Here is a 113,898-nt window from a genome sequence, read left to right as displayed (position 1 = left end):
CCAGCCGAAGAGCGAGTAGTTCGGGATCGCCCACGCGGTGCACGGGAAGTCGACCTTGCCCTCGAGGAAGTCCAGGAAGAGCGGGGAGTGGTTGAGGCGCCACTTCTTGCGGTTGCCTCCCGAGAAGGCCTTCTTGAACAGCTCGCGGGTCTGCTCCACGCCGAGGAAGTGCTCCTGGTCGGGCGCCTTCTCGTAGGCGTAGGCGGGCGAGATCATCATCTCGTCGACCTTCAGGTCGTCGTTGAGGAAGTTGAGCACCTCGATGACGGTCTGCGGGGTGTCGGTGTTGAAGAACGTGGAGTTGGTGGTCACCCGGAAGCCGCGCCGCTTGGCCTCCTTGATGGCCTCCACCGCCTCGTCGAACACGCCCTCCTTCGCAACGGACTCGTCGTGGCGCTCGCGCAGCCCGTCGATATGGACGGCGAAGGCGAAATAGGGAGACGGCTTGAATTTGTCGATCTTCTTGCGCAACAGCATCGCGTTGGTGCAAAGGAAGACGTACTTCCGCTTGGCCACCAACTGGCGCACGATCTCGTCGATCTGGGGATGCATCAGGGGCTCGCCGCCCGCGATGGAGACCATCGGTGCACCGGACTCCAGCACTGCGCCCACGGCCTGGGCGACCGGCATACGCTGCTTGAGCACACCGGCCGGGTGCTGGATCTTGCCGCAGCCCTCGCACTTGAGATTGCAGGCGAAGAGCGGTTCCAGCTCGACGATGAGCGGAAACTTGTCCCGCCTGCGGAACTTCTGTTCCGCCAGGTATGTAGCGACCTTGATGGACTGACGCAACGGCATGGCCATCTGGCTCACCTCCGGGGGAGCAACAAAGAACGGTGCCATTCAAAAAATGCGGGAAGAACGGATCGAAGAACGCGGAAGGCCGATATTCCACCGCGTACCGTGCCGATCCGGACGAGTTCATGTTCGGGAGCGTCCACGACGACCCGTACGGCCGCGACCGGGCGCTCACCGGCGCGGACGGCGGTCAGCAGCGTGGCCGCCGACTCCATGTCGACCGCGATCGCGCCGGTCGCGAGCAGGGCGGACCGCTCATGGCCGCGGACGACGTGGTCGGAACCGGTGAGCGGGCCGGTGTGGACGGTGCGCCCGGGCAGCAGGCGCACGAGTTCCTTGACGAGCAGTTCGGTCCCCACGCAGGCGACGGCGCCGCGCGGGTCCCGGGTCTCCTCGGCGACCACCAGGTCACCGGGGTGCATGTCGGGGGCGAGTCCGGCGCAGAAGCCCGTGGCCAGCACGGCCGCGTCCGCGAGTGGCGGGATCGCGAGCTGCCGGGTGACGGACCGTTCCGCCGCGCGGGGGCCCATGCCCGTACGGAGGAAGGTGACCGGCCCGTCCGCCCCGCTCCTGTCGCCCGTGCGCAGGGCCAGGTGCTCGATGCCGAGCGCGCAGGCGATCAGCAGCGGGGCCGGTGCGGGCTGGGTGCTCAAGTCAGCTCCTCTTCTCCTCGCCCGGGTGGTTCCTGGTGAGGAGGCCGCGCTCGAAGGGGTCGCCGTGCAGATACCGCCCGAGCGCGGTGAGCGGGAACACCTGCCGGTACAGGTGGTAGTTGATGGAGAAGTCCCAGGGGAAACCGGTGCCCGTGAAGTACGGCTCGTCCCAGGTGCCGTCCTCCCGCTGGGTCGCGGCCAGCCACTGGATGCCGCGCTCGACGGCCTTGGAGTCCTGCTCCCCCGCCGCGAGCAGCGCCATCAGCGCCCAGGCGGTCTGCGAGGCGGTGGAGGCGCCGCGGCCGCTCCACTCCTTGACGTACTTGTAGGAGCGCAGGTCCTCGCCCCAGCCGCCGTCGTCGTTCTGCACGCTCTCCAGCCAGGCCACGGCCCGCCGGATCGCCGGGTGCGAGCCGGGCAGTCCTGCCGCGGTCAGCGCGGGGACCACCGAGCCGGTGCCGTAGATGTAGTTGACGCCCCAGCGGCCGAACCACGAGCCGTCCGGCTCCTGCTCGGCGAGCAGCCAGTCGATACCGCGCCGGGTCCGCGGGTCGTGCGCGAGTCCCTCGGCGGCCAGCATCTCCACGACGTGCGCGGTGACGTCGGCCGACGGGGGGTCGATGACCTCGCCGAAGTCGCAGAACGGCAGCCGGTTCGGGAAGGGGCTGGTGTTGTCGACGTCGAAGGCGCCCCACGCGCCGTTCTTCGACTGCATCCCGAGGTTCCAGCGCACCGCGCGGCCGATCGCGTGGTCCACCCGTTCGGGGTCGTGGTGCTTGACCCGGCGCAGCGCCAGGGACACCTCGGCGGTGTCGTCGATGTCCGGGTAGTTGTCGTTGTGGAACTCGAACGCCCAGCCCCCAGGCGGGAGTTGCGGGCGGCGTACGGCCCAGTCGCCGGGCCGGACGATCTCCTCGCCGAGCATCCAGTCGGCCGCCTTGACCAGCTGCGGGTGGTCGACCGGGAGCCCCGCGTCGACGAGCGCGATGGTGGCGAGGCAGGTGTCCCACACCGGGGACTGGCATGCCTCGATCATCCGGGCGCCGTCCTCGCGCCAGACGGCGAAACGGTCCAGCGAGGCGAGGCCCTCACGCATCACGGGATGCTCGAGGTCGTACCCGAGCAGGTGCAGGGCGATGACCGAGTACACGGCCGGGGGCTGGATGCCGCCCCAGCAGCCGTCGTTCTCCTGCCGCTCGATGATCCAGCGGGCGGCGGAGTTCATGGCGGCCCTGCGCAGCCTGCGCGGGGCGACCTTGCGGAACTGGTGCAGCGCCTTGTCCAGGCGCTGGAAGGCCCCGTCCCAACTGGCCAGCGGCGCGAAGGGCTTGGGCGGGTTGGGGTTGGCCGGGTCGGCGTGCAGCTCGTCCAGCGGGAAGGGCGCCGGGCGCACCGGACGCTTGGCCGAGACGATGGTCAGCGGGACGATGGTCTGCCGGGCCCAGCATCCGAAGTCGTAGATGTTGAGCGGCATCCAGGTCGGGAAGTAGATGAGCTCCGGCGGGAGTTCGGGCAGGTCCTCCCATTTCCACCAGCCGAACAGGGCGAGCCAGATCCGGGTGAAGACACGGGAGGCGGCGATGCCGCCGCGCTCGCGGACCCAGGCCGAGGCCTTCGCCATGTGCGGCTCGTCCGGCGCGTCGCCGGCCAGGCGCAGGGCGACGTACGCCTCGATGGTGGTGGACAGCTCGCCGGGGCCGCCGTAGAAGGTGGACCAGGTGCCGTCCTCGCGCTGCTCGCCGCGGATGAACCTGGCGGCGGCCTGCGTGGTCCCGTCGTCCCGGATGCCCAGGAACTGACGGAGCAACAGGTCCTCGGCGTCCATGGTGACGTTGGTCTCCAGGTCGCCCTTCCACCAGCCCTGGGCGTCCTGCCGCGCGAGCAGGAAGTCGGTGGCGCGCCGTGCGGCACGCGCGGCGGCTTCTTGTACCCCGGCCGTCTCGGGGGTGCTGAGGATGGTGTCGCTGGCCGCGGCAGCGCGGGACGGCACAGTCGCCCCGGTGCTTCCGTCGGTCGTCGCTGTCATGGCTTCCCCTTCGTGCAGTCGTGCGAGTCGTGCTGCTGTGGGTCCGCCGTCGGCCGGTGTCCTGAAGTCGATCCTCGGACACCGGCCGGCGACTACGCGAGGCGTGTTCGGCCGATAGTGATCATCTCTTTCGTACGACGACGAAGTCGGCGAGCGCCGTGAAGGAGTCGCGTACCCGGTCGGGCATGTGGACGGCGTCGAGGGCCTCGATGGCGATGGTGTGCTGACGGCGCGCTTCCTCGGCGGTCCACTCGCGGCCGCCCGCCTCCTCGATGAGGGCCGCGCGGGCCGCGAACTCCTCTTCGGAGAAGTTCTCGAAGTCGCTGCTCTTGGCGTCCGCGGCGAGGATCTCGCCGAGCTGCTCGGAGGCGGAGCCGCCGGCCGCGAGCGCGGCGACCACCGGCAGGGACTTCTTGCGCTGGCGCAGGTCGCTCCAGGTCTGCTTCCCGGTGGCCTCCGGGTCGCCCCAGATGCCGAGCAGGTCGTCGATCGCCTGGAAGGCGAGGCCGAGGTGGTAGCCGTACTTCTCCAGCGCGTCGGCGGTGGCGTCGTCCGCGCCGCCGAGGACCGCGCCGATGGAGCTGGAGGCGGCGAGCAGCGCGCCGGTCTTGTTGCCCTCCATCTCCAGGCACTCCTCGACGCTGACGCGGTCGCGGTGCTCGTAGGAGATGTCCTGCGCCTGGCCGTCGATCAGGGCGCGGGTGGCGGTGGTGAGCCGGCGGGTGGCGCGGCCGGCCTCGACGGTGCCGAGCTCCAGCAGGATCTCGTTGGCGAGGGCGAACAGGGCGTCGCCGACCAGGATGGCCTGGGCGGGGCCGTGCACCTTCCAGACGGTGTCGCGGTGCCGGCGCTGCTCGTCGCCGTCCATCAGGTCGTCGTGGAGCAGCGAGAAGTTGTGGACGAGTTCGACGGCGACGGCACCGGGGATGCCCACCTCGGGCCTGGCACCGGTGACCTCGGCGGAGAGCACGGCGAGCGCGGGACGCACGGCCTTGCCGCCGTCGCCGTCTGCCGGGTTGCCCGCGGCGTCGATCCACCCGAAGTGGTAGGCGGCGACGGTGTCCATGGGAGAAGCCAGCCGGTCGACGGCCGCACGCAGGACCGGAGTGGCCAGGGTCCGGCCGCGCTCCAGCAGCGCGGTCACGTCCACCGCGGCCCGTGGAGCGGGCGTCGAGGCCGGGGGCACAGTGGGCACAGTCTCTCCTCTTGTTGCGGTACCGGGAGTGCGGGGGCCTGCCGCGGGCTCCTGATCGAGCATCAGGCCGCCTCCTCGAACTCGAAGAGATGGCGGGGGCGGGGCCGGCCCAGGGCGCTGAGGGCGGCGTCGGCCGCGCTCACTCCACTGCGGACCGCACTCTCCATGGTCGCGGGCCACCCGGTGGCGGTCCACGCTCCGGCCAGGTACAGGCCGGGTGCCTTGGTGCGGGCGCCGGGCCGCAGCCGTCCGACGCCGGGGGTGGGGGCGAACGTGGCCGCGCGCTCCCGGGTCACGAAGAAGTCCAGCACCTCGGCGCCGCGGGTACCCGGGATCAGCCGCTCCAGCTCGGGAAGATAGCGCTCGCGGAGGTCGGCGACCGGCAGGTCGATCTCGTCCTGCGCGGCCGACTGGGACAGCGCGAGGTACTGGCCCTCGCCGAGACCGGAGGCGTGGGTGCGGTCGAAGACCCACTGCACGGGGGTGCCGAGGGCCGCGAAGAAGGGACGGGCCAGCACCGTGCGGTCGTAGACGACATGGACGTTGAGGATCGGCGCGGTACCGATGTCCAGCAGCCGCTCGGGGGCGTCGAGGGCGCGGGGCGGCAGCAGGTCGTGGGCCTCGCGGTGGGGTACGGCGAGGACGACCGCGTCGGTTTCGATGCGCTCCCCGGGAACCTGAACGCTCCAGGTGCCGTTCTCGTTGATAGAGACGGAGGTGACGCGTGTACGGACCTCGGTACGGACGCCCGCGGAGTCGAGCGCCTTGCGGGCCAGCCGGTCGTGCAGTTCGCCCAGCGGGACGCGGGCCCAGCCGATGTCGGCCGCGCCCGGTTCGGACAGCAGACCGGTCTTGAACACCATCGCGGCGAGCCCCAGCGAGGCGTCGCCCGCGACCGCGTTGAGGGTGGCGACCCCGACCAGGTCCCACAGGGCCTCGACAGCGCGCGCCGACTGGCCGTGCGCGGCCAGCCAGCTGCCGAAGTCCTGGGTGTCCAGGGTCGGATCGGCGAGGTCGAGCCCCTTCAGCGCGAGCGCGGCACGCCCGACGGCGGCGCGCTCGGCGAGCGAGAGGTGCGGATAGGCGGCCAGGCTTCGACCCAGATGGAGGGGGACGGGCAGCGGGTCGCGCCGCAGCCGGCCGAGCCGCCTGCCCTCGGGCTTGGCGACGTCGACGACGGGCACGTCCAGGCGGTCCTGCAGCGGTGCCAGCGCCGCGCCCTCGATCCGGTCGAGGAACCAGCGGTAGGCGGTGCAGCAGCGCAGGTACACGTGCTGGCCGTTGTCGACGGTCAGTTCGCCGCGCTGGAAGGAGAAGGCGAGGCCGCCCAGTCTGGGCCTGCCTTCGAGCAGGGTGACGCGGACGCCCGCGTCGGCGAGCGCGAGCGCCGTGGTGATCCCGGCGAGTCCGCCGCCGACCACGACGGCGCTGCGGCCTGCCGCGCCCTCGTCTCCCGCGGTGCCGTGCGCCTGTGCGGGGCGCGAGCCGTCGCTCATCGTGCGTCCTTCCGTGCGTGCCGAGCGTGCAGGGTGAACGGTGCACGGTCGGCCGTCGCAGTCAGGGACGCCACGCCGCAGCGCGGGGTTGCCTGGCGCATGTCTCCTGGTTCGGTGAGGTCCATCAGGCGCGCCTCCTGATGGACCGGGGGGAGACATGGCGGGTCGCGTGCCGGGTGTCCAGACCGGACAGGCCGCGCACGGCGACGTAGGCCTTCTCGCGTCCGGGCAGCGAGACCCGGCCGCGCAGCACGGCCTCCGGATCGCGCTCGATGCGGTCCAGCAGCCTGCGGTAGATACCGGCCATGGCGGCCACGCAGGCGCCGCTGCGCCGGTCGAGCATGGGGAGCAGCCGGTAGCCCTCGGCGAAAAGGGCACGGGCCCGTCGCACTTCGAAGTGCACGAGGCCCGCGAAGTCGGAGCCCTCCGGTGGCGTCGGCCCGTCGAACCCGGCCGAACAGCCGAACTTGGCGAGGTCGTCGGCGGGCAGATAGGTACGGCCGCCGGCCGCGTCCTCGCGGACGTCCCTGAGGATGTTGGTCAGCTGCAGGGCGAGGCCGAGCGTGTCGGCGTACTCGGACGCGCGCTCGGCGCCGCGGGCTCCCGGTTCGGTGCCGAACACGCCGAGCGAGAGGCGGCCGATGGCACCGGCGACACACCGGCAGTAGACCTTCAGGTCGTCCCAGGTCTCGTAGGTCTCGCCGCGCACGTCCATCTGGACGCCGTCGATCAGCTCGTCCAGACCGCCGAGCGGGATCGGGAAGGCCCGCGCGGCATGGGCGAGGGCGACGGCGACCGGATCGGTGTCGTCCTCCTCCACCTCGTCCTCCCGGACCCGGGCGAGCAGCGCCCTGGTGTCCTCGAGCCGCTTCAGCTTCACCTCGTCGGCCAGGTCGCCGTCGCCGATGTCGTCCACCCGCCGGGAGAACGCGTACAGCGCCGACATGGCGCGGCGCTTGGGCGTGGGCAGCAGCCGGATGCCGTAAGCGAAGTTACGGGCCTGCTGCCCGGTGACGGTCTCGCAGTAGCTGTAGGCGGCGAGTACCGGTGCGGACACGTGCGACGGAGAATCCACGGTCCGGATCACCCCTCTCCTCGCAGGATCACGCCCGCCTCACGCAGCAACTGGACCTTGCCGGGTTTGGGCGGGCCGGGAAGTACGTCGTAATCAGCGGCGGCGATCGCCCTGATCGCCGCCCTTCCCCCTGCCACGAACCCCGCGAGCAGCAGCTTCAGTCTGCCGTGGACGCTACCCACCAGGGGGGCGCCTTCATTCAGCAGAACGCGGGCGCGTTGTGCTTCGTATGCAACCAGGGCGCGCACCGATGCGCCCGCGGTTTTCGCGGCGAGGTCCGATTCCTGGACGTGGAAGCGCTTCATGTCCGCGGCCGGGAGGTAGATCCGGTCCCGTCCGAGGTCCTCGGCGACGTCCTGGAGGTGTTCCACGATCTGCAGCGCGGTGCAGATCGCGTCGGACAGCCGGATCCGCTCGGGGGTCGAGGTGCCGGTGACGGCGAGGACGAGGCGGCCGACGGGGTTCGCGGACAGTTCGCAGTAGGCGAGGAGGTCGTCGTAGGTCTCGTACCGGGTGACGAGCTGGTCCTGGCGGTTGGCGGCGATCAGGCCGAGGAAGGGCTCGGGGGCGAGGGAGCGGCGGCGGACGGTGGGCTGCAGCCGGCGCAGCAGCGGATGGTGCGGGGTGCCGTCGAAGACACGGCGCAGGTCGGCCTCGAACGCGTCGAGGAGAACCAGGCGGTCCTCGGCGTCGGCGGGCGACACGCCGAGCAGCCGGGCGTCGGCGCCCCCGGGGGCGAGATCGCCGTCACCGATGTCGTCGACCAGGCGGGCGAAGCCGTAGACGGCCATGAGGTCGTCGCGCCACGCCCGGGGGAGGAAGAAGGGGGCCACCGGAAAGTTCTCGCTCGCGGCCTTGTCCAGAGTGGCGCGCTCCAGGTCCGGCGCCGTCTCGGTGGCCGTCATCGGGCGCTGCCCGGGGCGGGGACGGCACATGCTGCGTTGAGCTGGGGAGTTTCCGTAGCCATTGCCGTCACATCTCCCGTTCTACACTGCCGACCCAATACACACTATTTCGGACACGCCGCCCGGCAATCCGCGGGGGGTGCCCTGGCGCGGGGTGTCGCGCATTATCGCCCCACTTGCCGCTTTCCGGCACCGGTACAGCTTACGTTGTACAACGCAGCGAGGTTCGTCGGGGTGTCCTGCACATCACAACAACACACCGATTGGCTCCAAGATTCCCAACGCCAACCGGAGTTGACGGTTCCTTTGCAGAAGCGGGCCCCACCGGAGGGATTCCGGCGGGACCCCGGCCGAACCGGGCTACTTGCCCGTGAACTTCTCGTACTCCTTCAGAACCTCTTCGGTCGGTCCGTCCATGCGCAGCTCACCGCGCTCCAGCCACAGGACGCGGTTGCAGGTGTCGCGGATGGACTTGTTGTTGTGACTGACCAGAAACACCGTGCCGGCCTCCTTGCGCAATTCCCGGATGCGCTCCTCTGAGCGCTTCTGGAACTTGCGGTCACCGGTGGCGAGCGCCTCGTCGATCATGAGCACGTCGTGGTCCTTGGCGGCGGCGATGGAGAACCGCAGCCGGGCCGCCATTCCGGAGGAGTACGTGCGCATCGGCAGGGTGATGAAGTCGCCCTTCTCGTTGATCCCGGAGAAGTCGACGATGTCCTGATAACGCTCCTTGATCTGCTCCCGGGACATGCCCATGGCGAGACCGCCCAGGATGACGTTCCGCTCGCCCGTCAGGTCGTTCATCAGGGCCGCGTTGACGCCGAGCAGCGAGGGCTGGCCGTCGGTGTAGACCTTGCCCTTCTCGGCGGGCAGCAGCCCGGCGATGGCACGCAGCAGCGTCGACTTGCCGGAGCCGTTGGAGCCGATCAGGCCGATGGCCTCGCCGCGGTAGGCGACGAAGGACACGCCGCGCACGGCGTGCACCTTGCGCACCCCGCGGTCCTCGCCGCGCTTGACGATCCGGCTGAGGGCGGCCGCAGCGCTGCCCTTGCCGGTCTTGGCTCCGTTGACCCGGTAGACGATGTGCAGGCCGTCCGCGATGACCGTCGGGCGCAGCTCCTCGCGGGCCGGGGCGTTCCGCTCAGCCACGGCCGTACCTCTCCTCCGCCTTCCAGAAGTACACGAAGCCACCGGCGAAGACGACCACCGCCCAGAACAGCGCGATGGCCCACACGTGCGGCGGCAGGTTAGAGGCGCCGTAACCGTCGATCAGCGCGTAGCGCATCAGGTCCATGTAGACGGCGGCCGGGTTGACCTGGAGCAGCCGGACCGCGATCTCCGAGCGGCCCTCCATCATCTTGTTGATGGAGAACATGACGCCGGAGGTGTACATCCAGGTGCGCAGGACGAACGGCATCAGCTGGGCCAGATCCGGCGTCTTGGCGCCCATGCGGGCCACGACCAGCGAGAGCCCGGTGTTGAACAGGAACTGCAGCAGCAGGACCGGCACGATCAGCAGCCAGGCGGGGCTCGGGTAGCTGCCGAAGCCGATCGCCACGACGAACATCACGATCATCGAGAAGAGCAGCTGCTGCAGCTGCTGCAGCGAGAAGGAGATGGGCAGCGCGGCGCGCGGGAAGTGCAGGGCGCGCACCAGGCCCAGGTTGCCGGAGATCGCACGGACGCCCGACATCACCGAGCTCTGCGTGAAGGTGAAGACGAACACGCCCGTGACCAGGAAGGGGATGTACACGTCCTGGGGCAGACCACGGCTCGCGTGCAGGATCACGCCGAAGATGAAGTAGTACACGCCCGCGTTGAGCAGCGGTGTCGCCACCTGCCACAGCTGGCCGAGCTTGGCCTGGCTGTACTGTGCCGTCAGCTTCGCCTGGGAGAAGGCGAGGACGAAGTGACGCCGCCCCCACAGCTGGCGTACGTACTCGGCCAGCGAGGGACGGGCGCCGCTCACGGCGAGCCCGTACTTTGCGGCGAGCTGCGCCGCCGTCAGCCCCTCGTCGGGCGGCGGTATCGCGCTCACCGCGACACCGCCGTCATGCGTTGTGTGACTCACGAGTGGAAATCCGGAACTCTCTAGGTAAGAAGCTTGCTCTCTTCAGGTAAGAGCAAGCTTCTCAGATCACCGGAGGACGGCCCAGCCGGGTCAGCCTCCACACGGTGCGCCAGCGCATGGGACGGCGCGGGCCGCACGGCGTGGTCCAGCCCTCGCGGAATCCGCCGAACCACGCCCTCAGGGCCGGCCGGGAGGGGCGGCGCAGCAGCGTGAGCAGCATCCAGACGCCGAGGTAGACGGGGACCAGGGGCGCGGGGAGGTTGCGGCGGGCCAGCCAGACGCGGTTGCGGGCGACCATGCGGTGGTAGACCGCGTGCCGCGAGGGCGCGGTGGTCGGGTGGTTCAGCACCATGTCGGACCGGTAGTCGATCATCCAGCCGGCGTCGAGGGCCCGCCAGGCCAGGTCGGTCTCCTCGTGGGCGTAGAAGAACTCGTCCGGCAGTCCGCCGACCTCGGCGAAGACCCGGGTGCGGACGGCGTTGGCCCCGCCGAGGAAGGTGGTGACCCGGGAGGAGCGCATCGGGTCGGAGGCGCGCAGCCGGGGCACATGGCGGCGCTGCGTCTCGCCGGTCTCCGGGTCGGCGATGCGGAAGCTGACGATGCCGAGCCTCGGGTCCGCGGCGAAGGCCTCCCGGCACAGCTCGGCGGTGTCGTGGCGGGCGAGCAGCCCGTCGTCGTCGAGGAAGAGCAATATGTCGACATCGCGACCGCTGGGCCCGAAGGCCTCCATGCCGACGTTGCGGCCGCCGGGGATGCCCAGGTTCTCGGGCAGCTCCATGGTCCGCACGCCCTCGGGGACGTCCGGGACCGGCGAGCCGTTGCCGACGACGACCACCTCGACCGGATCGCCGTCCTGCTTGGCGACCGAGTCCAGCAGGGCCCGCAGTTCCTCGGGCCGGTTGCCCATGGTGATGATGACGGCGCCGACCCGCATGGCCGTGCTCACTTCAGCCTGCTGGAGGCGAGGATGGACACCAGGTGCAGCAGGGTCTGCAGCAGGGCGATGCCGGCCAGCACCGCGACACCCAGCCGGGAGAAGAACAGGTCGCCGCGCACCTGGTCGACGATCGCCAGCACCAGGATCAGCAGGGACGCCTCGATGCCCAGGATCAGCCGGTGGAACTTCAGGGCGGCGGCGGCCCGGCGGGCCAGCGCCATGCCGGAGGAACGCATCTCGGCCGCGGCCTCCTTGACCGGCGGCTTGCCGGACTGGTGGCGGGCGACCTGGACGAGGTCGGTCTCGGCCTTGACGAGGATGGCGCCGAGCGCGGCCAGGGTGCCGAGGAAGGCCCAGAGCCAGTCGATACGGCCGCCGCCCCACAGGTCGGCGGCGCGCAGGCCGAAGCCGGTGAGCACCGCGGCGTCGGTCAGATAGGCGCCGACCCGGTCCAGGTAGACGCCGTTCAGCGAGTACTGCTTCTTCCAGCGCGCGATCTCGCCGTCGACGCAGTCCAGCAGCAGGTACATCTGGACGCACACGACGCCCAGTACGGCGCCCGGGATCCCCGGCACCAGGAGCGCCGGGGCCGCGAGCACGCCGAAGACGGTCATCAGGTACGTGAGCTGGTTGGGCGTGACGCTGGTGTTGACCAGGTAGCGGTCGACCCGCAGGGACACCTCGCGCATGTAGAGGCGTCCCATCCAGTGCTCACCGCTGCGCCGGTCCTTCACCCCCGCGGGGTGGACGACCGGACGGAGTTCAGCTACCGATGGCCTTGACATAGTCGGCGTAGATGTCCTTGATCTGGTTCGGCTTGAGGGCGAGGTGTTCGAGGATCGTGTAGCGGCCGGGGCGGGTCTCCGGGGCGAACTCCACCGCGCGGACGAACTCGTCCACGCTGAAGCCGATCTCCTCCGGCAGTACGGGCAGCCCGTGCCGGCGCAGTACCTCGGCGGTGTGGACCGCGTCCTCGTGGGCCCCGCGCAGGTACGTCGCGAAGGCCGCGCCGAGCCCGCACTGCTCGCCGTGGGCGGCCGCCCGCCTGGGGAACAGCAGGTCGAAGGCGTGGTTGATCTCGTGGCAGGAGCCGGAGGAGGGCCGGGAGTCGCCGGAGATCGACATCGAGATGCCGCTGAGCACCAGCGCCTCTGCGAGCACCTGGAGGAAGTCGTTCTCCCCGATGCCGCCGGGGTGGCGCAGCACCGCCTCGCCGGCCTGGCGGGCCATGGCCGCGGCGAGACCGTCGATCTTCTCGCCGTTGACCCGGTTGGACAGCTCCCAGTCCGCGACCGCGTTGATGTTGGAGATCGCGTCGCCGATGCCGGCCCGGACGAAGCGGGCCGGGGCCTCGCGGATCACGTCCAGGTCGATGACGACGGCGATCGGGTTCGGCACGCCGTAGGAGCCGCGCCCGGCGTCGTTGTCGAGTGTCGCGACCGGCGAGCACAGACCGTCGTGCGCGAGGTTCGTCGGCACGGCGACCAGGGGCAGGCCGATGCGGGCCGCGGCGAACTTGGCGCAGTCGATGATCTTCCCGCCGCCGAGCCCGACGACGGCGTCGTAGTGGCCGGACTTCATCTCGCCGGCCAGTCGGATCGCGTCGTCGAGGGTGCCGCCGCCGACCTCGTACCAGCTGGCGCCGGGCAGCGAGGGGGCGATGCGCTCACGCAGCTTCGCGCCGGAGCCGCCGCTGACGGCGACGGCGAGCCGGCCGGACTGCGCGATGCGCTCGTCGGCGAGGACACCGGCCAGGTCGTCGAGGGCACCCGGGCGGATGTCCACGACGACCGGCGAGGGAATCAGCCTGGTCAGTAGTGGCACGCGATCTCCCGACCCTTGGCGAGGTCCTCGTGGTTGTCGATCTCGACCCACCTGACGTCACCGATCGGCGCCACGTCGATCCGGAAGCCGCGGTTGACCAGCTCCTGGTACCCGTGCTCGTAGAACTGCTGCGGGTCCGTCTCCCAGACCGTCTTCAACGCGTCGGCCAGCTCGGGGGCGGCGTCACCCTCGATCAGGGTGACGCCGATGTACTCGCCGGTCGCCTCGGCCGGCTCCATCAGCTTGGTGATCTTCGTCATTCCCTTCCCGGGGTCGACGACGACCTTCATCTCCTCGTCGGCCAGGCTCTTCACCGTGTCCAGGGCAAGGATGATCTTCTTGCCCCCGCCGCGCGCGGCGAGCAGCGTCTTCTCGACGGAGACCGGGTGGACGGTGTCGCCGTTGGCGAGGATCACGCCGTCCTTGAGGGCGTCACGGCCGCACCACAGGGAGTAGGCGTTGTTCCACTCCTCGGCCTTGTCGTTGTCGATGAGGGTGAGCTTCAGGCCGTACTTCTGCTCCAGGGCCGCCTTGCGCTCGTAGACGGCCTCCTTGCGGTAGCCGACGATGACCGCGACCTCGGTCAGGCCGACCTCGGCGAAGTTGGCGAGCGTGAGGTCCAGGACCGTGGGTTCGCCCTCTATGCCCGCGGGCCCGACCGGCACCAGCGCCTTGGGCAGGGTGTCGGTGTAGGGGCGCAGACGCCGTCCGGCGCCGGCCGCCAGCACGAGGCCGATCATGCGGGTTCTCCTTCGTCGTGTACGGCGGGCGCCCCAGCGGACACCCAGAAGCGGATGCTCTCGACGAGCACCACGAGGGCGACGGCCACGGCGAGGACCGTGAGCGCGACGGTGAACTGTGCGGCGGTGAGCACCGCGGCCAGGACGGTGACGAGCAGCGTCCGCCCTTCGTGCCCCCCGATGGCGCGCACCAGCCAGGCCGGGGGCGCTCCGGCGTTCCCGCGGATGCGGTACACCGTGTCGTAGTGATGGTAGGCGACGGCGGCCACCAGGCCGAAAGCCGCAGGAAGGGCGCCGTTCACCCCTGCTTTGCTCGCGAGGATCAGGACGGTGCCGTACTCGGCGGCCCGGAAGAGGGGCGGGACCAGCCAGTCGAGGGCGCCCTCGAGCGGGTGATCGACGGCTTCGGCCGCCAGGAGCGCATAGAGGCCGGCGGCGGCGACCGTCTGCCAGCTCGCCCCCCAGACGCCGGCCACGACCGCGAGGAGCGCGGCGCCGAAGCCCGCGCTGAGGGGCGCCAGGGCGTGGGCCTTGACACGCGGGCCTCGGCACAGCAGCTCGGCGAGCGGACCGGAGTCGGCGAGGTCCGCGAGCGCCTGCGCGGCCCGGTCGGTGCGCCGCGCCCTGCGGGTCAGGGACCGCAGCACACGGCCCGCCGTGGTGTAGGTCGCGGCGAAGGCACAGCCGACGAGCAGGACGTAGAAGGTGATGCGCGGGGTCGTGGCCGCCGTCAGGACCGCGATCATCGCCCAGCGCTCGCCGATCGGCAGCACGATCATTCGCCGCAGCCACACCGTCCAGCCGACGCTGTCCAGCTTGTCGGAGAGGGCGGCGGTGGGGCTGGTGTTGGCGGTGGCGTCGTGGTTGGCCTCGTTGAAGGAGAAGTCGACCACGTGCCGGCAGGTCTGCAGGATCATCGCGCCGAGGGCGAGGGCCCACACGTCGTCGCCACCCCGGGCCGCGCCGAGGGCGAGGCCGGCGTAGTAGGCGTACTCCTTGGCCCGGTCGAAGGTGGCGTCGAGCCAGGCGCCGAGTGTGGAGTACTTCAGGGCGTAGCGGGCGAGCTGGCCGTCGGTGCAGTCCAGGACGAACGAGGCGATCAGCAGCACCCCGGCGGCGATGAAACCGCCCCGGGTGCCCGTCGCCGCGCAGCCCGCCGCGATCAGGGCGGTGAGCAGCGAGGCCGTGGTGACCTGGTTGGGGGTCAGGCCCCGACGGGCACACCAGCGGGCGATGTAGCGCGAGTAGGGGCTGATGAAGAACGTGGTGAAGAAACCGTCGCGGGACTTCACGGCCGACTTCAGGCGTACGGCCTCGTCGTCGACGGCGGCGACGGCCTGCCGTGCCTCGTTGCGGGCCTGCGGGTCGGCGGGGACGGCGGCGACCAGGCTGCCCAGCTCCGGCCGGTGCACCGCGCAGCCGTCGGCGTCGAGGGCGGTGACCGTGCGGTCGGCGAGGCTGTCCACGGCCAGGGCGGTACCACCGCCGGTCGAGGTCTCGCGGGCGACCGCGCGGGTCAGCGCCTGCCGGGCGGCCGACTGGGCGGTGACGGCGCCGGGGACGGCGGAGAGCGGGAAGCGCGGGTCGGTCAGGCCGAGGCGCAGGGCGTGCTGGTGGCCGACGAAGCGGGCGTCCACCAGGGCCACGCGGTCGCCGGCCGGAGCGGCTGCGAGCAGGGTCTCGGCCTCGGCCGCGTCCGCCGCCACCCGGACGTCGAAACCGAGCGACCGCAGATCGTTCTCGAGGGACGATCCGGGTACCGGCTGACCGGTGACGATGGCGGTCGACAACCGAACTCACTCCCTGGGTGCCGGCGCGCGGACGCCGGTCTCTCACGTGATGGGGCGCCCTGCCTGCGGCACCCGGGCGGCATGTCGGCAGAGGCTATCGGATGGGCGGGATCCCTTGTTCACCGGCCGTTCACGGCCCGGCCCACGGGGGCTGCCCCGGCCTTTGCCGCGATCATCATCAGGGATCCGGGCCCCACCCCACAAACCGTCGGGCGCAGACCCGGGCAAGCGGGACACGGGCAGGGGCGGCACAGGCGGGACGACCATGACGTGGCTGATCACCGGCGGAGCCGGACACATCGGGCCGCATGTGGCACGTGCCATGGCCGAGGCCGGGGAGAGCGTCGTGGCGCTGGACGACCTGTCGGCCGCGGTGACCGAGCGGCTACCGGCGGACGTCCCGCTGGTGCCGGGCTCGACGCTGGACGGCACGCTGCTGAAGCGGGTCTTCACGCAGTACGCCGTCACGGGCGTCGTCCACCTGGCGGCGCGCAAGCAGGTCGCCGAGTCGGTGGCCGAGCCCACCCGCTACTACCGGGAGAACGTGGGCGGCCTCACCACCCTCCTGGACGCGGTCGCCGGTGTGCCGGGATCCGGCGGCTGGTCTTCTCCTCGTCGGCGGCGGTGTACGGCAACCCGGGGGTGGACCTGATCAGCGAGGACACCCCGTGCGAGCCGGTGAACCCCTACGGTGGGACCGAGCTGGCCGGGGAGTGGCTGGTGCGGGCGGCCGGGCGGGCACACGGGATCTCCACGGTACGCCTGCGGTACTTCAACGTGGCGGGCGCCGCGGCGCCCGAGCTCGCGGATACGGTGTGTTCAACATCGTGCCGATGGTGTTCGGCCGGCTCACCCGCGGCGAGGCCCCGCGGATCTTCGGTGCCGACCATCCGACGCCGGACGGCACCTGCATCCGGGACTACATCCATGTGGCCGACCTCGCCGAGACCCATCTCGCGGCGGCGCGCCGGCTGGCCGCCGGGGACCTGTCCGGCGACCTCACGCTGAACATCGGGCGGGGCGAGGGCGTCTCGGTGCGGGAGCTGATCACGGTCATCGGGGAGGTCACCGGGGACCGCCGGGAGCCGGTGGTGCAGGGGCGCCGGCCGGGGGACGCGCCCCGCTCGGCCGCCTCGGCCGAGCGGGCCGCCGAGCAGCTGGGCTGGCGGGCCTCACGCGGGGTGCGCGAGATGGTCGAGTCGGCCTGGCGGGGCTGGCGGCTGCACCACGGCGGCTGAGCCCGCCGCCGAATCGCGCCGTCGATCCGCACCCGTCCTGACCTGCGGAACGTTTCCGCAGGTCAGGGCACATGACAACGGTGTTCAGTGCCGCGTTGCCCCATACCCCCCACCCGTAGTTCACTGGCCCTGCCGGACGGAACAGCGAAGGGCGGTTGTCATGGGGGCAGGGCACGACCACGGGCATGCGCACAGCCATGCGCCGGCCACGGGTACGGCCGCGGCCGCGTACCGGGGCCGCCTGCGGATCGCGCTGGGCATCACGCTCACGATCATGGTGGTGGAGATCGTCGGCGGCCTGCTCGCGAACTCGCTCGCGCTGATCGCGGACGCGGCGCACATGGCCACCGACGCGGTGGGCCTCGGCATGGCCCTGCTCGCGATCCACTTCGCGAACCGCCCGCCGAGCACCAACCGCACCTTCGGCTACGCCCGCGCCGAGATCCTGGCCGCCCTGGCCAACTGTGTGCTGCTGCTCGGGGTCGGCGGATACGTCCTGTACGAGGCCGCCGAACGGTTCGTGACGCCCGCGGAGACCCGCGGCGGCCTGATGGTCGTGTTCGGTCTGATCGGCCTGGTGGCGAACTCGATCTCGCTGACCCTGCTGATGCGCGGACAGAAGGAGAGCCTGAACGTGCGCGGCGCCTTCCTGGAGGTCGCCGCGGACGCCCTGGGCTCGTTCGCGGTGCTGGTCTCGGCCGTGGTGATCCTGACCACGGGCTGGCGGGCCGCCGACCCGGTCGCCTCGCTGGTCATCGGCGTGATGATCGTGCCGAGGACGGTGAAGCTGCTGCGCGAGACGCTCGACGTGCTGCTGGAGGCGGCACCGAAGGGCGTGGACATGACAGAGGTACGGGCGCACATCCTGGCGCTGGACGGCGTGGAGGACGTGCACGATCTGCACGCCTGGACGATCACCTCCGGTATGCCGGTGCTGTCGGCGCACGTGGTGGTCAGCTCGGAGGTGCTCAGCGCCGTCGGCCACGAGAAGCTGCTGCACGAGCTGCAGGGCTGCCTCGGCGACCACTTCGACGTGGAGCACTGCACCTTCCAGCTGGAGCCGGGCGGGCACGCCGAGCACGAGGCCCGGCTCTGCCACTGACGGAGCGCACACACGTTCGACACCCACCCCGGACGGTTCTGTGATCTCCTGACCGGGCACGATGATCTACCGGGTCCGACTTCCGGTGCCGCGCCGCGCGCGGACGTGCGGGGAAGTGCCGGGAGTGCCGGATTCGTACGGCAGACTTGGGGTGCGAAGACCGAGGCGAAGGATGGGTATGCCGATCACACCTGCCACCGCGACGCACAGCTCGTCGAACGGCACCGCAGAGGCGATTTTGCTGGAACTGGTCGACGAGAAGGGTGTGACGATCGGTACGGCGGAGAAGCTCGCCGCCCACCAGCCCCCGGGGCAGCTGCATCGCGCGTTCTCGGTGTTCCTCTTCGACGAGCAGGGCCGGCTGCTGCTCCAGCAGAGGGCGCTCGGCAAGTACCACTCTCCCGGCGTGTGGTCCAACACCTGCTGCGGCCACCCGTACCCGGGCGAGGCCCCGTTCGCCGCCGCGGCCCGGCGCACGTTCGAGGAACTGGGCGTGTCCCCCTCGCTGCTGGCGGAGGCGGGCACGGTCCGCTACAACCACCCGGACCCGGCCTCGGGCCTGGTCGAGCAGGAGTACAACCACCTGTTCGTCGGCCTGGTGCAGGCGCCGCTCGCCCCCGACGCGGAGGAGGTCGCCCAGACCGCCTTCGTGACCGCGGACGTGCTGGCGCAGCGGCACGCCCGCGACCCGTTCTCGGCCTGGTTCATGACCGTCCTGGACGCGGCCCGTCCGGCTGTCAGGGAGCTGACGGGCCCGTCCACGGGCTGGTGAGCGGTTCCTCGGCGACGGCGTCGGCGTGCGGTGCTACGGCAGGACCGCGGGCTTGAGCGGCAGGGCGGCCCAGATCACCTTGCCGCCGCTCGCGGTGTGCTCCACGTCCACCATGCCGCCCGCCTCGCGCGCCACCTCCCGCACCAGGAGCAGACCCCGGCCGCCGGTCTGGCCGTGGTCGGCCTCCAGCGCGGTCGGGCGGTAGGGGTGGTTGTCCTCCACGGACACCCGCACCCAGTCGGCCCCGACGGCGACCTCCAGGGCCAGCGTCGGCGACAGCAGCGCCGCGTGCCGGACCGCGTTGGTGACCAGCTCGGAGACGATCAGCAGCAGGCCGTACACCAGCTCGTCGGAGACCGGTACGCCCTGGCGCAGCAGCAGGTCCCGTACGGCGTGCCGGGCCTGCGGGACCGAGGCGTCCACCGCTGCGGCGGTGAACCGCCAGACGCCCTCGTACGGCAGTGGATCGGGCGGCCGCTCGGCGCCCCCCGCTGGGCGCGGGTCGTCCCCGCGCCCGTGGTTGTCCATCGTCCGGTCGCCACCCTCACGCTCGATTGTCACCACACGTCGAGTGTTGGTAACGATCCGCTCCTGTCCGGAGCCCTGAACACAAGTCAGCGTGTATCGAGCGGTTTCTGACCGAGTGCGTATGACACGGTCACGTGTGGGACTGTTCCTGTCGCCCGTAAGCCGGTTCGCGAACTAGTCAGGTCGTACGGGTTTGGCCTGGCGGCGTGTCTTCTCCCCCCTGGACGGGATCCGGGAGCGCCGGAACCCCCTGGGGGGCCGGCCCCGGCCTTGGTCGAGCTGGCGCGGGTGCATACCATCCGGGCCATGGAGCCCGAGCTGTCGCACCACGTCGAAGGCGCTGTCGCCACCGTCGTCATCCGCAACCCGGCCAAGCGCAACGCCATGACCGCCGCGATGTGGCGGGCGCTGCCGCCGCTGCTGGAGTCGTTCGCGCGGGACCCGGAGGTACGGGTGCTGGCGCTCACCGGGGAGGGCGGGACCTTCTGCGCGGGCGCGGACATCAGCGCGCTCCAGGGGTCTCCGGAGGAGGCACAGCGGCTCGCCGTGGCGGCCGAGGAGGCCCTGGCCGCGTTCCCCAAGCCGACCGTGGCGGCCGTGCGCGGGCACTGTGTGGGCGGCGGGGCGCAGCTCGCGGCGGCCTGCGACCTGCGGCTGGCGGAGGAGGGCGCGCTGTTCGGGGTGACCCCGGCGCGGCTCGGCATCGTCTATCCGGCCTCCTCGACCCGCCGGCTGGTGTCGCTGGTGGGCCCGGCCACCGCCAAGTACCTGTTGTTCACCGCCGACCTGATCGGCACCGGGCGGGCGCTCGCCACCGGGCTGGTGGACGAGGTGCTGCCGGCGGGCGAACTGGACAAGCGGGTCGTGGAGCTGACCCGGATGCTGGTCTCCCGCTCGCAGCTCACCCAGGCCGCGGCGAAGGAGTTCGCGGGCGGCCGGACGGACCGGGACGCCCACTGGGCCGACCGGGCCCGCGGCAACCCCGACACCGCGGAGGGGATCGCCGCGTTCCTCGAGCGCCGGCAGCCGCGGTTCACCTGGAGCGCGTCTACGTCAGACTGAACCGGCCGCCCGCGCGCAGCTCCTCCACGAGGTGCGCGGGCGCCTTCCGCGGGGACCCGGCGTCGTACGGTGGCTGCGGGTCGTACTCGGTCAGCAGCTGGACGGCCCGGGCGTGTTCGTCGCCCGCGATCCGGCCGGTCAGGGTGAGGGCCATGTCGATGCCGGAGGAGACCCCGGCGGCGGTGACGTACTTGCCGTCGGTCACGACCCGCTCCCCCGTCGGCTCGGCACCCAGCCTGCCCAGCAGCTCCAGAGCGGCCCAGTGGCTGGTCGCGCGGCGGCCGCGCAGCAGACCCGCGGCTGCCAACAGCAGCGAGCCGGAGCAGACCGAGGTCGTCCAGGTGGTGACCGCGTCGGCCGCGCGCAGCCAGTCCAGCAGGGCCGGGTTCTCCAGTTGGGCCAAGGTGCCGGGGCCTCCCGAGACCACCAGGAGGTCGGGAGCGGGCACCTCCTCGAGAGTCTTGTCGGCGAGGACGGCGAGGAATCCGGTGTCGGTGCGTACGGGGCCGGGCCGCTCGGCGACGAAGGTGAGCCGCGCGTCGGGGAGCCGGCTGAGGATCTCGTAGGGTCCGACGACGTCCAGGCCGGTGAAGCGGTCGTAGACGACCATGGCGATCTGCATCGCGGGTCCTTTCAGTGAGGGAGGCCCGGGCCGGAGGAACAGCGGGCCCCGGCAGCAGGAGGGACCGGTCGGCGAGGGCGGTTTCAGGGGGTCAGGGCCGGGCGGAAGCGCCGGCGGTACTCCGCCGGGGCCGTGCCGAGGGCCCTGACGAACGCGCGGCGCATGGCCTCGGGGGTGCCGTAGCCACTGGCGCGCGCGACCTCCTCGACGCCGTCGGCGGTGTCCTCCAGGAGGCGGCGGGCGTGTTCCAGGCGGACCCGGTCGACGTAGCGGCCGGGTGTCATGCCGGTCTCCTCCCGGAAGGCGCGTGCGAAGTGGCGGGGTGACAGCCGGGCGCGGGTGGCGAGTGACTCGACCGTGAGGTCGCCGGCCGGGTGCTCGGTGATCCACCGCTGGACCTCCCTCAGGGGCGCGCGCCGGGCGGTCTGGGCGGCCAGCTGGGCGCTGAACTGCGCCTGGTTGCCGGGCCGGCGCAGGAAGACCACCAGGTGGCGGGCGACGGCGAGGGCGACGTCCCGGTCCAGGTCCTCCTCGACCAGCGCCAGCGCCAGGTCGATGCCGGAGGTCACCCCCGCCGAGGTGGCGACGTGGCCGTCCCGGACGTAGATGGGCTCCGGATCCACGGCGACGGACGGATGCTCGCGCGCGAGTGTGTCGCAGTACGCCCAGTGGGTCGTGGCCCGCCGGCCGTCGAGCAGACCGGCCGCGGCGACCAGGATCGCGCCCGTGCACACGGACACCAGACGGGTTGCGCGCGGCCCGCGGGAGCGCAGCCAGGCGATCAGCCGGGGGTCGGGCAGGCGCGTGCCCTCGCCGCCGGGCACGAGCAGGGTGTGCGGATCGGGGGCCCCGGTGAGCGTCCCGTCCGGTACGAGGGTCAGGCCGCTGGAGGTGCGCACCGGGCCGCCGTCCAGGGAGGCCGTGCGGAGCCGGTACGTGCCCGGCGTGTGCTTCTCGGCGCCGGCGAACACCTCCAGCGGACCGGTGACGTCGAGGCTCTGGACGCCGTCGAAGAGGACGAAGAGGAGCGTGCGCTGCGGCATGCCCCCGATTCTTCGCCGACCCGCGAGTGGCCGCAATGACGACTTTCCCACCTTTTCTGCCATGGCCGCGCGATGAGGGCCGGCCGGTGAGGTACCCGGAGGTCAGTCGACCGACAGGAGGAGATTTCCGTGTTCGCTGCCCTCGCAGACGTGCTGCGGCAGGTCGGCGGTGCCGTCGCCACGGTGGTCACGCTGCCCTTCAGGGCCGTCGCCCGGTTGTTCGGCGGAGCGTCGTCGTCCGCACACGGTGGCCGTGCCTGAACCGGCCACGACTTCCCGCCACGTGCCGCCCTGATCCCCGGTTGTCGGTGTCACCTGCCACAATTGCCGCGCAACCTCAGTGGAGAAGGCGGTACGGGATCGTGACGACACCCGGATCCATCGAAGCAGGATCCATCGAAGGCAGGATCGCCGAGGAACTCGGCGTACGGGAGCGGCAGGTGAAGGCCGCGGTGGAACTGCTCGACGGCGGTTCGACGGTGCCCTTCATCGCCCGCTACCGCAAGGAAGCGACCGAGATGCTCGACGACGCGCAGCTGCGCACGCTCGAGGAGCGGCTGCGCTATCTGCGGGAACTGGAGGAGCGCCGGACCGCGATCCTGGAGTCGGTGCGCGAGCAGGGCAAGCTCACCGAGGAGCTTCAGGCACAGATCCGCGGCGCCGAGACCAAGGCGCGGCTCGAGGACATCTACCTGCCCTACAAGCCCAAGCGGCGGACCAAGGCGCAGATCGCCCGCGAGGCCGGTCTCGAGCCTCTCGCGGAGGGTCTGCTGGCCGACCCGACGGTGGAGCCCCTGGCCGCCGCCGCGGCGTTCGTGGACGCCGACAAGGGCGTCGCCGACCCGCAGGCCGCGCTGGACGGCGCGCGGGCGATCCTCACCGAGCGGTTCTCGGAGGACGCCGACCTGATCGGCGAGCTGCGCGAGCGCATGTGGGTGCGCGGCCGGCTGGCCGCGAAGGTGCGGGAGGGCAAGGAGGAGGCGGGCGCCAAGTTCGCCGACTACTTCGACTTCGCCGAGCCGTTCACGGAGCTGCCCTCCCACCGCATCCTGGCGATGCTGCGCGGCGAGAAGGAGGAGGTCCTCGATCTCGTCCTGGAGCCGGAGGAGCCCACGGAGGGCCCGTCGTCGTACGAGGGCATGGTCGCGCACCGGTTCGGGATCGCCGACCGGGGCCGGCCGGCCGACAAGTGGCTGGCGGACACGGTCCGCTGGGCCTGGCGTACCCGCATCCTCGTCCACCTCGGCATCGACCTGCGCCTGAGGCTGCGGACGGCCGCCGAGGACGAGGCGGTCGACGTCTTCGCCGCCAATCTCCGCGACCTGCTGCTGGCCGCCCCGGCGGGCACGCGCACGACGCTGGGTCTGGACCCGGGCTTCCGCACGGGTGTGAAGGTGGCCGTCGTCGACGCCACCGGCAAGGTCGTCGCCACCGACGTGATCTACCCGCACGTCCCGGCCAACAAGTGGGACGAGGCCCTCGCCAAGCTGGCCCGGCTCGCCGAGGAGCACGCGGTCGAGCTGGTCGCGATCGGCAACGGCACCGCCTCCCGCGAGACCGACAAGCTCGCGGGTGAACTGATCACCAGGCACCCGGAGTTGAAGCTCACCAAGGTGATGGTGTCCGAGGCGGGCGCGTCGGTGTACTCGGCGTCGCCGTACGCCTCGCGCGAACTGCCGGACATGGACGTGTCGCTGCGCGGCGCGGTCTCCATCGCCCGGCGCCTGCAGGACCCGCTGGCCGAGCTGGTGAAGATCGACCCGAAGTCCATCGGCGTCGGCCAGTACCAGCACGACCTGTCCGAGGCGAAGCTGTCCCGCTCGCTGGACGCGGTGGTCGAGGACTGTGTGAACGGCGTCGGCGTGGACGTCAACACCGCGTCCGTGCCGCTGCTCTCGCGGGTCTCGGGCATCTCCTCGGGCCTCGCCGAGAACATCGTGGCGCACCGGGACGCCAACGGTCCGTTCGCCTCCCGCGCGGAGCTGAAGAAGGTGGCGCGGCTCGGCCCGAAGGCGTACGAGCAGTGCGCGGGCTTCCTGCGCATCCGCGGCGGCGACGACCCGCTGGACTCCTCCAGCGTGCACCCCGAGTCCTACCCGGTGGTCCGCCGCATGGTGAAGACCACCGGCCAGGAGGTGGCCTCCCTCATCGGCAACACCGGTGTGCTGCGCTCGCTGAGGCCCGCCGACTTCGTGGACGACACCTTCGGTCTGCCGACGGTGACGGACATCCTGAAGGAGCTGGAGAAGCCCGGGCGCGACCCGCGTCCCGCCTTCAGGACGGCGACCTTCAAGGAGGGCGTGGAGAAGATCTCCGACCTGTCCGCCGGGATGATCCTGGAGGGCGTGGTGACGAACGTGGCCGCCTTCGGGGCGTTCGTGGACGTCGGCGTCCACCAGGACGGCCTGGTGCACGTGTCGGCGATGTCCAGGACGTTCGTCAAGGACCCGCGCGATGTCGCCAAGCCCGGTGACATCGTGAAGGTGAAGGTCCTCGACGTGGACATCCCGCGCAAGCGGATCGCCCTGACCATGCGCCTGGACGACGAGGCCGCTGTGCAGGGGCAGGGCGGCGGCCGTCAGCAGCGCGGCGGCGCCCGTCCGCCGCAGCAGCGGCAGGGCGGCGGCCAGGGCCGGCGCGAGGGCCGCGGCGGCGACCGGGGCGGCCGCCAGGCCCCGCCGCCCGCCAACAGCGCGATGGCCGACGCACTGCGCCGCGCGGGCCTGCTGGACCCCAGGAAGCGCTGACCCCGCGGGGCCTCGGCCGCGTCCCCGGGGAATCCGCCCCGGGGACAGGTCGTCCCACCGCCCGTCCGCCTCGCTCGGCCGACGAGGCACCCTCCTGCCCGGAGGGTGCCTCCGCCCGCCCCCGGAAAACCGGTGGACCATGGTCACCCCGTCGGCAGACTGGGCCCATGACGGATCCCAAGGACGACCTGCGGGTGTACCTCCAGGACGCCCGCGACGTACTGCTGTGGAAGCTGGGCGGCCTGCCGGAGTACGACATGCGGCGGCCCCTCACTCCGACGGGCACGAATCTGCTGGGCCCGGTGAAGCATCTGACCGGCGCCGAGGCGCTGTACTTCGGGGCCGCCTTCGGCCGGCCGTTCGCCGGTACGCCCTTGTGGATCACCGGTGACGCCGAGCCGGACGCGGATCTGTTGGGCACGGGCCGACGAGATCCGCGAGGACATCGTCGACCTGTACGGACGGGCCTGCGCCCACTCGGACGAGACCATCGCGGCGCTCCCCCTGGACGCGGTCGGCCGGGTGCCGGGCGCGCCGAAGGAGACGACCCTGCACCGGATCCTGACCCACATGATCGCCGAGACCCAGCGGCATGCCGGACGCGCCGACATCGTGCGGGAGCTGATCGACGGGACGGCGGGCCGGCGGCCGGACGGGCTGAACGTGGCGCCGCACGACCCCGAGCACGTCGCCCGGGTGGAGCGAGCGGCGCGGCAGGCCGCCGCCGCAGCGCCCTGAGGGGCCCTGGGAGACTGGGCCACCAGCCACGAAGGAGCCGGGGACGGGCGACGGCACGCCCCGGCACGCCCAGCGCGGCGCTACCGCTCCGTCACCTTGCCGTCCGCCACCTCCAGGCGCCGGGTCACCCGGACCGCGTCCAGCATGCGGCGGTCGTGGGTGACCAGAAGCAGGGTGCCCTCGTAGGCGTCGAGGGCCTGTTCCAGTTGTTCGATGGCGGGCAGGTCGAGGTGGTTCGTGGGCTCGTCCAGGACCAGGAGGTTGACGCCCCGGGCCTGCAGGAGGGCCAGGGCGGCGCGGGTGCGTTCGCCCGGGGAGAGGGTCGCGGCCGGGCGCAGGACGTGGCCGGACTTCAGCCCGAACTTGGCGAGCAGGGTACGGACGTCGACCGGCTCGGTGTCCGGGACGGCCGCGCAGAAGGCGTCCAGCAGGGCCTCGGTGCCGTGGAAGAGCTTGCGGGCCTGGTCGACCTCCCCGACCAGGACGCCCGGGCCGAGCGCGGCGTGTCCGGAGTCGAGCGGGATCCGGCCGAGCAGCGCGCCGAGCAGGGTCGACTTGCCGGCACCGTTGGCCCCGGTGACCGCGACCCGGTCCGCCCAGTCGATCTGCAGGCAGACGGGGCCGAAGCTGAAGTCACCGCGCCGCACCTCTGCGTCGCGCAGGGTCGCGACGACCGCGCCGGAGCGCGGGGCGGACGCGATCTCCATGCGCAGCTCCCACTCCTTGCGGGGCTCCTCGACCACCTCCAGGCGCTCGATCATGCGCTGGGTCTGGCGCGCCTTGGCGGCCTGCTTCTCGCTGGCCTCGCTGCGGAACTTGCGGCCGATCTTGTCGTTGTCGTTGCCCGCCTTGCGCCGGGCGTTCTTCACACCCTTGTCCATCCAGGCCCGCTGCGTCTGCGCACGGTCCTGGAGGGCGGCCTTCTTGTCCGCGTACTCCTCGAAGTCCTCGCGGGCGTGCCGGCGGGCCACCTCGCGTTCCTCCAGGTAGGCCTCGTAGCCGCCGCCGTAGAGGTTGATCTGCCGCTGGGCCAGGTCCAGTTCGAGGACCTTGGTGACCGTGCGGGTGAGGAACTCGCGGTCGTGGCTGACGACGACCGTGCCGGCGCGCAGACCGGTGACGAAGCGCTCCAGGCGCTCCAGGCCGTCCAGGTCGAGGTCGTTGGTGGGCTCGTCCAGCAGGAACACGTCGTACCGGGACAGCAGGAGCGAGGCCAGGCCGGCGCGGGCCGCCTGGCCGCCGGACAGGGAGGTCATCGGCTGGTCCAGGTCGACGGTGAGGCCGAGGGAGTCGGCGATCTCCTCGGCGCGCTCCTCCAGGTCGGCGCCGCCGAGGCCGAGCCAGCGCTCGAGGGCGGTCGCGTAGGCGTCGTCGGCGCCGGGCGCGCCGTCGACCAGGGCCTGGGTGGCCTCGTCCATGACGCGCTGGGCCTCGGCGACACCGGTGCGGCGGGCCAGGAACTCCCGGACGGTCTCCCCCGGCCTGCGCTCGGGCTCCTGCGGCAGATGGCCGACGGTCGCGGTCGGCGGGGACAGCCTCAGCTCACCCTGCTCGGGCGGGGTGAGGCCGGCTAGCAGCCTCAGCAGGGTGGACTTGCCCGCGCCGTTGGCACCGACGAGACCGATCACGTCTCCGGGTGCGACGACGAGGTCCAGCCCGGAGAAGAGGGAGCGGTCTCCGTGCCCGGCGGCGAGGTTCTTGGCGACGAGGGTGGCAGTCATCAGGACGCCGATCTTAACGGGCCCGGAGCCCGCGACTCAGCCGCGTTTTCCGCCGGTGACCGGTGCCGCGAGCACGCCTCCCGTCGTCCGGGCGACGACGTACGCCTCCCCCTTGACCGCCTTCGGGTCCAGCGGGACACGGTGCCGGCCGGGCTCCAGGACGCCGTCGAACACCTCGCGGGTGTGGGTGCGGTAGAGCCGGTCGAGGCGGTAGGCGGTGATCCGCACCCGGCATGCCGAGGTCACCTCGACCTGCGCGGCACCGTCGGCGAGGGCCAGCCCGGTGAGCCGGCGCTGCGGGAGCGGGCTGCGGTCCAGGGCGTGCTCGATCTGGGCGACGAGCAACGGCACGATCGGGGCCAGGCCGTCCACCCGGGCGACGTCGACTCCGGCGCGCTCGAAGGTCCCCAGTACGGCGCCCCGTTCGGCCTCGCCGACCGCGCGGCCGAAGGCGACCGCGCCGTACCCGCGGAGCTCCTCGGCGGAGACCTCCCGGGCCTCCTGGCTGATGTCGGCGCCGATGCCGATGGCGCGCAACGCGGCGGCCAGCTTGGCCAGGACCGCGACCCGGGCGCCGATCAGCAGCACCCGCCGGCGCGGCGGTCCGCAGGAGCCGTCCGTCAGGGCGCCGAGTGCGGCGCGGTACTCGGCGCCCTGGAAGCGGAACGGCCCTATGCCGTGGTAGCCGTTGAGCTCCAGGTCGGCGTGCTCGTCCGTCTGCCAGGCGAAATCCCGCCAGATGTAGTCCTCGCCGTCGCGCTCGATGACGGCGGTGACCGCTCCGCAGCCCAGGTCCGCGCACTCGGGACAGCCGTAGATGACGAACCGGCCGTCCGGGAGCGGCGGTTCGGCCTCCAGCAGGAGCGCGCGCACCTGCGCGGTGAAGATGGCGGGCGGGACGTCCGAGGCGAGCGGGGACACGGCGTCCAGGTCGGACAGCCGGAACAGGAGCGGACGGCCGTCCACGACGAAGTCCACGAAGTCGCGGTGGACCTGGTAGCCGCCGTCGGCGAGCACACCGCCGGCGCGGATCGCCGGTGCCAGGCCGAAGGTCGCGTATGCGGCAGACATGCTGTGAGTATCCCCACACCGGCACGGATGTGAGCGCAGCATGACAGAGTCGGCCGGACAGGGCCTATCGTCCTGGGGGTGGACAGCGAGCCGAGTGACGCGGTGATCGTGGTCGGGAGCGGGGTCGTCGGCCTGACGACGGCCGTGGTGCTGGCCGAGTCCGGGCGTCGGGTACGGGTGTGGGCACGGGAGCCCGCGGAGCGTACGACCTCGGCGGTCGCCGGCGGCCTGTGGTGGCCGTACCGCATCGAGCCGGAGCCGCTGGTCGGTGCGTGGGCGCTCGAGTCCCTCGCCGTGTTCGGGGAGCTGGCGGACCGGCCGGAGGAGACGGGCGTACGCCTGGTCGACGGCGTACACCGGGGGACCCGGCTGGACGAACTGGGCGCCTGGGCGGGCCGGGTGCCGGGCCTGCGGGCCGTGGCCGAGGGTCTCGCGGCGCGGCTGCCGGTGATCGACATGCCGGTGCATCTGGCGTGGCTGCGGGAGCGGCTCGCGAGGGCCGGAGGGGTGGTGGAGGTCCGCGAGGTGGCCGATCTGGCCGCGGTGCCCGCGCCGGTCGTCGTCAACTGCACGGGCCTTGGCGCGCGTTCGCTGGTGCCGGACCCGGCGGTGCGTCCGGTGCGGGGACAGCTGGTGGTCGTGGAGAATCCGGGGATCACCACCTGGTTCACGTCCGTCGGCCACTCCCGCGACACCTCCACCTACTTCATCCCTCAGCCGGGCGGGCTGCTGCTCGGCGGTACGGCCGAGGAGGACGACTGGTCCCTGGATCCGGACCCGGCCACCGCCGAGACGATCGTGGCCCGGTGCGCGGTGGTTCGGCCGGAGATCGCGGGGGCCCGGGTGCTGGACCATCGGGTGGGATTGCGGCCGGTGCGGGAGGCGGTACGGCTGGAACGGGAGCCGCTGCCCGGCGGGCGTGTGCTGGTGCACGACTACGGGCACGGCGGGGCCGGGGTGACGGTGGCGTGGGGATGCGCGCGGGAGGCGGCCGGGTTGGCGTTTCCGGCCGCCTGAACGGGCCCCGGCGCGGGGCGGGTCCGCTTGCCCGCGCTGGGGAGCCGACGGCCGCGCATCCGGAAAGCGTCGGAAGACCCCACGGCCCGTCCGCCGCACGCGGCGGACGGGCCTGGCCCAGCGGCGACTACTGCGGGACGTGCCGGCCGACTCGGGGTGCGCGGACCCCCTGCAAGGCGGCCGGCACGGGAGCCGCGGCCGTGGTGCCGGACGTGGCCCGGGCGAACGCCGCCGCGCCCCCGACCAGCGGGAGCCCGGCCGTCGTACCCGACAGGGCCACCGTGAGCGTCGGCTTCGTGGACGGCGGGTCGATGAGGTCCTTGTCCGTGCCCGCGATGATCAGGGCAAGCCGGTGCCCCTGAGGCACGACGTGGTCGGTGGCCGCGAGGCGGAGGGTCATCGTGTACGCCTTGCCCGGAGTGAGCGGGACGCCCTTGGTGAGGGAGGCGTAGTGGCCGAGGTCGGCCCAGCCGCGGCTGAACACGGTGTAGTCGACCTTGGCCGTCTTGGCCTCGGTCTCCTTGAAGCAGGCGCTGTCCCCGGCCGTGCTCGCGCCCCAGCAGGTGCGGTTGCCGAGCGTGGTGATGCCTTCGGCGGCGTCCGCGTAGTCGCGGATGGTGTCCGGGCCGAGGTCGACCAGGACGGCGGACAGATGGGCCGAGGTGGTGGTCGGCGTCGCGGTCACCGTCACCGTGGACGAGCCGGACAGGCGCAGGTCATGGGTGAGCGGTGCGGTGAGGAACCCGGCCTTCTCCGGAGTCGGCGCGGTGAGGTGGGCCGCCCAGTCCGTCTCGCTCAGTTTCGGGTCGTCGGTGAAGCTCTCGCTGCCGGTGGCCGGGCGCAGGCCGAGCGTGCCGACGCCGGCCTTGGTGCCGGGGGCCGGGTGCAGGACGGTGGTGCGGGTGGTCTGCGGGGGCCAGACCCGGGAGGTGACCCATTGGTCGGGGTGGCGTTCGATGTCGGCCATCGGCTCGCGGTCGATTCCGTTGTCGTAGCCGAGGAGTTCGTGGTCGAACCAGCGGTGCAGGGTGTCGACCCAGGCGCCGCGCCGGTAGTCGAAGGGGTCGACATGGCCGGTCTGGGAGAGCCAGATCTTCCGATCGACGCCGTGCTTCGCGAGGGCGTCCCACCACTGCCCGAAGTGCTTGGTGCGGACGTTGAGGTCCTGCATGCCGTGCACCAGGAACACGCTGGCGCGCACGTTCGCCGCGTCCTTGACGTAGTCCCGTTCGTTCCACAGCCCGGTCCAGTCTCCGCTGCGCGGGCTGCCGTCGGCGAGTTCCTTCTGTACGGCCGCGCAGTGGGCGTGTGCCGCGTCGCTCTCGACGTAGCCGGCCAGTTCGTCGGGGCCGCCGTCGTACAGCGGGGCGCCCTGTGCGAAGTAGTAGTCGTACCAGGAGGAGATGCCGCTGATCGGGACGATGGTCTTCAGACCCTTGACGCCGGTGGCGGCGACGCCGTTGGCGATCGTGGCGTCCCAGCTCTTGCCGATCATGCCGGTGCGGCCGTTGGTCCAGGTGGCCTTGACGGTCGTGGTCCCGGTCCGGCTGGTGTACGCCGTGGCCCGGCCGTTCAGCCAGTCGACGACGGCCTTCGCGGACTGGATGTCGGAGCGGCCGCCGACGTCGACGCAGCCGTCGGAGCGGTTGGTGCCGGCGAGGTCGACGCCGACGAAGGCGTAGCCGCGGGGCACGAAGTAGTTGTCGTAGAAGAGCGGCATCTGGACGACATGGCCGTGCGAGTCGTACGTCTTGACCTGGCTCTCGTTGCCGCGTCCGCAGCACGAGTAGTAGGGGCTGGCGTCCATGATGACGGGCACCTTGCGGCCCTCGCGGGCCGGCTCCGCAGGCCGGACGATGTCGGCGGCGACACGGTCGCTCCTGCCGTCGCCGTCCTCGTCGAGGCCGGTGTCCACCCACACGGACTCGCGGACGGCGTGGGCGTAGGAGTAGACGGGCCGGCTCTCGCGGGGCGCGGCGGCCTGTGCGGCGGACGGGGTGAGGAAGGCGGCCGTCAGGATGGCGACGACCGCGGTCGCGAGCGCTCTCCAGATCGTGAAGCGCGTGCGTACGAGGGTGCGAATCGGCATGCGCGGACGGTACCCCGGCGAACTCCCGTACTGAAGAGGGCTTTCCGGCGACTCGCGGGCCGATGACAGCCGAATGGCGATCGTGTGACAGCAGGGGCCATGGACAGGTCAGAGGCCACAGGGACTGAATAGGCTCCGAACAGAGTTCTCCGAAGGACTCCGAACGGACGTGAAGTCCCGACGACTTGGAGCTGACGTGCACCGCAGAATCATCGCGCCGGGCGCACTGGCGGCGGCCTCCCTCCTGCTGGCGATCCCGGCATCGGCCGCGAGCTACTCCCCCGGCACGCCGGGCATCGGCGACCCCTACTACCCGTACTACGGCAACGGCGGCTACGACGTCTCGCACTACGACCTGAGGCTGCAGTACCAGCCGAAGACGGACGAGCTGCAGGGCACCGCCACGATCCTGGCGCGGACCACGCAGGACCTGTCCAGCTTCGACCTGGACTTCCTGCTGGACGTGAGCGAGGTGCGGGTCGACGGCGCCAAGGCCGCCTTCACCACCTCCGGACAGCACGAGCTGGTGATCACGCCGAAGAACCCGCTGGCGAAGGGCACGCCGATCACGGTCGTCGTCCGCTACAGCGGGGTGCCGTCGACGAAGAGCGCGTACGGCTTCGACACATGGCACCGCACGCCGGACGGCGCGGTGGCGGCCGACGAGCCCGAAGCGGCCTGGTGGTGGTTCCCGAGCAACGACCATCCGAGCGACAAGGCCACCTACGACGTGTCGGTGGCCGTGCCGGACGGGACCCAGGCCATCTCCAACGGCACGCTGCAGGCGACCAGTTCGAAGCTCGGCTGGACCCGCTACAGCTGGCGGCAGAACAAGCCGCAGGCGACCTATCTGGCCACCCTCGCCATCGGCAGGTTCGACATCACCACCAGCACCTCCGACGGCGGGGTGCCCGTCCTCAACGCCTACAGCAAGGATCTCGGCGACAACGACGGGGCCGCGCGGGCGAGCGTGGAGCGCACCGGCGAGATCGTCGACTGGCTGAGCAACTACTTCGGGCCGTATCCCTTCAGCTCGGCCGGCGGGTACGTGCCGAACACCACGACCGGGTACGCGCTGGAGACCCAGACCCGCGTCTACTACAGCCCGAAGCAGTTCGCGAAGGGCTCCAACACCTCGGTGGTGGTGCATGAGCTGGCCCACCAGTGGTACGGCGACGACGTGTCGCTGAAGGGCTGGAAGGACATCTGGCTCAACGAGGGCTTCGCGACGTACGCGCAGTGGCTGTGGTCGGAGCACGAGGGCGAGGGCACCACACAGCAGCTCGCCGACTACGTGTACGCCTCCCACCCCGCCGACGACTCCTTCTGGACGGTCGAGCCCGGTGACCCGGGCCCGGACAACCAGTTGGACGACGCCGTCTACGACCGCGGTGCCCTCGCCATCCAGGCGCTGCGCAACGCCGTCGGCGACGACGCCTTCTTCCGCATCCTGAAGGGCTGGCCCAAGGAGCACGCGTACGGCAACGCCTCGGTGGCCGACTTCCAGAAGTACGCCGAGCAGGTGTCCGGCAAGCCTCTGGCAGCGCTGTTCGACACCTGGCTCTTCCAGCCGTCCAAGCCGGCCGCGCCCGCGGCCCGCGCCGCGTCCCTGGCCAAGGCCGACACGCCCGTGGCCCAGCCCAGGTCCTGGAAGAAGATCGAGGCGGCGCACGGCGGCCACGGGCGCTGACCCGCGGCTGTCTAGGGTCTCGGCGCCGCCGCCCGTCTCAGCAGTTCGTCCCGGCCCATCGACTCCGCCCGGGAGGCCGGGACCGTGCAGGCGTACGCGCCCGCGACCGCGCCGTAGCGGGCACAGACACGCGGCGGCTCGCCGCTGAGCCGGCCGTAGAGGAACGCGGCGGCGAAGGCGTCGCCCGCGCCGTTGGAGTCCACCACCGGCGCGGGCGGCAGCGCCGCGGGCACGTGGGTCAGTACGCCGTCGGCGAGCAGCCGAGCACCGTCGGCTCCGGCGGTGGCGACGACCACCTCGGCCCGGCCCCGCTCGGCTATGCGCCGCATGGTCCGCTCGGGGTCGGTCAGCGCGGCGGCCGACAGGAAGACGACGTCCGCCGCGTACGCGAACGGCTCGTGGTATCCGTTCTCCCCGTCCCAGTCGTGGAGATCCGTCGACAGGGGTACGCCCGTCGCGGTGAGCACGGGCAGGGCCTCGGCGCAGGGCTGGGTGATCGTCACGTGCACATGCCGGCTCGCTCCGGCCAGCATGCGCAGCATCTCCGGCGGGAAGCGGTCGCCGGGGCGGGCGCGGCTGGTGTCGTACAGGGACAGGCGGCGGCCGTCCGGGCCGACCAGGTTCACCGCCCGCTTGGTGCCGGCGGGCTGCGGCAGTGCCGTCAGTCCGATGCCGTGCTCGTGGTGCAGGGCCCGCACGAGGTCGCCCTCGGGGTCGTCGCCGACGAGGTCGACGTGGTGGGTGCGCAGACCGAGTGCGGCGAGGCCCAGAGCGACGAAGTCGCCGGTCTGCCCGGCCCGGGTGCGGATCCCGGAGTCGATCATGTAGCTGTCCGCGTACGGCAGGGGCAGTGCGGGCACGTGGATGATCGTGTCCACGCCGGCTCCGCCCAGCACCAGGACGTCCGTCGCGGGCGTGTGCGAGCTCATCGGCCGCCCTCTGCGTGGTCGTACACCCTCACCCTGATCCCTCGCTTCGCCAGTCGCTCGGTGATGAGCGGCTCGATGCGGGACCATGTGCCGCCCGCCAGGCCGCAGCCTATGCGGGGCATGTGCACGGACGCACCGAGCGCGATCACTTCGTCGGCGAGGCGGGCGAGGGCGGTGTCGATCGCCTCGTAGCGGACGGGGACGCCCTTGCTGCCCGTCCTGATACCGCGCTGGCCGATCATGTTGGCCACCCACAGACACGGCTCGACCCGGACCAGCTGGACCGCGCCGAGCCCGAAGTCGTCGTGGGCGCGGTCGCGGTGCCAGGCGCGGTACGCCGCCTCCGGCTCCGGCCAGCGACGCGAGAGCGCGAAGCCCCTCCCCCAGCCGCCGATGTCGTTACAGACATGGGCGATCACCTTGACGCCCTTGACCGACGGCACGGTGGCGTCACCCCGGACATACGTGATCTCCGACATGACGCCACCGTAGGCGATGCCACCGACAGTGGCTCAGGGCTTTTCCGGGGCCGCTACTTCGTGAGTTCGGACAGTTCCCGGTCGGTGTTCCGCGCCACCCGGCGGCGTACACCGAACCAGCCGGCGACCAGCATGACGGCGATCACCGGGATGAGGAGCAGGGTCTTGCGGCCGACATCGGGGTCGTTCCACATCATGCCGAGGCAGACCAGCAGGAAGGCGATCGTGGCGACCTCGGTGGCAGGGCTGAACTTCAGCTGGAAGCGCGGCCGGGTCACCAGGCCCGCGCGGGCGCGGCGGACGAAGATCATGTGGCAGAGCATGATGATCACCCAGGTGCTGATGATGCCGAGGGAGGCGACGTTCAGCACGATCTCGAAGGCCTGGCTGGGCACCAGGTAGTTCAGGCCGACGCCGAGCACGCAGACCGCGCAGGTCAGCAGGATGCCGCCGTAGGGCACCTGGTTGCGGTTCATCCGGGCGGTGAACTTCGGCGCCGAGCCCGCCATGGCCATGGAGCGCAGGATGCGGCCGGTGGAGTACAGGCCGGAGTTCAGCGAGGACATCGCGGCGGTCAGCACGACCAGGTTCATGACGTCGCCGGCCGCCGGGACGCCGATCTTCGACAGGACCGTGACGAACGGGCTCTCGTCGGCGGAGTACACCGAGCCGGGCAGCAGCAGGGCGAGCAGCACGACCGAGCCGACGTAGAACAGGCCCACGCGCCACATGATCGAGTTCACCGCGCGCGGGACCACCTTCTCCGGCTCGGCGGTCTCGCCGGCGGCGACGCCGACCAGCTCCAGGGCGGCGTAGGCGAAGATCACGCCCTGCATGACCAGGACGACCGGCATCGCGCCGTGCGGGAAGAGTCCGCCGTGGTCGCCGATGACGCTCAGGCCGGGGGTGTGGCCGCCGACCTTGTGCTGGGTGGCGAGCAGGAAAATGCTGATCAGCATGAAGCCGACGATGGTGGCGACCTTGATGATCGCGAACCAGAACTCCATCTCGCCGAAGATCTTCACCGAGATCAGGTTCACGGCCAGGACCACCGCGAGGGCGATCAGGGCCAGCAGCCACTGGGGAATGCTGGTGAACATGGACCAGTAGTGCGTGTAGAGCGCGATCGCGGTGATGTCGGCGATACCGGTGGTCGACCAGTTCAGGAAGTACATCCAGCCGGCGACGTAGGCGCCCTTCTCGCCGAGGAACTCACGGGCGTAGGACACGAACGATCCGGAGGACGGGCGGTACAGGACCAGCTCGCCCAGAGCCCGGACGACGAAGAAGGCGAAGACGCCGCAGACCAGATAGGCCAGGGCGAGCGCCGGGCCCGCGTTGTGCAGGCGGCCGCCGGCGCCCAGGAGGAGTCCGGTGCCGATGGCGCCACCGATGGCGATCATGTTGACGTGGCGGGCCTTGAGGTCCTTGCTGTAACCGGCGTCGCCCGCGTCCGCGGGCGTCCGGGCCGCCTGCGCCGCCTGGGTGCTGGCGGCGGCCTGTGCCGATTCCACGGCGTCCTTGCTCACGGGTGGTACCACTTCCTGGTGCGCCCGGACCTCGTGGGTCCGGGGGACGTGCAGGGCTTGGCCCGCACCACCCTGTCGAGTCGCGGTACAGACCAAGGCAGCAGCTTCCCAGAAGGTTCCGTGGTACGCGGTGGCACACGTCACAGAGCGTTACTTCTCACATGATCCATCCATGGTTCACTCGGTGTTCACCATGGGTTTCACACCACTGGTGAGACAGCGATACTGCTGCACATGACGACCGATGCCGGGGAGACGCCCCTCACCATCGACGAGCTGGCCGCCCGGGCGGGCGTCACGGTCCGCACCGTCCGCTTCTACGGCAGCAGGGGCCTGCTGCCGCCACCGGCGATCGGGCCACGGCGCGTGGGGCAGTACGGTCCCGAGCACGTGGCGCGGCTGGCCCTGATCGAGGAGTTGCAGCAGCAGGGCATGACCCTGTCGGCGATCGAGCGGTACCTGCGCCGGCTGCCTGCCGACCTCACCCCCCACGACCTGGCCATTCACCGGGCGGTGGTCGCGTCCTGGGCGCCGGACACGGTGGAGACGGTGTCGCGGCGGGAACTGGAGCGCCGGGCGGGACGGCCACTCACTCCCGAGGACCTGGATCGGCTGGCGGCGATGAACGTCGTCATGGCGGCCGACGCCGACGAGGACGGCGACGCACCGGACGGTGACGAGACGAACGACGGCGCACCGGACGGCGGCACCTTCCGCGTCGACTCCGGGCTGCTGCGGCTCACCGTGCAGCTCCTCGACGTACCGCTGTCGCAGGAGGCGATCCTCGCGGCGCGCAAGGTGCTCAGCGAGCACTCGCGCGCCGCGGCTCACGAACTCTCCCAGCTCTTCCGCAGCGAGGTGGCGGAGCGTGACGCCCGGGACGTGAAGTCCCTCTCGGCGCACATGCATCCCTTGGTGGTGCAGGCGCTGCTGACGACGTTCCAGCGGTCGCTGCGGGAAGAGCTGAGCGAGTGGGTCACCGGGTCAGGAACGGACTGAGTCGCTGAACGGCTCCCCCTTCTCGGCCTTCTCCACGAGCAGCGCCGGCGGGGTGAACCGCTCGCCATAGGTCTCGGCCAGTTCCCGCGCGCGGGCCACGAATCCGGGCAGACCGCCTTCGTAGCCGTTGATGTACTGCAGGACGCCGCCGGTCCAGCCCGGGAAGCCGATGCCGAGGATCGAGCCGATGTTGGCGTCGGCGACGGAGGTGAGGACGCCCTCTTCGAGGAGCCGTACGGTGTCGAGCGCCTCGGAGAAGAGCATCCGCTCCTGCATGTCCCGGAAGGGGATCTCGTGGCCGGGCTCGGTGAAGTGCTCGCGCAGGCCCGGCCACAGCGCGGCCCGCTTGCCGTCCTCGGTGTAGTCGTAGAAGCCGGCGCCACCGCTGCGGCCGGGGCGGCCGAACTCGTCGACCATGCGGTCGATGACCGCCTCCGCCGGGTGCGGCGTCCAGGTGCCGCCGGCCTCCGTCACGGCCCTCCGGGTCTCGTTGCGGATCTTGCGCGGGAGGGTGAGAGTCAGCTCGTCCATCAGGGAGAGGACCTTGGCCGGGTAGCCGGCCTGGGCGGCGGCCTGCTCCACGGAGGCGGGCTCGATGCCCTCGCCGACCATGGCGACGCCCTCGTTGATGAAGTGGCCGATGACCCGGGAGGTGAAGAAGCCGCGCGAGTCGTTGACGACGATCGGCGTCTTGTTGATCTGCCGGACCAGGTCGAAGGCCCGGGCCAGGGCCTCTTCACCGGTGCGCTCACCCTTGATGATCTCCACCAGCGGCATCTTGTCGACGGGCGAGAAGAAGTGCAGTCCGATGAAGTCGCCCTGGCGCTCCACGCCCTCGGCGAGCGTGGTGATGGGCAGGGTGGAGGTGTTGGAGCACAGCAGCGCGTCCGGGGCGACGACGGACTCGATCTCCTGGAACACCTTGTGCTTGAGCGCGGTGTCCTCGAAGACGGCCTCGATCACCGCGTCGCAGCCCGCGAGGTCGGCGACCTCGGCGGAGGGGGTGATCCGGGCGAGCAGGGCGTCCGCCTTCTCCTGGCTGGTACGGCCCTTGGCGACGGCCTTGGCGCACAGCTTCTCGGAGTAGCCCTTGCCCTTGGTCGCCGCTTCCAGCGAGACGTCCTTCAGGACGACGTCGATGCCCGCCCGGGCGCAGGAGTACGCGATGCCCGCCCCCATCATGCCGGCGCCGAGGACGGCGACCTTCCGCACCTGGCGGGGCTCGATGCCCTGGGGCCGGTTGGCGCCGGAGTTGACGGCCTGGAGGTCGAAGAAGAAGGCCTGGATCATGTTCTTCGAGGTCTGTCCGGCGGCCAGCTCCACGAAGTAGCGGGCCTCGATGACCTGGGCCGTCTCGAAGTCCACCTGCGAGCCCTCGACGGCCGCGGCGAGGATGTTGCGCGGGGCCGGGTACGGCGCGCCGTTCGTCTGCTTGCGCAGGGTGGCCGGGAAGGCGGGCAGGTTGGCGGCGAACCTCGGGTTGGCCGGGGTGCCGCCGGGGATCTTGTATCCGGGCTTGTCCCAGGGCTGCTGGGACTCGGGGTTGGCGTCGATGAAGGCGCGGGCCTTGGCGAGCAGCTCCTCCCGCGTGGCGGCGACCTCGTGGACGAGGCCGTTCTCCTGGGCGCGCCGCGCGTTGTACTGCTGGCCCTGGAGGAGCACCTTCAGCAGCGCGTCCGCGATGCCCAGCAGCCGTACGGTACGGACGACTCCGCCACCCCCGGGGAGCAGGCCGAGGGTGACCTCGGGGCAGCCGATCTTCGTGCCGGAGGTGTCGAGGGCGACCCGGTGGTGGCAGGCGAGGGCGAGTTCGAAACCGCCGCCGAGGGCCGCGCCGTTGATCGCGGCGACGACCGGCTTGCCGAGGGTCTCGATGCGGCGCAGGTTGCGCTTGATGGCGAGGCCGCCGTCGAACAGTTCCTGAGCGGTCTCGGGGGTGACCCGGATCAGGTCGCGCAGGTCGCCGCCCGCGAAGAAGGTCTTCTTGGCGGAGGTGAAGATGACGCCGCGGATGGTGTCCTTCTCGGCTTCCAGCCGGTCGGTGATCGCGGCGAGGGAGTCGCGGAACGCCTGGTTCATGGTGTTCGCGGACTGGTTGGGGTCGTCCAGGACGAGGGTGACGACACCGGTGTCGTCCTGCTCCCAGCGGATGGTGGTGCTCTCGGTCATGACAGTCGTCTCCGTTGAGGTCTGGTGGTTCCGCGGGGAGTTCAGATGCGCTCGACGACGGTGGCGATGCCCATGCCGCCGCCGACGCACAGGGTGGCGAGGCCGTAGCGCTTGTCCTGGCGCTCCAGTTCGTCGATGAGCGAGCCGAGAATCATCGCGCCGGTCGCGCCCAGCGGGTGGCCGAGGGCGATGGCGCCGCCGTTGACGTTGACCTTGTCGAGGCTGAGGCCCATGTCCTTCACGAACCGCAGGACGACCGCCGCGAACGCTTCGTTGATCTCGACGAGGTCGATGTCGTCGATGGTGAGACCGGCCTTCGCCAGGGCCTTGCGGGTGGCGGGTGCGGGGCCGGTGAGCATGATGGTCGGTTCGGAGCCGGAGACGGCGGCCGAGACGATCCGCGCGCGCGGGGTGAGGCCGTAGCGCTCGCCGACCTCCTTGGAGCCGATGGCGACGAGCGAGGCGCCGTCCACGATGCCGGAGGAGTTGCCGGCGTGGTGGACGTGGTCGATCTTCTCCACCCAGTGGTACTTCTGCAGCGCGACGGCGTCGAAGCCGCCGAGTTCGCCGATGTCGGCGAACGACGGCTTGAGCTTGGCGAGGGCGTCGGCGGTGGTGCCGGGGCGCAGGTGCTCGTCGTGGTCGAGGACGACCAGGCCGCTGCGGTCCTGCACGGGGACGACCGAGCGGTCGAAGCGGCCCTCCTTCCAGGCGGTGGCGGCACGCTCCTGGGACAGGGCCGCGTACTCGTCGACGTCGCGGCGGGTGAAGCCCTCGATGGTGGCGATCAGGTCGGCGCCGATGCCCTGCGGCACGAAGTTGACGGCGAGGTTGGTCATTGGGTCGTTGAACCAGGCTCCGCCGTCGGAGGCCATCGGCACCCGGGACATGGACTCCACACCGCCCGCGAGGACCAGGTCCTCCCAGCCGGAACGGACCTTGGCCGCGGCCAGGTTGACGGCCTCCAGGCCCGAGGCACAGAAGCGGTTCTCCTGCACCCCCGCGACCGAGTCCGGCAGTCCGGCGGCGATCGCGGCGATCCGGGCGATGTCGGAGCCCTGGTCGCCGACCGGTCCGACGACACCGAGCACGATGTCGTCGATCGCGGCCGGGTCGAGGCCGGGGAAGCGGTCGCGGATCTCGTGGATGAGTCCGACGACCAGGTCGATGGGCTTCGTGCCGTGCAGGGCGCCGTTCGCCTTGCCGCGGCCGCGCGGGGTGCGGATCGCGTCGTACACGTACGCTTCGGTGCTCACTGGTGTGCCTTTCGGGAGGGTGGGCCGAGCGGGGGTGGGCCGGGTCAGCCGGCGTCGATGACCGGTTCGGCGTTCATGGGTGCGCCTGTCCCCCAGTCCCGCGCCACCGCCTCCGTGTCGGCGCCCGGCAGGGCGGGGCCGGTACGGACGGACGTGGGGGTGGCGGAGAAGCGGGGGGCGGGGGCGGGCTGGGTGATGCCGGCGTGCTCGGTGAAGGTGCCGCGGGCGGCGAGGTGCGGGTGGTACGGGGCCTCGCGCAGGGACAGCACGGGGGCCACACAGGCGTCGGTTCCCTCGAAGACCGCCGTCCACTCGTCCCGGGTGCGGGACGTGAAGCGGGCGGCCACCCGCTCGCGCAGTTCGCCCCAGCGGGTCCAGTCCTTGTGGGCCGGTGCCAGGTCGTCCAGGCCGAGCAGGCGCAGGAACTCCTCGTAGAACCGCACCTCCAGGGGGCCGACCGCCATGTACTTGCCGTCGGCGGTCTCGTAGGTGCCGTAGTAGGGGCAGCCGCCGTCGAGGAGGTTGGCGGCGCGCCGGTCCTGCCAGCCGCCGGCCGCGAGCATGCCGTGGATCATCGCGGACAGGTGGGCCGTGCCGTCGACGATGGCGGCGTCGACGACCTGTCCGGTGCCGCTCATGCGCGCGTGGTGCAGGGCCGCGAGGACGCCGACCACCAGGTAGAGGGCGCCGCCCGCGTAGTCGCCGAGCAGGTTGGCGGGGAAGACCGGGGGCTCGTCCGGGCGGCCGGTCATGCCGAGGGTGCCGGTGAGCGCGATGTAGGCCACGTCGTGACCCGCGCGGTCGGCGAGGGGGCCCTCCTGACCCCAGCCGGTCATGCGGCCGTAGACCAGGCGGGGGTTGCGGGTGTGGCAGTCCTCGGGGCCGACGCCGAGCCGCTCGGCGACGCCCGGGCGGTAGCCCTCGACCAGGATGTCGGCCCGCTCGGCGAGGTCCAGCACGCGCGCGGGGCCGTCCGCTGCCTTCAGGTCGACCACGACCGAGCGTTTGTTGCGGTTCGTGACGTCGTACGCGGGGTCGATCCCGAGGCCTGGGCCGCCCGGCCGGTCCACCCGGACCACGTCCGCGCCGAGGTCGGCCAGGAGCATGGTGGCGAACGGGCCCGGCCCGATGCCGGCCAGCTCGACCACGCGCACACCGGAGAGCGGACCGCTGCCCGGCGTCGCCGGCGTCCGTGCCGTCGTCATGCGTCCAGCCCCCAAGCGTGTGTGACACAACTGATGTAACACCGGTGATGCTAAGAACGTGTTCCACCGGACACAAGACCCAACGAGCAAGCGCTTAGCCAAGTGCCCGGCGCCGGACGGATCACCCGGGAGAGTGAGCGCCGGGTAGGCCGAGCGCACCAGGAGGCGCAGGCGGCGGGTTCGGCCGGGAGGCGTCGCCTGCCGGGCGCGCCGCGGCCGCGCCCGGCGGGCCCGGCACCCGGAACGGTCGGCCCGGGGGGCGGGTGACCTCGTCCGGGGCGAGCGCGGAGCCGCGCGCTTTCTCCCGCTTCGTCGGGGTGTTCCAGGCTGCGGCCACCACTGCCTCCGGGCTGGTCGTCGTCGCTCGTTCTCCTCACGCTAGCCTCAGCCACCGACAGCGGCGCGGGCTGCGGGACGAAGGGGTGTCATGAGCAGGCTGAAAAGGGCAGATCGTCCCTATGACCTCGTGCTTTTCGGAGCCACTGGCTTCGTCGGCACCCTCACGGCGGAGTATCTCGCCGCGCACGCGCCGAAGGAGCTGCGCTGGGCGGTGGCCGGCCGCGACACGGGGAAACTGGAGCGGCTGCGCGAGCGCCTGCCCGGCGGCGCGGACGTCGGCGTCCTGCGGGCCGACGTGACGGAACCGGCGAGCCTGCGTGCCCTCGCCCAGCACGCGCGCGTGGTCGCCACGACCGTCGGGCCGTACGTGCTCTACGGCGAGGACCTCGTCGCCGCCTGCGCGGACGCCGGGACCGACTACCTGGATCTGACCGGCGAGCCGGAGTTCGTGGACCTGACGTACGTCCGGCACGACACGCGCGCGCGGGAGACGGGCGCGCGCCTGGTGCACGCCTGCGGTTTCGACTCCGTGCCGCACGACCTGGGCGTGTACTTCACGGTCCGGCAGCTGCCGGAGGGGGTGCCGCTGACCGTGGACGGGTACGTGACCGCCGACGCGGCCTTCTCCGGCGGCACGCTCGCCTCGGCGCTGAACCAGTTCGCCCGCGGCCGCCGGCTGCTGGCCGCGGCGCGCGAACGGGGCCGGCACGAGCCGCGGCTGATGAGCCGCCGGGTCGCGGCGCCGACGGGCGCGCCGCGGTTCGCCAAGGAGGTCGGCGCCTGGGCACTGCCGTTGCCGACCGTCGATCCGCAGATCGTGCGCCGCTCGGCGAGGGCGCTCGACCGGTACGGCCCGGACTTCCGCTACCGGCATTACGCGGCGGTGCGGCGCCTGCCGGTCGCCCTCGGCTCGGTCGCCGCCGTCGGCGCGGTGCTGGCGGCCGCCCAACTGCCGCCCGCACGGAGCTGGTTGTCAGGCCGGCTGCGGCCCGGCGACGGGCCGAGCGCCGAGAAGCGGGCGAGGAGCCGGTTCGCGGTGCGTTTCGTCGGTGAGGGCGGCGGGCGGCGCGTGTTCACCGAGGTCTCGGGCGGCGACCCCGGCTACGACGAGACGGCGAAGATGCTCGCCGAGGCGGCCCTGTGCCTGGCCTTCGACGACCTCCCGCCGACGGCCGGGCAGGTCACCACGGCGCAGGCGATGGGTGACGCCCTGACCGACCGGCTGCGCACCGCCGGAATCGTCTTCCGGGTCGCGGCCGTCGACCCGGATGCCTCCTCCCTTTGAGGCTTTCACCGCCGACGCCGCCGGTAACCCGCGCTCACGATCGCAGAAGTCTCAACGGGCCCTTCAATGAAACAATGGAGACCAGGCCACAGCCGAAGGAGGCGGGGAAGGCATGAGGTTCGTGCTCGAAGTGACCGTGGACGAACAGGCGTCGGCGCAGGACCGTGCCGGTGAGCTGGGGCGCATCCTGCGCTACTGGGGCGGGAACCTCCGTCACTACGCCCTCGAACCGGGCGACGGCTCGGCCGTCCACGACTCGGCGTATCAGGAGGTCGGAGCCTGGCGGATCGTCGCCTCCTGAGCGCCGGCGCCCCCTGCGGCGCTCTGCGCCTCCCGCAGCGCGCGGCGGCACAGGGCGTCCGCCCGGCGCGTGGTCTCCGGCAGCCGGTAGTGCGGGGTCAGGGCCAGGGTGTGGGCCACGGCGTTGTCCAGGCTCACCCGGTGACCGACGGAGACGAAGACCGGTCTGACGCCGTCCCGGGTGCGCAGCGCACGACCGACCTCCTCGGTCCCCGCGAGCAGCGGAGCCGAACCGCCGCGCTCCGGGCCGGGCTCGTCGTACGTGAAGGTGAACGGGTTCTTGGCCACGCCGACGACCGGCAGGCCGGTGAGCACGCCGAGGTGGCTCGCGAGGCCGAAGCGGCGCGGATGGGCGAGGCCGTACCCGTCGCACACGACCAGGCCGGGCGCGCAGGGCAGCCGGTCCAGGGCGGCCCGTACGGTGGGGATCTCGCGGAAGGCGAGAAGGCCGGGGACGTACGGGAAGGAGACCCGGCCGACGGCCGTCGCCTCCGCCACCACGTCCAGGGTCGCCGCGTCCAGCACGACGGCCGCCGCTGCGACGAGGTCGAGTTCGTCGTCGTAGGCGACGTCCACCCCCGTGACACGTCCCGTCCCGGGCTGCGGCCCGCGCTCGTCGAGCAGGACCCGCCCGCGCAGTTCGTCCTGTACGGCGCGGGCCTCGTCCTCGGTGGCGGGCCAGCCCGCGGGTACGCCTACGGTCGTCATGGTGACGTCGACTGTACGGACCCGGGCGCCGGTTGCCGGAGCCGGGGGTAGGCTCGCGATCATGTTCGTACTGGAACTGACCTACACCGCACCCCTCGACGCCGTGGACGCGTTGCTGCCGGACCACGTGGCGTGGCTGGAGAGGCAGTACGAGAGGGGCTGCTTCCTCGCCTCCGGGCGCAAGGACCCCCGGGACGGCGGAGTGATCCTCGCCGTCGCCGAGAGCCCCGCCCGGATCGAGGAGGTCGTGGCGGGCGACCCGTTCCTCGTCGGCGGCGTGTGCACCTACCGCATCACGGAATTCGTCGCCACGAAGACGGCTCCCGAGCTGGCACGCCACCGGCAGACGCCGGACTGATCCTCGCCGGTCATCCCTTCTTGGCGTTCAGCGCGCGCTGCAACTCGTCCTTGTTCATGTGCGAACGGCCTTCGATGCCGCGCTGCTTCGCCTCGTTGTACAGCTGGTCACGGGTCGGGCCCTGGGAACCGACCCGGTTGCCCGACCGCTGACCGCCACGCTTGCCGGACGACATGTCCTGCGTCGAGCTGCGGCTCGCGGTCTTGGACTCGCCGGAGCGGGCGCGTTCCTTGTTGACCGTCCGCGCGGCGATCTCCTTGGCGCGACCGGTGCTCTCGCCCCGGTCCTGCGCGCTCTTCTTGATGTGCTCGTACTGACGCTCGCGCTTGGAGCTGGAACCGGCGGGCATGACCGCTCCCTTCCTCTCGCTTCCCGTGCCGGGACGAGTACCCGGGTTCCGGGCTCCTACCTCAGCGTTCCAGCCGCGCCACCCTCCCCTGCTCACCGGCCGCCCAGCAGCTGAGGTCGGGCGTGCAGTCCACGGTGTCGTACGAGCCGGTGTCGATCGTGCGCCAGGTGCGACCGGCGTCGGTGGTGAGGTCGGTGCCGGTGGGGCCGACGGCGAGTGCGGCGGTGCGGCTGTGCGGCAGCCAGGCGGCCCCGGAGCGGTAGGCGGGCGGGGGTGTGGCGGCCGGGGTCCAGGTGCGGCCGCCGTCGGAGGTGACCGCGGCGGCCTGCGGCGAGGCCCGGTCGGGGCGGTAGTCGCCGCCGACGGCGAGGCCGTGGGTGCGGTCGCGGAAGGCGAGCGCGAAGACGCCCTTGGCGGGATCGCCGGCCGGGACCGGTGTGTCGGCGGCCGTCCAGGTCAGGCCGCGGTCGCCGGAGTGCAGCACACGCGCGTGGGCGCCGCCGCCGGAGGCCAGCCAGACATCCATCGGGCCCGAGGTGACCAGACACTGGCCGCTCGCGGCGAACCCCGCCTCACCGTCCAGCGCGGCCGGCATGCCCGCCGAGGGCAGCACCCGCCAGGAGCGGCCGCCGTCGCTCGTGGACAGGATGCGGAACCGTCCGTCCACGGGGTCGCTCATCGCGAGGCCGTGCCGGCGGTCGAAGAAGGCCATGCAGTCGTAGAACGCCTGCGGGTCGGCGTTGCGGAAGGATTCCGTCCAGGTCGCCCCGCCGTCGTCGGTGCGGTACACGCGGGACGACTCGCCCTCGCCGATGGCCAGCACCACGGCGTGCCGCGCGTCGAACGCCTCGACGTCCCGGAACTGCAGGTCCCCCGCACCCGGCGGAGAGACGTTCCGCCAGCTCGCTCCGCCGTCCGTGGTGCGCAGCACCGTGCCGGCGGTGCCGGCCAGCCACGCCGTGTGCCGGTCGACGGCCGCGAGGCCCCGGAAGCGGACCTGCGGGGTGCCCGGGTCCTTCGGCGCCCAGTGCGGGCTCCCGAGTCCGAGCGTCCCGGCCTGCGCCGCCGGGACGGCCAGCGCGGCCAGCGCCGCCCCGCAGGCCACCCCCGCCGCCACCAGCCTGCCCGTACGTGCTCTGCGTCGCGTGCTCCCCAAGCGCCTCATGGCGGGCGAAGCTAGCCCACCGGCCCGACGCCGTCCAGAGGCCAACTGCCCATCGACGTGGGCGAAACCACCGGCCCCTCGCCGTGCATGAACGCGGTGACCGAGGTCACTCGTCCCTCCTGTGCACGGATCGGCCGGATCCGTCGTCTCTTCCAGTGCCGGGTGCCGCACACCCGGGCGTAGTCCAGCCGTCACGAGGGAGCAAGGCGTTGTCCACCGTCATCGAGCAGCCCGTAGAGGCCCGTCTCGTCGCCGCCGCACCGCGCATGCCGAGCATTCCCGCCACGCTGCGCTACGACCGGCGCGACCCGTTCGCCGTCGTCATGACCTTCCCGGCCCCGGCCACCCTCGAAGGGGTCGAGGTGTGCTGGACGTTCTCCCGCGAGCTGCTCACGGCCGGGCTGCAGGGGTCCGAGGGCCACGGCGACGTCCGGGTGCGGCCGTACGGCTACGACCGCACCGTGCTCGAGTTCCACGCCCCCGAGGGCACCGCGATCGTGCATGTGCGCTCGGGCGAGATCCGGCGCTTTCTGGAGGCGACCAACGCGCTGGTGCCCGTCGGCCTCGAACACCTCCAGCTCGACCTGGACCACGGCCTGGCCGAACTGATGCGGGACGCCTGCTGAGCGCCGCGCGGCGGTGCGGCCGTGGCCGCGGCTGCGCGCGTCGGGCCCCGTGCGCGAGTGACGCGCGCGTGGACGGTGCGGGACACGCCGGCCGAGCGCCACGCGCGCGTGGACAGTGCGTTCAGCTCGCCGTACGGGTGAGCAGCGCGTTCAGCTCGCCGTAGTCGTACCCGTCGGCCAGCAGCCCGTAGGTCCCCGCCCCCAGCAGCTCCCGCGCTGCGCGGCGGACCAGGGCATGGGCGGCCTGGGCGAGTCCGGAGCCCGCGCTGATCCGGGCCACACCGAGAGCGGCGAGTTCGGCGACGGACGGCGCGCCGGGGAAGACCATGACGTTGACCGGGCCGTCGATGCCCGCGACCAGCTCCTTCACCGTCCCCGGGTCGACGGCCCCCGGGACGAAGACCCCGTCGGCGCCCGCTGCGCGGAAGGCCGCGGCCCGCTCCAGGGTGGCGTCCACTCCCCCGGCACCGCGCAGGAAGGTGTCGATGCGCGCGTTGACGAACAGCGGCACGCCCGCCTCGTCCGCGGCCGTGCGGGCGGCGGCGATCCGCTCCGCCTGCTCGGCGACGGCCCGCAGCGGCTCACCGCCCTCCTCGTGCCGGGCGTCCTCGATGTTGACGCCGACCGCGCCCGCGGCGAGCACGGCCCGGACGGTGTCCGCGACCCCGGCCGTGTCCGGGGCGTAGCCGGCCTCGATGTCCGCGCTGACCGGGACGTTCACAGCGGCGGTGATGCGGGCCACGGCCTCCAGCGCACGGTCGCGGTCGAGCCGGTCGCCGTCGGCGGCGCCGAGCGCCCAGGCCAGCCCGGCGCTGGTGGTCGCGACGGCCGCGGCGCCGGCCTGTGCCACGACGGCGGCGCTGACCGCGTCCCAGGCATTGGGCAGCACGAGGGGCCGGCCGGGCACGTGCAGGGCGTGGAAGGCGAGGGCGGTTGCGCGGAGCGGGTGCTGATGCGTCATGGCCTCAGCCAAGCATCCGGCAGGAGCGGGAGGCTGGCAGGAATCCGACATGTGCGTGCCACAGCGACCCGGCGACCGAGAGAACCCCGTCAGGGGCGACGTTTAACCGCGTTGACAGCCGCCAGGCCCCCTTCTACGGTGTACACGGTCCTGTTGCCGTCGATTGGAGAAGGACGTTGCTCGTCTGAGGTCCCGAGACATCGCGTCGCACCGCTTGAGGTGTGCGCGGCGTACGACCTCGGCGTCCGAGCCGTCCTCCGGCGCAGGCCCTTTTTCATGGCCTCCTCGTGCCGCACGACCCTTCGGTTCCCGCCTCGCGGTGTCTCGACATGCGCCCACCGACCGCACGACACCCTTCGCGAGGCCCTCATGTCACCTTCCCTCTCCTGCACGTCCCTGTCCTTCACCTGGCCCGACGGCACCGCTGTCTTCGACGGCCTGGACATCGCCTTCGGGCCCGGCCGGACCGGGCTCGTCGGCGTCAACGGATCGGGGAAATCCACCCTGTTGAAGCTGCTGGCCGGGGAACTCACCCCGGCCGACGGCACCGTCAAGGTCACCGGCGAGGTCGGTCACCTCCCGCAGAACGTCACCCTCGACACCGCGCTCCGCGTCGACCAGGCCCTAGGTATCGCCGGACGGCGGGCCGCGCTGCACGCCATCGAGGGGGGCGACCCCGCCCAGGAGCACTTCGAGACGCTGGGCGACGACTGGGACGTCGAGGAGCGCGCCCTCGTCACCCTCGGCGAACTCGGCCTCGGCCACATCGGCCTCGACCGCACGGTCGGTGAGGTCTCCGGTGGCGAGTCGGTGCTGCTGCGGCTGGCCGCGCTGCTGCTGCGCCGCCCGGACGTGCTGTTGCTGGACGAGCCCACCAACAACCTCGACCTGTACGCGCGCCGCCGGCTCTACCAGGCCGTCGCCGCGTGGCCGGGCGTGCTGGTCGTGGTCAGCCACGACCGGGAACTGCTGGACCTCGTCGACCAGATCGCGGAGCTGCGCTCCGGAGAGGTCACCTGGTACGGCGGCAACTTCTCGGCGTACGAGGAGGCTCTGGCCGTGGAACAGGAGGCGGCCGCGCGGATGGTGCGCGTCGCCGAGGCCGATGTGCGCAAGCAGAAGCGCGAACTGGCCGACGCCCAGGTCAAGCTGGCCCGCCGCAAGCGGTACGGCCAGAAGATGTGGGACTCCAAGCGCGAACCGAAGATCGTCATGGGCGCCCGCAAACGCGCCGCCCAGGAGTCGGCGGGCAAGCACCGCATCATGCACGAGGAACGGCTCGCCGAGGCCAGGGAGCGCCTGGACGAGGCGGTGGAGGCGGTTCGGGACGACGACGAGATCCGCGTCGACCTGCCGTACACGGCCGTACCGCCCGGCCGGCAGGTGCTCACCCTGGAGAACCTGCGGATGGCCTACCACGCGCGCGTGGAGGGCATTCTGGATCTGCGCGGCCCGGAGCGGATCGCGCTCGTCGGCCGCAACGGCGCCGGTAAGACGACACTGCTGCGGACCGTGGCCGGGGAACTGGCTCCGGTGGCCGGCGAGGCCCGGGCGCACGTACCGCTGCGCTTCCTGCCCCAGCGGCTGGACGTGCTGGACGACGTGCTGACGGTCGCCGAGAACGTGGCCCGGTTCGCGCCGGACTCCACCAACAACCGGATCCGGGCGCGCCTGGCCCGCTTCCTGTTCCGGGGCGCGCGGGCGGACCAGAAGGCGGCCACCCTGTCGGGCGGCGAGCGGTTCCGGGCGGCCCTGGCCGCGCTGATGCTCGCCGAACCGGCACCGCAGCTGCTGCTGCTCGACGAGCCGACCAACAACCTCGACATGGCGAGCGTGCGGCAGTTGACCTCGGCCCTGGAGTCCTACGAGGGCGCGCTGCTCGTGGCCAGCCACGATCTGCCGTTCCTGGAGTCGATCGGCATCACCCGCTGGCTGCTGATGGAGGAGGGAGAACTGAAGGAGATCACCTCGGAGGACGTCGGGTGACCCGCCTGGCGTCGGACACGAGGGGACATCTCAGGAGGGGCACAGCCTGACAACGAAGGTTTTGTCCTGGCCGGAGCGGACTGCATGATGGCCAACCGGCGCTGTTCACCGGCGCCGACACCGCACCATCGATTCGAAAGGCCCCTCGTGCCCAGCAAGAAGGCCCTCGTCCGCCGCCCCAGCCCACGCCTCGCCGAAGGCCTGGTGACGCACCTCGAGCGGGAGACGGTCGATGTGGGGCTCGCGGTCGAGCAGTGGGAGGCGTACGTCACGGCCCTGCGCACGCACGGCTGGGAGACGATCGAGGTCGATCCGGAGGACGACTGCCCCGACTCGGTGTTCGTCGAGGACACCGTCGTCATGTACAAGAACGTGGCGTTGATCACCCGGCCCGGCGCGCAGTCCCGCCGCGCCGAGACCGTCGGGGTGGAGGAGGCGGTGGCCCGTCTCGGCTGCTCGGTGAACTGGATCTGGGAGCCGGGCACGCTGGACGGCGGTGACGTCCTGAAGGTCGGCGACACGATTTACGTCGGCCGCGGCGGGCGCACCAACGCGGCCGGCGTGCAGCAGGTGCGGGCCGCCTTCGAGCCGCTGGGCGCCCGCGTGGTGGCCGTCCCCGTGAGCAAGGTGCTGCACCTGAAGTCGGCGGTGACCGCGCTGCCCGACGGCACGGTGATCGGGCACATCCCGAAGGTCGACCGGCCGTCGCTGTTCCCCGGCTTCCTGTCGGTGCCGGAGGAGTCCGGCGCCCACGTGGTCCTGCTCGGCGGGCACAAGCTGCTGATGGCGGCGAGCGCCCCGAAGACCGCGGAACTGCTGACCGATCTCGGCCACGAGGTGGTCACGGTGGACATCGGCGAGTTCGAGAAGCTCGAGGGTTGTGTGACGTGCCTCTCGGTACGCATGCGCGAGCTGTACACCTGACGGGTGGTCCAGTTACCTCGGCGGTCCAGGGATCCACGCCGGTCCCGGGGCCGTCGGCGTGTCCGGCGGTGCTGAGCAGCGCTCTTTTACAGCGGCCTTAACCTACGGGTTCGTAACCTACGGCTTCGTAGCTTACGATCTCGTAGGTTTCCCGGCGCCGCTCGCCGGACCGTCAGCTTTTCTCCCCGTTGTTCGGCGTCCCCCTGGAGTTCCCGTGACGATCACCTCTCCTCACCTCGGCAGCCCGTCCGCCTGGACCGACGCGCGGCTGCTGTTCGCGCTGGAGGAAGTGGTCGAGAATGAGCTGAACCGGCATCTGAAGGTCGCCAAGGACTGGATGCCGCACGAGTACGTGCCGTGGAGCGACGGCCGCAACTTCCCCGGTCTGTTCGAGGACGGCGAGGCCTGGGACCGGGACCAGTCCAAGGTGACCGAGATCGGCCGTATCGCCCTCGTGGTCAATCTGCTGACCGAGGACAACCTGCCGAGCTACCACCACGAGATCGCCCAGCTCTTCGGCCGCGACGGCGCCTGGGGCACCTGGGTGCACCGCTGGACGGCCGAGGAGGGCCGGCACGGCATCGTGATGCGCGACTATCTGCTCGCCTCGCGCGCGGTGGACCCGGACAAGCTGGAACGTTTCCGCATGGCACACATGAGCGAGGGTTTCGAGTCCGACAACCGGCACTCGGTGCTGCACTCGGTCGCGTACGTCGCCTTCCAGGAGCTGGCCACCCGGATCTCGCACCGCAACACCGGCCACCAGTCCGGCGATCCGGTCTGCGACCGCATGCTGGGCCGCATCGCGACCGACGAGAACCTGCACATGGTCTTCTACCGCAACCTGCTGAAGGCGGCCTTCGAGCTGGCCCCCGATCCGACGATGCAGGCCGTGCGGGACGTGGTCGTCAACTTCCGGATGCCCGGGCACGGCATCCCCGGCTTCGAGCGGGCCGCCGCGCAGATGGCCATCGGCGAGGTCTACAACCTGCGCATCCACCACGACGACGTGCTGCAGCCCGTGCTGCGCTTCCTGAAGGTCATGGAGATCGACGGCCTCGGGCCCGAGGGACGCCGGGCGCAGGAGGAACTCGGCCTGTTCATGGGCGGCCTGGACGCGGAGGCCGTCAAGTTCGACGAGAAGCTGGCCGCCCGCAAGGCCCGCATGGCGGCTCGGGCCGCAGGCTGACCCACGCCACCGTCCGACGCCCACCGGGCCGGCTCCTGCGGGACTCCGGCCGGGCGTCGACGGAGGACGTCAGCGGGACGTGCGGCGCAGGGCGAGGCGTTCCTTCTCGGACATCCCGCCCCAGACGCCGAAGCGCTCGTCGTTGGCGAGGGCGTAGTCCAGACAGGCCGGCCGCAGCTCGCACATGGCGCAGATGCGCTTCGCCTCGCGCACCGAGCTGCCGGGCTCGGGGAAGAAGAAGTCCGGCCCGGTCTGCGCGCACAGGGCCTGTGCCTGCCAGGTGTCGTCGGCCGGGTTGATCGTCTCGAAGTGCATGACCAGGATCGTGCCGCGCGGCGAAAAACGTTCGATCAACGCCGGGTCAACGCCGCCGAATGGGGCCTCCGGCCGACCCGATCATGCTCCTCCGGACCGCACCGGCGCACGGCGGCGCGCGGGACGCCGGGGAACCCGGAGCACACGCCCCGTCGCCCGGGTGAGAGCGCTTGCGGCCCGGCGCGTCGCGGCGCTCCGGCGGCGATTGTCAGTGGGGGGTGCCAGACTCGGCAGTGCACAGGACGGGACCGCTTCGAGGAGGGCGAAGATGCTCACCACCCGTTTCGTCGACGGCGCTCCGAACTGGATCGACGTCGGCACTCCCGACATCGAGGGCGCCGTCTCCTTCTACGGTGGCCTCTTCGGCTGGCAGTTCCAGTCGGCGGGGCCCGACGCCGGAGGCTACGGCTTCTTCCAGCTGGGCGGCAGGACCGTCGCGGGCGGCGTGCAGTCCGGCCCCGACCGGGGCCCGGCGGCCTGGACCGTGTACTTCCGGAGCGCGGACGCGCAGGCCACCGCCGAAGCGGCCGAACAGGCGCACGGCAGCGTGCTGATCCAGCCGATGGACGTGATGGGACAAGGGCACATGGCGGTCCTCGCCGACCAGGCGGGCGTGCCCTTCGGGATCTGGCAGCCGGGGCGGACCAAGGGCGTGGACGCGGCGAGCGAGCCGGGCGCGCTGTGCTGGGTCGAGCTGTACACGCCGGACATCGCGGCGGCCGCCGCCTTCTACCACCGGGTGCTCGGCCTGGAGACCTCCGCCGTGCCCTTCCCGGGCGGGACGTACACGTGCGTCAACCCGGCCGACGGCGGGGAGGACACGATGTTCGGCGGTGTCGTGCCGCTGGCCGACGTCCCGGCCGAGGCCGAGGGCGGCCCGTACTGGCTGCCGTACTTCGAGGTCGACGACACCGACGCGGCGGTCGGCACGGTGCAGCGGCTCGGCGGGGAGGTGCGCATGCCGGCGACGACCTTGGAGGGCGTCGGCCGCATGGCCAAGTTCACCGACCCGTACGGCGCCCGATTCGCGGTGATCAAGAGTGAGCCGCCGCCGGGGTGAGTCCGGGCGGCCGGGGCGGCTAGGCGGAGGCCCGCCGTATCAGTGTGGTCGGGAGGATCACGCCGCCGGCGGGCGGGGGGCCTGCCGCGGTCCCGGTCCGGTCGCGGCCCTCGGCCAGGCCGCGCAGCAGCAGGCGGGCCATCAGACGGCCCATCTCCTGGATGTCCTGACGGACCGTCGTCAGTGGCGGGTCGGCCTCCATGGCTACGGGCAGCATGTCGTCGAAGCCGATCACGGCCACGTCCTCGGGCACCCGTCGGCCGCTGGCGCGCAGCACGCGCAGGGCACCGAGCGCGGTGAGGTCGTTGGCGGCGAACACGGCGTCCACGTCCGGGCGGCGGTCGAGGAGTTCGCGCATGGCCCGTTCGCCGCCGGCCGGGGTGAAGTCGCTCTCCACGACCAGCCGGGGATCGTCCCCGCCGGGCACCTCGCTCATGACGTCCCGATAGCCGTCGAGGCGGTCCACCGCCGACGTCTGGTCCAGGGCGCCGGTGATGTGCGCGACGCGTGTGCGGCCGAGGCCGACCAGATGCCGCACGGCTTCCCGTGCTCCGCCCCGGTTGTCGCAGTCGACGTACACCACGTCCGGGTCTCCCCCGGCCAGGTGCGGGGAGCGTGCCGCCTGCCCCGTGTCGCCCCAGTCGGGCCGTCCGCCGAACACGGTGGGCACGCCGGCGTCGTGGATGAGGCCGGGCAGCGGATCGTCGAGGTGCAGGGAGAAGACGAGCGCGCCGTCGACATGCCCTCCGGCGAGATACCGGGCCACGCGCGCGTGGTCGTCACGGCCCTCGGTGAGCAGCAGCACCAGCTGGTTGTCGTGGGCGGTCAGTTCCTTGCTGATGCCGCGCAACTGCAGAGCGAAGAAGGGGTCGGCGAAGACCCGCGACTCGGGCTCGGCGATGACGACCGCCACGGCGTCGTGCCGCTTGGTGACGAGGCTGCGGGCCGCCTGGTTGGGGACGTACCCCAGCTCCGCCACGGCCTGCCGGACCCTCTCGGCCAAGGACGCGCGCACCCCGTCGCCGCCGTTGACCACCCGCGACACGGTGGCCCGCGACACACCGGCCCGCGCGGCCACGGCCTCCAGCGTCGGACGCGACACTCCCTCGGTCACTTCGGGACTCCTCATCGGCGGCTGCCGGTCAGGATAACCGCGTGACGGGGGCACCGCCGGTGCCGCGACAGCGGCGGTCCCCACGCCGGGCGGGAGGGGGACGCGAGGTGCTCCCTCTCCGGCCCGCGCCGGAGCGGGCGCCGCGTTCCGGCCCGGCACAAACCGCTTGCGCAAGGGCGGTGACCCCGGCGACGATCACCGTATGACGACGACGAGAAAGGCCCATGGCGGCTGACCGGCCCGAGACGCGGCTCGCGCCGTACACACGCCTGCCGCGCGCCTATCACGACCGCCACATCCTGCACAGCTCGGTGGACGCCTACGGCCGGGCCCACTGGCTGCTCACCGAGCGCCCGCCCGGGCCCGGCCGTCTGGACGCGCCCTGCGACGTCCTGGTCGTGACCATCGACGACGGGGCGCCGCACGAGACGCGGCTGACCGCGGTACTGCCCCGCTTTCCGCGCATCGAGGCACTGCCCGACGGAGGCTTCCTGCTCCTGGGCACCCGCTCGCGCCCGAGCGACCGGCGACAGGTCCAGGTCTTCGACGCATTCGGCCGTCCCACCCACGCCTTCCGGGTGGGAGACGGCGTCGAGCATCTCCTGGCGGACGAGACCGGCGCGCTGTGGGTCGGCCACTTCGACGAGGGGGTGTACGGCGACGACGAGCTGAGCGCGCCCGGCCTCAGCCGCTGGAGCGCCAGCGGTGAACGCCTGTGGGCGTACCGGCCGGTGCCCGGGACGGGCTGGATCTCCGACTGCTATGCGCTGAACGTGGCCGGGCGGACGGCCTGGGCCTGCCCCTACACCGACTTCCCGCTGCTGCGGATCGATCCGGCCGACGCGCTCCGGGTGCGGCGGAATCCGGTGCGCGGCGCGCACGGTCTCGCGGTGCGCGGCGGCCGGGTCGTGTTCTTCGGCGGGTACGGCGACGACCACGACCGGCTCGCCGACTGCCGCCTGACCGGCGACAGCGTGGAGGTGGTGGCCGAACAGCGGCTGTCGCGCCCCGACGGCGCCCCGCTCGACCGCCACAACCGGATCGTCTCCCGGGGTCCCCGGCTCTACGTCCAGAACGGGCCGTGCACCGAGTGGTGGGTCCTCGACCTCGCGTGAACAACGGGTCGGCCCGCGAGCCGTGGCTGGCCCGGAGCCGGCGGGTGGCACGGAGGACGCGGTACGGCCAGGAGCCCGAGGAGGGGCGGGAGTTGACTCTGGAACCGGGAACCCTGGCACGGACGCGGGATCCGGCGCTTGGTCCAGGGACCCCGGGTGGAGCGGGAGCTGCGCCTCGGCACCGGTCCCGAGGGGGGCCGGGAGCCGGCGCTCGGCCCGGGACCCCCCGGGGCGGACCGGAAGTCGCCGCTGGGCTCGCGAGTCGTCGGGCGGTCGTGAGCCGTGGATCGGCTCGGCGGTCCACGGCTCAGTCCAACAGGTCGATCGTCGCCCCCAGACCCCGGCGTTCCGCCTCCCGCCAGGCGAGCCAGGTGAGGGCGAGGTCCTGCCAGGGCAGCCCGACGGGGGCGTACACCGTGCGCTGCCGGAGCGTGGTACGCCCCGGACGTGTCCCCCGCAGAATGTCCGTGAGAGTGGCGTCGGCGGTGGTCCGGGTGAGCCCGGGCGCCGCCAACGCTCCCATCGTGGCGGCGAGTCCGGTGTCGTCGACGACGAGGAGCGCGGCATCCAGCAGATCGGGGGCGAGTTCCCGCTTGCCGGGCTCGTCCGTGCCGAGACTGGTGAAGTGCTGGCCGGGGCGGGTGTCCGCGAGCGCGAGCAGCGGGGCCCGGGACCAGGTCGCGAGCAGAACGGCGTCGGCCGCCCCGGCGACGGCGGCCGCCGAGTCCAGCACCCGGCCGCCGTGCCGGGCGGCGAACGCGGCGGCCCGCTCGGAGTCGGCGTCGTGGACGACGAGTTGCCTGGGCGGGCGCTCGCTCTCCAGGCCGCGCAACGTCAACTCCGCCTGCGCGCCGGCTCCGATCACGCCGAGGACGTCGTGCCCGGCCGGGGCCAGGAGCGCGGTTGCGAGGGCGGCGGCCAGGCCGGTGCGCCAGGCCGTGACGGTCGCCGAGTCGAGCAGGGCGAGCAGCTCACCGTCGGCGCCGCCGTGGAGGCAGATCACTCCGCGCAGGGCCGGCCGGGCCCCGGGGAACTTGGCGTTGACCTTGACCGTGTACGCCTCGATGCCGGGCAGGAGGCCTGGGATGAGCGCGGTGGCGGTGCCGGGGAACGGCAGGTCCGCACGGACCCGTTGGCCGGGTGTCGCGGCGGCGTCGGCCGTACGGAATCCCTCGCGCAGGGCGGCGAGACCGGCCGCGGGCTCCAGCACGGCCTCGAGGTCACTGCGGGTCAGCACACGGGTCATCCCCGCATGATCCTCCGGTCCCGGGCCGTTGTCAGTGGCGGGGTGCATCCTGTGATCGGAGGCGGACAGGCACGGAGGACCACCGGGGGGACAGGATGTTCAGGGGATCGCGGACGCCACCGGGCGACGATCGCGGAAGAGGGGCGCCGGGCCACGCGCGCGCCGCCGCGGCACCGGGTCGGCCTCAGGACGCCTCCTCCCGCCGGGCCCGGCTCGGCTGGACCCGTTTCGGTTCGCCGGGCATCTTCGGGTACTCGGGCGGGTACGGCAGATCGCCCAGACCGTGGTCGTGCTCGTCGCGGCGGGCCAGCTCCAGCAGGGCGTCCAGGGAGTAGGCGTGGTCGTCCATGTCGGCGTGCACGTCGCCGAGTTCGGCGAAACGGGCCGGCATGGTGGCGAGGTCGAAGTCGGCGGGTCGGGCCACGCCGACCTCGTCCCAGCGCAGGGGTGCCGAGACGGGGGCGTTCGGGCGGGGGCGCACGGAGTAGGCGGAGGCGATGGTGCGGTCGCGGGCGGTCTGGTTGTAGTCGAGGAAGATGCGGCGGCCCCGCTCCTCCTTCCACCACTTGATCGTGACCTGGTCGGGCATCCGGCGTTCCATCTCCCGCCCGATGGCGATCGCGGCGCGCCGCACCTGGGTGAAGGTCCAGCGCGGTGCGATCGGGACGAAGACGTGCAGTCCACGGCCGCCGGAGGTCTTCGGCCAGCCGCGCAGCCCGCCGAACTCGTCGAGCACGGCCCGTAGTTCGTGCGCGGCGCGCACCGCGTCCTCGTAGTCGGTGCCGGGCTGCGGGTCGAGGTCGATGCGCAGCTCGTCGGGGCGGTCGACGTCGGTGGCGCGCACCGGCCAGGGATGGAAGGTGAGCGTGCCGTACTGGGCGGCCCAGACGACCGCCGCCTCCTCGGTGGGGCACATCTCGTCGGCGCTGCGCCCGCTGGGGAAGGTGATGTGGGCGGTCGGGATCCAGTCGGGCATGCCCTTCGGGGCCCTCTTCTGGAAGAACCACTCGCCGCCGACGCCGTCCGGGTAGCGCTCCAGCGTGGTGGGGCGGTTGCGCAGCGCGCGCAGGATGCCGGGGCCGACGGCGGCGTAGTACTGCGCGAGGTCCAGCTTGGTGAAACCCCGCGCCGGGAAGAAGACCTTGTCCGGGCTGGACAGCCGCACGGTACGGCCGCCGACCTCCAGTTCCACCGCAGCACCCATGCGGCCACGGTAGGCGCACCCCGCACGGCTCGCATACCGGGCGGCGCGCGATGGAGGCGAGCAGAATCGGTGGCATGGATCTGCCCGTCATGCCACCCGTGAAGCCCATGCTCGCCAAGTCCGTGGCGAAGATCCCGCCAGGCATGCACTACGAGGCGAAGTGGGACGGGTTCCGGGCCATCGTGTTCCGGGACGGGGCCGACATCGAGCTGGGAAGTCGTACCGGAAAGCCGTTGACCAGGTACTTTCCCGAGCTGGTCGCGGCGCTGAAGGAGCGGGTGCCGGAGCGGTGCGTGCTGGACGGGGAGATCGTGATCGCGCGGGACGGCCACCTGGACTTCGACGCGCTGACCGAGCGGATCCACCCGGCCGACTCGCGGGTGCGGATGCTGGCGGAGAAGACCCCTGCCTCCTTCGTCGCCTTCGATCTGCTCGCGCTGGACGCCGAGTCACTGCTCGACGTGGAGCTGACCGAGCGCCGGGCCCTGCTGGAACGGGCGCTCGCCGAGGCGACGCCGCCGGTGCACGTGGCGCCCGCCACGACGGATCTCGACGTGGCACAGGAGTGGTTCGAGCAGTACGAGGGCGCCGGCCTCGACGGCGTCGTCGCCAAGCCGCTCACCCTGCGCTACCTCCAGGACCAGCGCGCCATGTTCAAGATCAAGCACGAGCGGACGGCGGACGTGGTCGTCGCAGGCTACCGCTTCCACAAGAGCGGCCCGGTGGTCGGCTCGCTGCTGCTGGGGTTGTACGACGACCGGGGCCGGCTCCAGCACGTGGGCGTGTCCGCCGCCTTCGCCATGAAGAGGCGGGCCGAGCTGGTCGAGGAGCTGGAGCCGCTGCGCATGGACGACGTGGCCGGGCACCCGTGGGCGGCCTGGTCGGACGAGACCGCCCACGAGACGGCCCGGCTGCCGGGCGCGCCTAGCCGCTGGTCCGGCAAGAAGGACCTGTCCTGGGTGCCGCTGCGTCCGGAGCGGGTCGCCGAGGTGGCCTACGACCACATGGAGAACGGGCAGCGCTTCCGGCACACCGCCCGCTTCCGCCGCTGGCGCCCCGACCGCACCCCGGAGAGCTGCACCTACACCCAGCTGGAGGAGCCGGTGCGCTACGACCTGGCGGAGATCCTCGGCGAGAAGGACCGCGGCTGAGCCGGCAGGGCCGGGGCGGCCTACGGCTGCATGAGGACCTTGATGGCGCCGTCCTCCTTGTGCTGGAACATCTCGTAGGCGTGCGGTGCCTCGGTGAGCGGCACCCGGTGGGTGGCGAAGCCGTCGACGCCGAGCGGGTCCTCGTCGGTCAGATACGGCATGATCTCGTCGCTCCAGCGGCGGACGTTGGCCTGGCCCATGCGCAGCTGGATCTGCTTGTCGAACAGGGTGAGCATCGGCATCGGGTCGGTCATGCCGCCGTACACGCCGCTCAGCGAGATGGTGCCGCCGCGCCGGACCAGGTCGATCGCCATGTAGAGGGCGCCGAGCCGGTCGATGCTGAAGCGCTCGGCGAGGGGCCCGCTGAGCTTGCGGGGCAGCAGGCCGGTGGCCGTCTGGGCGAGCTTGGCGGCGGCGCTGCCGTGGGCCTCGGTGCCGACGGCGTCGATCACGGCGTCCGGGCCCCGGCCGCCGGTCTCGTCGCGGACGGCGTTGACCAGCGCCTTCTCGTCGTCGAAGGCCCTGAGATCGTAGGTCTCCACGCCGTCCCGGTCGGCCCGCGCGAGCCGTTCCGGCACCAGGTCGATGCCGAACACGCGCTCGGCGCCCCGCGCCTTGGCGATCCGGCAGGCCATGTCGCCGATCGGGCCGAGGCCGAGCACGGCGAGGGTGCCACCGGGCGGGACGGCCGCGTACTCGACGGCCTGCCACGCGGTGGGCAGCACGTCGGAGAGGTAGACGAAACGGTCGTCCGGCGGGCCTTCCGGCACCTTCATCGGCCCGAACTGCGCCTGGGGCACCCGCAGGTACTCGGCCTGGGCCCCGGGCACGGCGCCGTACAGGCGGGTGTAGCCGAACAGGGCAGCGCCCATGCCCTCGCCGGTGATCTGCGTGGTCTCGCACTGGGTGGGCAGCCCGGTCAGGCACATCCAGCAGTTCCCGCAGGCGATCTGGAACGGCACCACGACGCGGTCCCCGGCCTTGAGGTCCGGCACTCCCGGGCCGACCTCCTCGACGATGCCCATCGGTTCGTGCCCGAGGATGTCACCCGGTGTCATGAACGGGGTGAGCACCTCGTACAGATGCAGGTCCGAGCCGCACAGCCCGGTGGACGTGATGCGAATGACGGCGTCGGTGGGCTCCTCGATCCGCGGGTCCGGCACGTCCTCGACCCGGACGTCCCGCCTGCCCTGCCAGGTGACTGCCTTCATGGGATACCGCTCCCTCGGTCGCGTGGGCGTTTCGCGGTGGCGCCCGGGTACCCGTGCCCCCCCACTCCGAACCCCGCACCCGCACCCGCACTGTTGACGGGCCCCGATCCTGGGGGCCCCCGCGCATGGCCGTAAACGTTCGGGTATGGCGGCCGATGACCCGATGAGCGCACAATCGGACGAACGAACGGGGTGGCCGCGGTGGGCAACGGTGAGTAGGACACACGGAGCGCGCACGCGACGCGCGGTACTGACGGCGGTCGTGCTGGCCGCCTCGCTGGCCGTCCCCACGGCCGGCTGCACCCAACGCGGCCGGGACGACGACCGCGCCCCGCGGCAGACCGCGACCCCCACGGCGCCACCGCGGCCGACGTCCTCGGCCCCGGCGGCCGGTTCCCCGCTCGCCGTGAAGATCGACAACGTGCCGGCGGCCCGCCCGCAGACCGGCCTCGGCGCGGCCGATGTGGTGTACGCCGAGCAGGTGGAGGGCGGTCTCAGCCGCCTGATGGCGGTGTACGCGACCCGGCTCCCGGCGACCGTCGGACCGGTCCGCAGTGCCCGCGAGTCCGATCTGGAGCTGCTGCAGCAGTTCCACCGGCCGACGCTCGCCTTCTCCGGCGCCCAGCACAGGCTGCTGCCGCTGATCGACAAGGCGCCGCTGCGCGCGGAGTCCGCCGACCGGGCCCCGGCCGCGTACTACCGGGGCATCGGCAGGGCCGCCCCGCACAACCTCTATCTGCACCCTGGCAAGCTGCTGCCGTCCGCCCCCGGCAGGGCGGCGCTGACCACCGGCTTCAGCTACGGCCCGGCCCCGTCCGGCGGCACTGCCACACACGCGCGCACCGTCCGCTACCCGGCCGCCCGCTTCACCTTCACCTGGTCCGCCGAACGGCACGGCTGGCTGGTCGCGATGGACGGCACCCCGACGGTGACGACGGACGGCGGGCGGCCGGCACCGGCGACGGTCGTCGTGCAGTACGTGAAGATCCGCGGCTCCCGCTATCACGACGTGCTCGGCAACCCCACCCCGTACACCGAGACGGTCGGCTCGGGAAAGGCCGAGGTGCTGCGCGACGGCCGCACCTTCGACGCCTCCTGGTCACGGCCGGCCGCGACGGACGGTACGACGTTCACCACGCAGGACGGCAGCCGGATGGACTTCGCCGACGGTCAGGTCTGGGTCGTCTTCGCGCCGGCGCCGTGAGCTCCCGTACCGGCCGGGTCAGCCCCGTACGGCCGGCGGTTCGGCCGGGTTGCGCAGGTCCTCGGCCGCGTCCGCGACCCGGCGGATCAGGTCGAAGAACGCGGTCTGTTCCTCCGCGGACAGCGGCGCGAGGAAGACCTGGTTCATCCGGGCGGTGCGCACCGTCAGCTTGCGGTGGGTGCGCAGGCCGTCGTCGGTCAGGCGGAGCAGGAAACGCCGGCCGTCCTCCGGGTCGCGCACCTTGGTCAGCAGCCCCCGGCGGCCGAGCCGGCTGATGACCTCGGCGATGGTGGAGCGGTCCAGGCCCACCCGCTCCCCCACGGTCCGCTGATCGAGGCCCGGCTCGGCGATGAGCGCGTTCATGACGGCGAACTGCGGTGAGGTGATCTCTTCGGAGACCATGGTGTTCCACAGCAGGTAGTGCGCCTGCTGGAGCCGCCGGGCCAGGTGCCCGGGGTGGGTGGTGAGGTCCACCGCGGCCATGTGCACCCCCTGATCATTTCGTTGGTGCACTGAACACTACTCGCCAACCGGTCCGTCCGTCTTCCATGTGAAGCGCAAAGAGTCCACGTCTTGACGGACATTCGTTGCGGTGGCAGCGTGTGGGACATCTCGTTGAAATACTCAGTGCGCTGACTATTGACGGAGAGATGAGGCTTCACGGATGGACAAGGTGGTCGCCACGGCCCTGGAGGCGGTGGCCGATGTCCCGGACGGTGCGTCCCTCGCGGTGGGCGGATTCGGGCTGAGCGGTGTGCCGAACGTGCTGATCCAGGCGCTGTACGAGCGCGGCGTCGGCGGCGTGTCGGTCGTCTCCAACAACTGCGGCGCGATGGAGTCGGGGCTGGCCGTGCTGCTGGCGGCGGGGCGGATCGCGCGGGTGACGGGTTCCTACATCGGGGCGAACAAGGAGTTCGCCCGCCAGTACCTGGCCGGTGAGCTCGAGGTGGAGCTGATCCCGCAGGGCACGCTGGCCGAGCGGCTGCGCGCGGGCGGAGCCGGCATTCCCGCCTTCTACACCCCGGCCGGAGTGGGCACACAGGTCGCCGAGGGCGGCCTGCCCTGGCGGTACGACGGCCAGGGCGGCGTCGCGCTGGCCTCGCCCGCGAAGGAGGTACGGGACTTCGACGGCGTGGAATACGTCCTGGAGCGCGCCATCCGCACCGACTTCGCGCTGGTCAGGGCCGCCAAGGGCGACCGGCACGGGAACCTGGTCTTCAACAGGTCCGCCCGGAACTTCAACCCCCTCGCCGCGATGGCGGGGAAGGTCACGATCGCCGAGGTGGAGGAGCTGGTCGAGCCCGGCGAGATCGATCCGGACGCCGTGCACCTGCCGGGTGTCTTCGTGCAGCGGGTGGTCGCCCTGACCCCGGAGCAGGCGGCCGACAAGAAGATCGAGCAGCGGACGGTGAGCAGCTGATGGCCTGGACACGCGAGGAGATCGCCGCCCGCGCGGCGCGCGAGCTGCGCGACGGCCAGTACGTCAATCTCGGCATCGGGCTGCCGACCTTGATCCCCAACCAGCTGCCGCCGGGCGTCGAGGTGGTCCTGGAGTCGGAGAACGGCATCCTGGGCACCGGCCCGTACCCGGCCGAGGACGAGGTCGATCCGGATCTGATCAACGCGGGCAAGGAGACCGTCACCGTCCTGCCGGGGGCGGCCTTCTTCGACTCGGCTCTGTCGTTCGCGATGATCCGCGGCGGGCACATCGACGTGGCCGTGCTCGGCGCGATGCAGGTCTCCGCCGACGGTGACCTGGCCAACTGGGCCGTTCCGGGCAAGCTGGTCACCGGGATCGGCGGGGCGATGGACCTGGTGCACGGGGCCCGGCAGGTGATCGTGGTGATGACCCACACCACCAAGGACGGTTCACCGAAGATCATGGAACGGTGCACGCTGCCGCTCACGGGCAAGGCCTGTGTGAACCGGATCATCACCGACCTTGCCGTGCTGGACGTCACCGACATCGGGCTCGTCCTGGTCGAGACCGCGCCGGGCGTGTCCGTCGAAGACGTCGTCATCCGGACCGACGCGGAAATGAGGATCGGGGAGAACGTCCTGTGAACACCGTTTACGTCGTCGACGCCGTCCGTACCCCCATCGGCCGCTACAACGGCGCGCTGGCCTCCGTCCGCCCCGACGATCTGGCCGCCCACGCGATCCGCGAACTCCTGGCCCGCACTCCCGCCCTGGACCCGGCCCGCATCGAGGACGTCTACCTCGGCAACGCCAACGGCGCCGGCGAGGAGAACCGCAACGTCGCCCGCATGGCCGCGCTGCTCGCCGGGCTGCCCACCTCCGTACCCGGGGTGACCGTCAACCGGCTGTGCGCCTCCGGCCTGGAAGCGGTGGTCCAGGCCGCCCGCGCCATCGCCGTCGGCGACGCCCGCATCGCCCTCGCCGGCGGCGTGGAGTCCATGACCCGGGCGCCGTACGTGCTGCCCAAGTCCGAGCGGCCCTTCCCGGTCGGACACGCCGAGCTGTACTCGACCACCCTCGGCTGGCGCATGGTCAACCCGAGGATGGACCCGCAGTGGACCATCCCGCTCGGCGAGTCGGCCGAGCTGATCGCGGACAAGCACAAGATCACCCGCGAACAGCAGGACGAGTTCGCCCTCGCCTCCCACCGCAAAGCGGCCGCCGCGCGGGAACAGGGCCTGTTCGACGCCGAGACGGTGCCCGTGCCGGTCCCGCGGCGCACGGGCGAGCCGGTCGCCTTCGCCGCCGACGAGTGCGTACGCCCGGACGCCTCCCTGGCCGCGACGGCCAGGCTGAAGCCGTCGTTCCGCACCGAGGGCGGCACGGTCACGGCGGGCAACGCCTCGCCTCTCAACGACGGCGCCGCCGCCCTGCTCCTCACCGACGAGGAGGGCCTGAAGGCCACCGGCCGCGAACCCCTCGCCCGGATCCGGGCCACCGGGGTGTCCGCGACCGACCCGCAGTACTTCGGACTCGCCCCCGTCGAGGCCGTCAACCGGGCACTCGCCAAAGCAGGCAGGGGATTTGACGACCTGTCGGTGCTGGAGCTGAACGAGGCGTTCGCCGCCCAGGTCCTCGGCTGCCTCGCCGAATGGCCCGAGTTCGACCCCGCCGTCCTCAACCCGCAGGGCGGCGCCGTCGCGCTCGGTCACCCGCTGGGCGCCTCCGGGGCCCGGCTCGCCGGGACGGTCGCCCACCAGCTCGCCCGCCGAGGCTCCGGCACCGGCGTGGCCACCCTCTGCATCGGCGTCGGCCAAGGCCTCGCCCTCGTACTGGAACGCTAGCGAACGCCAAGGAAGCGTCAGGTATCCCCATGGCTCTCACCCAGCAGGACATCGATCTCGAGATCGCCGCCCAGCACGCCGCGTACGACAAGCGCGTCGCCGACGGCGCTCCCGTCGAGCACCATCCGCGCCGCGACTACGCGCCCTACCGCTCCTCCGTGCTCCGCCACCCCAAGCAGCCCCTGGTCGCCATCGACACCGCCCAGGACCCGGAACTGGTGGAGCTGCGCTCCCCCGCCTTCGGGGAGCGTGACATCACCGGGATCGACAACGACCTCACCCGGCATCACCGCGGCGAGCCGGTCGGTGAGCGGATCACCGTCTCCGGACGGCTGCTGGACCGCGCCGGGCACCCGGTGCGGGGTCAGCTGATCGAGATCTGGCAGGCCAACTCGGCCGGCCGCTACGCCCATCAGCGCGAACAGCACGACGCCCCGCTCGACCCGAACTTCACCGGCTTCGGGCGCACCCTCACCGACGCCGAGGGGCGCTACCACTTCACCACCATCCAGCCCGGCCCCTACCCCTGGCGCAACCACGTGGGCGCCTGGCGCCCCGCCCACATCCACTTCTCGGTGTTCGGCACGGCGTTCACCCAGCGGCTGGTGACGCAGATGTACTTCCCGAACGACCCGCTCTTCCCGTACGACCCGATCCTGCAGTCGGTGACGGACGACGCGGCCCGGCAGCGACTGATCGCCACCTACGACCACGGCCTGTCGGTGCCGGAGCTCTCACTCGGCTACCACTGGGACATCGTGCTGGACGGCCCGGCCGCCACCTGGATCGAGGAAGGACGCTGACCGCCATGACGAAGATCGACACCAGCCACCCGGAGCAGGTGCTGCCCACCCCGTCCCACACGGTCGGCCCCTTCTACGGCTATGCCCTGCCCTTCCGCGGCGGCGAGGAGATCGCCCCGCTCGGCCACCCGGACACGGTCACCGTCCACGGATACGTCCTCGACGGAGAGGGCAGGCCGCTGCCGGACGCCCTCGTCGAGCTGTGGGGTCCCCGCCCCGACGGCACGGTCCCGCAGGTGGACGGATCCATCCGGCGCGATCCGGCCACCGGCGGCTACCTGGGCCGCAACGGCGTGGAGTTCACCGGCTGGGGCCGCATCCAGACCGACGCCGACGGCCACTGGTACGCCCGTACGCTCCGCCCCGGCGCGCGCGGGCGGCACGCCCCTTACCTGAGCGTCTGTGTCTTCGCGCGCGGCCTGCTCGCGCATCTGTTCACCCGGATCTACCTTCCGGGCGACGAGGCCGCGCTCGCCGCCGACCCGCTGCTCACCCGGGTGGGCGACCGGCGCGACACGCTGATCGCCGGTGACGAGGGCTCGGGCACCTACCGTTTCGACATCCGCCTTCAGGGCGAAGGCGAGACGGTCTTCCTGGAGTACCAGTGACACCTGAGCACAGCGGCAACGACAGCGACACCGGCCTGCTCGCCCCGGGGTGGGCCGCCTCTGCGGCCGCTCACGCGACCGGAGACCACGCGTATCTGCGGGCCCTGCTGGACGCCGAGGCCGCCCTGACCCGCGCCCAGGCCGCGCTGGGCCTCGCGCCGGCCGAGGCGGCCGAGGCGGTGACCGAGGCGGCCGACCCCACCCGCTTCGACGTACGCTCCCTCGCCGAACGCGGCCGCGCGGGCGGCAACCCGGTCATCCCGCTCGTCGCCGACCTCACCGCGGCGGTGGGCGAGCCGTACGGCCCGTACGTGCACCGGGGCGCGACCAGTCAGGACATCCTGGACACCGCCGCCATGCTGGTCGCCGCGCGCACCCTGGACCTGGTACTCGCCGGCCTCGACCGCACCGAGCGGGCGCTGGCCCGGCTGGCCGCCGCGCACCGGGACACCCCGATGCCGGGCCGCACGCTCACCCAGCACGCTGTACCGACGACGTTCGGTCTCAAGGCGGCCGGCTGGCGGTCGCTGGTGCTGGACGCCCGGGACCGCGTCACCCGGGTACGCGAGGCACTGCCCGCCCAACTCGGTGGCGCCGCCGGGACGCTGGCCGCCTTCGAGGCGTACGGCACCCGGGACGCGGCCGAGCTGACCGCGGCGTACGCCCGTGAAGTCGGCCTCGTGGCACCGGCATTGCCCTGGCACACCCTGCGCACCCCCGTCGCCGACCTGGCCGGCTGTCTGGCCTTCACGGCCGGCGCCCTGGGCAGGATCGGGGAGGACGTGCTGACGCTGTCGCGCACCGAGATCGGCGAGGTGACCGAGGGCAGCGGTGGCGCCTCGTCCGCCATGCCGCACAAGGCCAACCCGGTGCGCTCCACGCTCCTTTCCGCCGCCGCCCGCCGCGCCCCGCAGCTCGCGGCCACGCTGTACGGCTGCGTCGCCGCCGGGGACGAACGGCCGGCCGGCGCCTGGCACGCCGAGTGGGAGCCGCTGCGCGACCTGCTCCGGCTGACCGGCGGCGCGGCCCGGGACGCGGCCGAACTCGCCGAGGGCCTGCGCGTGCACGCCGAGGCCATGCGCCGCGACCTGGACCTCACCCGGGGGCTGATCGTCTCCGAGCGGCTGTCCGCCGCCCTGGCACCCCGCCTCGGCCGCGCCCGGGCCAGGGAGCTGCTCACCGACCTCGCCCTCCGCAGCCACGCCGAGGACCGCCCGTTGGGCGAACTCCTGGCAGAGGAACCGGAGTTGAAGGACCTGGACCTGGCCGACCTCACCGACCCCGCTCACTACACCGGTTTCGCCGGTTTCCTCACCGACCGCGCCCTGGAGCGACGTTGAACGCACAACTCCTGAACCACCTGGAAGAAGGTTCCGCTTCCGCTCCCCCGCTGCTGCTGGGCCCGTCGCTCGGCACCTCCTACGCCCTGTGGGACGCGGTCGCCCCCGAACTGTCGGCCGCCCACCGCGTGGTGCGCTGGGACCTGCCGGGCCACGGCGGCTCGGCACCGGACCTCATCGCACCGGGCGCGACGGTCGGCGACCTCGCCGCGCTGGTGCTGGCCCTCGCCGACGCGCTCGGCATCGACCGGTTCGCCTACGCGGGCGTCTCCCTCGGCGGTGCCGTCGGCCTCCATCTGGCCGTGCACCACCCCGACCGTCTGACCTCCCTGGCGGTCCTGTGCTCCTCAGCCCATTTCGGCGGCGGCACGGCCTGGCGGGAGCGGGCGGACCGCGTGCGCCGCGAGGGCATGGAGTGGCTGGTGGAGAGCGCCGACGCACGCTGGTTCACCCCCGGGTTCAGCGTGCCCGGGCTGGTCCGGGACCACCGGGAGGCCGACCCGGGGGCGTACGCCGCCTGCTGCGACGCGCTCGCCGCGTTCGACCTGCGCGACCGGCTCGGCGACATCGCCGTGCCGACGCTTCTCGTGGCGGGCCGGCAGGATCCGGCGACGCCGCCCGCGCATCTGCGGGAGATCGCCGACGCCGTGCCCGGCTCGACGCTGGTGGAACTGCCCGGCGCCTCCCACCTGGCGCCCGCCGAATGCCCGCGGCCCGTGCTGACGGCGCTGCGCACCCAGCTCGACGGACCGCCGGCGAGCGGGATGGCGGTGCGCCGGGAGGTGCTGGGCGACGCACACGTGGACCGGGCCCAGACCCGGCAGACCCCGTTCACCGCCCGCTTCCAGGATTTCATCTCCCGCTACGCCTGGGGGGAGATCTGGACCGACCCGACCCTGTCCCGCCGCGAGCGCAGCCTGATCACGCTGACCGCGCTGGTCGCCCGCGGCCACTACGACGAGCTGGCGATGCACGTCCGGGCGGCGCGACGGGGCGGGCTGACGCCGGAGGAGATCGGCGCGGTGCTGCTGCAGACCGCCGTGTACTGCGGGGTGCCGGCCGCCAATTCGGCCTTCGCGACGGCCCAGCGGGTCCTTGCCGAGGAGGACGGGGAAGTCCAGGGCCGAGGGTGACCCTGCTGGTCGTAGCGTCAGCAGCACCCCTCTCCCGGCGCCGGGCCGTGCCTAGGGTGGAAACATGTCCACGATTCTGATCACCGGCGCCACCTCCGGGCTCGGCCGGTACGTCGCCTTCGAGCTGGTCCGCTCCGGCCATGTCGTCCTCGCCCACGGCCGCGACCGGGCGCGCACCGAGCGGCTGGTCGCGGAGCTGCGGACCGAGGGCCGGGCCGAGGGGTTCGTCGCCGACCTGGCCCGGCTCGCCGAGGTGCGCGAGCTGGGCGCCCGGGTCGCCGAGGCACATCCAGGCCTCGACGTGCTGATCAACAACGCGGGAGTGGGCGGCGGTACGCCCGGTTCCGGGCGGGAGCTGAGCGCCGACGGGCACGAGCTGCGGCTCGCCGTGAACCATCTCGCGCCCGTCGTCCTGACCCGGTCCCTGCTGCCGGTCCTGCGCAGCAACGCGCCGGCCCGGATCGTGAACGTCGGCTCGGCCGGCCAGGAACCCCTCGACTTCGCCGACCCCGAACTCACCCGCGGCTACAGCGGCATGTCGGCGTACTGCCGCAGCAAGTTCGCCCTCGCCGCGTACACCTTCACGCTCGCCGAGGAACTCGCCGACAGCGGAGTGTCGGTGAACGTCCTGCACCCCGCCACCTTCATGGACACGGCGATGGTCCGCGACAGCGGCATCACCCCGTGGACCTCGGTCGCCGACGGCGCAACGGGTGTCCTGGCGCTGGCCACACAGGAGCTGGGCAGCGGGGGCTACTACGACGGCACCCGGCCGGCCCGGGCGCACGAGGAGGCGTACGACCCGGAGGCGCGCAGGCGGCTGGCGGCGGTCACCGAACAGCTTCTGACGATGTGAGGTCCTCCGGGATGAGGCCCCCCGTGGGGCGCTAGCGCAACCCCCGCCCCGTCTCCAGCACCTCCCTCGCCTGGGCCACGAGCCCCTCCGCGCCGCAGGCCCGGGCGAGGTCCAGGCCCCGGTTCAGTTCCGCGACGGAGCGGGCCGCGATGCCGTACTCGACGCGGGCCGCCGCGTGTTCGTACTGGCAGGGCGAGGCCTCCAGATAGGTGACGGCCTGGGCGGCGAGCTGGACCGCGCGGCCGCCGGACTCCAGGGCTGCGGCGCAGCGCAGGGCCTCGCCGATGGCGGTGTCCGTGCCGAAGCGTTCGGCCTGCCGGCGGGCGTCGGCGGCGAGCTGTGCGGCACGGGCCGGGTCCTGGTCGGCGAGGGCCTTGGCGAGGTCGATGGACCAGGGCGAGAGGACCGGGTTGTGGCCGCCGCGCGAGGCGGCCGTCTTCTCGGCGGCCTCCAGTTCGTTGACGCCCTCCTCGGTGCGGCCGACGGCGAGCAGCAGCCGGCCGCGTACGCAGCGGATGTCGGGCAGGACGATGGTGGAGGGGTAGGGCGGCGCGAAGCCGTACTGCTCGGCGATCGACCAGGCCTCGTCGACGCGGCCGCGGGCCAGCAGGGTGTCGACCAGGCCGCAGGTAGCCGACCAGTACAGCGGCAGCCGGCGGCCCACGCGCTCGGCGAGGACGAGGGCCTCGCGCAGGGTGGACTCGGCGTCGCGCAGCCGGCCCTGCCTGCGGTAGGCGAGCCCGAGGAAGGCGTTGGCGAGTGAGAGGTGGCCGCCGCGCCAGCCGGCGGTGGTGTAGGCGCGCAGGGCCTCGGCGAAGAGGCTCTCGGCGCGGTCGAGCCGGTCGGCGTAGGCGTACGCGCTGCCGAGCATCATCAGCAGCTCGATGCCCCACTCCTGGTCGGTCCAGCCGAGGCCGGGTGCCAGGCGGCCGTTGACGAGGGCGCGGTCGCACAGTTCCAGGACCTCGTCGGCGCTCTCGCCGTGGGTCATGGCGTCGAAGCCGCGCAGGATGAGCAGGGCGCGTTCGGCGTTGTCGCGGCCCGTGCAGATGCCCGCGAGTTCGGCCAGGCGCCGGGAGCGGGCCGGGGAGACGCTCTCGCCGTGGATGCCCTCCCACATGAACTGCACGGCCTGCAGCCGCATCCGGACGGGTCCGGGTTCGTGCCGGGCGGCCTCGGCCTCGACCGTGCGGACGGCCTCCTCCAGCTGGTCGTTGTGGAGCAGCGCCTGGGAGAGCCGGACCACCGCGTCGACCCGCCGCTCGCCGTCGAGCCCGGGGATGCCGAGGGCGAACCGGAGGTGGTCGACGGTGACGGCGGGTGCCGTGAGCAGGGTGGCGCAGCCCAGTTCGAACAGGACGTGGGCATGGACCTCGGGGAGCGGCGGCTCCTGCAGGGCGCGTTCGAGGCAGGTACGGGCCGCGTCGGGGGCGCCGACGGCGAGGTGTTCGCGGGCGGCCTCGCGCAGCTGCTCGACGAGTTCCTCGTCGCCGTCCGGGTGCACCTTCAGCAGGTGACGGGCAGCCTGGGCGGCGCCGCGTCCGAGTTCGGTGATGAGCTGGGCGGCGACGCCGTGCATGGCGGTGCACACGCCCGGCGGGATGGAGTTGTAGACGGCGGTGGCGATGAGCGGGTGGACGAACTCCAGCTCGCCCTCCTCGCGTTCGGTGCCGGCCGCGGGGTCGGGTTCGGTGAGGATGCGAGCGGCGCACAGCAGGTCGGCGCAGTGCCGGGCGACGGCCTCGTCCATGGTGGCGAGCCGGGCGACCATGTCGACGGTGATGGCGGTGCCGAGGATGGCGGCCGCCCAGGCGAACTGGGTGGCCTCCAGGCCGAGCCCCTTGAGCCGGTCGACCAGTCCGCCGCCGCGGGCGGCGCGGTTGAGTGCGCGCAGTTCGCCGGCCCGGGCCTCCACCGGCTGCAGTTCGCTGTCCTGCACCTTCGCGAGGAGTTCGGTGGTCTCGTAGGGGTTGCCCGCGGTGACGGCCCAGACCTCGCGGCAGAAGGCGGCGTCGGCGTGCCGGCCGAGCGTGGCGCGGGTGAGTCCGGCGGCCGCGTCGGGGGTGAGGGCCCGGAGGTTGTCGACGGGGCGCCCCGCGGCGGCGGCCACCGCGTCGAGGTGGCGGGCGCTGTCGCCGCCGACCTCGCCGGGCCGGCGGGCGACCACGACGAGGACGGAGAGGTCGTCGAGGCGTTCGGCGAAGGCGGCGAGCCAGCGCAGGGTCTCCTGGTCGGCCCAGTGCGCGTCGTCGATCAGCAGCACGAGCGGCCACTCGCGGCGGGCGAGCCGGCGCACCGCCGCGACGAGTCCGTCGCACACGTACTGCGGGTCTGCGCTGCCCTCCTGCGGAGTGGCTATACCGAGGGCGGGGCCGGCGATGTCGTACCAGTCACCGAGATACTCGCGGGCCTCCTCGGGCAGTAAGGACATCAGTCCGGGCTGGAGCAACTGCCGTACCACGTTGAACGGGACGGACTTCAGGGTCTCGGCACCGCGCGCGGACCACACGGTGCAGCCGCGGCGTTCCGCCATGCGGCGCATCTCGGCCAGCAGCGCGGTCTTGCCGATTCCGGCCTCACCGCGGAAGACCAGCAGACTGCCCGTGGACGACTGGTCGGCGCACAGGAGGTCGAGCGCCCGTGCGACGGCGGCGATCTCCGCGTCCCGCTCCCACAGGGAAGCCGAGCCGACCGCCGGCGGCCGTCCCTCCGTCATCCCGTTACCTCCCCAGGTCGCCCGAATGACGTACAGACCACGAGCGTAGCCGTCCGGTGGGACGTCCGGTGGCCGGTCGGGGCAGCTGTTGCCCCGCCGGGTGAAAGTGGGTGCGGTGAGGCGACGCACCCCCGTCCCGAGCAGCCGGTCAGCGGCGGACGAAGCGTCAACCAAGGCCGCGGCGCAGCCGTTTACCGCCACCCGCCTCCCGCGTGCCGACGGGGCGCGGGGTGGCGGCGGGGCCGGTGGTCCGTCTCGTCGAGCGGGACGAGTCCGGGGTCTCCGGCGGCACGCCGGGTCGCCGGCCCCGGGCCCGGGCGGGTTCCGGGTGACTTCGGTGGTGGTGCGCGGGTCGGTGCGGTTGGGGGTGGCGGCGCGGACCAGGAGTCGTAAGAGGGCGGGCCGGGAGTCGTAAGGGAGCGGTGGCGGGGAGCCGTATCGACCCAGTGGGAAAAATCCCGCTGGCGAAATGTCCGGTACAGCGCTTTGGCGCCGGATCCTCTCATCACACTTTCACTGTCGCCTCATACGGTGGGGGCATGACGCAGGTGACTCCCCCCGGGTGGTACCCCGACCCCGGGCAGACGAACGACGGTCCGCCCACCGAGCGCTGGTGGGACGGCAAGGCCTGGACGGACCAGACCCGCCCCGCCGGGACGGCCGCCGCCTGGGTTCCCCCGACGCAGCCGTCGGCGGCCGGCGGCCCGCAGCCGGTGCAGCCGCCGGCGCCCGCGGCGCCCCCCGCGTACGGCGCTCAGGCCGGGTATCCGGCGTATCCGGGCTATCCCGCCCCGCAGCCCGGGCGGCGCGGTGTGCGCACGGGCGTGGCCGTGACGGCGGCGGCCGCGGTCCTGGCATGCGTCGGCGTCGGTGTGTGGGCCCTCACCAAGGATCCCGGCGGCGGCAGCGCCGACCGCGCCGGGTCGCAGCAGGGAGCCTCCGGCGGGCAGAACGGCGGACCGGGCGGAAGCTTCGGCGGCCAGGACGGCTCCGGCGGCTCGGGCGGCTTCGGCGGCTCGGGCGGCTTCGGCGGGTCCGGCGGGGCCTCGCCGTCGCCGAACCAGTCCGAGGCACCCAAGGTCGCGGGCGGCGGCACGGTGCCGGACGGGGTCAACGGCATCAGCCTGCCCGTGCCGAAGGGCTGGACGGGGCAGACGATCAGCGTCGGCGCACAGGTGACCTCCGACGACTCCTACAAGTGCCCCGGCAATGCCGCCCAGACCTGCACCTCGGGCGGCGCCTACAGCGCTCCGGCCGAGGCGCTGGGCACCGACGGCGACACGGCCGAGCAGGTCGCCAAGGCGGACATCGCGGCCAACGCGAAGGAGTCCTACGGCGGCACCACCTACGGCAGCATCACCTCGCACCAGGTGCTGGGTTCCGGGGCGGTGACGGTCGCCGGGCAGAAGGGCTACATGGTGCGCTGGAAGGCGGTCACCAGCAAGGGCGCGGACGGCTATGTGGAGTCGGTCGCCTTCCCCTCGCCCGACGACGCCAAGCAGATCGTGGTGGTGCGCTTCGGCATCGACGTCGGGCAGAAGACGTCGGTCATCGACGAGATAGTGAAGGGGATCAAGGTCTCCTCGGGCGGCGGGAACGGCCAGAACGTCTGATCGCCGGCCCGCGGACACAGTGCGGCCGGGTGGGGCTCCCCTCCGCTCAAGAGGAGCCCCACCCGGCCGGGGGGTGCGCGCCGCCCCCGTCCCCACGGTGCGGCGCGGTCAGGTCACCGTTCAGTCATCCCGTGAACGGCGGCCTGGGTCTCGGGTCAGCCCGAGCGTGGGCAGCACGGTGGCCTCCACGAACCGGACGAGATAGTCGGCGTCGGCGTACTGGCCGCTGAGCACCGGCCGGACGCGCAGCACGCCGAAGATCATCGCGGGGATGTACTCCAGGGCCGGATGGTCCGCTCGCACCTCGCCCCTGGCCACACCCCGGGCGAGCATCTCCTGCAGCGCGGCGATCTCCGGGTACACCAGCGCCTCGCGCAGCGCCTGCGCCAGCTCGTGATCGCCCGTCACGGCGGGCCCCAGCGCCTGCAGCAGTTTGGTGTCCTTGCCGGACCAGTCCCCGGCGGCCCGCGCGGCCTGGCGCAGGTCCTCGGCGAGCGATCCGGTGTCGATGCCGGTGAACCGCACCCGGCGGCTGGCGCGCAGCGCGGCCGCGACGAACTGGGGCTTGGTCTTCCACTGCCGGTAGAGCGTGGACTTGCTGCACCGGGTGCTGGCGGCGACGCCCTCCATGGTGACCGACTCGTAACCGCACTCGCGGATCTGCTCCAGCACGGCGTCGAAGAACTCCCGCTCACGCTCCGGCGTGATCTTGGAGCGGCGCGAGGCGACGACCGACTCCGGTCCGTCCGCGGCCTGCGACGTCATGCGGTGCTTCCCCTCACTCGTGTCCGGTGGTCGTTCCGGTACGGCTCCGCTCGAGCACGGCTCGAGCCGGGGCCGCCGATCCTGTGGTCCAGTGTGTCGCACATCAATCGATACGCCAGTGTACCGGTACTCCGCCGTATCGGTACACTGACGTATCGGAACGACGACGTATCGATGAGCCTCCGCCCACAGCCGGGGCTCGCACGCACCACCACACGCACCACCGTCAGCGAAGGGGCCGGGGGATGAATGCCCGAACCGAGCCTGCAGAGGCAGCAGCGGAGCCGCCGGACGCGACAGCGCGCCCGGCACTCGTACGTGAGCTTCTGCTGGTCGCGGGACTCTTCCTCGTCTACAAGCTCGGCCGGCAACTGGCCACGGGAGACACCGCGAACGCCCTCCACAACGCCCGCCGCGTGTGGGACCTGGAGCGGACGCTGCGCCTCCCGCACGAGAACGCCGTGCAGTCCGCACTGCTGCACGGCGACACCCTCGTACACCTCGCGAACACCTACTACGCCACCGTCCATTTCCCTGCGACGCTCGCCTTCCTGGTCTGGCTGTACCTCCGGCGGCCCGCCCACTACGTCTGGGCCCGCCGCGTCCTCGCCGTCGTCACCACGGCCGCGCTGGTGCTGCCGTTCACCTTCCCGCTGGCCCCGCCGCGGATGCTGACCGGCGACGGCCTGGTGGACACCGCCCGCCTCTACGGCCCCTCCGTCTACGGCCCACCGTCCAGCGACCACCTGTCCAACCAGTTCGCGGCGATGCCGTCGCTGCACTTCGGCTGGGCCCTGATGGTGGCCGTCGGCCTGATCGTGGCCACCCGGTCCCGGTGGCGCTGGCTGTGGCTGCTGCACCCGCTGATCACCCTGCTGGTGATCGTGGGCACGGCGAACCACTACTGGCTCGACGCGATCGTCGCGACGGCCATGCTCGGCATCGCCCTCGCCGTGATCCACCCGCCGCACCGGACGGCCACCACGGCCGGACGCGGCGCCGGCCGGCTCGCGCCGCGCGAGAGCGTGCTGGCGGGAGCGGGCCGATGAGCGCCGCCGCCCTGATCGCCGTCGCACTCTCCCTCGTCTCGGCGGTCGCCTACGCCCTGGCCGCCGTCGCCCAGGAACGCCTGGCCTCCCGCAGCCACGGCACCGGCCTGCTGCGCCTGCTCGGCACCGGCGCCTGGTGGTCGGCGGTCGGTCTGAACGCGGCCGCCGCCCTGCTGCACGTCGTCGCCCTCAGGTACGGACCGCTCACCCTCGTCCAGCCGCTGGGCGCGCTCACCCTGGTCGCGGCCGTACCGCTCGGCGCCCGGGCGGCCGGACGCCGGGTCAGCACGGCGGAGTGGCGCGGTACGGCGCTGACGCTGCTCGGGCTCGCCGGGCTGCTCGTCACCGCCTCCGGCCCGGCGCCCTCTCGGGTGCTGTCGATGACCGAGGCCCTGGCGGTCGCCGGTACGACCGCCGTCGCGATCGGCATGCTCTCCTGGCCCGGCGCCCGCCCGGGTCTTCGGCACGCCACGGCCTCCGGTTTCGCCTCCGGTGTCGCCTCGGCCCTCACCCAGACGGTGACCGTGGCGGCCACGGACCGCACGGGACCGCTCCTGAGCCCCGAGGTGGTGGTGGTCGCCGTGCTCGTCGCCGCGTTCGCGGTCGGCGGGCTGCTGCTGTCCCAGACCGCCTACCGCGGCGGGCTCGGCGCGCCGCTCGCCGTGGTCACCCTCGCCAATCCGGTGGCCGCCGCGGTCATCGGCCTCACGCTGCTCGGCCAGGGCCTCCAGGGCGGCCCCGCCGGCATCCTGCTGGCCCTCGCCGGCGCGGCCCTGGCGTCGTGGGGCGTGGTCCTGCTCACCCGGGTCACTCCGGAACCGGTGCCCGAGACCGACGACCACCCCGTGGCCGCGGTACTCGCCCTGGAACCGCGCACGGCGACCACCGAACCGGCACTGGTGCCACGCCAGCCGGACCAGCCCGGACATCTCACGGCACTCTGAACCGCCAGGGGCCCTGGCCCCCGGGCCGTGACCACCCTCGTCACGAGAAGACCGCTCCGGCGCGTCGGTGACCCTCCGGTACGGAGGCGTCCGCAATCGGTGGGGCAACCGGTACGAAGGAGACGTGCGTCGGCGGATCCGGGAGGCGGCGGCGACGGTGTCCGAGGCGGTGACCGCCGACCTGGACCGAGGACCACGGCCACTCGGACGCGCCGCCCGGCGCTTGACTTCGAGCGCACTCCAATTCATAGCGTTCCGGCCATGAGTACTGCACAGCACAAGATCGGTTCGGGTTTCGGCGCCACCACCACCGCGGACGACGTCCTGCGCGGCATCGACCTGGCCGGAAAGCTCGCCCTCGTCACGGGCGGTTACTCGGGCATCGGCCTGGAGACCACCCGCTCGCTCGTGAAGGCCGGCGCCCACGTCGTCGTGCCCGCCCGCCGCCCGGCCACCGCCGAGCAGGCGCTGACCGACGTTCCCGGCGTCGAACTGGACGAGTTGGACCTCGGCGACCTGGAGAGCGTGCGCCGCTTCTCCGAGCGGTTCCTCGCCTCCGGACGGACCATCGACATCGTGATCGACAGCGCGGGAATCATGGCGTGCCCGGAGACCCGGGTGGGGCCCGGCTGGGAGGCCCAGTTCGCCACGAACCACCTCGGCCACTTCGCTCTCGTCAACCGCCTGTGGCCGGCGATCGCACCCGGCGGTGCCCGCGTCGTCTCCGTCTCCTCCCGCGGCCACCACCTCTCCGGCATCCGCTGGGACGACGTCCACTGGCGGCAGGGCTACGACAAGTGGGAGGCCTACGGCCAGGCCAAGACCGCGAACGTCCTGTTCGCCGTCCAGCTCGACAAGCTCGGCCGTGACGCCGGCGTCCGTGCCTTCGCCCTGCACCCCGGCGGCATCATCACTCCGCTCCAACGGCATCTGCCCAAGGAGGAGATGATCGAGCGCGGCTGGATCGACGAGGACGGCAACGTGCTCGATCCCGAGGGCTTCAAGACGCCGCAGCAGGGTGCGGCCACCCAGGTGTGGGCGGCGACCTCACCGCAGCTGGACGGGCTCGGTGGCGTCTATCTGGAGGACTGCGACATCGCCGAGCGCGCGCCGGAGGGCGAGGAGCGCAGTGGCGTCAAGGACTGGGCGATCGACCCCGAGCAGGCGGCTCGGCTGTGGGAGCTGTCGGCGGAGCTGACGGGCGTCGACGCGTTCTCCGCCTAGGCGTACGGGCGTCCTGCCGGCGCACGCTGTCGAGCACGGCGACGCCCCGGCGAACACGCTGCCGTGGGCGAGCGCACCGCCTCGGGAGGAGCCGCCGTGGGCGGGACCGGCTTGGGCGAGCACGGCCCGGGCGAGCACCGGCTCGGGCGGGGCCCTCGTGGGCGGAGCTGCCTGGGGCCGGCACTGCGGAGGGGCGAGTACTGGCTTGGGCGAGCACTGACTTGAGCGAGCGCCGGCTCGGGCGACGGTTGTCGCGTCAGCGCCTGGCGGGGCCCGGCGGCCGTCGGCTCCGCAGCCCGGAGCCTCACAGCTCGGCGACCTGGCAACCCCGCCAACCCCGATCAGCGTTGCAGCCCTGCAGCATGCCGGCCCGCAGCCCCGAGCCCGGAGCTCACAGCCCGGCAGCCCGGCAGCCCGGCAGTCCGGCAGTCCGGCAGTCCGGCAGTCCGGCAGTCCGGCAGTCCGGCAGTCCGGCAGTCCGGCAGTCCGGCAGGACGACGATCCCCCCCCCGGGTGGCAGCTCGGGAGCATGAGTAGGTCACGAGCGAGTGCCCTGCGGCACTGCGGCACGGCAGCCACGCGGCCCCGCAAGCCGGTTGCGCGGGAGTCCCGCCGCACGGCGGCCCGGCGGCCTGCCTGTGAGGCGAGGTGGGAGCGGGCTGCGGAAAAGGACGCGTGCTCGGCCGGTCCCGGCGCCTGTGAGCGGTGCGGCGGCGTCCCGCCGGACGCCCGACCACTGGCACGTATCCGGCCACGACGCGCAGCGGCGGCCGGTACGCGCGCACTCCGCGCGCTCCGGCCGCCGTTCCCGTGCTCCTCGTGCCTCGTTCTCCCCCGTCGGGGCCCGCTCAGTTCCAGCCCCGCGAGTCCTGCTTGAGGGCGGTGTCGACGGTCAGGGCCGTCGCCACCACGAGGCTCAGCAGCGGCTCGGGCAGCTGGTAGTGGATCTGCAGGACGTAGTTGTCCGCCGTCGTGAAGAGCGTCTTGGCGAGGCCTTCCCAGGTCTTGGTGATCCGGGCGACCTCGTTGTCCGCGTGGTCGACGATCGCGAAGTTCCACGCCCGCCAGTTCTCCGCCTTGATCGCGCCGACCTGCCGGCCGTTCGCGTTCATGGCGAAGTTGATCTTCCCGATCATGTTCTGCTGGACGATCTCACCGACCGGCGAGCCGTCCGGACGCGTCACGACGACCCGGGACTTGAAGAACTTCGCGGGCCGGGTCAGCAGCAGCTGGGGCTGGCCGTACGCGTCGCGGATCTCCAGCTTGTGGGTCATGAACTGGTCGAGGCTGGAGACGAAACGCAGGATCTTCTTCAGCGCGCCCTGCCCGACCTCGGTCACGGAGCCGATCTCCCGGCCGTTCTGATCCATGACCTTGTACTCGTTGGTCAGCTCGATCAGCTTGGCCTTCTGGTTCACGACCAGGACCGGCTCGGTGAAGAGGGTGCCCCCGCCGGGGCCGCCGGCCGCGACCCCCGCCTGCTGCTGGACCTGACGCTGCACCTTGGGGTCGGCGGTCCGGGCCTGCGGGGCGCCGAACTGCTGGGGACCGCCGTACTGCTGAGCCGCGGCCGGCTGAGGCGCGGCCTGCTGGGCAGCACCCTGCTGCTGCGGAACCTGACCGGCGGGCGCCTGCGCCGGATTGGTGTGCTGGGTCCACTGCGCGCCGTCCCAGTAGCGCAGCGTCTGCGGCGCTCCGTGCGGATCCGGGTACCAGCCTGCCGGAGTGTTCGATTGCGTGGTCACCGGGGCACACTACCCTGATGTGACCGGTACCTGACCAGTCCGCACGGAGCGGTATTCATCGCCCGTTCACTCCGAGGCGATCGCCGGGTCGCTGACGCCCGGATGACCGTTCTCGACATGCCCGGCGAAGCCGCGCAGGAAGCCCGGGTCGGCGTCGCAGGTGACGGTCACGTCGTACCAGCGCTTGCTCGCCGCGAGGTCCACGGTGTGCTTGACCGTCGCGCCGGGCCGTACGGTCACGGTGGCCGGAGCGCCACCGTAGCCGTTCACGACCTTCAGCTTCGCCGTGCCGGAACCCTTGTTGGTGAAGGTGAGCACCAGGTCCTCGCCCACGTGCCGGGCGGTCGCCTCCGGTCCGGCGGTCTTGGCCTTGCCCTTGAAAACGCGCAGGAAACCGTTGGGGCCGTGGACGGTGAGGTCGTGCACGCCACCGGAGTAGGCCGCGTTCCAGGTGTCGGACAGCGACTTGGCGGCCTCGGTGGTGTAGGTCCAGGGGCCGTCGGTGCGGTTGCCGGAGGTGACGAGGAAGGCGGCGCCCGCGTGCGTCCCCGAGGCGAACGTGAGCGTGAAGGTGCCGCCCGTGGTGTCCGCGGAACCGTCCACCACGGGGGCGTACTTCAGCGGGCGGGTGGGCCGGTGGCCGCGCTCCTGCTTGGGCAGGGAGGGGTTGGCCGGCGGCTTGGGCACGTAGTCGGCGTGCCGGTTGTGGTCCGGCGGCTCGTAGCCGGCCGTGGACGGCAGCGCGACCGGCTTGGTGTCCTTGCGGGAGAAGTCGAAGGCGCTGGTCAGATCGCCGACGACGGCCCGGCGCCAGGGCGAGATGTTCGGCTCGTGCACGCCGAAGCGGCGCTCCATGAACCGGATGATCGAGGTGTGGTCGAAGGTCTCGGAGCAGACGTAACCGCCCTTGCTCCACGGGGAGACGACCAGCATCGGCACGCGCTGGCCCAGCCCGTAGGCGCCGGCGACGTGGCTCGCGTCGCCCTTGTACAGGTCGAGGGACGCGTCGACGGTCGACTTGCCCTGGGCGCCGGAGGCCGGCGGGAAGGGCGGTATGACGTGGTCGAAGAAGCCGTCGTTCTCGTCATAGGTGATGAACAGCGCGGTCCTGCCCCAGACCTCGGGATCGGAGGTGAGCGCGTCCAGGACCTGGGCGACGTACCAGGCGCCGTAGTTGGCGGGCCAGTTGGGGTGCTCGGTGAAGGCCTCGGGGGCGACGACGTAGGAGACCTGCGGCAGCTTGCCGGCCTTGACGTCGGCCTTCAGCCGGTCGAAGAAGCCCTCGCCCTTGCGTGCGTCGGTGCCGGTGCGGGCCTTGTCGTACAGCGGGTCGCCGGGCTTGGCGTCGCGGTACTGGTTGAAGTAGAGCAGCGAGTTGTCGCCGTAGTTGCCGCGGTAGGCGTCGTCGATCCAGCCCCAGCCGCCGTTCGCGTCCAGTCCGTCGCCGACGTCCTGGTAGATCTTCCAGGACACCCCGGCCTTCTCCAGCCGCTCGGGGTACGTCGTCCAGCCGTAGCCCTTCTCGTCGTTGCCGAGGACCGGGCCGCCGCCCTTCCCGTCGTTCCCGACGTAACCGGTCCACATGTAGTAGCGGTTCGGGTCGGTGGAGCCCATGAACGAGCAGTGGTAGGCGTCGCAGATGGTGAAGGCGTCGGCGAGCGCGTAGTGGAACGGGATGTCGTCGCGGGTCAGGTGGGCCATGGTCGTGCTGCCCTTGGCCGGGACCCATTTGTCGTACTTGCCCCCGTTGAAGGCGGCATGGGTGTCCTGCCAGCCGTGCGGCAGGTCCTGGATGAAGGCGAGGCCCAGGTCGTCGGCGTCCGGATGGAAGGGCAGGATGTCCTTGGTGCCGTCGGACTGCTTCCAGACGGACTTCCCGTTCTGCGAGACGGAACGGGGGTCGCCGAAGCCGCGGACACCTCGCAGCGTGCCGAAGTAGTGGTCGAAGGATCGGTTCTCCTGCATGAGGACGACGATGTGCTCGACGTCCTGGACTGTCCCGGTGCGGTGGTGCGCGGGCAGCGCGGCGGCGCGCTGGATGCTGCTCGACAGCGCGGTGAACGCCGCAGTGGCGCCCGCGAGTTGGAGGAATCGGCGCCGGTTTGCTTCGGGCATGACTCTGAGGGTCCTCTCGTCCTGACGTACGTGATGCCGCACAAATGACGGAATCTGCGCGGAGCGAGTGTTCCAAGAGCATCAAACGTCAGGGAAGGGTCTGATGGCGCCTGTGTGAAACTCGGCGGTCAGCGCGGTGCCGGTGAACCACCACGGACGCCGGAGCCGACGGCGACTGCCAGGAAGGCTGCCGCCTGGCGGAAGTCGGCGTTGCGCACCCTGCGCCGCCTCCCGACGATGTGGCCACCACCACAGAGGGGAGCCTCAGCCATGCCGCATGTGACCGCTTTCGCGAGGAATCAGTGGTACGTCGCCGCCTACGGTGAGGAGGTCGGGCGCGAGCTGCTCGGCCGGACCGTCCTCGGGGAACCGCTTGTCCTGTACCGCGCGGAGGAGGACGGCGCCCCGGTCGCCCTGCACGACCGGTGCGTCCACCGCAGGTATCCGCTGTCCTCGAGCGGCCTGGACGGCGACCGGATCGTGTGCGGTTACCACGGTTTCACCTACGACCGGACCGGCACCTGCGTATTCGTACCGGGCCAGAAGCGCGTTCCGCGCACCGCGCGTGTCGCCTCCTACCCGGTGGTGGAGCAGGACTCGCTGGTCTGGGTGTGGATCGGCGACCCGGCGCTCGCCGACTCGCGGACGATCCCGCGGGCCCGGCACCTCGACTCCCCCGGCTGGATCACCGTACGCGGCATGGAACCGATCGACGCCGACCACGGCCTGCTCGTCGACAACCTGCTCGACCTGTCCCACGAGACGTATCTGCACGGCGGTTACATCGGTACTCCGGAGGTCGCCGAGACGCCCATCACCACCGAGGTGGACGAGGGCGCGGGCGTGGTCCGGGTCAGCCGGCGCATGGACGACGCCGAGTGCCCGCCCTTCTACGCCCGCTCGACCGGCATGGCGGGCCGGATCACCCGCTGGCAGGACATCGAGTACCACGCCCCGTGCCTGTATCTGCTGCACAGCCGGATCGCTCCGGTCGGCGTCGTACCGGAGCCCGACGGCAGCGACCCGCACGGTTTCCACACCGAGATCACCTACGCCATCACGCCGTCGGCGGACGGCAAGGTGTACGACTTCTGGGCGGTGTCCCGGGACTGGGCGGTCGAGGACGCCGAGGTCACCGAGTTCCTGCGGGCCAACAACCACACCGTGGTGATGCAGGACGTGGACGCGCTCAACCTGCTCCAGCGCACCCTCGGCACCGAACGCGCGGGCTACCAGGAGCTGAGCATCAGCATCGACACCGGTGGCCTGGCCGCGCGCCGCATCCTGTCCCGGCTGGCCGAGGAGGGCGGCAAGCCCGTGGAGGGGGTCCGGTGAGCCCCGGCACCGGCGAGGTCTACCGGGCCGACTGGCTGCCCGGCACCGATGTGCTGCACGGCACCTGCCACTGCGGTGCCGAGCGCACCGCCGGGGACCCGGTGCGGATGCGGGAGTGGATGCCGGCGCATCCCGAAGGGCACGACAGCGAAGAGGCCGTACGGTGACGGAGAGCGAACTCGTCGTATCCGCAAGGGAGTTCGTCGCAGACGGGGTGCTGGCCCTGACGCTGTGCGATCCGCTCGGGCACGAGCTGCCCGCCTGGGAGCCCGGCGCCCATGTGGACCTGCTGCTCGGGCCGGGTCTCGAGCGGCAGTACTCGCTGTGCGGTGACCCCGCGGACCGGTCGGCGTGGCGGATCGCGGTGCTGCGGGAACCGGCCGGGCGGGGAGGCTCGGCCCATGTGCACGAGCGGTTGGGCGAGGGCACGAAGGTACGGGTGCGCGGGCCGCGAAACCGCTTCCGGCAGGAGCCCGCGCCCCGTTACCGCTTCATCGCCGGCGGCATCGGCATCACCCCGATCCTGCCGATGCTCGCGGCGGCCGAACAGGCCGGCACCGAGTGGACACTGCTGTACGGCGGACGCTCCCGCTCCTCCATGGCCTTCGCCGGGGAGCTGGCCCGCTACGGCGACCGGGTCGCCCTCGCCCCGCAGGACGAGACCGGCCTGCTCGACCTGGACCCGGTGCTGGACGGCCTCCCCGACGGCACCCTGGTCTACTGCTGCGGTCCGGGGCCGCTGCTGGACGCCGTCGAGCAGCGCTGCCCGGCCGGGGCGCTGCGGGTGGAGCGCTTCCGACCGAGGGAGCGACAGGCGCCCGCCGGCTCGGAGTTCGAGGTCGTACTCGCACGCAGCGGCCGCGCGGTGACCGTCCCGCCGGACGTGTCAGTGCTGGACGCGGTGCGCGCCGCGGGCGTCGAGGTGCTGTACTCCTGCACGGAGGGGACCTGCGGCACCTGCGAGACCGATGTGCTGGCGGGCGCCCCGGATCACCGGGACTCCGTCCTCACCGAGGAGGAGCGGTCGGCGGGTGACACCATGATGATCTGTGTGTCCCGGTGCCGGGGCGCCCGACTGGTGCTGGACCTGTGAACACGGGCCCGGATCAGGGTGTCAGGTAGGCCTCCACCTCACTGAGCTGTCCCGCCGGCCAGCCGGTGTTGGCGCTGACGGTGAGGCGGAGGTAGCGCAGGTTGGAGGTGCTCGGCAGGGAGACGGTGGCCGCGTTGCCGGTGGCCGGGTCGAAGCGGTAACCCTGGGAACCCACGACGGTCGAGTAGTTCGAGCCGTCGGTGCTGCCGAGCACGGTGACCGTCTCGGTGCGGGCGCCCCAGGCCGAGGAGGGCGGCAGCTTCAGCACCAGGCGGCGCACGGCGTAGGACGAGCCGAGGTCGACCGTCCAGGACTGCGGGAAGGCGTTGTTCGTCGACTCCCAGTAGGAGTTGGCGTCACCGTCGACCGCCTTGCCGGGCGTGTAGACGTCCTGAGAACCGGTCGCGGAGGCCGGCCGGCCCTTGGCGAGGTTGCGGTTCGGGTCCGGATCGGGGTTGCCCTGGCCGGGCTGGGGCCAGGTCGAGCAGTCCGACCAGGTGCTGCTCCAGCCCGAGTTGCCGCCGCCGTCGGTGAGGGCGAAGGAGCCGGAGTTCGCCGGGTAGGGGCAGTTGTAGACACCGGCCGCGCCGACCTGGGTGGCCGTGACGTTCTTGAAGGTGGCGGCGCCCTGCGTCTCGGCCTGGACGACGACCGTACCGGTGTTCTGCACGGTGGCGCCGGTCACGTTGACGTTCCTGACCGGGTAGCCCTGTCCGCCGCCGGAGACGAACTCGAAAGCACTGTACGGGCTGTCGGTGATCGTGGTGTTGGTGATGTTGACGGTCGCGTTGATCGCGCTGTCGTAGGAGTCGACGCGCAACGCGCCCATCGGATGGTTCCAGTTGGGGTTTATCGCGCCGGTGCGCACCAGGGTGTTGCCGTCGACCGTGATGGTGCCGGACAGCGGGGAGAAGGGGTCCATGAACTTCTGGTTGGAGATCGCGATCCCGCTGCCCAGGGCGTTGGTGTCGGAGATCAGGTTGTTCTTCACGGAGATGTCGGTGCCGCCGTAGATGGCGATGCCGTTGGCGAGGTTGGGCTGGGAGATCGTGTTGTTCTCGAAGCTGGAGTTCGTGTCCGGCGAGTAGAGCGACCACATGGCGAGGGAGTCGTCGCCCTGGTTGCGCAGGAAGTTGTTGCGGACGACGACACCCTTGGCGGTGCCGTTGAGGTTGATGCCGTCGGCGGTGGTGTCGAGGATGCGGTTGTTCTCCACCACCAGGTTGTCGTTGGTGCCCGTCAGCCACATGCCGCACTTCATGTGCTGGATCCACATGCCGGAGACGGAAGAGTTCGGGCCGAGGGAGCCGTTGACGAAGTTGTCCGGACTGGAGTCGACGCGTTCGGTGACCTCGCCCATGACGGCGAAGTCCTTGATGTGGACGTTGCCGGAGGAGCTGGACTGGTCGATGAAGCGGGAGGTGTGCACTACCGAGTACCAGCTGCCGGCGCCCTGCAGCGTCACGTTCTGCACGCCGTTGAGGGACGAGGTGATCTTGTAGTCACCCGGCGGGATCCACACCGTTCCGCCCTGGGCGGCGGCGATCGCGTCCCGGAAGGCCTGGGTGGAGTCGCCGTTGCCGCTGGGGTCGGCGCCCTTGGACACGACGGAGACGGAGCCGGCGGGCTGGGCGGCGGCGGCCGCGACCTGCTCGAAGTCCGCGACGTCGACGGTGACCTGGGTACCGGTCGACTCGAACGCGACCTTGTCGCCGGGCTGGACGTTCTGGCCCAGCAGCATGCGGGCGTTGTCGAAGAAGTGGTGCTGCTTGGCGCCGGGGATCCAGCCGGTGTCGATGTAGGAGTACTTGGAGGTCACCGGGAGGGTCTTGGCGAGCTTGGTGCCGTTGACGTACACGTTCAGCGAACCGGTCTGGCCGTCCGGGACGCTGTAGGAGAGGTTCACCGCGTTGGCGGCGCGCGGCACGGTGAACTCCACCCGCTGCCCGGACGTCAGCCGGACGGCCTGCCGTCCGGACGCCTCCGAGGCGAGGGTGCCCTGGGTGTAGTCGGGGCCGATCTTCGTGCCGGTGGTGGTCGCGGACTCGGCCTCCACGGAGGTGAAGGGGAGGCCGGCGCCCGACGCGGCGTGCGCGGCGGGGGCCAGGGTGACCATCATGCCGGCGGCGAGGGCGACGACGGTCCCGATGGCTGGCGTGCGCCTGACATGTCTGGCGGTGCTGGTGGTGTACATGTGCTGATCCCTTTCGATGGTGGGGGTACTGGGACAGCTGGTGCGGACGTGGCCGCGAGGCCGACCACGCGCATCGCGCGCTCGGCGCGGGCGAGAGCGAGGTCGCCGTCGGGTGGCCAGAGGGCGGGCAGCCAGGTCAGGGGGCCGTCACCGAAGACCCGGCGGGCGGCGACGGCCTCGCGGTGGAGGGACAGCACGAAGTGGGGATCATGCTGTCGGCGGTCGACCGCGTACGACGGCCGGTCGGCCGGCTGCGGCACCCGGGGTTCCCGCCGCGCACCGAATCCCGCGTACGGCGCTCCTGGGCGGCTCGCGGTTGACGGTGACGCATGTCCTGCCGACCGCCGAGTCGTCGGCCCGAGCCGCGGGCGAGGGCGGCGAGGGCGAGCGAGGAACAGACGCCGCTCGCGCCGTAGGTACGGCGGAACCCGGTACTTCTCATCGGTGGACCTCTGATGGCACTCATGGCAGGTGCGGTGGGCGCCGCACACTCAAGCACCGACGACATCGAGACGCAAGATGTCAGGCAGAACAAGTAATTAGTCGACAGACAGCCGGATCTTCTGGAGCTCAGGAGCGCGGGGCTTGCGCGGTGGATCCACGCACCACCAGGCCGGGCCCGAACAGCACCTCCTCGGCGGGTACGGAGGCGCCGCCGATCCGCACGCTCGGCGGCTCGACGGCCACGCGGCTCACGGCCTCGACGGGCCGGCGGACGGTCGCGAGCGGGGGTTCGGTGCAGTTCATGACGGCGGAGTCGTCGTAGCGGACGCCGGAGATCCGCCCGGGAGCCGTGGCCCTCGCGCCGCGCGGCCCGGACCACGCCCAGCGCCAGGGGGTCGCCTGTGCAGACGATCCCGGTCACCCCGCGGTCGATCCGCCGGGACGCGGCGGCGTGACCGCCTTCGACGGAGAAGATCGCCCGCGCGGCGAACTCGTCCGGCAGATCACCGGTGATCGCCCGCGCGAGGGACGGCTTGCGCACCGAGGGCACGTGGCCGCCCGGGCCGAGACCCGTCCGATGCGCTCATGGCCGAGGGAGGTGAGTTGCCGCCGGGCCTGCTCGACGGCCACGGCGCCGCCGCAGGACACGCCCGGGAAGCCGAGGTGTTCGGCGGCCGCGTCGAGCAGCATGAGACGGCCGATCAGACGACGCCGCGGACCCGCAGCTCGGGCAGGACGGCCGACCATCCGGGCGCGTTCGCCGCGCAGCTGGGTGGGACGCCCGTAGCCGCGGACGTCGAGTGCCGTCTGCCGAGTGGTTTCGGACCCCCGGGTTCGCCGTTGAGCACCCGGTTGACCGTCGCCTCGCCATCGCCGACCCTCTTCGCCACTTCCGCAAGAGGTCGAGGCATGCACGCAAATGCAGTGCAAGTCGCGCAAGCCGCTTGCGCGGTGTGTCCCGCCGTCGGCGCGCCCCGTGGGCCAGCCGGTGCGGGACGGGTGCGGTCGCTGCCCGCACCCCGCCGCGGGCCGTGTATCCCTGCAGCCCCGCCCCGTGCGGGCGCTCCCGCCGGGACGGAGTGCGTGCTTCGACCCGGCGCCGCCGGCGACCTGAACGCCGGCGGTGCCGGGTCAGTCCTCGGGGGCCGGGACGACCGTGAGATGGGCCGCCGTGCCCCGCGGCCGGCGCGGACGCCGTACGGGCGCGGCGGGGCGGCGGTGGTCGCGCGGAACCATCGTGAGGCGCCGGTAGCCGAGGTCACGCAGGACCTCGGGTGTCTCCTCGACGATGCGGCACTCGGTGGGGCCGCGGCGCGGGTCGGGGTGGACCAGCAGCCGGACGGCTCCGTCGAGCCGGGTCGCGCTCTCGCCGACGGCCCGCATCCAGTGCGGCAGGCCCTGCCGGTAGGCGGCCTCCATGAGCGGGTCCTGAGCCATGTCCCGGCGGATCGCCTGGAGTTCGTGGTCGTGACCGTACGTCTCCAGGGCGGTTTTGAGGTGGGCCAGCATCGGCAGGCACCAGCCCTGCTCGTGCTCGCCGAGGACGTCGGCCGCGTCCGGGTGGAACAGGACGAACCGCAGGAAGTTGGCCCCGGGCATGGCCGACGCATGCCGGCGCACCCCCCGGAAAAGTGTCTCGAACGCGCCGTTGGCCATGACCACGCCCCAGCGGTGGTCGACGACCAGGGACGGGCAGGCGAGAGACTCCAGCAGGACGGCGTAGTCCTGGAGGTACGCCTGCGTCTCGCAGGTCTCGGGGACGGGCCGCGGTGCCGGCCGCTGCCCTCCTGCCTGGTATGCCATCGGGAGGTCACCCCTCTTGCCTCTGCGGCCTTCACGCGGCCCTGTGATCCTGCGGCCCCCGGCAAGACCATGTCAACTATCGTGGCATTCCGTGCCCGTTGACGGCTGAAATTCGCCACAGTTGTGGCGACACCTGGATGTGAGTTCGAGGCACCCGCTACTCTCCGGGAAGTTCACGAGCGATCGCTCGTGAGACACGGACGCATCTGAAGCCCTCTAGAGACGTAGGAGTTCTGTCGGTGACGGATGGCTACGAGGATCCGGGCGCCGCGGCGACCGCCCAGCTGCCGGCCGTCGTCGCCCGCGTCACCGCGCTCGCCGACCGGCTCGGCGTGCCGCACGCCGAGGTCTTCGACGTCGGGCGGCTCTCCGTGGCCTGCGGTGTCCCGGAGGCGGTGGTCAAGGCCCTGCTCAGCGGCCGGCCGGCCGGCGAACCGGACGTCCAGGCACGTTTTCTGCAGCGCCTCGGCCTGCTGCGCCGCACCCGGCTGAAACCGAACGGCCGCAAGTACACCCAGCAGGAGATCGCCGACGGCGCGGGCATGTCCCGGCAGCAGGCGGGCGCGCTGATCAACGGCGACCGGCGGCCCACCATGGAGCACTGCGACGCGTTGCAGCGCTTCTTCCGGGTGCACGCCGGCTTCCTCACCGCGGAGGACCCCGAGGCCCTGGCGGGTGCGCTGCAGCGCACCGAGCAGGAACTGCTGACCAAGCTCGCCGACCGGGAACGGGCCGCCGCCGGCGCCGACAAGGACCCGCTGGAACGGCTGCTGCAGGACCACGGGGTGCGCGGAATAGCCTGGCGGGCCGCGCAGTTGCCCACCGACCAGCACCGGGACAAGGTCGCGGAGTGGCTCGACATGCTCCTGGAGAGCGTCAAGCGGCCCGAGTCGTGAGCCGGGGGAGGACTGTGGGCATCGGCAGGGACATGCGCCGGCTGTGCAACGAGCTGGTGGGCGGGCTGACGCTGGGTGCACCGGTGCCGCCGCCGGAGCTGTACCGCGCGCTGTGCGAGGCGATGAGCCGCCGGCGCGGCCGCCCGGTGCACTTCCGCGCGGCCGCCTTCCCGCCGGGCACGGCGAGCGGGCTGTGGCTGGACCTGACCGACCGCGACCTCGTCGTCGTGGAGGAACGCACCGCGCCGGACCACCAGTTGGTGATCCTCGGTCACGAGCTGTGGCACATGCAGGCCGACCATCACGGGCACCACGTCGACGGCGTCGGGGTCGCCACGCGGCTGCTGTACGACGACACCGACCAGGACGCCCTCCAGGCCACGGTGCAGCGGGTCGCGGCCCGGACCCGCTTCGACCTCGCCGAGGAGCGCGAGGCCGAGACCTTCGGTCTGCTGCTGGCCAGCAAGTGCCGTACCTGGCTGGCCGGTTCGACCCTGCGTGGCCCGGTACAGCGGGACGACGTGGCCGGGCGCATCGAGGCATCCCTGGGCTATCCCGGGCCGCAGGGCTGATCCGAGGGGCGTGCGCCGGACCGTGCGCCGGCCGCCGGTCGCCCTCGGTCCGGTCACGCCCGGGCGGCACGGCCGCCTGTCGTCCGTCACCCCGCGCCTCCCTGGGCGTTGCCAGGAGCACGGAGCGAGATCCCGCCTCGGCTGAGCGGGCGAACCGGAGCGGAGCCGCACGGCGTTGTCAGTGGTGGGCGGCAAGCTGAAGGTGTGCGCGCAGAGCGCGCGACCGTGACGCCTACTCGGGGAGAGCCGACCGATGCCCACCGCAGTACTGACCGACCGTGAGCGCACCGCCGTACAGGCCTACCTGCGGCTGCTGCATACGGTGCGCGCCGCCTTCGACGGACCACCGGACGGCGGCGGCCGGCCCGCCGTGGTCCCGCCCGCCGTGCTGGCCGAGGCGGAGCAGGCCCTGGCACGCGCGGGTCTCGCGGGCAACGAGGAGCACTTCTTCCGGCTGCTGCGGGACTGGTGCCCGCCGGCCTGACCGGCCCGGGCGCCGCACGCGGCGGCGGGTCAGGAGTGCGGGACGACGACGGAGGTGGCGACCAGCCCGTCGCGTACGACCCACCGGCCGTCGAAGACCTGGAGCCGGTGGTCGCCGACCCGGGGCCCGGGGACGAGGAGTTCGGCGCGCAGGGTGCCGTGCGAGGCGTCGCCCGGGCTCGAGTGCAGGATGATGTCGGCCTCGGAGAAGTCCAGCCAGGTGCGGGTCAGCGGGAACCACGCCTTGTAGACGGACTCCTTGGCGCTGAACAGGATCCGGTCCCAGTGCACGGCGGGCCGCTGCCCGGCGAGCAGAGCGAGCCGCTCGGTCTCGACGGGCAGGAAGACCGAGGGACCGACGCCGTCCGGGAGCGGCCCGTGCGGTTCGGCGTCGATGCCCAGGGAGGCCAGATCGTCCGCGCGGGCCAGAGCGGCGGCACCGTAGCCGTCGCAGTGGGTCATGCTGCCGATCAGGCCGTCCGGCCAGCGCGGTGCGCCCCGCTCGCCGCTGAGGACGGCCTGCGGCGGCACGCCGAGCTTCTCCATGGCACGCCGGGCACAGCCGCGTACGGCGGTGAACTCGCGGCGGCGCTTGGCCACCGCACGCTCGACGAGCGCTGCCTCCCCGGGGTAGAGCGGGGCGTCCCACAGCGGGTCGTCACCGTGTGCCTCCACGGCCACGACCGACTCCGGGAGCAGCTCCTCGATCACCGTCTTCCACCTCCGTCGGCAGGATGCGGCGCAGCCTTCCCGGCGGTTCCGGGCGCTTGCGCCATTCTCGGGGATAGCCCACCGAGACCTCTTCGAAGCGGACACCGTCGTGCCAGGTGGTGCGGGGGATGTGCAGATGGCCGTAGACCATGGTGGCGACGCGGAACCGGCGGTGCCAGTCCGCGGTCAGCGTGGTGCCGCACCACATCGCGAACTCGGGATACCACAGGACCTCGGTGGGATGCCGGTGCAGCGGATAGTGGTTGACCGGCACGACCGGCAGGTCCGCGGGCAGCGCGGCGAGCCTGCGCTCGGTCTCGGCGACCCGCGCCCGGCACCAGGCGTCACGGGTCGGATAGGGGTCCGGGTGCAGCAGGTACTCGTCGTTGCAGACCACACCGGTGCTGTGCGCGTAGGCCAGGCCCTCGGCCTTGGTGGCGCAGCCGGCCGGCAGGAAGGAGTAGTCGTACAGCAGGAACAGCGGAGCGACGGCGACCGGGCCGCCGGGGCCGCGCCACACCGGGTAGGGATCCTCGGGCGTGACGACGCCCAGCTCGCGGCACAGCTCGACCAGGTGGTCGTAGCGGGCGACGCCGCGCAGGGTGACGGGATCCGTCGGGTGGGTCCACAGCTCGTGGTTGCCGGGGGCCCACAGCACCTTGCGGAACCGGCCCGCCAGCTTTTCGAGGGTCCAGCGGATGTCGGCCACCGTCTCCGCGATGTCACCGGCCACGATCAGCCAGTCCTCGTCGCTCGTGGGCCGCATGTCCTCGACCAGGGCGCGGTTCTCCGGGTAGGTGATGTGCAGGTCGCTGATGGCCAGCAGCTGTCCGGCCTCGGCCGCAGACTCCACCCCGCACCCCTTCCGATCATCCTCTGCCGGGACCACAAGAACACATTCCCGGACAGCGGACAAGTGGCCCCCCGGCCGCCTGTCGCGCGGGGGTCGCGAGGGGGCCGGTTCCGGTTGGCGGGGCCCCGGCGAGCCGCCTGGACAGGGCCGGGAAATCCGTAACACGCACGTTGCACGCGCAGGCTCTTGAAAGCCGTATGATCGCCCCGACACCAGCACCCCAACCTCCCTTCGACAGGGGTTGTTTGGCGTTCCTTCCTCCCTCCTGCCCGGGCACGGGCCGCCGAGCCCTGCCCGAAAACCCTGAAAGGCGGCCTGCATGCCCTCTCGCGTACGCGTCTGGCTCAACCGCACGTACGCGGAGAACGTGTTCTTCATGGATCAGCTGCGCAGAAATCCCAGCGACCGCGCGGTGGAGATCCATGCCACGCACGGGGACCCCGACTCCCCCGTGCTGGCCGCCGCCGACACCGCCGACCTGGAGCCGGAGGGCCTGTCCCCGGCCGCGTACGCCGAGTACGCCCTCGACCAGTGCGTCCGGCGCGGCATCGACGTGTTCGTGCCGCGACTGCACCAGGCGGCGATCGTGGCGCACCGCGCGGAGTTCGCGGCGGCCGGTACGGCGCTGCTCGCGCCGACGCCCGAGGCGGTGGCCGTGTTCGAGGACAAGGCGACCGCGTACGAGGCGGTGCGTTCGGTGGGCGTCCCGGTGCCGCCGTGGTGGCGGGTGCGTACGGCCGACGAACTCCTCGCGGCCGTCGAGAAGTTGGAGGCGGCCGGGCACAGGGCGTGCTTCAAGCCGGCCGCCGGGGCCGGCGGGGTCGGCTTCCGGGTGATCACGCGCGCGCCGTTCTCGCTGTCCGCCCTCGGCGGGTTCCCGAGCCCGTACGTCCAGCTCGATCCGGTCGTCGAGGCGCTGCGACGGGCCGGGGAGCCGGTGGACTGGCTGGTGATGCCGCGGCTGGAGCAGCCCGAGGTGTCTGTCGACTGCCTGACCGGGCCGGACAACCGGGTGCGGCTCGCGGTCGGCCGCACCAAGAACGGCCGCCGGCGGGGCTTCACCCTGCACGAACGGTGGCTGGAACCGGCCCGGCTGATCGCGGAAGGCTTCGGGCTGCACCATCTGTCCAACATCCAGTTCCGCATGTTCGGCGACCGGCCGGTGCTGCTCGACGTCAACACGCGGCCCGCGGGGGGCCTGCACCAGCTTTCCCTGTGCGGGGTGAACGCCCCTTGGGCGGCGGTGCGGTTGGCGCTGGGCGAGGATCCGGGAGTGATCGAGCCGCCGTTCCTGGGGCAGGACTACACGGTGGTCTCGGGCCCGCGGTCGCTGCTGCCCACGCCGCTTCCCCGGCAGCGGGAGGCGGAGATCGCCCTTCCGGCGGTACCCGTGCAGGCGGCTTCGGCGGTGGAGGCACTACCGCTCTAGGCCCTGTCGTACGCCGACCCTTGACAGTCCGATTGGTCCATACCAAATTCTGTGGCGCACCTTTGCACAGCCGTGCACTCCCGAACACCCCATCCCCACAGGGAGATCGTGTGCCCAACGTATTCGGACGTCCCAGACGTCGGCTTCTCGCTCTCCTCGGCTCCGCCGCCCTCGCGGTCGGCGGGGTCCTCGCCCTTCCGGGCACCGCTCAGGCAGCCAACATCCTCTCCAACCCCGGCTTCGAGTCCGGCGGCCTCTCTCCCTGGACCTGCACCGGCGGTCTCGGCTCGGTCGTCTCCTCCCCCGTGCACGGCGGCGCCAAGGCGCTGCAGGGCGCGGTGACGTCCAGCGACAACGCGCAGTGCAGCCAGACGGTCGCCGTCCAGCCGAACACGACGTACAGCCTCAGCGGCTGGGTACGCGGCAGTTACGTGTACCTGGGCGTGAACGGCGGCGCCTCGACGTGGACGACGTCGCCGTCGGCGTACAGCCAGTTGAGCGTCTCCTTCACCACCGGCGCCTCGCAGACCAGCGCCACCGTCTACGTCCACGGCTGGTACGCCCAGGGCACCTACTGGGCAGACGACATCAGCCTGGACGGCCCGGGCGGCGGCGGAGGCGGCGGGGACACGCAGGCGCCGACCGCGCCGACGGGGCTGACCTCGACCGGCAGGACGTCGTCGAGTGTGTCCCTGTCCTGGAACGCAGCCACGGACAACGTGGGCGTGACCGGTTACGACATCTACAGCGGCTCCAACCAGGTGCTGACCGTCTCCGGCACCTCCGCAACCGTCAGCGGACTGTCGCCCAGCACGTCGTACACCTTCACCGTGAAGGCGCACGACGCCGCCGGGAACGTCTCGGGTGCCTCCAACGCCGTTTCCGTGACCACGGACGCGGGAAGCGGCGGCGGCACCGGTTTCAAGCAGGCCGCACCGTATCTGTACGAGGGCTGGGGCGATCCACCGAGCCCGACGACGGTGATGAGCGCGACCGGAATCAAATGGTTCACGATGGCGTTCGTGCTGGACTCCGGCGGCTGCACACCGGCCTGGGACGGCAGCCGGCCGCTCACCGGCGGCGCCGACCAGAGCGCGATCAACGCGATCCGGTCCGCCGGCGGTGACATCGTCCCCTCGTTCGGCGGCTGGCAGGGCAGCAAGCTCGGAGCCAACTGCTCCTCCTCGAGCGCGCTCGCCGGGGCCATCCAGAAGGTGATCGACGCCTACGGCCTGAAGGCCGTGGACATGGACATCGAGAACACGGACGAGTTCGAGAACGAGGCCGTCCAGGCGAAGATCCTCACCGCGCTCAAGACGGTCAAGGCGAACAACCCCGGCCTGAAGACCATCGTCACCTTCGGCACCTCGACCACCGGACCGACGTACTACGGCAACCGGCTGATCGAGCAGGCGCAGTCGCTCGGCGCGAACATAGACGTGTTCACCATCATGCCGTTCGACTTCGGCGGCGGCTCGGACATGTACGGCAACACCGTGAACGCCGCCGAGGGCCTGAAGAACAAGCTGAAGTCGACCTTCGGCTGGGACGACGCGACCGCTTACGCCCACATCGGCATCTCGGGCATGAACGGTCTGTCCGACCAGCAGGAGACGACCACTCCGGCGATCTGGACCCAGATCCGCGACTGGGCGAACTCCCACCACATCGCGCGGCTCGCCTTCTGGTCGGTCAACCGTGACCGGCCGTGCGCGGGCGGCGGCGTGGTGAGCAACTGCTCCGGTATCAACCAGAACAACTGGCAGTTCACCTCGATCACGGCCGGGTTCAACGGCTGAGCGCATCCGGCGACGTCCCCCCGGTCCCAGGGCCGGGGGGACCTTTTTTCCGCGGGGGTGTATCAGAACGCGGCCCGGGCGCTCTTCATGACGGGAACGAAAGAAACACGGGGGAACAACGGGGGAGCGCCAACGGGGGATCCGCCGGGGGGACGGGTCGGTCGGTCGCGGTCACGGGGGGCGACCGACCGGCCCGGGGCGGACCGGTCACCACGTCCGCCTGCCGGGCGGGCTGGATACGACGCGACCGGATGAGCGTGCCCGGCGGGGTCTCGTCGGCGACGACGTCCTCCCCCTGCGGGTGGTTTCCAGGTGCAGCCTGCACGGAGAGCATGCGCAGGGGCATCTCGTGGGCGGCGCGGATGCCGGGCTCGACGCCCGACTCCCCTTCCGGTCGCGGCATGCGCGGGTCGCGCGCGTGACACCTCTCGCTACCGCTCGAGGAAACGGTCACCGAGCCAGGAAGCGGCCCACCGCCCTGGGGAGACGGCTACTTGAGGTATGCCAGGCCGGGGTGGACGTCGGTGTACCCCTCGACCAGCCTGCGGGCCACACTGACCGAGTCGACCAGCGGGTGCAGCGCAAAGGCTTTCACGGCCGTCTGCCGGGAGCCGCTCTCGGCGGCGGCGAGCACCTCCCGCTCGACGGCCTTGACCGAGCAGACCAGCCCGGTGGCGTGAGCGGGCAGCGGGCCGGCGGCGAGCGGGTGGGCGCCGCCCGCGTCGACCGTGCAGGGGACCTCGATCACCGCGTCACCGTCCAGCGCCGTGAGCGTCTTCCCGTTGCGCACGTTGAGGATCAGCGTGGTCCGCTCGTCGCGGGCGATGGCGCGCATCAGGGCGAGCGCGACCTTCTCGTACCCGCCGGACAGGTCCTCGGCCTCGCGCTCGCCCGCGCCGGCGCTCTCCCGGTTCTCGGCCATGTAGGTGGCCTCGCGCTCGGCACGGGTGCGGTCCCACACGTCCAGGGCGGACCGGTCCGCGCGCAGGGCCTCCGCGTAGAACCGGGCCTGCTGGTCGCGCAGGAAGGCACCCCGGGTCTGCTCGGCCTCCTGGTAGGCGCGTACGGCTTCCCGGTTGAAGTAGTAGTAGTGCAGGTACTCGTTGGGGATCACGCCGAGCGACTGCAGCCAGTCGACGCCGAACAGTCTCCCCTCCTCGAAGGAGCCGAGCAGGGCGGGGTCGGCGAGCAGCCGCGGGAGTTCGTCGCGCCCGGCGACCCGCACGCCGCGCACCCAGCCGAGGTGGTTGAGGCCGACGTAGTCGATGAAGGCCTCCTGCGGGTCGGCGCCTAGGACGCGGGCGATGCGACGGCCGAGCCCGACGGGTGAGTCACAAATGCCGATGACGCGGTCGCCGAGGTACCGGGACATGGCCTCGGTGACCAGGCCGGCCGGGTTGGTGAAGTTGATGACCCAGGCGTCCGGGGCGAGGCCGGCGATCCTCCTTGCGATGTCGACGGCGACGGGGACGGTTCGCAGGCCGTAGGCGATGCCGCCCGCGCCGACGGTCTCCTGGCCGAGCACGCCCTCGGCGAGCGCCACGCGCTCGTCGTTCGCCCGGCCCTCCAGGCCGCCCACACGGATCGCGGAGAAGACGAAGTGGGCGCCGGAGAGCGCCTCGTCGAGATCGGTGGTGACGGTCACCCGGGGCGCGTCCGGGACACCGGCGGCCTGTTCGGCCAGCACACGGCGTACGGCGTACAGCCGACGGTCGTCCAGGTCGTGCAGGACGACCTCGGTGACCCGCCCTTCAGCGTGGTCGGTCAGCAGCGCACCGTGGACGAGAGGTACCCGGAATCCGCCGCCGCCCAGAATCGTCAGCTTCACGTCTGCACCCTTCCACGGTCTCCCAGCACGACCACCTCCACCATGATCCCCCCATCATCCGCCCGGGCCGGATGCCGCCGACGCCGTGCAGACGCCGGCGGTCCGCGGTCTGCGTGTTCCGGTTCGCTGCCGGTGGCCGGAAACCCACGGATACGTCTGCTTCACGACAGCGGTCGGGCGCAGTGACGCGTGTGATTCTCGCAGCGATCGCCATCGTCGCCCCTCGGGCTGGGCGTGGCCGCGGCTCCCCCTGGTCTTCGACGCCTCGCGGCAGACCATGCAGCGGGGGCGGTACGGGCGGTGGACCGGGACCGTCCCGGCAAGCGCAGAAGGGACGCCGAGCGCACCGTTCGCGCCTTCTGCTTCGCGGTCCACCGGCGTCTGCGGCTACGGCGCGGTTTCACGTCAGGCGGCATGGCCGATGAGCTTCGCCGGCTCGTCGGCCGACTCCGAGGTCAACCGGTAGAACCCCTGGAGGCTGACCGAGCGCTCAGGACGGCCATCCACCACGTACTTCAGGCCACGCGTCCGGCCCCGGCGGTTGCGCCACGTAAGCCCCGCCAGAACGTCTCCGGGGATCGGCACGTCGAAACGTACGGGCGTCGCGTCCACGTGCACCGCTGCGGCGCCGCAGCCGCCGGCGCCGGGCATCGACCAGTCGCCGTGCCCCGGAAACGCCGGATCCCGCCACCTCGTAGGAGGGGTGCCGCAGCACTCGCGGCGCTGCAGCGTGGGAACGCTCGCCTGGTCCGGTGTCCGTGTCGGGGATGAGGTGTACGCGTTGCACTCAACCGGTGCGTCGCGTTCATGGTGAGCCGGATCCGGGTGATCGACAGTGGTTCTTCCCGGAAGGGGAGGGAGGGGACAGGTGCTGATGGCGTTCGAGGAGTCCGAGCGGCGGACGTGGACAGGGCGGGCCGATGTCGACGCCACGAGCTCGGCCGGACTCCGCACGACGCGCTGCTGCCTCCTGTGCCCGGAGGGTGGCGGCGAAGGCGCTGCCGGACCACCTCGTTCGGGCGCCCGCCGTGGGCCGCTGGTCCGGGGGTCACTCCGACCGCGCCGCGTGCCCGCCCGGTCACGGGGACGGGGGCGCGGACCACTGGGCGGCCACCGAGTCCACGCCGGGCCTTCAGGGGGGCTTCATCCGGGAGTTCTGAGGTCGCGGAATCCTGCTGCGCGTGAGCGACGGAGGACGGGCCGGGCGCGCGGAAGCCGCGCAGTACGACAACGGTGTCACCGCATCCGGCTGCCGCCGGGCCTGCGGCGGTGACGCCGGCGAGGCGGTGCACGACGGCCCCGCCGCCGCGGACGAGGTGGTCCTCCCCGTCGGCACGGCGAGGCGAGCCCTGTACGAGCGACGGGAGACCGCGGCTCCGGTCCGTATCCGGTGCCACCGGCACGAGGGGATCGTCGTCGCCAACACCCGGCGCTTCCCGGGCCTGGCCGGCCTCGCGGCGACCTGGGAGCTGACGCTGGCCGACGGCCGTACCCTGACCGCGCCGGCCGCGCTGCCCGATCTCCGGCCGGGCGAGACCGCGGCCGTACCGCTGCCCTTCACGCTGCCGCGGGACGGCGGTGAGGCCTGGCTGGCGCTGCGGGTGGTGACGGCCGAGGACGAGCCGCCGGCGCCGCACGGCACGGAGGTGTGCGCGCCGCGCGTCCGGCTGTGGGCGGCCGCCCCGGCCGCGGCGGTGCCGGCGCCGGTGGAGATGGACGACGACGGGCTGCCGGTGCACCCGGTGCCGACGGCGGCGCGCGCGCTCGCCCTGGGGTGGGCGCCCAGTGACGCGCCGGGCCGGGCCTCACGCGGGAACGGCACCACCGTTCCCGAGGACAACGTCCCGCCGGGCGCGCAGCGTCGCAGCCGGTCCCTGCGCCTCCTGTAGCCGCCCCAGTCCCCCCAGACTCCCTCCCCAGCCCACGGCTTTCCCTCTTCTCGCCTCCCCCCTGCCCCTTTCCCCGTCACCTCACCTCACCTCACGGAGCACACGTGTGTACGTCGCATGACCACAACCAGGGCGAGGCCGCACAGGCCGGTGCCGGAAGACGCGGTTTTCTCAGGGCCACCGCACTGCTGGGCGCCGCCGCGACGGCCAGTGTCGCGCTGCCGTCCCTCGCGGAGGCGGGCGGGAGGAGCGGCCGGCGGCCGGATGCGGACAGCCGCCGGTTCACACTGGCGGTGATGCCCGACACCCAGTACCTGTTCGACGGGCCCAGCATCTACCCGGCGCCGCTCGAGGCCTCGTTGCGTTATCTCCTGGAGCACGGCGAGGACGACAACATCGTCTTCCTGACCCACCTCGGCGACCTCACCCAGAACGGTGCCGAGGACGAGTTCGCGGCGATCGGCGAGGCGTTCGGAATCCTGGACCGGCGCGGTGTCGGGTACAGCGTGCTCGCGGGCAACCACGACATCAGGTCGTCCACGGACGACCGGCGCGGGCCGACTCCGTACCTGGACACCTTCGGGCCCCAGCGTTTCGGGGACAAGCCGACGTTCGGGGGCGCCTCTTCGGACGGCTACAACACGTACCACCTGTTCAGGGCGGCCGGTCGCGAGTGGATGGTGCTCGCGCTGGACTGGCGGCTGTCGGCGAACGGGTACGCCTGGGCGAAGGACGTGCTCGCCCGGCATCCGAAGACGCCGGTCGTTCTCACCACGCACGAACTGGTGGCGGGGGACGAGCAGTTGTCCTCGTACGGGCAGCAGCTGTGGGACCAGCTCGTAGAGGACCACGACCAGATCTTCCTCACCCTCAACGGCCACTTCTGGCCCGCCGGACGGGCGACCCGCAAGAACGCCGCCGGCCATGAGGTCCATCTGCATCTGACCAACTACCAGAACCGCTACTTCGGCGGCGCGGCGATGATCCGTCTGTACCACTTCGACCTGGACCGGAACGTCATCGACGTGGAAACGGTGTCGCCGTGGATCCTCGGCCGGGCCGGGAAGGGGCTCAACGAGCTGGAGCGGCAGGAGATCGAGCTCAGCGGTGAGGCGGACCGTTTCTCGGTCGAGATCGACTTCGCCGCCCGTTTCTCCGGCTTCGACCCGGTGCCGGCCCGCCCGGCGCGGCCGGCGTCGAAGATGCTCATCCCCGGCACCGTCGCGTACTGGCGCTTCGACTCGCCCGTCTCCGGCTCCGTCCGCGATCTGTCCGGCCGCGGAAACGACCTCACGACGGTCTCGGTGGCAGGCGGCTCGCTCGGCTGGTCGGCGGACCACCATCCCGACCAACCCGGCCACGGGAGCCTGGAGTTGCAAGGTTACAAGTCGCCGCTGAAGGGCGCGTATCTGCGCACCGTCGACTCGGCTCCGCTCAACTCGGCCACATTCGACAACGGTTACACCATCGAGGCCTACTACTGGCTGCCTGCCGACTGGGACGCCTCCCACCACGCCTGGTCGGGGCTGATCGGCCGGGCCGGCCGCAACGGCGACGTCGGCCAGCCCACGGACGATCCGGACGAACCGCCGGCCACCCTGTCGATCACCGACGGTCCGGGTCTGCAGTGGGCGGCCCGCCCGCTGAACCAGCAGGCCCTCCTCACCAACTGGGGCGACGAGACCGCGCGGGAGACCTGGTGGCACGTCGCCGTGGTGAACGACGGACGGCACACCACCATGTACGTCGAGGGCTGCCCGGTGGTCCGCAATCCGCACGCCACCGCGACCGGTGTCGCGTCGGCCGGCCGGCCGTGGCTGATCGGCGGCTATCAGTACGGCGGGCAGATCGACCAGATCCTGCACGGACGGCTCGGCGACATCCGCATCGTCGAGCGGGCGCTGCCCGTCACCGCCTTCATGACCCACTGACCCCGCCGAGGGCCACCACGACCGAGCACCGCCTGCCCGCCTGGGCCGACCCGGCCGACCCCGTGGGCACCGACACCCCGCAGCGCGGCATCGACTTCTGCCGGGCCGGTTCAGCCGCACCCACGCCGGGTCACCAGGTACGGGCATCGCGCGGTGACGGCGGCCCTGCGCGCGCGGCCTGTCCGGCTCGACCAGGGACATCTGCTCGCATGACGGTGACGACCGCTTCGCCCCGACCCGCAGGGAAATCCCGTCCCGGCCGGCGCACGTGGACGTGATCCGGGGGCGGGTACGCGGCCCGGCGACCGACCAGCACACCTTCAAGGCCCCCGACACCCGGGTCGTCCACACGGCGGACGTGTCGCGCGGCGGCCGTCGGCCCGTACGGCCCGATCCCCCACGAGCCGGGTGACGGCCATCCGGTGGGCCGACACCTGGCTCCAGTCCGGCCCCGTCTTCGTCGACGTGACCTGGAGCCCGGTCGAGCACCGGGTCGTCGCCTCCGGGGGCGCGCCCGGGACGGGCAGCTCACGGGGAGTCGGTTACGATCCCGCCCAGGCGAACGACGACAGGGTGGGGTGTCCGTGAGCGAACGGTCGGCGGCCGACCGGCTGCTGGCGGTGCTCGCCGCGTTCGACCACGAGCACCCCGCCCTGTGCCTGACGGACATCAGCCGCCGGGCCGGGCTCAGCCTGACCACCGCGCACCGCCTGGCGGGCACCCTGACGACGTGGGGCGCGCTGGAACGGGACAGGTCCGGGATGTACCACGTGGGGCTGCGGCTGTGGGAGGTGGCCGCGCTCGCCCCGCGCGGTCTCGGCCTCAGACAGCTGGCGCTGCCGTACCTGGAGGACCTGTACGAAGCGACGCACGAGAACGTGCAGTTGGCGGTGCGGGACGGGACGGAGGTCGTCTACATCGAGTGGCTGTCGGGCCGTTCGGCGGTGGGCGTGCACATCCGGGTCGGCGGCCGCTGGCCGTTGCACGCGACCGGGGTCGGGCTCGTCCTCCTCGCACACGGCGACCCGGGCGCGCAGGACGAGTACTGCGCCGGGCCGCTGGCCGCCTTCACCCCGTACACGATCAACGATCCGGCGCGGCTGCGCCGCATGCTCGCCGAGGTACGGCGCTCGGGCGTGGCGGTGAGCGAACGTCAGGTGACGGAGGACGCGCTGTCGGTGGCGGCGCCGGTGCGCGGGCCGGGCGGGGACGTGGTCGCGGCGGTGTCGGTGGTGGTGCCCCGGGCGGGCGCCCAGGTGCCGGCGCTGGCCCCGGCGGTGCGGCTGGCGGCCCGCGGGGTCTCCCGGGCACTGGGCTGGCGGCCCGAGCGGCGCGAGCGCTGATCCGGCGGTGCCCGGCCCCGGAGGACGGGACCGGTTTCACGTCTTTCAACCGAGGTGACCCCGCGCCTCCCGGATGAGCCCGGCGCGGACGGTGATCCCCTCCATGGTGCGGTACCGGTTACCACCGATCAGCACGTACTCGTACGGACGCCGTGCCGCGCCGCGACGGGGCGACGGGCGCGCGGCCGGTGGACGGCGGTTTCGGGCGTCCTCACCGGAATCTCAGGCAGCGCCCTCCGGATTCAAAGGATCGGCCCAGAAAACCGGCGCACGATGCCGGGGCAGCGACGGATGACCCAGGAAGGCGTGTCGTGGAAGTGGCGCACATATCGAACCGGTCCGGACGGCAGCCGGGCAGGTGGTCCCGGCGCGGTCTGCTCGCCGCGCTCGGCGCGGCGCCCGCCGCCGCGGCCCTGGCGGGGTGCAGTTCCTCGGCGGACGCGTCCACCGCCGGCGGCAAGGGGTCGACGGCGTCCGCGGGGTCGGCCACGGCGCAGCAGGCGACCATCGCCGTGACGCCCGCGGACGGCACGAGGAAGGCCGGTTTCACCAGCCCCGTCGAGGTCACCGTCAGCGCCGGCGCGCTCGAGTCGGTGCAGGTCACGGGCAACGACGGGTCGACGCTCGCGGGCACGTTCAACGCGGCCCGCACGAGGTGGACCTCCTCCCGCAACCCGTACTCCGGTACGAAGTACACGGTCACCGCCAGGGCGAAGGGCGCCTCGGACGTCCACGAGACGTCGTTCACCACCAAGGCGCCCGGCGCCACCTTCGTCGGCTACTTCACCCCGGAGGCCGGCTCCACGTCCGGTGTCGGCATGCCTGTGTCGGTCAACTTCTCGCATGCCGTCACCGACCGGTCCTCGGTGCAGAAGGCGATCACGGTGACGGCGGAGCCGGCCGTGGAGGTGGTCGGACACTGGTTCAGCGACACCCGGCTGGATTTCCGCCCGGAGACGTACTGGGCCCCGGGCACGAAGATCACGCTCGGCCTGCGCCTCAGGGACGTCGAGGGCGCGGACGGTGTCTACGGCATCCAGCACAAGGACGTCACCTTCCACATCGGCCGCGAGCAGATCAGCACGGTCGACCTCGCCACGAAGACGATGACGGTCCGCCGCTCCGGCAGGACCGTCGCCACCTATCCCGTCACCGGCGGCGACTCCGCGCACACGACCTGGTCCGGGATCATGGTGATCAGCGAGCGGTTCAAGCAGACCCGGATGGAGTCCTCCACGGTCGGCCTGGGCGACGAGTACGACATCCCGGACGTGCCGCACGCCCAGCGGCTGACCACCTCCGGCACCTTCATGCACGGCAACTACTGGGCGTCCCCTGGGGTGTTCGGGCACCAGAACACCAGCCACGGCTGTGTCGGCCTGCACGACGCCAAGGGCGCGGGCGACACCTCGGTGGCCGGTTACCGGTTCTACGAGAGCTCGATGCTCGGTGACGTGGTGATCGTCAGGAACTCCGGTGAGAGGACCGTCGACCCGGCCAACGGGCTCAACGGCTGGAACCTGTCGTGGGCCGACTGGAAGGCGGGCAGCGCGGTCTGAGGCGGTACGGGAGGCTTCACCCCGTGAACTCCCGTACGGAGGCAGGACTTTCTTTGTTTCAAGCCTTGACGGCCGTTGGGGCGGGGAGCACATTGGCGACACTCTGAGAGCGCTCTCAGAACCGTCTGGAGGCGCTCTTCGAGACTCCCCGCACACTCCTCGCACCCGAGAGGCCCCCCATGAGCGATTCCTCCGGCATACCCAGACCCCGCCCCCTGCGGCGCGCGCTCGTCGCCGTCGTCGCCACGCTCGGCCTGGCCGCGGCCGTCGCCACGGCCGCCACCGCACCCGCGAACGCCACCGCCCCCACCCCTCCCTCGGGCTGGTCCCAGGTCTTCCTGGACGACTTCAACGGCGCGGCCGGCTCCGGCGTCAACACCTCCAACTGGCAGTACGACACCGGGACTTCCTACCCGGGCGGAGCCGCGAACTGGGGGACCGGAGAGGTCGAGACGATGACCTCCGGCACCAGCAACGTCGCGCTCGACGGCAACGGCGATCTGCTCATCACGCCCCGCCGGGACGCCTCCGGCAACTGGACCTCCGGGCGGATCGAGACCACCCGCACCGACTTCCAGCCCCCGGCCGGCGGCAAGCTGCGCGTGGAGGCCCGTATCCAGATGCCCAACGTGACCGGGAACGCGGCCGCCGGCTACTGGCCCGCGTTCTGGATGCTGGGCGCGCCCTATCGCGGCAACTACCAGAACTGGCCGAGCGTCGGCGAGCTGGACGTCATGGAGAACGTCCAGGGCCTGAACAAGACGTGGGCCACCATGCACTGCGGCACCAACCCGGGCGGCCCCTGCAACGAGACCACGGGCCTCGGCAACTCGACGGCGTGCCCGGGCACCGCCTGCCAGTCGGGCTTCCACACCTACACCATGGAGTGGGACCGCTCGGTGACCCCGGAGGCGATCCGGTTCTACGTCGACGGCGTCAACTACCAGACCGTCACGGCGAACCAGATGGACGCCACGACCTGGGCCAACGCCACGAACCACGGCTTCTTCGTCATTCTCAACGTGGCGATGGGCGGCGGCTTCCCCGCGGCGTTCGGCGGCGGCCCGACCAGCGCCACGGAGCCCGGCCACCCGATGGTCGTCGACTACGTGCAGGTCCTGCAGTCCTCGGGCAGCGGCGGCGGCACCACTCCCCCGCCGACCGGCAACCGCGACGCCTACAGCGCCGTCCAGGCCGAGTCCTACGACAGCCAGTCCGGCATCAGCACCGAGACCACCACGGACACCGGCGGCGGCCAGGACATCGGCTGGATCGCGAACGGCGACTGGGCGCTGTACAAGGGCGTGAACTTCGGCTCCACGGCGGCCACCCAGTTCTACGCGCGGGTGGCGAGCGGCGCGGCCGACGGCGTCAGCGGACTGGTCGAGGTGCGGCTGGACAGCCGTAGCAGCACGCCCGTCGGCAGCTTCGCCGTCGGCAACACCGGGGGCTGGCAGTCCTGGCGGACGATCCCCTCCAACATCGGCTCGGTCACCGGCACGCACGACGTGTATCTGACCTTCACCAGCGGTCAGCCGGCCGATTTCGTGAACGTCAACTGGTTCGACTTCGGCCACTGATCACCGGCGCCGGGGTTGACCTTCACGTACGGGTCAGCCCCTGGCGTCGCCGGAACGGGGACGCGGCCGGAGAGGTGATCCGCTCCGCGCATCCCGCCCGCTCCCCCCCCCGTGAACGGGTGGTCCGCCGGCTGGGCCGGCGGGAGTACGCGGTCGCGGAGGCCGGGACGTTCCGCCGGGCGGACCGGGACCCGTATCCCGCCCGTCCCTGCCTCGGCTTCCATCTCGTGACCTACGTCAGGCTCATGGAGGTGGCGCGACTGCGGCCGGGCGACGCGGTGTTCGTCTCCGGCTGGCCGACCGGGGCGACCGGCGGGCCGGCGGGCAGATCGCCCGGCTGAAGGGCGCGGGGAGGGCCGTCGGCAGCGCCGGCTCGGCGGCGAAGACGGCCCACGTGACCGGGTGACTCGGCTTCGACGCGGCCTTCGATCCACCGCACGGGCCCGTCGCCGACCGGTTGCGCCAGGCCGCGCCCGACGGGATCGACGTGTACTCCGACCGTGGGGGCGGCGAGCAACCGCGGGCCGCCGTCGAGGTGATGAGCGTCCACGGCCGCATCGCCGTCCGCGGTGCGCTGCTCCGGCACCCTCCGCGGTTTGACGGTCCACGACCACCTCGAGGGGGTGGCCGAGTTCGGGGAACAGCTGCGCGACGGATCGACCGTGTACGAGGAAACGGTGGTCGACGGCCCGCAGAGCGCGCCGGGCGCGGAGGCGGACCTGGTGCGCGGCCGGGGCGCGGGGAAGACGGACCGCGGCCGGGTACCGGCTGTACGGCCCGGAAACGGGCACCCGGGTCCGCAACGTACGCGATCTGCTCGCCGACGGGTTCACCGTGGAGAGCGTGTGGTCCTTCGTGCGCCACCTGGACCGCGACCGCACGAGGTGTTCGCCTGCACAGAGGCCTGCGCCGAGCGCTGCCGGTGGGCGCGCGCAGGATGGCCGAACTTCGGGAGCGGATGGCGGCGCTGACCCGGGCGCGGACACGCTGATGCGCCGGATGCCGTGACTCGCCGGCCCCTGCCGTTCAGCGCAGTTCGGCCCGGAAGGCGGCCGGTGTCTGACCGGTGTGCAGATGGAAGAACTTGGTGAAGTTCGCCGCGTCGGGGAAGCCGACGGCCACCCCGACGCGGCCGATCGGCAGGTCGGTGTGGGCGAGGAGGCGCTTGGCCTCCAGGATCACGCGTTTGTCGATGAAGCCCTTGGGGGTCTCGCCGGTGGCGGCGCGGACGGCGCGTACGAGGGTGCGGCGCGAGTAACCGAGCGCGTCGGCGTAGGCGCTGACGCTGTGATTGGTGGCGAAACCGTGTTCGACGGCGTCCCGGAAGCGGGTGAAGGTGCTGTCCGTCCGCTGCCGCGTGGCCTCCGCGGAGCTGGCCGCGAGGTGGGCGAGGCGCAGCAGGAACGCGGTGAGGGTGTGCCTGAGGACGGCGGTGTGCAGGCTGAGCGGGAGCGTGGCGGTGTCCTCGTACTCGCGCCTCAGCTGGTCGAGCGCGGCCTGGAGGGCGGCGAACCGGACCGGGTCGGGGTGCAGCAGGGGCGGGAGGTCGTAGCGGTACAGGCCCGTGGCCTCGACGGTGGCACGCGGCAGAAAGCCGGGCTGCATGGTCAGCACGGTTCCGCGGTACACGGCCTCGCGGGAGAAGCGGTGGACCTGTCCGGGGCGGATCCACAGCAGGTCGCCGGGGCCGGCCTCGTACTCGGCGAAGTCGATCATGTGCCGCACGGGCTCGCCGGTGACGAGCATGACGACGTGGAAGTCGATGCGGTGGACGCGGTGCAGAGGGGCGTCGTGCCAGGTGTGATCGGCCCCCATGGGGCCGACCTGCATACCGACGCCGCCGACGGCCAGCTCGGTCGGGAAGGGGAAGGTTCTGATGCCGTCGCCGTCCGCGGTCCGCTCGCGGTCCGTACCCTCGCCGTCGGCTTGGGGTGCTCTGTCAGCCATGTCCTTTTCGTGCCGTCCCTGTCGCATGATCGCTGTCCCAGATTCACCACAGGCTGACACACCCCGACCTTCCTTGGAAAAAGTCAGACTTTTAAGTTTGAACGCGTCAGGCCAGCAATCCCGCACTGAACGAGGACTTCTTGAAGATGACCACGCAGACTTCCGATGGCTTCGAGTGGACCCACCTCGACCGGCGTGCCGTGGACACCGCCCGTCTGCTCGCGGCCGACGCGGTCCAGAAGGTGGGCAACGGCCACCCCGGGACGGCGATGAGCCTGGCACCTGCCGCGTACACGATCTTTCAGAAGGTGATGCGGCATGATCCGGCCGACCCGGAGTGGGCCGGCCGCGACCGCTTCGTCCTCTCCCCCGGCCACACCTCGCTGACCCTGTACACGCAGCTGTTCCTGTCCGGGTACGAGCTCGAGCTGGACGATCTGAAGGCGTTCCGGACCCAGGGTTCCAAGACCCCCGGCCACCCCGAGTACGGCCACACCGCCGGCGTCGAGACCACCACCGGTCCGCTCGGCCAGGGCGTCGCCAACGCGGTGGGCATGGCGATGGCCGCCCGCTACGAGCGCGGCCTGTTCGACCCGGAGGCTCCCGAGGGCACCTCCCCGTTCGACCACACCGTCTGGGCGATCGTCTCCGACGGCGATCTGGAGGAAGGCGTCTCCGCCGAGGCCTCCTCGCTGGCCGGCCATCAGAAGCTCGGCAACCTGGTCTTCCTTTACGACGACAACCACATCTCCATCGAGGGTGACACCGCGACCGCCTTCTCCGAGGACGTGCTGAAGCGGTACGAGGCCTACGGCTGGCACACCCAGCGCATCGAGCCCACGGCCGACGGCGACATCGACGTCCCGGCCCTGTACGCGGCGCTGAAGGCCGCGCAGGCCGAGACCGGGCGGCCCTCGATCATCGCCATGCGCACGATCATCGCCTGGCCCGCCCCGAACGCCCGGAACACCGAGGCCTCCCACGGCTCCGCGCTCGGCGAGACGGAGATCGCCGCCACCAAGCGCGTCCTCGGCTTCGACCCGGAGCGGACGTTCCAGGTCGAGGACGACGTGCTCGAGCACAGCCGGCGGGCCCTGGACCGGGGCGCCGAGGCACACGCGGCCTGGGACAAGCGGATCGCCGAGTGGCGCGCGGCCCAGCCGGAGCGCGCCGAGCTGTTCGACCGGATCAGCAAGGGCGAGCTGCCCGAGGGCTGGGAACAGAGCGTCCCCGTCTTCGAGGAGGGCAGGTCGGTCGCCACCCGTGCCGCCTCCGGCAAGGTGCTGCAGGCGCTCGGCCCGGTGATCCCCGAGCTGTGGGGCGGCTCCGCCGACCTGGCCGGCTCGAACAACACCACCATCGACGCGAGCAGCTCCTTCCTGCCCCAGGACAACCCGCTGCCCGAGGCCGACCCGTACGGCCGCACCGTCCACTTCGGCATCCGCGAGTTCTCCATGGCCGCGGAGATGAACGGCATCGCCCTGCACGGCAACACGCGCGTCTACGGCGGCACCTTCCTGGTGTTCTCCGACTACATGCGCAACGCGGTGCGCATGTCGGCGCTGATGCAGCTGCCGGTGACGTACGTGTGGACGCACGACTCCGTCGGCCTCGGCGAGGACGGCCCGACCCACCAGCCGGTCGAGCACCTGGCCTCGCTGCGCGCGATCCCCGGCCTGAACGTCGTCCGCCCGGCCGACGCCAACGAGACCGCGATCGCCTGGGCCGAGATCCTGAAGAGGCACGCCGTGAACCCCGCCCCGCACGGGCTCGCGCTCACCCGCCAGGGCGTGCCGGTGTACGCGCCGAACGAGGACGCGGCCAAGGGCGGCTATGTGCTGCGCGAGTCCTCGACCGAGGTCCCGGAGGTGATCGTCATCGCGACGGGCTCCGAGGTACAGCTGGCGGTGGCCGCGCGGGAGCTGCTGGAGGCCGAGGGGATCGGCACGCGCGTGGTGTCGATGCCGTCCGTGGAGTGGTTCGAGGAGCAGCCCCGCGAGTACCGCGAGCGGGTGCTGCCGCCGGCCGTGAAGGCCCGGGTGGCCGTCGAGGCCGGGATCGGTCTGACCTGGTACCGGTACGTGGGCGACGCCGGCCGGATCGTCTCCCTCGAGCACTTCGGCGCCTCCGCGGACGCCACCACCCTGTTCGCCGAGTTCGGCTTCACCCCCGAGAACGTCGCCGCGGCGGCCCGCGAGTCGCTCGCCGCCGCGCGCGCCTGACACCGACGCGATACCTTCCCGATAGAAAGATGATCACTGTGACCGAAGCAATCGCCACCCCGGGAGCCCTCAAGCGCCTCGCCGACGAGGGCGTGTCGATCTGGCTGGACGACCTGTCCCGCAAGCGGATCACCTCGGGCAGCCTCGCCGAGCTGGTGGCGAGCGGAAGCGCCGTCGGTGTCACCACGAACCCGTCGATCTTCCAGGCCGCCATCGGCTCCGGCGAGGGTTACGAGGAGCAGCTCACGGACCTCGCCGTACGGGGCGTGACGGTGGACGAGGCCGTACGGATGATGACCACCGCCGACGTGCGGGACGCCGCCGACATCCTGCGTGACGTGTACGACGCCTCCGCCGGCCGGGACGGACGGGTCTCCATCGAGGTCGACCCGCGCCTGGCCCACCACACCGAGGCCACCGTCGCCGAGGCCAAGCAGCTCGCCTGGCTGGTCGACCGCCCCAATGTGATGATCAAGATCCCGGCGACGAAGGCGGGCCTGCCGGCGATCACCGAGGTCATCGGTCTCGGCATCAGCGTCAACGTGACCCTGATCTTCTCCCTGGAGCGCTACCGGGAGGTCATGGCCGCCTACCTGGCCGGCCTGGAGAAGGCCCGCGAGCGCGGCATCGACCTCTCCACCATCCACTCGGTGGCGTCCTTCTTCGTCTCCCGCGTGGACTCCGAGATCGACAAGCGGCTGACCGCGCTGGGCACCGACGAGGCCCTCGCCCTCAAGGGCCGCGCGGCCCTCGCCAACGCCCGCCTCGCCTACGAGGCGTACGAGGACGTCTTCGGCTCCGACCGCTGGCTGGCGCTCGCCGGGGACAAGGCGAACAAGCAGCGTCCGCTGTGGGCGTCCACCGGTGTGAAGGACCCCGCGTACAAGGACACCCTGTACGTGGACGAGCTCGTCGCGCCGGGCACCGTCAACACGATGCCCGAGGCCACCCTGAACGCCGTCGCCGACCACGGCGAGATCACCGGCGACACCGTGACCGGCGGCTACGACCGGGCCCGCGCCGACCTGGCCGCCGCCCAGCGGCTCGGCATCTCCTACGACGAGGTCGTCCAGCAACTGGAGGACGAGGGCGTCGCCAAGTTCGAGGCGGCCTGGCAGGAGCTGCTGGACGCCGTAGCGAAGTCCCTGACGAGCAAGGGAGTTGACGCCCGATGACCGAGAACACACCCGCCGCCCAGGCGCCGGCGGAGGTGACCGTGCCGGTGGCCCCGGCCGCCGACTGGGAGAACCCGCTGCGGGACGCCCGCGACCGCCGGCTCCCCCGGATCGCTGGCCCGTCCGGGCTGGTCATCTTCGGTGTGACCGGTGACCTGTCCCGCAAGAAGCTGATGCCGGCGGTCTACGACCTCGCCAACCGCGGTCTGCTGCCGCCGGGCTTCTCCCTCGTCGGGTTCGCCCGCCGCGAGTGGGAGGACCAGGACTTCGCGCAGGTGGTGCACGACTCCGTGCGTGAGCACGCCCGCACCCCGTTCCGTGAGGAGGTGTGGCAGCAGCTCGCCGAGGGCATGCGGTTCATCCCCGGCGACTTCGACGACGACACCGCGTTCAAGCAGCTGAAGGACGCCGTCGAGGAGCTGGACGCCTCCCGCGGCACCGGCGGCAACTTCGCCTTCTACCTGTCGGTGCCGCCGAAGTTCTTCCCGAAGGTCGTGCAGCAGCTGAAGAAGCACGGCCTGGCGAGTCCCCCGCAGGGCTCCTGGCGGCGCGCGGTCATCGAGAAGCCGTTCGGCCACGACCTGGCCAGCGCCCGCGAGCTGAACGCGATCGTGCACGAGGTGTTCGAGCCGGACCAGGTGTTCCGCATCGACCACTACCTCGGCAAGGAGACCGTCCAGAACATCCTGGCGCTGCGCTTCGCCAACCAGATGTACGAGCCGATCTGGAACCGCTCCTACGTCGACCACGTACAGATCACGATGGCCGAGGACATCGGCATCGGCGGCCGCGCCGGGTACTACGACGGCATCGGCGCCGCCCGTGACGTCATCCAGAACCACCTGCTGCAGCTGATGGCGCTGACCGCCATGGAGGAGCCGATCGCGTTCGACGCGGAGGCGCTGCTCACCGAGAAGCTGAAGGTGCTGAAGTCGGTGCGGCTGCCGGAGGACCTCGGTGCGCACACCGTGCGCGGCCAGTACACGGCGGCGTGGCAGGGCGGCGAGAAGGTCGTCGGCTACCTCCAGGAGGACGGCATCGACCCCAAGTCGAAGACCGACACCTTCGCCGCGGTCAAGCTGGGCATCGACAACCGCCGCTGGGCGGGCGTCCCCTTCTACCTGCGCACCGGCAAGCGGCTCGGCCGCCGGGTCACCGAGATCGCGGTGGTCTTCAAGCGGGCCCCGCACTCCCCCTTCGACTCCACCGCGACCGAGGAACTCGGCCAGAACGCGATCGTGATCCGGGTCCAGCCCGACGAGGGCATGACCGTGCGGTTCGGGTCGAAGGTGCCGGGCACCTCGATGGAGATCCGGGACGTGTCGATGGACTTCGCCTACGGCGAGTCGTTCACCGAGTCGAGCCCGGAGGCGTACGAGCGGCTCATCCTGGACGTGCTGCTCGGCGACGCGAATTTGTTCCCCCGTCACCAGGAAGTGGAAGAGTCCTGGAAGATCCTCGACCCGATCGAGGGGTACTGGGCGGCGCACGGCAGGCCGGCGCAGTACGCGTCGGGCAGCTGGGGACCGAGTGAAGCGGACGAGATGCTCGCACGAGACGGACGGAGCTGGCGCAGGCCATGAAGATCGACCTGACCGACACCACGGCAAGCAAGATCAACAAGGCGCTGGTTCAGGGCCGCCGCGCCATCGGCACCCCGGCCGTGGGCATGGTCCTGACGATGGTCATCGTCACGGACGAGGAGAACGCCTACGACTCGATCAAGGCCGCCGAGGAGGCCTCGCACGAGCACCCCTCGCGGACCCTGGTCGTCATCAAGCGGCACGCCCGCACCCTGCGCGACCGCACCCACTCCCGGCTCGACGCCGAGGTCCGGGTCGGCTCCGAGGCCGGCACGGGCGAGACGGTCGTGCTGCGCACCTACGGCGAGGTGTCCGACCACGCCAACTCGGTCGTCCTGCCGCTGCTGCTGCCGGACGCGCCCGTCGTCGTGTGGTGGCCGGTGGAGGCGCCCGACGCCCCGTCGAAGGACCCGCTCGGCGCGCTGGCCCAGCGGCGCATCACGGACCTGTACGCGGCCCTGCAGCCGATGGAGGTCCTGCAGACCCGGGCCCGCAACTACGCTCCCGGCGACACCGACCTCGCCTGGACCCGCCTCACGCTGTGGCGGTCCATGCTGGCCGCCGCCCTGGACCAGGCCCGGGTGAAGGTGACCTCGGCGGCCGTCGAGGCCGAGGCGGACAACCCCAGCGCCGAGCTGCTGGCCCGCTGGCTGGAGGCGCGGCTGCACGTGAACGTGGACCGCGTGGTCACCGCGGGTCCGGTCGTCACGGCCGTACGCCTCGGCACCGCGAACGGCGAGATCGTCATCGACCGCCCCGAGGGCCCGCTCGCGACCCTGACCCTGCCGGGCCAGCCGCCGCGCACCCTGGCGCTGAAGGTCCGCTCCACCTCCGAACTCATCGCCGAGGAGCTGCGCCGCCTCGACGCCGACGAGATGTACGCCATCGCCCTGAAGGGCGAGGCCGCCAAGGAGAACGCCTGAGATGGCTCAGTCCGAGTCTGTGAAGCTCATCAACCGGCCCGAGTGGACGGCCCTCGCGGACCACCGCGCCGAGGGGCGGCCGCATCTGCGCGAGCTGTTCGCGGCGGACCCCGGCCGCGCCGAGCGGTACGTCGTGCGGGTCGGCGACCTGTACATCGACTACAGCAAGCACCTGATCACCGACGAGACCCTGGCCCTGCTCCAGGAACTCGCCACCGCCACCGGCGTGTTCGCGCTGCGCGACGCCATGTTCCGCGGCGAGAGGATCAACGTCACCGAGAAGCGGGCCGTGCTGCACACCGCGCTGCGTGCCGCCCGGGACGCGGTGATCGAGGTCGACGGCGAGAACGTGGTCCCGAAGGTGCACGCGGTGCTGGACAAGATGGCCCGCTTCGCCGATCAGGTCCGCTCCGGCGAGTGGCTCGGCCACACCGGCAAGCGGATCAGGAACGTCGTCAACATCGGCATCGGCGGCTCCGACCTCGGTCCCGCGATGGCCTACGAGGTGCTGCGCCCGTACACCGCACGGGAGTTGACGTTCCGGTTCGTGTCGAACGTGGACGGCGCCGACCTGCACGAGGCCACCCGTGACCTGGACCCGGCGGAGACCCTGTTCATCGTCGCGTCCAAGACGTTCACCACGATCGAGACGATCACCAACGCCACCTCGGCGCGTTCCTGGCTGCTCAAGGCCTTCGACGGCGACGAGAAGGCGGTCGCCAAGCACTTCGTGGCGCTGTCCACGAACGCGGAGAAGGTCACCGAGTTCGGCATCGACCCGGACAACATGTTCGAGTTCTGGGACT

The 113,898-nt window shown here is 72.1% G+C and carries 96 protein-coding genes and 5 pseudogenes (1 of these 101 only partly in view); 52 read left to right on the top strand and 49 right to left on the bottom strand.

All coding sequences use genetic code 11. From position 1 onward, the window contains the following. The 15 genes from hpnH to AB0L59_RS32530 all read right to left on the bottom strand — a co-directional run. A protein-coding gene (hpnH, locus tag AB0L59_RS32600) for an adenosyl-hopene transferase HpnH (RefSeq protein ID WP_365590244.1) crosses the window boundary here: on the bottom strand, nt 1-804 show its 5' portion. The gene continues 219 nt to the left of window position 1, outside the view; 804 of the gene's 1,023 nt are visible here — the first part of the coding sequence; the start codon lies at nt 802-804; its stop codon lies beyond the left edge, outside the window. 5 nt (nt 805-809) lie between these two features. After that, nucleotides 810-1,451: a 1-hydroxy-2-methyl-2-butenyl 4-diphosphate reductase gene (locus tag AB0L59_RS32595; protein ID WP_365590243.1), complete on the bottom strand. Its 642-nt coding sequence runs from the start codon at nt 1,449-1,451 to the stop codon at nt 810-812. 1 nt (nt 1,452) lies between these two features. Next, complete coding sequence (shc, locus tag AB0L59_RS32590; RefSeq protein WP_365590242.1) at nt 1,453-3,477, bottom strand: squalene--hopene cyclase; 2,025 nt, start codon at nt 3,475-3,477, stop codon at nt 1,453-1,455. 121 nt (nt 3,478-3,598) lie between these two features. Next, nucleotides 3,599-4,735: a polyprenyl synthetase family protein gene (locus AB0L59_RS32585; protein WP_365590241.1), complete on the bottom strand. Its 1,137-nt coding sequence runs from the start codon at nt 4,733-4,735 to the stop codon at nt 3,599-3,601. Next, on the bottom strand, nt 4,735-6,168 hold the full coding sequence (gene hpnE / locus AB0L59_RS32580; RefSeq protein ID WP_365590240.1) for a hydroxysqualene dehydroxylase HpnE: 1,434 nt from the start codon (nt 6,166-6,168) through the stop codon (nt 4,735-4,737). Before hpnE ends, AB0L59_RS32585 begins: the two co-directional genes overlap by 1 nt. Then, nucleotides 6,165-6,269 carry a DUF6380 family protein gene (locus tag AB0L59_RS32575; RefSeq protein ID WP_365590282.1) on the bottom strand — a complete coding sequence of 35 codons (105 nt, stop codon included), beginning with the start codon at nt 6,267-6,269 and terminating at the stop codon, nt 6,165-6,167. The genes hpnE and AB0L59_RS32575 overlap by 4 nt, the downstream gene beginning before the upstream one ends. 23 nt (nt 6,270-6,292) lie before the next feature. Next, nucleotides 6,293-7,255, bottom strand: coding sequence for a presqualene diphosphate synthase HpnD (gene hpnD, locus AB0L59_RS32570; RefSeq protein ID WP_365590239.1), 963 nt, complete (start codon nt 7,253-7,255; stop codon nt 6,293-6,295). Further along, complete coding sequence (hpnC, locus tag AB0L59_RS32565) at nt 7,252-8,148, bottom strand: squalene synthase HpnC (RefSeq protein ID WP_365590238.1); 897 nt, start codon at nt 8,146-8,148, stop codon at nt 7,252-7,254. The genes hpnD and hpnC overlap by 4 nt, the downstream gene beginning before the upstream one ends. Nucleotides 8,149-8,508: 360 nt before the next feature. After that, on the bottom strand, nt 8,509-9,297 hold the full coding sequence (locus AB0L59_RS32560; protein ID WP_365590237.1) for an ABC transporter ATP-binding protein: 789 nt from the start codon (nt 9,295-9,297) through the stop codon (nt 8,509-8,511). Next, entirely contained in the window at nt 9,290-10,219 is a 930-nt protein-coding gene (locus tag AB0L59_RS32555; protein ID WP_365590236.1) for an ABC transporter permease, read from the bottom strand. Before AB0L59_RS32555 ends, AB0L59_RS32560 begins: the two co-directional genes overlap by 8 nt. Before the next feature lie 61 nt (nt 10,220-10,280). Further along, entirely contained in the window at nt 10,281-11,153 is an 873-nt protein-coding gene (locus AB0L59_RS32550; RefSeq protein ID WP_365590281.1) for a glycosyltransferase, read from the bottom strand. Between the two features lie 8 nt (nt 11,154-11,161). Beyond that, the gene (locus tag AB0L59_RS32545; RefSeq protein ID WP_365590235.1) at nt 11,162-11,941 is read right to left on the bottom strand and encodes a CDP-alcohol phosphatidyltransferase family protein; all 780 of its coding nucleotides are present in this window, start codon (nt 11,939-11,941) and stop codon (nt 11,162-11,164) included. Further along, nucleotides 11,919-12,980, bottom strand: coding sequence for an iron-containing alcohol dehydrogenase family protein (locus tag AB0L59_RS32540; protein ID WP_365590234.1), 1,062 nt, complete (start codon nt 12,978-12,980; stop codon nt 11,919-11,921). The genes AB0L59_RS32545 and AB0L59_RS32540 overlap by 23 nt, the downstream gene beginning before the upstream one ends. Continuing rightward, a complete protein-coding gene (locus AB0L59_RS32535) occupies nt 12,968-13,720 on the bottom strand; it encodes a phosphocholine cytidylyltransferase family protein (protein ID WP_365590233.1) in 753 nt (250 codons plus the stop codon). Before AB0L59_RS32535 ends, AB0L59_RS32540 begins: the two co-directional genes overlap by 13 nt. After that, nucleotides 13,717-15,510, bottom strand: a complete 1,794-nt coding sequence (locus AB0L59_RS32530) for a DUF5941 domain-containing protein (protein WP_365590232.1) — start codon at nt 15,508-15,510, stop codon at nt 13,717-13,719. Before AB0L59_RS32530 ends, AB0L59_RS32535 begins: the two co-directional genes overlap by 4 nt. Nucleotides 15,511-15,775: 265 nt before the next feature. On the opposite strand from AB0L59_RS32530, the pseudogene galE reads away from it, so the two are divergent. The 3 genes and pseudogenes from galE to idi all read left to right on the top strand — a co-directional run bounded on the left by galE (nt 15,776) and on the right by idi (nt 18,622). Further along, a pseudogene (gene galE, locus AB0L59_RS32525) lies at nt 15,776-16,748 on the top strand (UDP-glucose 4-epimerase GalE). A gap of 160 nt (nt 16,749-16,908) precedes the next feature. Beyond that, nucleotides 16,909-17,850, top strand: coding sequence for a cation diffusion facilitator family transporter (locus AB0L59_RS32520; RefSeq protein ID WP_365590231.1), 942 nt, complete (start codon nt 16,909-16,911; stop codon nt 17,848-17,850). 178 nt (nt 17,851-18,028) lie between these two features. Then, nucleotides 18,029-18,622, top strand: a complete 594-nt coding sequence (gene idi / locus AB0L59_RS32515; RefSeq protein WP_365590230.1) for an isopentenyl-diphosphate Delta-isomerase — start codon at nt 18,029-18,031, stop codon at nt 18,620-18,622. A 33-nt stretch (nt 18,623-18,655) separates the two neighbouring features. Here the strand turns inward: idi and AB0L59_RS32510 are convergent, their stop codons facing one another. Then, nucleotides 18,656-19,150: an ATP-binding protein gene (locus AB0L59_RS32510; protein WP_365590280.1), complete on the bottom strand. Its 495-nt coding sequence runs from the start codon at nt 19,148-19,150 to the stop codon at nt 18,656-18,658. Nucleotides 19,151-19,456: 306 nt separating this feature from the next. Here AB0L59_RS32510 and AB0L59_RS32505 point away from each other — a divergent pair, with 306 nt between their 5' ends. Next, the gene (locus AB0L59_RS32505; protein WP_365590229.1) at nt 19,457-20,212 is read left to right on the top strand and encodes an enoyl-CoA hydratase/isomerase family protein; all 756 of its coding nucleotides are present in this window, start codon (nt 19,457-19,459) and stop codon (nt 20,210-20,212) included. Here the strand turns inward: AB0L59_RS32505 and AB0L59_RS32500 are convergent. Further along, nucleotides 20,199-20,834, bottom strand: a complete 636-nt coding sequence (locus tag AB0L59_RS32500) for a DJ-1/PfpI family protein (protein WP_365590228.1) — start codon at nt 20,832-20,834, stop codon at nt 20,199-20,201. The two genes, AB0L59_RS32505 and AB0L59_RS32500, sit on opposite strands and share 14 nt — an antisense overlap. Nucleotides 20,835-20,917: 83 nt before the next feature. Next, complete coding sequence (locus AB0L59_RS32495; RefSeq protein ID WP_365590227.1) at nt 20,918-21,877, bottom strand: GlxA family transcriptional regulator; 960 nt, start codon at nt 21,875-21,877, stop codon at nt 20,918-20,920. A gap of 129 nt (nt 21,878-22,006) precedes the next feature. On the opposite strand from AB0L59_RS32495, the gene AB0L59_RS32490 reads away from it, so the two are divergent. The 3 genes and pseudogenes from AB0L59_RS32490 (at nt 22,007) to AB0L59_RS32480 (ending at nt 25,362) form a co-directional block, all read left to right on the top strand. Then, the gene (locus tag AB0L59_RS32490) at nt 22,007-22,138 is read left to right on the top strand and encodes an LPFR motif small protein (protein WP_365590226.1); all 132 of its coding nucleotides are present in this window, start codon (nt 22,007-22,009) and stop codon (nt 22,136-22,138) included. 101 nt (nt 22,139-22,239) lie between these two features. Further along, nucleotides 22,240-24,624 (top strand): Tex family protein, encoded by a 2,385-nt coding sequence (locus tag AB0L59_RS32485; RefSeq protein WP_365590225.1) that lies wholly within the window; start codon nt 22,240-22,242, stop codon nt 24,622-24,624. A gap of 167 nt (nt 24,625-24,791) precedes the next feature. Then, nucleotides 24,792-25,362, top strand: a pseudogene (locus AB0L59_RS32480) (DinB family protein). Between the two features lie 80 nt (nt 25,363-25,442). Here AB0L59_RS32480 and AB0L59_RS32475 read toward each other — a convergent pair. Together AB0L59_RS32475 and AB0L59_RS32470 are read right to left on the bottom strand one after the other, a co-directional pair. Beyond that, a complete protein-coding gene (locus tag AB0L59_RS32475; protein ID WP_365590224.1) occupies nt 25,443-27,083 on the bottom strand; it encodes an ABC-F family ATP-binding cassette domain-containing protein in 1,641 nt (546 codons plus the stop codon). 36 nt (nt 27,084-27,119) lie between these two features. After that, nucleotides 27,120-28,154 (bottom strand): oxidoreductase, encoded by a 1,035-nt coding sequence (locus tag AB0L59_RS32470; RefSeq protein WP_365590223.1) that lies wholly within the window; start codon nt 28,152-28,154, stop codon nt 27,120-27,122. A gap of 102 nt (nt 28,155-28,256) precedes the next feature. Between AB0L59_RS32470 and AB0L59_RS32465 the strand changes: the two genes are divergently transcribed. Beyond that, complete coding sequence (locus AB0L59_RS32465) at nt 28,257-29,171, top strand: FAD-dependent oxidoreductase (RefSeq protein WP_365590279.1); 915 nt, start codon at nt 28,257-28,259, stop codon at nt 29,169-29,171. A gap of 127 nt (nt 29,172-29,298) precedes the next feature. On the opposite strand, the gene AB0L59_RS32460 is transcribed toward AB0L59_RS32465, so the two are convergent. Continuing rightward, nucleotides 29,299-31,260, bottom strand: coding sequence for a Xaa-Pro dipeptidyl-peptidase (locus tag AB0L59_RS32460; RefSeq protein ID WP_365590222.1), 1,962 nt, complete (start codon nt 31,258-31,260; stop codon nt 29,299-29,301). A 196-nt stretch (nt 31,261-31,456) separates the two neighbouring features. On the opposite strand from AB0L59_RS32460, the gene AB0L59_RS32455 reads away from it, so the two are divergent. Then, entirely contained in the window at nt 31,457-32,950 is a 1,494-nt protein-coding gene (locus AB0L59_RS32455; RefSeq protein ID WP_365590221.1) for a M1 family metallopeptidase, read from the top strand. 11 nt (nt 32,951-32,961) lie between these two features. On the opposite strand, the gene AB0L59_RS32450 is transcribed toward AB0L59_RS32455, so the two are convergent. Genes AB0L59_RS32450 through AB0L59_RS32440 form a run of 3 tightly spaced genes read right to left on the bottom strand, consistent with a single transcriptional unit; the run spans nt 32,962 to nt 35,887 of the window. Next, a complete protein-coding gene (locus AB0L59_RS32450; RefSeq protein ID WP_365590220.1) occupies nt 32,962-33,879 on the bottom strand; it encodes a PfkB family carbohydrate kinase in 918 nt (305 codons plus the stop codon). Further along, complete coding sequence (locus tag AB0L59_RS32445) at nt 33,876-34,358, bottom strand: macro domain-containing protein (protein WP_365590219.1); 483 nt, start codon at nt 34,356-34,358, stop codon at nt 33,876-33,878. Before AB0L59_RS32445 ends, AB0L59_RS32450 begins: the two co-directional genes overlap by 4 nt. A gap of 53 nt (nt 34,359-34,411) precedes the next feature. Next, entirely contained in the window at nt 34,412-35,887 is a 1,476-nt protein-coding gene (locus AB0L59_RS32440; protein ID WP_365590218.1) for an amino acid permease, read from the bottom strand. A 234-nt stretch (nt 35,888-36,121) separates the two neighbouring features. Between AB0L59_RS32440 and AB0L59_RS32435 the strand changes: the two genes are divergently transcribed. Next, the gene (locus tag AB0L59_RS32435; RefSeq protein WP_365590217.1) at nt 36,122-36,886 is read left to right on the top strand and encodes a MerR family transcriptional regulator; all 765 of its coding nucleotides are present in this window, start codon (nt 36,122-36,124) and stop codon (nt 36,884-36,886) included. Here AB0L59_RS32435 and AB0L59_RS32430 read toward each other — a convergent pair. From AB0L59_RS32430 to AB0L59_RS32420, 3 genes are read right to left on the bottom strand one after another with little or no spacing between them, the layout of a single operon-like run. Then, nucleotides 36,872-39,055 carry a 3-hydroxyacyl-CoA dehydrogenase NAD-binding domain-containing protein gene (locus AB0L59_RS32430; RefSeq protein ID WP_365590216.1) on the bottom strand — a complete coding sequence of 728 codons (2,184 nt, stop codon included), beginning with the start codon at nt 39,053-39,055 and terminating at the stop codon, nt 36,872-36,874. The two genes, AB0L59_RS32435 and AB0L59_RS32430, sit on opposite strands and share 15 nt — an antisense overlap. 41 nt (nt 39,056-39,096) lie before the next feature. Then, nucleotides 39,097-40,311 (bottom strand): acetyl-CoA C-acetyltransferase, encoded by a 1,215-nt coding sequence (locus AB0L59_RS32425; RefSeq protein WP_365590215.1) that lies wholly within the window; start codon nt 40,309-40,311, stop codon nt 39,097-39,099. A gap of 44 nt (nt 40,312-40,355) precedes the next feature. After that, nucleotides 40,356-41,516: a CaiB/BaiF CoA-transferase family protein gene (locus tag AB0L59_RS32420; protein ID WP_365590214.1), complete on the bottom strand. Its 1,161-nt coding sequence runs from the start codon at nt 41,514-41,516 to the stop codon at nt 40,356-40,358. Between the two features lie 427 nt (nt 41,517-41,943). Here AB0L59_RS32420 and AB0L59_RS32415 point away from each other — a divergent pair, with 427 nt between their 5' ends. Both AB0L59_RS32415 and AB0L59_RS32410 read left to right on the top strand, forming a co-directional pair. Beyond that, entirely contained in the window at nt 41,944-43,140 is a 1,197-nt protein-coding gene (locus AB0L59_RS32415) for a saccharopine dehydrogenase NADP-binding domain-containing protein (protein ID WP_365590213.1), read from the top strand. 112 nt (nt 43,141-43,252) lie between these two features. Next, on the top strand, nt 43,253-43,441 hold the full coding sequence (locus AB0L59_RS32410) for a hypothetical protein (RefSeq protein ID WP_365590212.1): 189 nt from the start codon (nt 43,253-43,255) through the stop codon (nt 43,439-43,441). Here AB0L59_RS32410 and AB0L59_RS32405 read toward each other — a convergent pair. Beyond that, complete coding sequence (locus tag AB0L59_RS32405; RefSeq protein ID WP_365590211.1) at nt 43,405-44,148, bottom strand: endonuclease V; 744 nt, start codon at nt 44,146-44,148, stop codon at nt 43,405-43,407. The genes AB0L59_RS32410 and AB0L59_RS32405 overlap by 37 nt on opposite strands. Before the next feature lie 61 nt (nt 44,149-44,209). Here AB0L59_RS32405 and AB0L59_RS32400 point away from each other — a divergent pair, with 61 nt between their 5' ends. Then, entirely contained in the window at nt 44,210-44,506 is a 297-nt protein-coding gene (locus tag AB0L59_RS32400; protein ID WP_365590210.1) for a YciI family protein, read from the top strand. Between the two features lie 10 nt (nt 44,507-44,516). Here AB0L59_RS32400 and AB0L59_RS32395 read toward each other — a convergent pair whose 3' ends face one another. Together AB0L59_RS32395 and AB0L59_RS32390 are read right to left on the bottom strand one after the other, a co-directional pair. Beyond that, a complete protein-coding gene (locus tag AB0L59_RS32395) occupies nt 44,517-44,855 on the bottom strand; it encodes a plasmid stabilization protein (RefSeq protein WP_365590209.1) in 339 nt (112 codons plus the stop codon). A gap of 61 nt (nt 44,856-44,916) precedes the next feature. Next, complete coding sequence (locus AB0L59_RS32390; RefSeq protein WP_365590208.1) at nt 44,917-46,011, bottom strand: oxidoreductase; 1,095 nt, start codon at nt 46,009-46,011, stop codon at nt 44,917-44,919. 218 nt (nt 46,012-46,229) lie between these two features. On the opposite strand from AB0L59_RS32390, the gene AB0L59_RS32385 reads away from it, so the two are divergent. Continuing rightward, on the top strand, nt 46,230-46,646 hold the full coding sequence (locus AB0L59_RS32385) for an SsgA family sporulation/cell division regulator (RefSeq protein ID WP_365590207.1): 417 nt from the start codon (nt 46,230-46,232) through the stop codon (nt 46,644-46,646). Between the two features lie 121 nt (nt 46,647-46,767). Here AB0L59_RS32385 and AB0L59_RS32380 read toward each other — a convergent pair whose 3' ends face one another. Further along, on the bottom strand, nt 46,768-47,607 hold the full coding sequence (locus AB0L59_RS32380; RefSeq protein WP_365590206.1) for an isocitrate lyase/phosphoenolpyruvate mutase family protein: 840 nt from the start codon (nt 47,605-47,607) through the stop codon (nt 46,768-46,770). Nucleotides 47,608-47,976: 369 nt separating this feature from the next. Between AB0L59_RS32380 and AB0L59_RS32375 the strand changes: the two genes are divergently transcribed. The 3 genes from AB0L59_RS32375 (at nt 47,977) to AB0L59_RS32365 (ending at nt 51,706) form a co-directional block, all read left to right on the top strand. Then, entirely contained in the window at nt 47,977-49,593 is a 1,617-nt protein-coding gene (locus tag AB0L59_RS32375) for an ABC-F family ATP-binding cassette domain-containing protein (RefSeq protein WP_365590205.1), read from the top strand. Nucleotides 49,594-49,740: 147 nt separating this feature from the next. After that, nucleotides 49,741-50,517: a dimethylargininase gene (ddaH, locus tag AB0L59_RS32370; protein WP_365590204.1), complete on the top strand. Its 777-nt coding sequence runs from the start codon at nt 49,741-49,743 to the stop codon at nt 50,515-50,517. 214 nt (nt 50,518-50,731) lie between these two features. Next, nucleotides 50,732-51,706 carry an acyl-ACP desaturase gene (locus AB0L59_RS32365; protein ID WP_365590203.1) on the top strand — a complete coding sequence of 325 codons (975 nt, stop codon included), beginning with the start codon at nt 50,732-50,734 and terminating at the stop codon, nt 51,704-51,706. A 69-nt stretch (nt 51,707-51,775) separates the two neighbouring features. On the opposite strand, the gene AB0L59_RS32360 is transcribed toward AB0L59_RS32365, so the two are convergent. Then, nucleotides 51,776-52,021, bottom strand: coding sequence for a WhiB family transcriptional regulator (locus AB0L59_RS32360; protein WP_365590202.1), 246 nt, complete (start codon nt 52,019-52,021; stop codon nt 51,776-51,778). Between the two features lie 268 nt (nt 52,022-52,289). On the opposite strand from AB0L59_RS32360, the gene AB0L59_RS32355 reads away from it, so the two are divergent. Further along, the gene (locus tag AB0L59_RS32355; protein ID WP_365590201.1) at nt 52,290-53,081 is read left to right on the top strand and encodes a VOC family protein; all 792 of its coding nucleotides are present in this window, start codon (nt 52,290-52,292) and stop codon (nt 53,079-53,081) included. A gap of 19 nt (nt 53,082-53,100) precedes the next feature. Here the strand turns inward: AB0L59_RS32355 and AB0L59_RS32350 are convergent, their stop codons facing one another. After that, nucleotides 53,101-54,195, bottom strand: a complete 1,095-nt coding sequence (locus tag AB0L59_RS32350; RefSeq protein ID WP_365590200.1) for a LacI family DNA-binding transcriptional regulator — start codon at nt 54,193-54,195, stop codon at nt 53,101-53,103. Between the two features lie 224 nt (nt 54,196-54,419). On the opposite strand from AB0L59_RS32350, the gene AB0L59_RS32345 reads away from it, so the two are divergent. After that, nucleotides 54,420-55,310 (top strand): hypothetical protein, encoded by an 891-nt coding sequence (locus AB0L59_RS32345; RefSeq protein WP_365590199.1) that lies wholly within the window; start codon nt 54,420-54,422, stop codon nt 55,308-55,310. Between the two features lie 307 nt (nt 55,311-55,617). On the opposite strand, the gene AB0L59_RS32340 is transcribed toward AB0L59_RS32345, so the two are convergent. Continuing rightward, on the bottom strand, nt 55,618-56,556 hold the full coding sequence (locus AB0L59_RS32340) for an ornithine cyclodeaminase family protein (protein WP_365590198.1): 939 nt from the start codon (nt 56,554-56,556) through the stop codon (nt 55,618-55,620). Nucleotides 56,557-56,740: 184 nt separating this feature from the next. Further along, nucleotides 56,741-57,760 (bottom strand): non-homologous end-joining DNA ligase, encoded by a 1,020-nt coding sequence (gene ligD / locus AB0L59_RS32335; RefSeq protein ID WP_365590197.1) that lies wholly within the window; start codon nt 57,758-57,760, stop codon nt 56,741-56,743. A 74-nt stretch (nt 57,761-57,834) separates the two neighbouring features. On the opposite strand from ligD, the gene AB0L59_RS32330 reads away from it, so the two are divergent. Further along, nucleotides 57,835-58,911, top strand: a complete 1,077-nt coding sequence (locus tag AB0L59_RS32330; protein ID WP_365590196.1) for an ATP-dependent DNA ligase — start codon at nt 57,835-57,837, stop codon at nt 58,909-58,911. Between the two features lie 20 nt (nt 58,912-58,931). On the opposite strand, the gene AB0L59_RS32325 is transcribed toward AB0L59_RS32330, so the two are convergent. Then, the gene (locus tag AB0L59_RS32325; RefSeq protein WP_365590195.1) at nt 58,932-60,122 is read right to left on the bottom strand and encodes a zinc-dependent alcohol dehydrogenase; all 1,191 of its coding nucleotides are present in this window, start codon (nt 60,120-60,122) and stop codon (nt 58,932-58,934) included. 211 nt (nt 60,123-60,333) lie between these two features. Here AB0L59_RS32325 and AB0L59_RS32320 point away from each other — a divergent pair, with 211 nt between their 5' ends. Continuing rightward, complete coding sequence (locus AB0L59_RS32320) at nt 60,334-61,326, top strand: DUF3048 domain-containing protein (RefSeq protein WP_365590194.1); 993 nt, start codon at nt 60,334-60,336, stop codon at nt 61,324-61,326. 18 nt (nt 61,327-61,344) lie between these two features. Here AB0L59_RS32320 and AB0L59_RS32315 read toward each other — a convergent pair whose 3' ends face one another. Continuing rightward, a complete protein-coding gene (locus AB0L59_RS32315) occupies nt 61,345-61,809 on the bottom strand; it encodes a MarR family transcriptional regulator (protein ID WP_365590193.1) in 465 nt (154 codons plus the stop codon). Between the two features lie 181 nt (nt 61,810-61,990). On the opposite strand from AB0L59_RS32315, the gene AB0L59_RS32310 reads away from it, so the two are divergent. From AB0L59_RS32310 to AB0L59_RS32275, 8 genes are all read left to right on the top strand, one after another. Next, nucleotides 61,991-62,746 (top strand): CoA transferase subunit A, encoded by a 756-nt coding sequence (locus tag AB0L59_RS32310; protein WP_365590192.1) that lies wholly within the window; start codon nt 61,991-61,993, stop codon nt 62,744-62,746. Next, on the top strand, nt 62,746-63,390 hold the full coding sequence (locus AB0L59_RS32305) for a CoA transferase subunit B (RefSeq protein ID WP_365590191.1): 645 nt from the start codon (nt 62,746-62,748) through the stop codon (nt 63,388-63,390). The genes AB0L59_RS32310 and AB0L59_RS32305 overlap by 1 nt, the downstream gene beginning before the upstream one ends. After that, complete coding sequence (locus tag AB0L59_RS32300) at nt 63,387-64,589, top strand: thiolase family protein (protein ID WP_365590190.1); 1,203 nt, start codon at nt 63,387-63,389, stop codon at nt 64,587-64,589. The genes AB0L59_RS32305 and AB0L59_RS32300 overlap by 4 nt, the downstream gene beginning before the upstream one ends. Before the next feature lie 29 nt (nt 64,590-64,618). Beyond that, a complete protein-coding gene (gene pcaH / locus AB0L59_RS32295; RefSeq protein WP_365590189.1) occupies nt 64,619-65,392 on the top strand; it encodes a protocatechuate 3,4-dioxygenase subunit beta in 774 nt (257 codons plus the stop codon). A gap of 5 nt (nt 65,393-65,397) precedes the next feature. Further along, nucleotides 65,398-66,000: a protocatechuate 3,4-dioxygenase subunit alpha gene (pcaG, locus tag AB0L59_RS32290; RefSeq protein WP_365590188.1), complete on the top strand. Its 603-nt coding sequence runs from the start codon at nt 65,398-65,400 to the stop codon at nt 65,998-66,000. Beyond that, entirely contained in the window at nt 65,997-67,340 is a 1,344-nt protein-coding gene (gene pcaB, locus AB0L59_RS32285) for a 3-carboxy-cis,cis-muconate cycloisomerase (RefSeq protein ID WP_365590187.1), read from the top strand. The genes pcaG and pcaB overlap by 4 nt, the downstream gene beginning before the upstream one ends. Further along, nucleotides 67,337-68,473, top strand: coding sequence for a 3-oxoadipate enol-lactonase (pcaD, locus tag AB0L59_RS32280; RefSeq protein WP_365590186.1), 1,137 nt, complete (start codon nt 67,337-67,339; stop codon nt 68,471-68,473). The genes pcaB and pcaD overlap by 4 nt, the downstream gene beginning before the upstream one ends. A gap of 64 nt (nt 68,474-68,537) precedes the next feature. After that, nucleotides 68,538-69,329: an SDR family NAD(P)-dependent oxidoreductase gene (locus AB0L59_RS32275; RefSeq protein WP_365590185.1), complete on the top strand. Its 792-nt coding sequence runs from the start codon at nt 68,538-68,540 to the stop codon at nt 69,327-69,329. A gap of 31 nt (nt 69,330-69,360) precedes the next feature. On the opposite strand, the gene AB0L59_RS32270 is transcribed toward AB0L59_RS32275, so the two are convergent. Further along, nucleotides 69,361-72,045 (bottom strand): AAA family ATPase, encoded by a 2,685-nt coding sequence (locus tag AB0L59_RS32270; RefSeq protein WP_365590184.1) that lies wholly within the window; start codon nt 72,043-72,045, stop codon nt 69,361-69,363. A gap of 539 nt (nt 72,046-72,584) precedes the next feature. Between AB0L59_RS32270 and AB0L59_RS32265 the strand changes: the two genes are divergently transcribed. Then, nucleotides 72,585-73,658, top strand: coding sequence for a DUF2510 domain-containing protein (locus tag AB0L59_RS32265; protein ID WP_365590183.1), 1,074 nt, complete (start codon nt 72,585-72,587; stop codon nt 73,656-73,658). Nucleotides 73,659-73,778: 120 nt separating this feature from the next. Here AB0L59_RS32265 and AB0L59_RS32260 read toward each other — a convergent pair whose 3' ends face one another. Next, on the bottom strand, nt 73,779-74,423 hold the full coding sequence (locus AB0L59_RS32260) for a TetR/AcrR family transcriptional regulator C-terminal ligand-binding domain-containing protein (RefSeq protein WP_365590182.1): 645 nt from the start codon (nt 74,421-74,423) through the stop codon (nt 73,779-73,781). Between the two features lie 245 nt (nt 74,424-74,668). Here AB0L59_RS32260 and AB0L59_RS32255 point away from each other — a divergent pair, with 245 nt between their 5' ends. From AB0L59_RS32255 to AB0L59_RS32245, 3 genes are all read left to right on the top strand, one after another. Further along, a complete protein-coding gene (locus tag AB0L59_RS32255; RefSeq protein ID WP_365590181.1) occupies nt 74,669-75,472 on the top strand; it encodes a phosphatase PAP2 family protein in 804 nt (267 codons plus the stop codon). Next, nucleotides 75,469-76,416, top strand: coding sequence for a hypothetical protein (locus tag AB0L59_RS32250; protein WP_365590180.1), 948 nt, complete (start codon nt 75,469-75,471; stop codon nt 76,414-76,416). Before AB0L59_RS32255 ends, AB0L59_RS32250 begins: the two co-directional genes overlap by 4 nt. 261 nt (nt 76,417-76,677) lie before the next feature. Beyond that, nucleotides 76,678-77,640 (top strand): SDR family NAD(P)-dependent oxidoreductase, encoded by a 963-nt coding sequence (locus tag AB0L59_RS32245; protein WP_365590179.1) that lies wholly within the window; start codon nt 76,678-76,680, stop codon nt 77,638-77,640. Between the two features lie 848 nt (nt 77,641-78,488). Here AB0L59_RS32245 and AB0L59_RS32240 read toward each other — a convergent pair. After that, a complete protein-coding gene (locus AB0L59_RS32240) occupies nt 78,489-79,385 on the bottom strand; it encodes a phospholipid scramblase-related protein (protein WP_365590178.1) in 897 nt (298 codons plus the stop codon). A 66-nt stretch (nt 79,386-79,451) separates the two neighbouring features. After that, nucleotides 79,452-81,500 carry a phosphocholine-specific phospholipase C gene (locus AB0L59_RS32235; protein WP_365590177.1) on the bottom strand — a complete coding sequence of 683 codons (2,049 nt, stop codon included), beginning with the start codon at nt 81,498-81,500 and terminating at the stop codon, nt 79,452-79,454. Between the two features lie 270 nt (nt 81,501-81,770). On the opposite strand from AB0L59_RS32235, the gene AB0L59_RS32230 reads away from it, so the two are divergent. The 3 genes from AB0L59_RS32230 to AB0L59_RS32220 are packed head-to-tail and all read left to right on the top strand — an operon-like array spanning nt 81,771 to nt 83,928. Further along, nucleotides 81,771-82,835 (top strand): aromatic ring-hydroxylating dioxygenase subunit alpha, encoded by a 1,065-nt coding sequence (locus tag AB0L59_RS32230; RefSeq protein WP_365590176.1) that lies wholly within the window; start codon nt 81,771-81,773, stop codon nt 82,833-82,835. Beyond that, nucleotides 82,832-83,002: a hypothetical protein gene (locus AB0L59_RS32225; RefSeq protein ID WP_365590175.1), complete on the top strand. Its 171-nt coding sequence runs from the start codon at nt 82,832-82,834 to the stop codon at nt 83,000-83,002. The genes AB0L59_RS32230 and AB0L59_RS32225 overlap by 4 nt, the downstream gene beginning before the upstream one ends. Then, complete coding sequence (locus tag AB0L59_RS32220; protein ID WP_365590174.1) at nt 82,999-83,928, top strand: PDR/VanB family oxidoreductase; 930 nt, start codon at nt 82,999-83,001, stop codon at nt 83,926-83,928. Before AB0L59_RS32225 ends, AB0L59_RS32220 begins: the two co-directional genes overlap by 4 nt. 13 nt (nt 83,929-83,941) lie before the next feature. On the opposite strand, the gene AB0L59_RS32215 is transcribed toward AB0L59_RS32220, so the two are convergent. The 3 genes and pseudogenes from AB0L59_RS32215 to AB0L59_RS32205 form a co-directional block, all read right to left on the bottom strand. Further along, nucleotides 83,942-86,122: a discoidin domain-containing protein gene (locus tag AB0L59_RS32215; protein ID WP_365590173.1), complete on the bottom strand. Its 2,181-nt coding sequence runs from the start codon at nt 86,120-86,122 to the stop codon at nt 83,942-83,944. Nucleotides 86,123-86,692: 570 nt separating this feature from the next. After that, nucleotides 86,693-87,477 (bottom strand): annotated as a pseudogene (locus AB0L59_RS32210) (substrate-binding domain-containing protein). A 220-nt stretch (nt 87,478-87,697) separates the two neighbouring features. Beyond that, complete coding sequence (locus AB0L59_RS32205) at nt 87,698-88,369, bottom strand: hypothetical protein (RefSeq protein ID WP_365590172.1); 672 nt, start codon at nt 88,367-88,369, stop codon at nt 87,698-87,700. Between the two features lie 239 nt (nt 88,370-88,608). On the opposite strand from AB0L59_RS32205, the gene AB0L59_RS32200 reads away from it, so the two are divergent. The 3 genes from AB0L59_RS32200 to AB0L59_RS32190 all read left to right on the top strand — a co-directional run bounded on the left by AB0L59_RS32200 (nt 88,609) and on the right by AB0L59_RS32190 (nt 90,321). Continuing rightward, complete coding sequence (locus tag AB0L59_RS32200; RefSeq protein ID WP_365590171.1) at nt 88,609-89,265, top strand: helix-turn-helix transcriptional regulator; 657 nt, start codon at nt 88,609-88,611, stop codon at nt 89,263-89,265. A 14-nt stretch (nt 89,266-89,279) separates the two neighbouring features. Further along, nucleotides 89,280-89,837, top strand: coding sequence for a toxin-antitoxin system, toxin component (locus AB0L59_RS32195; RefSeq protein ID WP_365590170.1), 558 nt, complete (start codon nt 89,280-89,282; stop codon nt 89,835-89,837). A 253-nt stretch (nt 89,838-90,090) separates the two neighbouring features. Beyond that, nucleotides 90,091-90,321, top strand: a complete 231-nt coding sequence (locus AB0L59_RS32190; protein ID WP_365590169.1) for a hypothetical protein — start codon at nt 90,091-90,093, stop codon at nt 90,319-90,321. Between the two features lie 29 nt (nt 90,322-90,350). Here the strand turns inward: AB0L59_RS32190 and AB0L59_RS32185 are convergent, their stop codons facing one another. Continuing rightward, complete coding sequence (locus tag AB0L59_RS32185) at nt 90,351-91,031, bottom strand: 4'-phosphopantetheinyl transferase superfamily protein (RefSeq protein ID WP_365590168.1); 681 nt, start codon at nt 91,029-91,031, stop codon at nt 90,351-90,353. Then, nucleotides 90,979-91,884, bottom strand: a complete 906-nt coding sequence (locus tag AB0L59_RS32180) for a metallophosphoesterase (RefSeq protein ID WP_365590167.1) — start codon at nt 91,882-91,884, stop codon at nt 90,979-90,981. The genes AB0L59_RS32185 and AB0L59_RS32180 overlap by 53 nt, the downstream gene beginning before the upstream one ends. A 319-nt stretch (nt 91,885-92,203) precedes the next feature. On the opposite strand from AB0L59_RS32180, the gene AB0L59_RS32175 reads away from it, so the two are divergent. Then, nucleotides 92,204-93,313, top strand: coding sequence for an ATP-grasp domain-containing protein (locus AB0L59_RS32175; RefSeq protein WP_365590166.1), 1,110 nt, complete (start codon nt 92,204-92,206; stop codon nt 93,311-93,313). A 110-nt stretch (nt 93,314-93,423) separates the two neighbouring features. Further along, entirely contained in the window at nt 93,424-95,112 is a 1,689-nt protein-coding gene (locus AB0L59_RS32170; protein WP_365590165.1) for a carbohydrate binding domain-containing protein, read from the top strand. Nucleotides 95,113-95,602: 490 nt separating this feature from the next. Here AB0L59_RS32170 and AB0L59_RS32165 read toward each other — a convergent pair whose 3' ends face one another. Further along, on the bottom strand, nt 95,603-96,940 hold the full coding sequence (locus tag AB0L59_RS32165; protein ID WP_365590164.1) for a 6-phospho-beta-glucosidase: 1,338 nt from the start codon (nt 96,938-96,940) through the stop codon (nt 95,603-95,605). A gap of 405 nt (nt 96,941-97,345) precedes the next feature. Then, nucleotides 97,346-97,552: a hypothetical protein gene (locus tag AB0L59_RS32160; protein WP_365590163.1), complete on the bottom strand. Its 207-nt coding sequence runs from the start codon at nt 97,550-97,552 to the stop codon at nt 97,346-97,348. Between the two features lie 482 nt (nt 97,553-98,034). On the opposite strand from AB0L59_RS32160, the pseudogene AB0L59_RS32155 reads away from it, so the two are divergent. The 6 genes and pseudogenes from AB0L59_RS32155 to AB0L59_RS32130 form a co-directional block, all read left to right on the top strand. Next, nucleotides 98,035-98,730 (top strand): annotated as a pseudogene (locus AB0L59_RS32155) (beta-galactosidase domain 4-containing protein); the annotation flags it as partial. A 203-nt stretch (nt 98,731-98,933) separates the two neighbouring features. Then, on the top strand, nt 98,934-100,760 hold the full coding sequence (locus AB0L59_RS32150) for a LamG-like jellyroll fold domain-containing protein (protein ID WP_365590162.1): 1,827 nt from the start codon (nt 98,934-98,936) through the stop codon (nt 100,758-100,760). A gap of 584 nt (nt 100,761-101,344) precedes the next feature. After that, a complete protein-coding gene (locus AB0L59_RS32145) occupies nt 101,345-102,103 on the top strand; it encodes an IclR family transcriptional regulator (RefSeq protein ID WP_365590161.1) in 759 nt (252 codons plus the stop codon). Between the two features lie 311 nt (nt 102,104-102,414). Then, entirely contained in the window at nt 102,415-103,662 is a 1,248-nt protein-coding gene (locus tag AB0L59_RS32140; protein ID WP_365590160.1) for an Ig-like domain-containing protein, read from the top strand. Between the two features lie 179 nt (nt 103,663-103,841). Next, the gene (locus AB0L59_RS32135) at nt 103,842-105,242 is read left to right on the top strand and encodes a glycoside hydrolase family 16 protein (protein WP_365590159.1); all 1,401 of its coding nucleotides are present in this window, start codon (nt 103,842-103,844) and stop codon (nt 105,240-105,242) included. Nucleotides 105,243-105,361: 119 nt separating this feature from the next. Beyond that, a complete protein-coding gene (locus AB0L59_RS32130) occupies nt 105,362-105,583 on the top strand; it encodes a hypothetical protein (protein WP_365590158.1) in 222 nt (73 codons plus the stop codon). A 685-nt stretch (nt 105,584-106,268) separates the two neighbouring features. Here AB0L59_RS32130 and AB0L59_RS32125 read toward each other — a convergent pair. Then, entirely contained in the window at nt 106,269-107,189 is a 921-nt protein-coding gene (locus AB0L59_RS32125) for an AraC family transcriptional regulator (protein WP_365590157.1), read from the bottom strand. A 146-nt stretch (nt 107,190-107,335) separates the two neighbouring features. Here AB0L59_RS32125 and tkt point away from each other — a divergent pair, with 146 nt between their 5' ends. The 5 genes and pseudogenes from tkt to AB0L59_RS32100 all read left to right on the top strand — a co-directional run. Beyond that, a complete protein-coding gene (gene tkt, locus AB0L59_RS32120) occupies nt 107,336-109,411 on the top strand; it encodes a transketolase (protein ID WP_365590156.1) in 2,076 nt (691 codons plus the stop codon). Nucleotides 109,412-109,440: 29 nt separating this feature from the next. Then, nucleotides 109,441-110,586 (top strand): transaldolase, encoded by a 1,146-nt coding sequence (gene tal, locus AB0L59_RS32115; RefSeq protein ID WP_365590155.1) that lies wholly within the window; start codon nt 109,441-109,443, stop codon nt 110,584-110,586. After that, nucleotides 110,583-112,169: a glucose-6-phosphate dehydrogenase gene (gene zwf, locus AB0L59_RS32110; RefSeq protein ID WP_365590154.1), complete on the top strand. Its 1,587-nt coding sequence runs from the start codon at nt 110,583-110,585 to the stop codon at nt 112,167-112,169. The genes tal and zwf overlap by 4 nt, the downstream gene beginning before the upstream one ends. After that, nucleotides 112,166-113,092 carry a glucose-6-phosphate dehydrogenase assembly protein OpcA gene (gene opcA / locus AB0L59_RS32105; protein ID WP_365590153.1) on the top strand — a complete coding sequence of 309 codons (927 nt, stop codon included), beginning with the start codon at nt 112,166-112,168 and terminating at the stop codon, nt 113,090-113,092. Before zwf ends, opcA begins: the two co-directional genes overlap by 4 nt. A 1-nt stretch (nt 113,093) precedes the next feature. Next, a pseudogene (locus AB0L59_RS32100) lies at nt 113,094-113,898 on the top strand (glucose-6-phosphate isomerase); the annotation flags it as partial.

This window comes from Streptomyces sp. NPDC052109, assembly GCF_040680195.1.
Lineage (GTDB): Bacteria > Actinomycetota > Actinomycetes > Streptomycetales > Streptomycetaceae > Streptomyces.
This window is presented reverse-complemented; position numbering and strand designations above follow the sequence as displayed.

Bases quoted from the DNA above. Each gene is read 5' to 3' on its own strand.
- shc (WP_365590242.1), bottom strand. From the start codon at position 3,477: ATGACAGCGACGACCGACGGAAGCACCGGGGCGACTGTGCCGTCCCGC.
- AB0L59_RS32585 (WP_365590241.1), bottom strand. From the start codon at position 4,735: ATGCTCGATCAGGAGCCCGCGGCAGGCCCCCGCACTCCCGGTACCGCA.
- hpnE (WP_365590240.1), bottom strand. From the start codon at position 6,168: ATGAGCGACGGCTCGCGCCCCGCACAGGCGCACGGCACCGCGGGAGAC.
- AB0L59_RS32575 (WP_365590282.1), bottom strand. From the start codon at position 6,269: ATGCGCCAGGCAACCCCGCGCTGCGGCGTGGCGTCCCTGACTGCGACG.
- hpnC (WP_365590238.1), bottom strand. From the start codon at position 8,148: ATGACGGCCACCGAGACGGCGCCGGACCTGGAGCGCGCCACTCTGGAC.
- AB0L59_RS32550 (WP_365590281.1), bottom strand. From the start codon at position 11,153: ATGCGGGTCGGCGCCGTCATCATCACCATGGGCAACCGGCCCGAGGAA.
- AB0L59_RS32545 (WP_365590235.1), bottom strand. From the start codon at position 11,941: ATGTCAAGGCCATCGGTAGCTGAACTCCGTCCGGTCGTCCACCCCGCG.
- AB0L59_RS32535 (WP_365590233.1), bottom strand. From the start codon at position 13,720: ATGATCGGCCTCGTGCTGGCGGCCGGCGCCGGACGGCGTCTGCGCCCC.
- AB0L59_RS32520 (WP_365590231.1), top strand. From the start codon at position 16,909: ATGGGGGCAGGGCACGACCACGGGCATGCGCACAGCCATGCGCCGGCC.
- idi (WP_365590230.1), top strand. From the start codon at position 18,029: ATGCCGATCACACCTGCCACCGCGACGCACAGCTCGTCGAACGGCACC.
- AB0L59_RS32510 (WP_365590280.1), bottom strand. From the start codon at position 19,150: ATGGACAACCACGGGCGCGGGGACGACCCGCGCCCAGCGGGGGGCGCC.
- AB0L59_RS32505 (WP_365590229.1), top strand. From the start codon at position 19,457: ATGGAGCCCGAGCTGTCGCACCACGTCGAAGGCGCTGTCGCCACCGTC.
- AB0L59_RS32500 (WP_365590228.1), bottom strand. From the start codon at position 20,834: ATGCAGATCGCCATGGTCGTCTACGACCGCTTCACCGGCCTGGACGTC.
- AB0L59_RS32495 (WP_365590227.1), bottom strand. From the start codon at position 21,877: ATGCCGCAGCGCACGCTCCTCTTCGTCCTCTTCGACGGCGTCCAGAGC.
- AB0L59_RS32475 (WP_365590224.1), bottom strand. From the start codon at position 27,083: ATGACTGCCACCCTCGTCGCCAAGAACCTCGCCGCCGGGCACGGAGAC.
- AB0L59_RS32470 (WP_365590223.1), bottom strand. From the start codon at position 28,154: ATGTCTGCCGCATACGCGACCTTCGGCCTGGCACCGGCGATCCGCGCC.
- AB0L59_RS32460 (WP_365590222.1), bottom strand. From the start codon at position 31,260: ATGCCGATTCGCACCCTCGTACGCACGCGCTTCACGATCTGGAGAGCG.
- AB0L59_RS32450 (WP_365590220.1), bottom strand. From the start codon at position 33,879: ATGAGCTCGCACACGCCCGCGACGGACGTCCTGGTGCTGGGCGGAGCC.
- AB0L59_RS32445 (WP_365590219.1), bottom strand. From the start codon at position 34,358: ATGTCGGAGATCACGTATGTCCGGGGTGACGCCACCGTGCCGTCGGTC.
- AB0L59_RS32435 (WP_365590217.1), top strand. From the start codon at position 36,122: ATGACGACCGATGCCGGGGAGACGCCCCTCACCATCGACGAGCTGGCC.
- AB0L59_RS32430 (WP_365590216.1), bottom strand. From the start codon at position 39,055: ATGACCGAGAGCACCACCATCCGCTGGGAGCAGGACGACACCGGTGTC.
- AB0L59_RS32420 (WP_365590214.1), bottom strand. From the start codon at position 41,516: ATGACGACGGCACGGACGCCGGCGACGCCGGGCAGCGGTCCGCTCTCC.
- AB0L59_RS32415 (WP_365590213.1), top strand. From the start codon at position 41,944: ATGAGCAGGCTGAAAAGGGCAGATCGTCCCTATGACCTCGTGCTTTTC.
- AB0L59_RS32410 (WP_365590212.1), top strand. From the start codon at position 43,253: ATGAGGTTCGTGCTCGAAGTGACCGTGGACGAACAGGCGTCGGCGCAG.
- AB0L59_RS32405 (WP_365590211.1), bottom strand. From the start codon at position 44,148: ATGACGACCGTAGGCGTACCCGCGGGCTGGCCCGCCACCGAGGACGAG.
- AB0L59_RS32400 (WP_365590210.1), top strand. From the start codon at position 44,210: ATGTTCGTACTGGAACTGACCTACACCGCACCCCTCGACGCCGTGGAC.
- AB0L59_RS32395 (WP_365590209.1), bottom strand. From the start codon at position 44,855: ATGCCCGCCGGTTCCAGCTCCAAGCGCGAGCGTCAGTACGAGCACATC.
- AB0L59_RS32380 (WP_365590206.1), bottom strand. From the start codon at position 47,607: ATGACGCATCAGCACCCGCTCCGCGCAACCGCCCTCGCCTTCCACGCC.
- AB0L59_RS32375 (WP_365590205.1), top strand. From the start codon at position 47,977: ATGTCACCTTCCCTCTCCTGCACGTCCCTGTCCTTCACCTGGCCCGAC.
- AB0L59_RS32360 (WP_365590202.1), bottom strand. From the start codon at position 52,021: ATGCACTTCGAGACGATCAACCCGGCCGACGACACCTGGCAGGCACAG.
- AB0L59_RS32355 (WP_365590201.1), top strand. From the start codon at position 52,290: ATGCTCACCACCCGTTTCGTCGACGGCGCTCCGAACTGGATCGACGTC.
- AB0L59_RS32345 (WP_365590199.1), top strand. From the start codon at position 54,420: ATGGCGGCTGACCGGCCCGAGACGCGGCTCGCGCCGTACACACGCCTG.
- AB0L59_RS32340 (WP_365590198.1), bottom strand. From the start codon at position 56,556: ATGACCCGTGTGCTGACCCGCAGTGACCTCGAGGCCGTGCTGGAGCCC.
- ligD (WP_365590197.1), bottom strand. From the start codon at position 57,760: ATGGGTGCTGCGGTGGAACTGGAGGTCGGCGGCCGTACCGTGCGGCTG.
- AB0L59_RS32330 (WP_365590196.1), top strand. From the start codon at position 57,835: ATGGATCTGCCCGTCATGCCACCCGTGAAGCCCATGCTCGCCAAGTCC.
- AB0L59_RS32325 (WP_365590195.1), bottom strand. From the start codon at position 60,122: ATGAAGGCAGTCACCTGGCAGGGCAGGCGGGACGTCCGGGTCGAGGAC.
- AB0L59_RS32315 (WP_365590193.1), bottom strand. From the start codon at position 61,809: ATGGCCGCGGTGGACCTCACCACCCACCCCGGGCACCTGGCCCGGCGG.
- AB0L59_RS32310 (WP_365590192.1), top strand. From the start codon at position 61,991: ATGGACAAGGTGGTCGCCACGGCCCTGGAGGCGGTGGCCGATGTCCCG.
- AB0L59_RS32305 (WP_365590191.1), top strand. From the start codon at position 62,746: ATGGCCTGGACACGCGAGGAGATCGCCGCCCGCGCGGCGCGCGAGCTG.
- pcaH (WP_365590189.1), top strand. From the start codon at position 64,619: ATGGCTCTCACCCAGCAGGACATCGATCTCGAGATCGCCGCCCAGCAC.
- pcaG (WP_365590188.1), top strand. From the start codon at position 65,398: ATGACGAAGATCGACACCAGCCACCCGGAGCAGGTGCTGCCCACCCCG.
- AB0L59_RS32275 (WP_365590185.1), top strand. From the start codon at position 68,538: ATGTCCACGATTCTGATCACCGGCGCCACCTCCGGGCTCGGCCGGTAC.
- AB0L59_RS32270 (WP_365590184.1), bottom strand. From the start codon at position 72,045: ATGACGGAGGGACGGCCGCCGGCGGTCGGCTCGGCTTCCCTGTGGGAG.
- AB0L59_RS32265 (WP_365590183.1), top strand. From the start codon at position 72,585: ATGACGCAGGTGACTCCCCCCGGGTGGTACCCCGACCCCGGGCAGACG.
- AB0L59_RS32260 (WP_365590182.1), bottom strand. From the start codon at position 74,423: ATGACGTCGCAGGCCGCGGACGGACCGGAGTCGGTCGTCGCCTCGCGC.
- AB0L59_RS32255 (WP_365590181.1), top strand. From the start codon at position 74,669: ATGAATGCCCGAACCGAGCCTGCAGAGGCAGCAGCGGAGCCGCCGGAC.
- AB0L59_RS32250 (WP_365590180.1), top strand. From the start codon at position 75,469: ATGAGCGCCGCCGCCCTGATCGCCGTCGCACTCTCCCTCGTCTCGGCG.
- AB0L59_RS32245 (WP_365590179.1), top strand. From the start codon at position 76,678: ATGAGTACTGCACAGCACAAGATCGGTTCGGGTTTCGGCGCCACCACC.
- AB0L59_RS32235 (WP_365590177.1), bottom strand. From the start codon at position 81,500: ATGCCCGAAGCAAACCGGCGCCGATTCCTCCAACTCGCGGGCGCCACT.
- AB0L59_RS32230 (WP_365590176.1), top strand. From the start codon at position 81,771: ATGCCGCATGTGACCGCTTTCGCGAGGAATCAGTGGTACGTCGCCGCC.
- AB0L59_RS32215 (WP_365590173.1), bottom strand. From the start codon at position 86,122: ATGTACACCACCAGCACCGCCAGACATGTCAGGCGCACGCCAGCCATC.
- AB0L59_RS32205 (WP_365590172.1), bottom strand. From the start codon at position 88,369: ATGGCATACCAGGCAGGAGGGCAGCGGCCGGCACCGCGGCCCGTCCCC.
- AB0L59_RS32190 (WP_365590169.1), top strand. From the start codon at position 90,091: ATGCCCACCGCAGTACTGACCGACCGTGAGCGCACCGCCGTACAGGCC.
- AB0L59_RS32175 (WP_365590166.1), top strand. From the start codon at position 92,204: ATGCCCTCTCGCGTACGCGTCTGGCTCAACCGCACGTACGCGGAGAAC.
- AB0L59_RS32135 (WP_365590159.1), top strand. From the start codon at position 103,842: ATGAGCGATTCCTCCGGCATACCCAGACCCCGCCCCCTGCGGCGCGCG.
- AB0L59_RS32125 (WP_365590157.1), bottom strand. From the start codon at position 107,189: ATGGCTGACAGAGCACCCCAAGCCGACGGCGAGGGTACGGACCGCGAG.
- tkt (WP_365590156.1), top strand. From the start codon at position 107,336: ATGACCACGCAGACTTCCGATGGCTTCGAGTGGACCCACCTCGACCGG.
- tal (WP_365590155.1), top strand. From the start codon at position 109,441: ATGATCACTGTGACCGAAGCAATCGCCACCCCGGGAGCCCTCAAGCGC.
- zwf (WP_365590154.1), top strand. From the start codon at position 110,583: ATGACCGAGAACACACCCGCCGCCCAGGCGCCGGCGGAGGTGACCGTG.
- opcA (WP_365590153.1), top strand. From the start codon at position 112,166: ATGAAGATCGACCTGACCGACACCACGGCAAGCAAGATCAACAAGGCG.